The organism is Pontibacterium granulatum, assembly GCF_029961155.1.
GTDB lineage: Bacteria > Pseudomonadota > Gammaproteobacteria > Pseudomonadales > Balneatricaceae > Pontibacterium > Pontibacterium granulatum.
Window position 1 is genome coordinate 57672 of the sequence record NZ_JASBRH010000005.1, and the last position, 115343, is coordinate 173014.

A 115343-nucleotide genomic window follows, 5' to 3' on the forward strand; every position below is an offset into this window, starting at 1 on the left:
TAGGTCGCTGCCAATAAAAATAACATTAAGGAACTCCTATTATGGCTCGTATGACTCCTAGTGAAGCGATGGTAGAAACCCTCGTTGCGAACGGTGTTACCGATTGTTTCGGTATCATGGGTTCTGCATTTATGGATGCGATGGATATCTTCACCCCAGCGGGTATTCGTCTGATCCCTGTAGTGCATGAGCAGGGCGCTGGCCACATGGCTGACGGTTATGCGCGTGTTTCCGGTCGTCACGGTGTATGTATCGCACAGAACGGCCCAGGTATCACCAACTTCGTAACTGCAATTGCTGCAGCTTACTGGGCTCACTCCCCAGTAGTATGTATCACGCCTGAAACCGGTACTAACTCCCAGGGTCTGGGTGGTTTCCAGGAAGCTCAGCAGCTGCCGTTCTTCGAAACCATCACTAAGTACCAGGTGTCTGTTGTAAACAACACCCGTATGGCTGAACTGACTGCTCGCTGCTTTGACCGCGCGATGTTGGAAAACGGCCCAACTCAGCTGAACATCCCACGTGACCTGTTCTACGGCGACATCGATTGTGAAATCCCAGCGCCGATCCGCATCGAACGTTCTGCGGGTGGTGAGCAGGCGCTGGCTGAAGCTGCAGAGCTGCTGGCTAACGCTGAATTCCCAGTAATGATCTCCGGTGGCGGTGTTGTTCTGGGTGACGCTTACGAAGAAGCGATCGCTATCTCCGATCAGCTGGGCATGCCAGTTGTAAACTCTTACCTGCACAACGACTCCTTCCCCGCATCTCACCCAATGTGGTGTGGTCCTCTGGGTTACCAGGGTTCCAAAGCAGGTATGAAACTGATCCAGCGCGCTGACGTTGTACTGGCTCTGGGTACCCGTCTGGGACCTTTCGGTACTCTGCCTCAGCACGGTATCGACTACTGGCCGAAAGACGCGAAAATCATCCAGGTTGACTGCGATCCTAAGATGCTGGGTCTGGTTAAGAAAGTTGACGTAGGTATCTGCGGTGACGCAAAAGCAGCAGCTAAAGCACTGATGCGTCTGCTGGCTGAGAAATCACCTAAGTGTCTGGAAAACCGCGATCAGCGTGCAGAAGAGATCGCTGCTGAAAAAGCTGCTTGGGAAGCTGAGCTGGACGAGTGGATCCACGAGAAAGACGATTACTCTCGCGAGATGATCGAAGAGCAGGCTGCTGAAGAAGGCAACTACCTGCACCCACGTCAAGTTCTGCGTGAGCTGGAAAAAGCGATGCCTGCAGACGTAATGGTGTCCACCGATATCGGTAACATCAACTCTGTATCCAACAGCTACCTGCGTTTCGAACGTCCACGTTCTTTCTTCGCAGCGATGTCCTTCGGTAACTGTGGTTACGCACTGCCAACTATGATCGGTGCAAAAGTGGCTGCTCCAGATCGCCCTGGTATCTCTTACGCGGGTGACGGCGCATGGGGCATGTCCATGATGGAAATCATGACCTGTGTACGTGAAGACATCCCTGTAACTTCTATCGTATTCCACAACCGTCAGTGGGGTGCTGAGAAGAAGAACCAGGTTGATTTCTACAACCGTCGTTTCGTAGCAGGCGAGCTGGAAAACCCAAGCTTCGCAGACATCGCACGCTCCATGGGCGCTGAAGGTGTAACTGTAGACAAACTGGAAGACGTAGGTCCTGCACTTCAGGAAGCTATCCGTAAGCAGATGGAAGAGCGTAAGACTACTGTTATCGAGATCATGTGTACTCGTGAGCTGGGCGATCCGTTCCGCCGCGACGCACTGTCCAAGCCAGTACGTCACCTGGAAAAATACAAAGACTACGTATAAGCCCTCGCTTTTATAGTCTGATCAAACCGGAGGCCATACGGCCTCCGGTTCTTCACCTAACGAAAGCAACAAATATGCGGACCTTCTGGTTAAACCGCTCACTGTGCTTGTGTTCAGTGTTACACGCCCGTTCTCTGCATACGGACGGTGAGTGGTTTAACCAGAGGCTCCTCTCAATCTACAGCAAGGAGTATTCGGATGAAGGCCCTCAATAACATTTTTAAACGTGCTGGTGACGACCCGCGTCATGTCGTTCTGGCTGAGGGTGAAGATCCTCGAATTATCGAAGCAGCAGCCACTGCAACTCAGCGCGGCATAGCTCGTATTACTCTACTGGGCAATGCCGCGGCTATCGCAGCTAAAGCAGCAGAGCAGGGCGTATCACTGGATGGGGTGACGATTACCGATCCGGCCGATTCTGCCGAGATTGAGCGATACGCGGCGGAACTGCACCGTCTACGTGAAGCCAAGGGCATGACCCTGGGTAAAGCGGTTGAGCTGATGCGCGACCCACTGCACTACGCTCAGATGATGGTGCACCTGGATGATGCTGACGGTTCGGTGTGTGGTGCGGTATACACCACCGGCGATACTGTGCGTGCGGCGATCCAGATCATCGGCATGGGCGAAAACAGCTCGATGGTTTCCAGCTTCTTCCTCATGATGCTGTGTGAGCCGTTCCATGAGCTGAAAGGCGGTGTGATCTTCTCCGACTGCGGCCTGGTGATCGATCCGGATTCCAAGCAGCTGGCGCAGATAGCGATGTCCGCGTCCAACAGCGCCCGAGCCCTGCTGAACGAAGAACCCAAAGTGGCGATGCTGTCCTTCTCAACCAGTGGCAGTGCCAAGCACGCGGCGGTTGATAAGGTTGTTGAAGCCACCGCGCTCGTAAAAGAGCAGATGCCAGATTTGGCGATCGACGGCGACGTGCAGCTGGATGCTGCCATTGTGGCAGAGATCGCTGAACGCAAAGTGGCGTCGTCCCAAACTCATGGCCGAGCTAACGTACTGATTTTCCCGAACCTTGAGGCGGGTAACATCGGTTACAAGCTGGCCGAACGAATTGGTAAAGCAGATGCAATTGGTCCGATTCTGCAGGGTTTGAAAAAACCGGCGAACGACCTGTCCCGAGGTTGCTCTGCGAACGATGTGGTAAACGTCATCGCCATTACCGTGGTACAGGCGCAAACCGCAGAAGGCTAGGGAACCTGCGAACAAGCCCGATACGCCTCTGGCATTCAGAGCGATTCGAGATCAAGGCAGCGGTTACAGCCATGCTGGTTGCACGGCGAAAATCGCTAACACAGAGATCGGATTGCTCTGAATGCCCCAAAAGGGCGGTCGCTAAAACAGCTTTCTGCTTTGTCAGTCAGCTTGGAAAGGACCAGTCATTCCACTGCACTGCCTTTCGCGCATAAAGCTGTTTTATCGGCCGCAGAGAAAGTATCGGACTTATTCGAAGGTTCCTATAAACAGACCTTCAGTTTATTTGTACTAGTGATTTCGTCTCGACGATTCAATCCGTTCCTTTAACCCTGCGTTAACTCTATTCGGCATGAAGCTGAATTTACCGCTCCTCCTCCCCGGAGGAGCGGGCTTTTCCCCCAGTTTTTGCCTACATTGCCCGAAAAACGGGCCTTTGCGAGCAATATTCCAAAATATTGAACTATGCTAGTGATAATGTGTTCTGGAGCTATAGCGCAAGGAGCCGCCGTTTGTGGTCGATAGGCATGAGCAGATAGCGTTCCAGACGGTCAGTACAGGTCGAAGTGATAGCGCATCACTTTGAAAGGATTGGCTATCTTGTCTGACATGATTGCAGGTATCTCGAGTCCTCCCCTTCGGCCTTGAATCATCTTGGATTCTGACTGGAAAGCCATGACTGCATAAATCTTTAACTTCTATAAGTGGAAGGGTTTACGTATGGCTAAGTTTCACCGATCTCTGCTGAGTACTGCTGTAATCATGGCAACTGTAACGGCTGCACCTGTGGTGCTGGCTGCGAGTGAGCCTGAGCTGACACTCAGTACCCGTACTTTCTATTTCAATCGTGACTTTCATGAGGGGCCTGAAGACCGCGTGGCGGCGGCCCAGGCGTTTAGAGCGGATTACCTGTCACCAACGTTTGGCGAACGTTTCCAGTTTGGTCTGACTGCGCTGGCAAATATTAAATTGGACGGCCGGAATAACGACGCTGCAGCCGACGTTAATAGGGCAAACAGTGACGGGGAAACAGAACACTCTGCGAAAATCGGCCAGGTGTTTTTCGATGCAGGAATCACCACAGGAACAAAAGTACGCATCGGGCGGGTGTTTATGAACTTGCCGCTACTAAATAATCCAGATATTCGCTCCACACCTGGTTCTCATCAGGTGGTGATGTTAGATGGTAAATGGGAAAACAGCAGGTTCTACGCGGTCTATAACGATGAGGCAGTAACGCGTTCTGATATTTCTTTTGAAGAGTACACGTCTAATGGGGAAGACTATGAAGTTTTGGTAGCCGGGGGGGCCTACAAGTTTGAAAACGGACTCGGCGTACATGCGTCGTACGGATATGCCGATGACTACCAACGCCAGATCTATCTTAATACTAATTACACGTTTGACCTGGGTGATGCCCGTAGTTTGCTGATCGATTTCTATCACTACGATGGCGAGGCTGAAGGTAATTTGTATCCAGACCCGGACTACAACTCTACTATGACTAATCTGGCCGCGCGCTATACGTTCGGAAATGTAAAGTTGTTGCTCTCCTATCAGACGATCGGTGGGGATGATGCTTATGACTTTGCTTGGGGCGGGAGTGATCAGACACTGCATCAGACATGGCAGTCTATTCAGTTCAACGATTTTAACAGAGACGATGAGGATTCCTGGCAAATACGTGCGGACTACAGTTTCGAGGGCGTGCCGGGTTTGAGTGGATGGATCCGACATGCAGAAGGCACATACGACGAGGGAGTTGCTGAAGTGGATGAAGCAGAGAGCAACCTGGACCTAAGTTATACCATTCAGACGGGTAAGTTACGTGAAATGACTTTCCGATTGCGTTATGCGCATATCGAAGCTGATGCATATAGCGATATCGATGAAGTCCGGTTCATGATGAACTACACCTTCTAAGCCCAATTTCCTTCCTTACAAAAAACGCGCTCGCGACGGGGCGCGTTTTCATTTGCTTTTTTGAGCTGAAAATCTTTCTTTGTGTTTTGATCATGGTGGTAACTGTTTCGAACCGGAAAACTGGTCCCAAAGTAGAATGCTGGCTCTAAAATCCAAAAAGTACTGGCTCTAATCGAATTTATGTAACGGGTCTTTAATGGAGCAAGACCAATAACAATAAATTTGTGGAGTACAAGATGGCATTACAGCGTTATGGATTTATCGTAAAAAGCGCCGATCTGGAGATGTTCAAACACCACGCCCGTTTGCAGAGTGACAACTTTGACATGTCTGTTGCAGGTGTCTCTGATGTGTCCCAGGCATGCCTCGTCGCGCAGGAGATGATCACCAAAGGCGTTCAGTTGATCGAAATGTGTGGTGGCTTTAGCGGCGAAGATGCGCAAGCTGTACGTGATGCGATCAACGATCACATTCCAGTGGGTTACGTTCAGTACACAGATGAAGAACGTGACCGCCTGAAACGCGAACTGAGCTAACAGGTCGCGACCATGAGAATCATCATTGCTGATTCATCTCCACTCTACGCACAGGGTGTAAAGCTCGCTCTGGATAGCGAAGGCATTACCGCAAATACCCTGATGGTTGATAGCTACCCGGCGTTAGAACAGGCGCTGGAGCGGATTCACGGCAAAGTCATGATTGTTGTTGATTCCCGATTGAACGGATTGAGCGAGCTGGAAGATCTGGCTGGGCTCAAGCTGGTACGGGAAGCAAACATCTTGATGATGACCGATTCAACCGATGTGGCGTTGATGCGCCGTGCACGGATGACAGGCATTGACGGTGTGGTAGCAAAGACCGCTCCTTTAAGTGAATTGGGTGAGGCACTGCGTGAAGTTTTGGCAGGCGGTACCTGGCGCTTCAACGAGCGCGTATCTCTCGACCAGTGGGGGGCACAGAAAACCCGCTTGGGTTATGCGTTGTGCCGCCTCTCCAACCAGGAGAACAAAGTGCTCAACCTGGTGAAATGTGGGCTGCGCAATAAACAGATCGCCGACCGCATGTCCCTCACCGAACACACGGTCAAAACCCACATGTCCAGTATCCTGCGTAAGCTGGAGATGGAGAACCGCACCCAATTGGTCGTTGCTCTGCAGCAGATTTGATAAGGACGGTGTGTTTTGCGCGCCGTTCCATAGACCCAAATCGGAGGTCATTATGTCAACTGTATTCAAAGTATTTGATGTAGAACCCCAAAGTAACCTGGATTACGCCCGTTCGTGCGCGACCGTACTGAAAACCATTGCTGACCGTAATCCCCGCGTCCAGTGCATCACCAACACCGTCGCAATGGACTTCACGTCTGACGTGTTGCTGGCGGTGGGCGCGCGTCCGTCACTGACGATGGGTGCCGAAGAGATTCGCGAGTTCGTTGCCAGCTCCGATGCGCTGAGCATCAACATAGGCACGTTGGATGCGGTGCGTAAGGCGGCTATTACACCGGCCATCGAAACCGCTAACGATTACCAGCGTCCTTGGGTGTTGGATCCGGTATCGGCGCACGCATCAGAACAGCGTTGTTCCTATGCGCGTGAACTGCTGGAGCTTAAGCCGACGGTAATTCGTGGCAACAGTGCGGAGATTAAAGCCCTGGTTGGCAGTGATTCGCCCGATGCCGCCTGGATGCTGGCGCAGCAAACCGGTGCGGTGGTTGCCCAGACAGGGGAGGCGGATTTGATCACCAACGGCCACCGTGCACTGATGATTGCCAATGGTCACGAGATGCAGACGCGCGTATCCGCGATGGGTTGCGCTGCAACAGCATTTGTTGCGACCTTCCTGGCGGTAAACCGCCGCCCGTTTGATGCAACCGTACAGGCATTACTTGCGCTGTCCGTCGCTGCCGAAATTGCAGCCAGCCAGTCTCGCGGTCCGGGCAGTTTGCACATGCACATCCTCGATACCTTGTACTCGCTTGACCAATTAACGTTGGAGCAACGGGCACATCTGCTGATGTGCGAAGAGGTTGCGGCCTGAATCCATCAGGAGAGTGAATTATAGTGTTCGCCTGCGAATATTAAGAACCCAGCCAATAGGCTGGGTTTTCGTACCTGTATGATTTGATGGTAGTTGTACGTTTTAACTATGAATTTTTTTGTACGCCTGATAATCATAGTCCCGATAACATGAGTTTATTTCATGGTCTGAGTGTTGTGGATTCAGTGCACAACTTCCGCGTTTAATGTTGGCTAGGTTGGTGTATTACCCAGAAATTTAGAGTTTTCCTGGAAGAACATTAACCCCTTTTCATAAATAAACTTGACTATGCAGGGTGGGCTCTATATTATGGCACACAAGCTTGATGCTTTGTTTGTTATTTATGCTCTTCATTTCGACGTCTTTTCTTAATTCCTCGTCCTGTTTTCGTAAGTAAAATCTAAAACTGTCCTGCGCTTATCTGCCTGTAAATCGGGCGGCTCATCTATTTCCGAAAATGGGAAAATATATTATGTCTAATTCTACTACCGGCACCGTAAAATGGTTTAATGACGATAAAGGCTTTGGCTTTATCGAGCAACAATCCGGTCCTGATGTTTTTGCTCACTTCTCTGCAATTGCAAGTGAAGGCTTTAGAAGCCTGCAAGAAGGGCAGCGTGTCGAGTTTACAATCACACAGGGGCAAAAAGGTCCTCAGGCAGAAAATATTCGTCCGTTGTAAAGCGGATGTGGATCTAATTCGCCTGCGATCCATTAGAGCATGACACTCGTTATGCTCTTTTTATTAAATAGCCTTTCCTCGTTTTATTTGATCTTTAGTTCCAGTGTAAAAATCTTCAAGTCATCGGTCTCTTTGCCTTGATTATTACCCTTTCAAGTATTTACATCGGCACGAATTAGACCAAGGAGAAAAAATATCCCAAAAAAATGGAGCTTACAAATATGTTAAAACATCTAAATGAACGCGTCTGCGTGTCTCAATATGCCGGAAAGAATCAAGCCTTGTGGGCATGTTATGAGCCTTTAAATTCATCAATATATTCGAAGCGGCAGGTCTGGAAACGCCTAACTGGCCTTTTATCTACTTCGGAAATGCAGCGTTATCTTGAGAAAAACTATCACTCCTCCGAGGTGTCAGATGGTTTTACATCTATTTCCGCCTGATCTATTCAATAAACTTGCTTTTTAAAAAAGTGAATTTAGGTAAGATCTTTACCTTATTTTCTGGAAAGTATCGTGACCACGGATTTCATGGGCAGGTAAACACCTGCAGTTCGTTAAACTGGTGCTGAATCTCCTGTATTAGCATCTGGATCTCCGGCAAGCGTGCTCTTGCGCGTTCTATATCGCCGGTTTCGCACTGTGTCCGTATCTCATTGGCTAGGCTGTATAGCTTTTTCTGGTCGCCATCAATCTTTGCCAATGCTTCCAATGTAATGAGGTTATCTTTACGGCAGCGCTTACTCCACGCGGAGAAATGCGAGTGCTGTTGCTCAATTACGGGCCATTCTGCATCCTCGGATGGCGCTGAAAGCAGTGCTTTTTCAAATTTCGCCCCCCAGTGATTGAGTGAGAGCCGGAACAGCTCGATCATGGTTTCACGTTGATTTAGGGTACGTTCGTGAAACGCGGCCCATTCCGGGTAGGGCTTAAAATGGGCTTTCCATTGAGGAAAATCGCTGGCAGGCATTGGCGGGGCGATTGCGTCCCCCTGCGCGTTATCGCAGCCCATTAGCAGTAACATTTGGCCCTCCCACACTGACTCGACCCCTTCGGCGACCACGTTTCTGTCAAATGCTTCTGCGAGTCGGATAACCCCGTCAACGATACGAAAATCGTCAGGACTGGACATGAGGTGGATTACGAAACTGCAGTCGATTTTAACGTTGTCTGCATTTAGGTTGCGTAGGTGCGCAAGTGATGAGAACCCGGTGCCAAAATCATCTAAAGCGAAGCTGACACCCAGGTTGGACCGACATTGTTCAATGATGTTGTTGATCGCTTCAAGGTTTCCGAAATCTGTGCTCTCGAGTATCTCAAGTTGGACGTAGCGGGTATCAAGGTGCGGGTAACGATTTATGCGTTTAGCCAGCTCCTCCTCAAAATCGGGTGAGAGCAGGTGAAACGCGGATACATTGATACCGACGTCAACCTTAATGCCAGCGCGATGCCATGCATCCAGTTGTTTTAGTGCCTGTTCGATTACCCAATGGCCAATATCGATCTCTACGCTGGTGCCTGCGATCACGGGAAGGAAGTGGAAGGGGAGTAACAGGCCTTTTTCTGGATGATTCCAGCGAATCAGTGCCTCAAGCCCCCACACCTCGCCGGTGCTCATATTAATTTTAGGTTGGTAGTAAAGCTCGAATTGTTTCTTACGCAGCGCGATCTCAATATGCCGTCGCTGGTTATGGGTTTCTATCAGGTACTGATCATCGTTTTGATTGAACAGGTCGAAACTGTTCTTACCCCCCAGTTTTACGCGATACATGGCCTGATCTGCGTGGCGCAGTAACGTATCGATGTCGACCTGATCATCCGGGTACATGGTGATCCCGCTTGATGCGGTGACAGTCAGCTCGTGCCCTTCGATATGGAACGGTTCGCAGATCTTCCGATGGATACGGGATAGAACATCGCGGCACTCATCTATGGAGTGAATATCACCTATCAGAATTGCAAACTCGTCACCACCTAACCTCGATGCGGTGTCTTCGTCACGGATGCAATGGAGAATCCGTTCCGAGACCTGGATAAGCATTTGGTCACCGACGCTGTGGCCGTAGCGGTCGTTTATCTGCTTAAAGTTGTCCAGGTCGAGGAAGCAGATTGCCAGTAGTGTCCCAGTACGATTGCACCGCGCGGTTGCCTGATGGAAGCGGTCGGTAAGCAATACACGGTTGGGCAGTTGGGTCAGGACATCGTGGTACGCCATGGTTTCCAATGCTTGCTGTTGGTGCTTTAACTGGGTGATATCTGAAAAGATGCCGACGTAATGGGTGGTTTCGCCCGCGGGGGTACGGATACTTGAAATGTTCAGTTGGGCGATATACGGCTCGCCGTCTTTTTTGCGGTTCCATATCTCGCCGCGCCAGGAACCATGGTCTTTCAGGTTTCTGAGCAGCTCCCTGTAGAAGTGGGTGTCGTGCTTATCGGACTTCAGGATGCTGGGGTTTTGACCAAGCGCTTCCTGCCTGGTAAATCCGGTAATGTCGCTGAATTTAGGATTTATATCGACGATTCGCGCTTCCTGATCGGTAACCATGATGCCTTCGTCGGCTTTCTCAAACACACGGGAGAGCAATCGAAGACGATCATCCGTTTCGGTTTTCTCCATCGCCAACATCACAAGCCGAGCAGCAAAGTTGATCACCTCCAGATCCTGCTTGGTGGGAGCTGTGGGCCGTGTATGGTAGATGGCGAAGGTGCCCAACACATCGCCGTGTCGATCAATGATCGGTTCCGACCAACAGGCTTGCAGATCGGCTTTTTTTGCCAGCTCAATATAGGGCTCCCAATTGGGGTGGGAGCTGATGTTTTCTACGATCACGCGTTTCTTGAGAAACGCAGCGCTACCGCAGGTCCCCACGCCGTTACCAATTTCCAGCCCTTCAACGGCGTCGTTAAAAAAGTCCGGTAGGCTAGGGGCTGCGCCGAGATGCAGGCGTTTGCGTTGTTCGTCGAGTAAGAGGATGCTGCACAGGGCACCCCGACTGGTTTTTTCGATCATCTGGATAATCGAGTTGAATATTTCGGCAAGTGGTTCGTTGTTTACCAGCTGTTCCAATACACTGATACGAGCCAGATCGAGGATCTCGGTGTGCTTGCGACGGGATATATCGGTAATGACACCTATCACGTGTTTGTGGCTGTCCTCCATATCGACGACCTCGGCAACGGCGTGAAGCCAGAGCCAATATCCACTGTGTGTTCTGCGCCTGAATTCCATCTCGGTGGTATTCCCCGTTTCGGCGCACTCATTCAGCATCTTGAGCAGCTGCTCTATGTCGTCTGGATGAACCTCCTTTTGCAGCGTTGATAGGTTGGGGCTGAAATCATTGGGGGCATAATCCAGTATGATGGGATACTCATCGCCGACCCAAATCTCACCAGATTCTATATCCATCTCAAACCAACTTTGGCGTGCTGTCCGCAGTGCCAGTTCAGTGTGCCGCAGGGTACGCTGAATCGTTTGTGTGCGTTCCTCCACTGCCTTCTGGAGGCTGTCCTTATCTTGGCGTAGACGACGTATGAGTAAAAACGTCGTTATGACTAACAGGCAAAACGATATTGCTGCAATGGCGTCAAAAATCAGCCAATACCCGGTGCGCCAGTTTCCGATCAGTTCAACATCGGGCAGCCAGTTACTCTTGGATTCTGAAAAAGTATCGTCTGGAGCGTCTTGGCCAGGGATCTGTGCCACCTGTGCTGTTGCTGTCGTTGGTTCCAGGGGCGTTGTGGACGTAGTGATGAAATGATGCGGGGGTTGTGCGCTATCCGCATCCGCAAGCGTGGTATATGACAACAGAAGAATCACTGTAATCAGTAATATGTAACGATTGTTCCTGGCGAAGAACTTCATTAACTCGGTGTTCCGAACCTAACAGGTGATGAACATCCTGTGTGGGGAGTCCTGATGCACAGATCCATTGCTGGACGGACTAGAGGCGAAAGGTACTAGCAACGCTTAAAAAAACTATAATCGAAAATTCGACGGTGGGGCGGTATTTATGTCTAATTTCACTATCCAGGCGGGTAATAACGAACACTGATGCATGGTTTTCACTGGTCTGTTAGTGCATTGTCGCAGATAATGCGGCTTTGTAATTTGGCACACCGATTAGCCTGCCGTCGAACGGACATTCGCACCATGACTATTGAAAGCGCAATCTCATTCTTCATCGCTATCTTGATTTTCGGCGTTACGCCTGGTCCGGGTGTATTCGCAATTCTGGCACGTGCATTGATGAATGGTGCGAATAGCTGCGTGTTGCTGGCGTTGGGTATGACCGTCAGCGATATCCTGTACCTGATTGCGGCTTGCATCGGGTTGGCTGCGATCGCGACCCACTGGTCCGAGCTGTTTACGGTGATTCGTATTGTTGGCGCGGCGTATCTGTTGTACCTGGGATATAAAATGTGGACGGCGCCGGTTTCCATTGAGCAGGGTGACAGCCGTTTGACTCGATCCGGCATGGCCGCGAGCTTTGTACAGGGCTTCCTGATTTCGGCGTCCAACCCAAAAGTAATTTTGTTCTATATCGCATTCCTGCCAACCTTCATGGACCTGACGGTGCTGAGCAGTACCGACATCGTGTTGGCTTCCGGACTGACGCTGGTGGGCTTGATGATTGGTTTAATGGCGATTGCTGTGTTTGCCTCCAAGGCACGTGGCTGGTTCCGATCTGAACGTGCGATGAAGCGCCTGAACCGCAGCGCGGGTTCGATTATGGCAAGTGCGGGTGCTTATCTGGCGCTGCGTAACTGATACCTTCCACGGGATAGTTAGTCCTGTACCTAATCCTTTTACGAACGGCGGCGAATCATTTAGATCTCGCCGTTGTTTTCTTTGGCCTCTCCAAAGAGCACTGGTATACGCGAGTTTGGTAACGCGTAACCGGACTAAATGTGCACAAACCTTCAGTGGTTTCGTATCTGGGATCTATGCCACCGAGACAGCACGTAGCGCTTTTTGAATCCCTTGGAATCGATTTAGAAAAGTAAGCCGAGAGTGGTTATTTTCTGTATGAGCGTAATACTTTGATATGTGTTGTAAAAAAGCTTGTGCGGACAGCGATTTGGGTATAAAAGTTAACGATCAAATCCTCATCCGTTGGGGTGCTCAAACCGTCAGTTCTTGATGTGCCAAGCATCGTCCCCAACCTATTTGGACTGGCGTACTTCTTTCTTTCCTTTGTAACGCGTACTACGCGGGCTGTTTGCTGCCTGATCGATAAGGTTGGGCTGAGGTTCCAGTGCAGTGATCGAACAACTTCTTGAAATCGGCCCCTTTGCGTGGCCGTCAATCGGTGCCGCTTTGTTCTGTGGCGGTGTAATTGGCTTGGAGCGCCAGTTGCGTGGTAAGCCTGTGGGCATTCGAACGGCTTCAATGATTACACTGGGCACGTATATGTTTTTGGCCACATCGTTTTTGCTCGCAAGCAACCAAATGGACCCGTCTCGCGTGGTGGGACAAGTGATTACGGGGATCGGATTTCTTGGTGCTGGAGTGATGCTGGCAAGGGATGGGGCGGTTGTCGGAGTTACATCGGCGGCAACCATCTGGGTGCTGGCTGCGTTGGGTGTGATGGTTGCCTCCGGTCACCTGATGGTGGCCATCAAACTGTCTTTACTTGTGGTGTTGCTGTTGTGGGGCGTGGACTTCTTGGAACGTCATGTAACGAGCTTAGGGCGTGGTGTACATGCCCATGTTAAAAAGAAGATTAACCTCAGTAATGGGGTGGGATGAAACTATGTCTGCATTAGCCCATAAACAATTTATGACCGGTGATGTCGGCGATGATACGCTTTTTGCCAAAATCGCCGCTGATATCCGTGAGACAGGGTACAGTATTAATCCCTGTGCTTTGCCTCCCCATCTGGTTCATTCCCTAAGTAGTCATTTAGCGGTGATGGATGAGGAGAAGTTTAATGCTGCTGGTATAGGGCGCGACAACGAACACATGAATAACAGCTTTGTGCGACGTGACAGTATCTGTTGGATAAATGGAGATGTATCTGCCGGTCGTGAATGGCTTGATTGGACCGGGCGGCTGAAAACCTACATTAACCGCAAGCTTATCCTGGGGTTGTTCTCCTTCGAAAGTCACTTCGCACATTATTCGCCGGGCGCATTTTATAAACGTCACGTTGATGCGTTTCGTGGCGAGGCGAATAGAGTACTGACGATGGTGGTGTACCTAAACCGCGACTGGACGGAAGACGATGGCGGAGAGTTAGTTCTGTACACGAGTGATACGGATCAGGACGGAATAAAAGTAACACCTGCGATGGGAACAGTGGTTGTTTTCCTCAGCGAAGAGTTTCCGCATGAGGTGTTGCCTTCCTATCGGGATCGTTTTTCGATTGCCGGCTGGTACCGTGTGAACACGTCAACGACGGATAGGGTTGATCCTCCTCGTTAAGCTGCTGCAGTTATTTACTAAGCCAGGTTTGCGACGTTAAATCTAATAGGCTCGTCCTAATACTGACTATTCAAAACGAATTTGGCTTATTCTTGATCCAATCTTTTTGCGAACAGCGGCGAATCTTTGTGATCTCGTCGCTTTCTATACCTAAAGATTCCAGAAAATCCTGATGTGCCTCTGGCTGGCTGCGCTCGAACTCTACGTGCCACTGCTGCATCTCTACTTCACTCATGCCGGTAGCGGCGAGTATCGACACCCATTTGGCTTTATCCATCGTACGACTATGGCGCAGTAGGGATTGCTTGCCCAGTAGCTGTACTACCTTTTGCTGTTGCTGGCGTAGCAGGCTGATCTGACTGTTTAGATTTGACAGATGTTGTTCCAGTAGTTCGGTGGGAGCCGTGCTCTGTTCATCAATTAATGCCGCGATCTCTTCCAAGGGCAAGCCCGCTTCTTTGTACAGGGAGATCTGTTGCATGCGCTGAAGATCCTTGTCGGTGTACATCCGATAATTGGCGTTGCTGCGTGCTGATGGCTTCAACAAACCGATATCGTCGTAGTAGATCAGAGTGCTGCGCGACAGGCCGAAGCGTTTCATCAATTGACCGATGGTGTGCATGAGTAGGCAAGGCTCCAAACGTTTTTGCAATTGTAGGGTAGCCTTCAGGCTACCGGCAGGCTAAAGCCTGCCCTACAGAATACGTAACGAATCTTTTATAAATCATAACGGCAAAAGATCAGGCGCCACAGAACGAGTTTTGGCCTCGTCTGTTTTCAAAAGCCCCTCACTGTAATGCCGGTGGATCAGGGCTAGTGCGTTATCCACGATATCCGTATTCTGCTCCAGAAACTGATCAAAGCGAGAGGCTTGGGTATTCGCCTGACGAAGCGCAATCAACCGCACAAAAGCCTCGGTCAGAGTGTAGTGAAACTTATCATCTGCACCGAGACTGTCAGCATAACGCTGAATACCGTCACAGGTCTTGCGGATTGCTTCAGGTAACGGATTCTGAGTGGCATAGAGCCAGCCCAGACGGATGTGGCCCAGATGATCAAAGTGCGTTGGATCGAGGGTGCATGCTTCAAACTGGCTGAGAAAGTTTTGGTCGTTGAGTGTAAAAACGTTCGTCATTGGAACCTCAGGCGGCGCCTATTGCAGTGATATCCGCCACCTTAAGGTTTAAGGCTGTAGTAAGGTCAACGCCTTAGCCAACAATTTTTTCTTGAAGCTCGGTCAGGGTGCTGACAATTGCCGTCGGTTCGATGCCCCAGGGATCGAAGATTGCTTCTGGAGAGCGCTGTACCCACGCGGCGCGCATACCGGCAGAGATAGAGCCAATTACGTCAAACGGGTTACTGGAGATCAGCCAGGCTTCGTTGGCCTTTGCTTCGGATTCGCGCAGGAAGTGGGCGTATGTGCCCGGATTTGGTTTAAAGCTCTTAATGTCGTCTACGCTCACCACGCCCTCAAAGAAATGGCTAATTCCTGCCGAATCGAGCAGTGTTTCAACCGCATCGCGGCTGCCGTTGGAAAACGCAAACATACGGCACCCTGCGTTTTTGAGCGCTGTGAGTCCATTTTCAACATCGCCAAAGGCCGGCAGGGTGCGGTAGACGGCCAGCAGGGCATTCTTCTGTGTATCGTTTAGCTTGGTTTTGCAAAAGCTGTCGGTGTAGTTCAGGGCGTCGCGGGTTACCACAGCAAACGTGGTGTAGTTCTGCATCAAGCCGCGGCGGAAAGAGTATTCCAGCTGTTTGTCACGCCAGGTTTGAGAGAAAGTCGTTGCCTGATCGGCATCGCCCAGCATCTCTGTAAGTTTGCCTATAACGCCGTGGGTATCAATCAGTGTGCCGTAAACATCAAAAGCCAGCGTGGGGGTCATCTGTTACTCCTCCAGGTCCGCCTGTCATCAAAGAAATTGAATTAACGCTACTTGAAATAATGGTGTGAATACAGGGTTGAGCACGCATTCGCGCCGAAAGTAGAGTCCGAGGTGGGAAATCAGTCGAGGGCTTCAATGGAGTCGCGGGGGGCTTCCTGACGGCAGCTGAGGGAATAATCTCGCACCACTTCAGCGACACGGATGCGGTAGTTTTTAAACAGCTCCAGTTTACCCTGTTGCTGTGCACTGCGGTGTTCGTAGAGATTGCGCCATGCGGTGATCGCATCTTCATCACGCCAGAAGGAGAGGCTGAGAATTTTTCCTTCCTCATTCAGACTCTGAAAGCGCTCGATAGAGATAAAGCCATCGCGGCCCTCAAGAAATGTACGAAGGTTTGCGGCGATCTCCATATATTCCTCTTTTCCCTCTGCAGTTGGGTACACTTCAAAGATCACTGCAAACATAACGTCTCCTAAATTTCCAAGAATCAAATTCAAACAAACTAGAAGAAACTATAGTCCAGAATCGGTGGTGTGAATAATGAATCATTGAGAACAGAATGTTCTCTGGTAGGTATATGAATTAAAAGCCCGAAAAAGGAGACAGCGCTATCTGGTTTTCCAAACAAGGCTGCCCCCTTTGGGAACAAGGATTGAAACGGCGTGTTATTTGTTAAGCACGTTGTTTAGCGCTGATTCCAGTTGAGCGACAGTGCCTTCAACGTCTGCCAGCTTGTCCAGACCGAACAGGCCGAGGCGGAATGTTCGGAAACCTTCAGGTTCGTCACATTGCAGTGGTACACCGGCCGCAATCTGCAGACCTTCAGCCGCAAATTTCTTACCATTCTGGATCTCCGTATCACCGGTGTAGCTCACCACTACGCCTGGTGCCTGGAAACCTTCTGCGGCAACACTCTTGATGCCTTTTTCAGCCAGCAGGGCGCGTACACGATCACCGAGTTCCTGCTGCGCATCGCGTATGTTGTCGAAGCCAACCGCTTCGGTCTCTTTCATAACGTCACGGAAGCGGGTCAGTGAGTCGGTGGGCATTGTCGCGTGGTAGGCGTGTGCGCCGGATTCGTAAGTCTCCATGATCTGCAGCCACTTTTTCAGGTCGCAGGCGAAGCTGGAGCTGGTGGTGTCGTCGATCATCTGACGTACGGTCTCGTTCATCATCACCAGACCACAGCAGGGAGAACCGCTCCAGCCTTTCTGTGGTGCACTGATCAGGACATCTACGCCGCAGGCTTCCATGTCTACCCAGATGGTACCGGATGCGATGCAATCCAAAACAAAAATACCACCGACTTCGTGAACCGCGTCGGCAACCGCGCGAATGTAATCATCCGGCAGGATCATGCCGGATGCGGTTTCTACGTGCGGTGCAAATACCATGTCCGGCCGCGCAGCTTTTATCGCCGATACCACTTCTTCAACAGGTGCTGGCGCAAAAGGGGCGGTGGCATCGTCGGAGGTCTGGCGTGCTTTCAGCACGATCTCTTCGGACGGAATACGGCCCATCTCGAAGATTTGGCTCCAGCGGAAGCTGAACCATCCGTTACGGATCACCATGCACTTGCGGTTGGTCGCAAACTGGCGTGCGACCGCTTCCATGGCAAAGGTACCGCTACCCGGCACAACAGCAACGGAACGTGCGTTGTAAACCTGTTTCAGGGTCGCGGAGATGTCATTCATCACCCCCTGAAAGGATTTGGACATGTGGTTAAGGGAGCGGTCGGTGTAAACCACGGAATATTCGAGTAAACCCTCAGGGTCCACATGCGGCAGTAAACCTGGCATGGGTAGTCCTCCGAAATATTATTTTTGTTTTACGGCGTGATGCGATGTGCAGTCGCTCAGCAGCCGTTTAGCAAATGCTGAATAAAGCATCGACGCAGCCACCAATCGCTCGCGCGAAGGATGTGATTGATGGCTTCGGCTTCGCGTTGAGTGCCATATTCAGCCTTGGGTGGGGCGGTGTGAATACGTGGCAGCAAACGGGTTAGCTGCGTACGGCATACAGCGTGGTATTCGCCATAGCCGGTCAGGTCAGGACGATCGTGTGTGTCTGCAGCAGCACTGCAGAGCGCGTCGTTCATCGGGAATATTGGCAGTTGCGGACAGAGGTAGAAGAGTAACCAGCTGGCAGCTTCTTCCTGGTAACCCGATCCAAATACCGTGCCCGCGCAACGATCGACGAGTGTCACGGCGAGGCGATGACGCTCGTCGTGGGACATATGCTCAAATTCGTCCCAAATCGGTTGCAGTTCGGTACGTACAAACGCATCCAGGTCAGAAGCCATACGTGTGCGATCAACGCCAGTGGTGGGCAGATCGGCCGCCTGCCAGAGGATATTGATGTAGGTTTTGTCGACCAGCGTGCGGCCCGCGTTCAGCCAGTCAAATCGCGATGCGTGTTCCAGACTGCCATACATGATCGTAAGCAGGCCGTTTTGACTGCTGCGAGCGTCATGACCGCTGCCGACCAGGGTGCTTGGTGTGGTCCAGAAAGTGGCGTCGGTGCAGTAGGTTTCAATCTCGATTCGGGTGTTCATTGTGCCTTTACCTTCAGCAATAAAGTCTGCTTTTACGGATTAGAACACTATAGGAATGCTCTCCTTTAGCTCAAAGCACCAATGCCTTGGGGAGAGTAGGGCCAGAATGTATAGACACATCGTATAAGAATTAACCAGGCATCTACTCATATATACGTTATTTATTAGTCACTTAGGCTTTATATGTCTATAGGTTATAAATAATGATTTTTTTATTCGTTTACAGTCCTTAAAGAATAACTATACTGGCTCCAATAGAAACTAATAACTGGCCCCATTCGAACCGATAAAGGTTCGACACTGGCCCCAACCTTCAAGTGAGGCGGATTATGTTGGCACAAGCTGCGGTTCAACCATCGGTAACTGTTCGTTCCCCTGCACAGGCTGTTAAGGCGTGCGCACCAGTGAAGCAGGCTAAACCGATGATGCGCGAAGTTGCCAAGGCTCCTGTTAAGGAAGAGCAGCCTCGCTACGATTTCGTTGGTATCGCTGGCTAAGCGATACGCGATCAGCGGTTTGAAGTTCCCCTTTAACCGCTGAACTTTGCAATAAAAAAGCCCCGGTTCTGAAGAAACGGGGCTTTTTTGTGTGCGTTAGAACAAGAGATTACTCGTCCTCTTTCTCCGGCAGCGGCACGATCAACACGGGGATGCGAGAACGGTTCAGGACGTTCTTCGCAACACTGCCCAGGAAGGTGTGCATGATGCCTTTCTCGTGAGTACCCATCACGATCATATCCGCGCCAATGTCTTTGGAGTAGTTGATGATCGTTTCTGCAGGGTAGGCTTCAACAATTTTAATCGACTTGATCTGCTCACGTACGGCCGCGTCATCTTTGTGAATTTCACTCCAGAAGCGTTCCTGGCGTTGTTTCATCTTGTCTTCAGCGTGATGAACTCGCTCTTTCAGAATGTCGTGACGGCTCTTGGAATCCATCACATAGGTCTGGAAGGTGATCTTTGCATCGGTAGAGAGTTTCTCAACAACGTGCAGGATGTGGATCTCAGCACCGGTCTTCTTGGCCAGGTAGGTAGCCTGTTCAAACGCCGCAGTGGAGCCTTTGGACAGATCTGTGCTGTAAAGGATTTTGCGCATTTCAGGTAGCATAATCGTAGTTCCCGTTACAAAAGCTTAAGCAGCCGACCCGGATGGGTCGGCTGAACCGGATCAGGCTGGCTAGTAGCCAAGAAGCCTAGGCAGGAAGAGCGCGATCTCCGGGATGAACGCGATGATAAACACGGCCACAGTCGACATAGCGGCAAATGGCAGGGCTTTAACAGTAACTTCTTCCAATGATATGTTCGAAATACCGGAGGCTACGAACAGGTTCTCGCCCAGTGGTGGGGTAGAGAAGCCGATGGACAAGCTACATACCATCACGATACCAAAGTGGATCGGATCGATACCCAGGTTATAGGTAACCGGCAGCAGTACCGGGGTCAGGATCATGATTGCCGCCAGTGTCTCCATAAACATGCCTACGAACAGCAGGAAGGCGATAATCAGGAACCAGATCATGTACAGGTTGTCGGTCAGGCTCAGCATGGACTCGGCAACGATAGCCGGGATCTGATTCTCTACCAGCAGACGACCAAATACGGTAGCGGTGAAGAGGATCAGCAGTACACGACCAGATAACCAGGTGGTGGTTTCCAGCGAGCGGAACAGATCTTTCCAGGTCAGTTCTTTATGGATGAAAGTACCAACAAACAGGGTGTAGAAGATCGCAACGATCGCGGATTCGGTTGGTGTAAAGAAGCCGGAGTAGATACCACCCAGGATTACCAGAGGCGCCATGATGGACCAGAAACCGGTCTTAAACGCGTCCATGATGTTTGCGAAATCCCAGCCACCTTCGGTGCCCTTGTAGCCCAGGCGTTTACAGCGAATGTAGTTGAGCAACAACAGGGCGCAAGAGATAACGACGCCCGGCAGGAAGCCTGCAACGAACAGCTTGGTGATCGATACACTCTGGAATTCACCGTGCGCAGCGATCGCTTCTGGTGGCACGGTCAGACCGATTGCAGAGATACCGAAGATTACCATCGGGATAGAGGGTGGAATTACGATACCCAGGCCACCGGAAGAGGCTGTTACAGCAGAGGCGTAACCTTTGTCGTAACCACGGTTAACCATCGCCGGGATCATCAGCATACCTACCGCTGCAGTGGTTGCAGGGCCGGAACCGGAGATTGCACCGAAGAACATACATGCCAGTACGGCTGCTGCGGAGATGCCACCGGTTACCGGACCGGCAAAACTCTCAGCGAGGTGTACCAGGCGTTTCGATATACCCGCCGCTTCCATCAAGGCACCGGCCAGGATGAAGGAGGGTAGCGCCATCAGTGGGAACGAGCCCACAGAGGTAAATGCAATTTGTACGAACTTAATTGGGTTCTGATCGAGATACAGAAACGATGACAGTGCCGCCACACCGAGTGCAACCGTCACCGGGGCGCCCATCACCAGTAGGACCAAAAAGGACCCAAACAATATCATTACTATGGAAGATTCAGCCATGTCCTGCTCCGATTATGCGGCTTTGTTATTGTTGTTTTCGTCGATATCGTGTTCGAAGATCTCATCAAGTTCCTGAGAGTCCGGGTCACGGATATCAATGCCTTTAACCAGCTTGTAGTAGTTCACCTGAATGATGCGCAGTGTCATCAGTGCGAAAGCGATTGGCAGAATCATGTAGATGTACTTCATCGGTACACCCAGAGTCTGAGACTTCCAGAACAGGTTCATACGGTTAAAGACGAAATCGTATGCCAGGTAGACGAAGTAACAGTTGAAGCCGATCCAGATCAGATCGGAAATTACTTCCAGAATTGGTGGCATCCAGGATGGCATCATTTTGTACTGGAAGGTAACGCGGTTATGGGCTGCGAGCTTGGCGGCGTAGCTGGCGCCAAAGAACACAAACCATACAAACATATATACAGAAAGCTCTTCACTCCAGGAGAAGGAGTAGCCGAACAGCTGGCGTGACACAATCTGTGCGAACAGCAGTGTCACAAACATGGCCAGCAATGTACGACAGATGTAGCTTTCAATATTATCAAGGAATTTAAAGATCTTACTGCCCATGTTGAGGCCTCCGGTAAAGGCCCACACAAGACGCTATGTGTGGGCCAGATAGATGAAATATCAGTACAGGGATTATTAATCCTTAGATTTCATCACGACCCAGAGCGCGCAGCAGGTCATTCACCTTGCCTTTGCCACCTACAGACTCGTAGAACTTAGGCCATACTGACTCCTGAGCTCGTTTAGCCCACTCAGCTTCGTCCTGCAGCGCATCGATCTGCATACCGTATTTGCTCACCAGTTCTTTCTTGATTGTCGCTTCTTTTTCCTGCAGCCACTGGTAGCTGTGCTCAGTCGCCTCTTTACCCGCTGCCAGGATAGCTTTCTGTGTTGCTTCGTTCTGGTCCTGGAACAGGGATTCGGAGATGATCAGCGGTTCCAGCAGGAACAGGTAGTGCAGGTCGGTGATGTACTTCTGTACTTCACCGAACTTCATCGCATAAATGGTGATGTACGGAGTGTCCTGGCCGTCAACTACGCCCTGCTGCAGAGCGGTGAAGGTTTCGGACCAAGCCATCGGTGTTGGGTTATTGCCCCAGGACTTGTAGGTGTCGATCATGATCTCGTTCTTAGGAACACGTACCACGACACCGTCCAGATCCGCCAGTTTCTGGATTGGCTTCTTGGAGTTACTCAGAACACGGAAACCGGAGTAGGTCCAGCCGACGATACGTACGCCGGAGTCGCGGATAGTATTCTTAACCAGCTCTTCGCCAAAGTCGCTGTTTACAGTCTGTTTAGCCTGTTCCAGATTTTCGAAGATGTATGGCAGAGAGAGGATGCCCAGAGAAGGGGAGAAAGGAGCGAGGTTGTTACTTGCCAGAATAGAAAAGTCCAGAGTGCCTAGAGCGGCGTCGTTAACGGTGTCCTGCTCGGAACCCAACTGACCGTTCAGGAACAGTTTAGCGGAGTGTTTGCCGTCGGTTTTCTTTTCAAGCAGCTCAATGAACTTAAGGCCTAGCTGTTCCTGTGCACTACCGCCGCCGTCACCTACGGCGATATTCCAGTTTGCTGCCATTGCACTTGCAGAGAAGAGAAGGCCAGCGGTCAGGGAAAGTACTTTTGCCATGTTATTCTTATGTTTCATAAGTAACTCCTGAATGTTTTGATCCACCCATCCGGCGACGGGTGGGAGAGTCATGGTGGCCAGGTGATGCTGGCCAATCCGTGAACGGTGAAACGCAGTGTCTCTGTGTTAGCAGGCGGTCGAATCAGGTGTCCCGGATTATCATCACTCCCTGGAATCTGTTGATTGGGCTCTACTGGATTTGCGTTACCAGCAGGTTTCAGAATCTCAGCGTGATAATGTTATACATAGTCAACCTATGAGATTTTCTTGTTTAGGACCAGCTATCGCAGCCCGGTGGAGCCAGCTCGAAAGCCAGTATTTATGCGGCCTACAACGGAATGGCAATGTATTCAATATAGCTGAAATTGGGCCAGGGCGTGTGGGGCCTGAATTATCTGTTTGTGTATAAAATCTCCCGGAAATCAAAGGCTGGCGGTGGTTGTAAGTCTTGTGCTTGCAAATCTGGTCGCATACCCTGATATGAAACACCTTGTTAAGTTAAATAGATGAAAGTTGTAGATAATAACAATAAAATATATGAAAAAATAACATCAATATTCACCCTTGTATTGATGGGTGGTAGAAAATAAACGAGTTCTGAAGGTGTGCCTGTGGGGCCAGGTAGCACGCCTGACAAATGACACGTTGTATAGCGGGTACCGTATGAGTGAAACAGAGAAAGGAACAGCAGAATCCGAAAACTTGCGTATCGGACGCCAGATTCGCGATCTGCGTAAGGCTAAGAAAATTACCCTGACCACAATGGCAGAGAAGATAGACCGCTCAGTGGGATACGTCAGTCAGGTAGAGCGGGGCGTGTCCGCGCTCCCAATCCCCGTCCTGCAAAAAATCTGTGAGGTATTAGGCGTACAGATAAGTTGGTTCTTCCACGCTGACAGTGAAGCACCGATGGACGAACTGAACTATATCGTCCGCAAAGGTGCCCGCCGTAGCCTCAACTTCTCTGGTACCGGGATACGCGAAGAACTTCTGTCGCCGCGTTTAAGTGATCAGATACAGATGATCCTGACAACGTTCGCGCCACAAGCGGGCAGTACAGAGTCGCGTGAACGAAAAGGCGAAGAAGCGGGTTTTGTTCAATCTGGCATGTTAGAGCTGGGGGTGGGCGATAAGCGCTTCTTGCTTCAGGCCGGTGATAGCTTTTCCCTGACCGGTGATGAGCCGCATTGGGTTCGCAATCCATCTGATGACCAGGAATGTGTCGTGGTTTGGACAATCGTGGGCGGTGGCTATTGATTGCCTTTACGTAACAGTGTCTTCATTCAAAAAAGGGCGACAGTTTTAAGTCGCCTTTTTTGTATCTGGTTGTTATACCGTTATCTTGCTTGCTATTCCCATAACCCATATTTACCTCAGAGGAATCGCGTTAAACAGGGCGGGGAGTAATCACTTGGTACCTTTATAGCGTGTAGCACTTTACCTTGTGCATTGCGTTTCTGATGCGGGGCGTTATTGCGTGTTCTTTTGCATTGCGTTTTTTCATGATGCCTTCCCGCTTATTGTTGAATAACACTTAAGAATAACTGTTTAAGTTATTGATACATATGGAAATGATGTTTTATGGAAGGGCTGTCCATAATGAATATATGAGAAAATATAACATTAAGGTGAAAAAAAGAATTGTAAATTTCATCGCTCTTCACTATCTTTGCCTCCATCAAGACCGGCAACAAACCGGTATAAAAATAAAAAATGACAGGCTGTCGGGTGAAACAATAACCCGCAGTGTGAGGAGTAAGTGATGTACGATCCGTTGATCTCAGCCCATCCAGGTGGCTTGAGTTACCCTGATTCCTACTGGGTAGATACGGCTGGTGAAGCACCGGCCGATGATGGTCCGGTACAGGCAGATATTGATGTCGATGTGGCAGTCATTGGTGGCGGTTATACCGGCCTTTCAGCTGCCTACTACCTGGCAAGCGAACACAACATCGATACGGTTGTGCTGGAAGCAAACGGCACTGGCTGGGGTTGCAGTGGCCGTAACGGTGGTTTCGCTCTGAAAGCGGGTGGTCGTCTTTCCTACCAGAAGATGATCAAGCGCTATGGTGAAACCATGGCACGCCGTATGTTTGACGAGATCTTCGAGGGCCTGGACCGTGTTCGTGGCCTGATTAAAGATGAACAGATCGATTGCGACCAGCAGCCCGACGGTCACCTTTGGGTGGCGCATCGTCCGCGTATGATGAAAGCGATCCACTCTGAAGCGCGCTTCCTAAAAGACTTCTTCGATTACGACGTAGATATCCTGAGCCGCGAAGAGTTGGAGAAAGATCATTTTACCAGTGATGAAGCCTATGGCGCCATGCGTTTCCGTGACGGTTTCGGTGTACACCCCTTGAAACTGGCGTACGGATATCACCGTCTAGCCCGTGCGGCTGGCTCGCGTGTACACACCAATAGTCCGGTGATTGAATGGCGCCGTGAGGGTAAGCGTCACCTGTTGGTAACGCCGGGTGGTGTGGTGCGTGCCAATAAGGTGATCTGCGCCACGAACGGTTACACCTCACAGCAGCTTCATTCCAAGCTAAAAAACCGCAGTTTCCCGGTGCTCTCCAATGTTGTGGTTACCCGTCCGCTGACAGATACCGAACTGTCGGCAACCAACTTCGTCAGCAGTGATGTCATCACCGATACCCGCACACTGCGTTTCTACTACCGTAAGCTGCCTGACAACCGCATCCTGATCGGTGGTCGCAGCGCGATCACCGGCGCTGATGCCAGCAACCCAAAACACAACGATAACCTGATAAATGCATTGAAAACCAAGTTCGGTGCACTGGGTGATCTTACCTACGACTATCAGTGGGGTGGTTGGGTTTGCGTAACTTTTGACGACGTACCGCATATCCACGAAGCCGAGCAGGACTCCGTGTTCTATGCCATCGGTTACGGTGGCAGCGGTGTGACCTTCTCCGTACAGGCCGGTATGCGTCTGGCGGAAAAAGTGGCAGGCAAAACGCAAGACCACGATCTGCCGGTGCTTCGGACCGCCGCGCCTAAATTCCCCTTTGCGCCGTTCCGTCGAGTTGGTCAACGTGCGCTTTACCACTACTACTTCGCCCGAGACGAAAAAGCTTAAGGAGATCCAATATGAACCCAAGTTACATCGATCAGGTTGTTAGCTTTGATGAAGCCCCAAAACCACTGGGGCCCTTTGTAACACCACCTGACCGTCTGCTGAAAGGTGATCCATCCCAGGCAATCGTGAACTACGTTGAGGAACTGGACGGTAAATTTATCGCAGGCCTGTGGGAGAGCGAGCCGGGTAAATGGAAGGCTGTACCGGGCCGCCGTGAGTTCTGCTACATCATCTCTGGTGACGTGATTATCAGCGATGTGAAGGGCGGTCAGAAGCGCTATAAGGCGGGTGACTCCTTTATGTTGCCGTATGGTTTTGATGGTTACTGGGAGGTTTTGGAGACCTGTCAGAAGTACTACGTGATTCTGCAGGACTGATCCCCAATCACAGTCCCTTGGCAGGGTGTAACCCCGGGTTGTCATGCTCGGCTCGGGGTTTTTCTTTCACGCGGATGGCGTGTGTATACTCGATGCAGTTGGGTCAGGGATGATCCGTTTTTTTATTTGATGTCCTGGCTAAAGGTATTTGGTCTTTTTTTCTTATCAGTGCCTGCGTCTCCCACCTGTCAGCCTGCAGTCTTGATTATCTTTTATCCTCTCCATGGCGGAGTTTGCGTATGGCAGCGCTCACGCTGCCGGCAGGCTAAAGCCTACCCTACGGCGAATCTACCTACACCCAGGATATCGGGTAGTCTTTTAGCTCCCCTTATCAATGCCGCGCAGCTTGCTCAGCAGCGCATGGTTTTAAGAATTTCCTATCCTCGTGCGTGGCGCCTAATGTAGGGCAGCGTTCACGCTGCCGGTAGGCTAAAGCCAAGCCTACGGCGAATCTACCTACACCCAGGATGTCGGGTAGTCTCCAAATTCCCTTATCAGTGCGGTGTAGTTCGCTCTGCGGCGCATGGTTTTAAGAGTTTCCTATCCTCTCTGCACGTCGAGATTACTGTAGGGCAGCGTTCACGCTTCCGGTAGCCTGAAGGCTACCCTACGGCGAATCTACCTACACCCAGGATGTCGGGTAGTCTTCAAATTCCCTTATCAGTGCGGTGTAGTTCGCTCTGCAGCACTCAGTTTTGTGATTTTTCTATCCTCTCTGCACGTCGAGATTACTGTAGGGCTGCGTTCACGCTGCCGGTAGGCTAAAGCCTACCCTCCGGCGAATCTATCTACACCCAGGATATCGGGTCGTCTTTAAATTCCCCTTATCGGTGCGGCGTAGTTCGCTCTGCAGCACTCAGTTTTGTGATTTTTCTATCCTCTCTGCACGTCGAGATTACTGTAGGGCTGCGTTCACGCTGCCGGTAGCCTATTTGTAAGACCGGGGTCTGGTTACGTTACTCTACATTTCAGCTCCCTGTAGCAGCCCGCTCTGAGGGCGATATTGCTTCGAGGTTCGAAAATGTAGCGGTCGGCAGCCTAAAGGGCATAAAAGTCCGTTTCTACAAATGCGTCGTAGCCCTCACCGAGTATGATGCAACAGCCAACAATAGAGACGCCTGATTTGCTAGGTGTTGCCTATGGCTCAAGCCAACCCACCTATACCTTTCTCGGAACGGAGGACGTGCACAAAAAAGCCCGGCATGTACCGGGCAAATTGAGCCTCTTGGGGAGGGGATCAAACTTCACCGAGAGTTCGTCAACACTCGATCACATTAACCGCGAGGCCCCCGCGGGATGTCTCCTTATATTTATCCGACATATCGTGCCCGGTATCACGCATGGTGGTGATCGCCTTATCCAGGGACACAAAGTGTGTTCCGTCACCGCGGATCGCCATGGTCGCCGCGTTGATCGCTTTCATTGCGGCCATTGCGTTACGCTCGATGCACGGCACCTGTACCAATCCACCGATTGGGTCGCAGGTCAGCCCGAGGTTGTGCTCGATTCCGATCTCGGCTGCGTTCTCCACCTGGGCCGGTGTGCCACCGGTGGCTTCCGCAAGACCGGCAGCAGCCATCGCGCAGGCTGATCCGACTTCACCCTGGCAACCGATCTCCGCACCAGAGATAGATGCGTTGAGTTTGCACAGAATGCCGATAGCCGTAGCGGCCAACAGGAACTTGATGATGCCTTCCTCATCCGTGTTCGGGCAGAAGTTGTCGTAGTAGTGCAGGACCGCCGGGATGATGCCCGCCGCACCGTTGGTTGGTGCAGTAACCATACGGCCGCCTGCGGCGTTCTCCTCACTAACAGCCAGCGCGTACAAGTTGACCCAATCCATCGCGCCCAGTGATGGGGTGATCATATCCATGCGGGTGCGTTGTCTCAGGTCCTTATGCAGAATAGGCGCACGACGTTTTACCTTTAGGCCACCCGGTAGGATGCCTTCTTTGGTAAAACCGTTCTGTACGCACTCCTTCATTACCTGCCATAGATGTAGGATGCCTTCGCGTACTTCTTCTTCCGAGCGCCACGCCTTTTCGTTCTCCATCATCAATTCGCTGATGGAGAGATCATTGGCCCCGCACATCTCCAGCAGCTCTTCACCGCTACGAAATGGATAGGGCAGTTCGGTTTTGTCTTCGGTGATGCGGTCACTGCCTGCAGCGTCTTCGTCCACCACAAAACCACCACCTACGGAGTAGTACACGCGATGGGAGAGACAGTTACCGTCGGCGTCCCACGCGGTAAAACTCATGCCGTTCGGGTGGTACGGCAGGCTTTCTTTGCGGTGGAACACCAGATCACGGTTGGCCTGGAAATAAACATCGTGATTGCCCATTAAGCGGATACGCTGGGTGCGTGTAACTTCCTCTACCCGTGTATCCACGATATCGGGATTGATCAATTCAGGGGCGTGACCTTCAAGCCCCATGATAAAGGCAGAGCCGGTACCGTGGCCTTTACCGGTGGCACCTAACGAGCCAAACAGTTGTGACTCGACCCGAGCGATGTTCGAAATCAGGCGGGATTCCTGCAAACATTCGACGAACAATAATGCGGCCTTCATGGGGCCCACAGTATGAGAGCTGGAGGGGCCAATGCCGACCTTCAGCAGATCAAATAGACTGATAGCCATCGTTACATTACCTAAGGAACCTGCTTACAAGTCCGAAACGCCTCTGGCATTCAGAGAAAGTCTCGGACTTATTCGCGGGTTCCCTAATATTGCATCCACGAGCGCACGTCGCACCCGTGTTGCGGGATGAGTTTACGAGTGTCTGTTTCCGGGTGCCCGTCGGAAACAGACCCGTGAGGCGGATCGCTTAACGGTAAACCGGGAAGTCAGCGCACAGGGCGGTAACTTGCTGCTTAACGTTTTCAATCACATCCGGGTTGTCCATGTCGTCAAGGATGTCGCAGATCCAGTGGGTGAGCTGGCGACACTGTTCGATCTTGAAGCCTCGGCTGGTTACAGCGGGGGAGCCGATACGCAGGCCACTGGTCACAAACGGAGAGTTCGGATCGTTTGGCACCGAGTTTTTGTTGACCGTGATGTTGGCACGGCCCAGTGCCGCATCCGCATCTTTACCGGTGATGCCTTGCTTAATCAGGCTCAGCAGGAACAGGTGGTCGTCGGTGCCGCCAGATACCACTTCGTAGCCGCGCTCGATAAACACCTCAGCCATGGTGCGGGCGTTTACCAATACCTGCTTCTGGTACTCGGTGAACGCTGGTTCTAATGCTTCTTTAAACGCGACCGCTTTAGCCGCAATTACGTGCATCAAAGGGCCGCCCTGACCACCCGGGAATACCGCTGAGTTCAGCTTCTTCTCGATCTCAGAATTGGCCTTGGCCATGATCAGGCCGCCACGTGGCCCACGCAGGGTTTTGTGGGTAGTGGTGGTTACCACATCGGCAATTGGGACCGGAGACGGGTACAGGCCCGCTGCAACCAGACCGGCGATGTGCGCCATATCCACGAACAGGTACGCACCCACTGCGTCGGCGATATCACGGAAACGCTGCCAGTCGACGATTCGGGAATAGGCGGAGAAACCCGCTACGATCATCTTCGGTTTATGTTCCTGTGCCAGACGTTGCACTTCGTCGTAGTCGATCTCACCGGTTGCATCGTTCAGGCCGTACTGAACCGCGTTGTAGATTTTACCGGAGAAGCTCACTTTGGATCCGTGGGTCAGGTGGCCACCGTGGGCCAGGCTCATACCTAGTACCGTATCGCCCGGTTCGCACAGTGCCATGTATACGGCCGCGTTTGCCTGTGAACCGGAGTGGGGCTGAACGTTGCAGTAATCCGCACCGAACAGTTCAGCTGCACGGTCGATTGCCAGCTGCTCGACAGTATCCACGTGTTCACAGCCACCGTAGTAACGTTTGGCCGGATAGCCTTCAGCGTACTTGTTGGTCAGTACAGAGCCCTGCGCCTTCATCACGCGCGGGCTGGTGTAGTTTTCAGACGCGATCAGTTCGATATGCTCTTCCTGACGCGTACTTTCCAGCTGCATCGCTTCCCAGAGGGCGTCGTCGTAACCCTGGATATCATCATTCTTGTTAAACATCGGACTCTCCTTTAATCAGTTACACGCGTGAATCGGTTGGCTTTCGGATTCGATCAGTTCCTGGAAGGCATCAACGCCGGCCTGAGAAACCATTTCGTCCTGGTCCGGTGTTCCGGAGCTGCAGCCGATGCCCCCCACAATTTGTTCGTTTGCGAACAGGGGCAGACCACCGGCAACGATAGAGAAGCGTCCCTGGTTGCTGGTGTTGATACCGAATGCCGGTTTCCCCGGTGTGCTGATCTCGCCATAGGCGCGGGTGGACTTGCGTGCGGCAGATGCGGTAAAGGATTTTCCGATGCTGATATCGATGCTGGTGATACGTGCGTTGTCCATGCGTTGGAACATCAACAAATTACCGCTGTCGTCGGTAATGGCGATATCCATATCCACATCAATCTCCTCAGCCTTGGCAACACAAGCCTGCATGATCACTTTGGCATCGTCGAGTGTAAGTTTTGGTGCCATTTTCATTGTTTTTCACCATTTATTTTTATTTGAAAACGCGAACCTGGCATGTACGCGACCATCCCGCAGTACGCGCCGGGTAAACATGACGTAGCGGAACGAGCTTAAAGAATGCGATCCAGAGTCTGGGTAAAGGTGTTCACGGCGGTATCGACGTCGTATAGCTTGTCGAGACCAAACAATCCGATACGGAAGGTTTTGAAGTCGGCTGGTTCATCACACTGAAGTGGAACACCCGCCGCAATCTGCATGCCTTGTGCAGCAAATTTCTGACCGTTATGAATGGAAGAATCCTGGGTGTAGCTCACCACAACGCCGGGTGCTTCAAAGCCTGGTGCCGCCACACTCTGAATGCCGCGTTCGGCCAGTGCCGCGCGTACTTTCTGCCCCAGTTCGCTCTGCGCGGCTTTCAGTTTGTCGAAACCATACTCTTCCGTTTCACGCATCACATCGGCGAAACGGGCGAGAGAATCGGTTGGCATGGTGGCGTGGTAAGCGTGCGCGCCTTTTTCGTAGGTTTCCATGATCTGCAGCCACTTTTTAAGGTCGCAGGCAAAGCTGCTGCTTTCGGTGGATTCGATCGCTTCTCGCGCTTCCATGTTCATCATCACCAGCGCGCAACATGGGGAACCGCTCCAGCCTTTTTGGGGGGCGCTGATCAGTACATCGACGCCGCAGGCTTCCATGTTGACCCACATTGCACCGGAGGCGATGCAATCCAAAACAAACAGACCGCCCACCGTGTGCACGGCATCGGCAACGGCACTAATGTAATCATTGGGCAGGATCATGCCGGAGGACGTTTCCACATGAGGGGCGAATACAACCTGAGGCTTTTCACGCAGGATAGTGGCAACCACTTCATCGATGGCTGCCGGGGCAAATGCAGCAGTGCTTTGGTCAGAAATCTGGCGCGCTTTCATTACGGTGCACTCAGAAGGGATAGAACCCATCTCGAGAATCTGCGTCCAGCGGAAGCTGAACCAGCCGTTGCGAATAACCAGACACTTCTTGTTCGTAGCGAACTGACGTGCAACTGCTTCCATACCGAAGGTACCGCTGCCTGGAACGACAACCGCCGAATGCGCGTTGTAAACGCTTTTCAGTGTGCGGGAGATGTCGTTCATCACAGACTGGAAGGCCTGGGACATATGGTTGAGGGAGCGGTCTGTGTACACCACTGAGTATTCGAGCAAACCGGACGGATCAACGCTTGTGTTGAGGATGTTCATTTTTGTTCACCATGAAAATAAATAATATATTTTCATTTATCCTGCACCAATAAATATTTCATGGCAATAGCTTTTGTCTGATTTTTGATCATTTATTTTAAGTGTAAAATATGTTGTAAAAACAATGGTATAGATATTTTTATGGTGCATTCATTATCTCTGCTTATGCGTGAGATCGATATAGTGATTGATTTAGCTAGAAGGAAATAAAATTTCAAATAGTGCGCTTTAAAATGAAAATTGACTTTGTGGTTTCATGTAACTATAAAATGGCTAATTTGATCGATATTGCTGGGCGAGCCGCGAGCAACAGATCCATATATGAATAATCAAAATAAGAGGTGAGGATTATGGAACGTGAAGCGATGGAGTTTGATGTCGTCATTGTAGGGGCTGGGCCATCGGGTCTGGCAACCGCATGTCGACTGATGCAAAAAGCTCAGGAGGCTGAGCAGGAGCTGGCCGTATGCGTTGTAGAGAAAGGCTCTGAAGTAGGCGCGCATATATTGTCAGGTGCCGTCGTAGAGCCGCTTGCATTGGATGAGCTGTTCCCTGATTGGAAGGAACGCGGTGCACCTCTTAATACAGCCGTGACCGAAGACCAGATCTTCCTGCTGAAAGATGAAGAGAAGGCGCAGAAATTGCCAAACGGTCTTGTGCCTAAAACCATGCATAACCACGGTAACTATATCGCGAGTGTAGGTAATCTATGCCGCTGGTTGGCGGAGCAGGCGGAAGCGTTGGGCGTTGAAGTTTTCCCTGGCTTTACCGCGTCTGAAGTACTGTATAACGACGACGGCAGCGTACGCGGAGTTGCGACCGGTGATATGGGTATAGGTATGGATGGTGCGCCGAAAGACAGCTACATGCCGGGTATGGAGCTGCTGGCGAAATATACCGTCTTCTCCGAAGGCTGTCGTGGTCATCTGGGTAAGCAGCTGAACACCCAATTTGATCTCAGTTCGGAAGCGGATGCACAGCACTATGGCTTGGGTATCAAAGAGTTATGGGATATTGATCCAGCATTACATCAACCTGGATTGGTGCTTCATGGTACCGGTTGGCCGCTCAGCGGCAACACCAGTGGCGGCTTCTTCCTGTATCACACCGACAACAATCAGGTGGTTGTTGGCCTGATCGTCGACCTGAACTATGACAACCCATACGTCAGTCCATTTGATGAGTTCCAGCGTATGAAACACCACCCCGTGCTGCGCCAGTACCTGGAAGGCGGCAATCGTGTTTCTTATGGCGCACGTGCCATCACCAAGGGTGGTTTGAATGCATTGCCGAAGATGACTTTCCCGGGTGGTCTGCTGGTGGGCTGTGATGCAGGTACGCTCAACTTCTCCAAGATCAAAGGCACACACACGGCGATGAAGTCCGGCATGCTGGCCGCAGAAAGCATCTTTGATGCATTGAGCGCGGGTTGTGAGGGCGGTAAAGAGCTGGTGGATTATACCGATCGCTTCAAGGAATCCTGGTTGTACGATGAGCTGTACCGCAGCCGTAACTTTGGTCCGGCACTGCATAAGTTTGGTTCAATCGGTGGCGGTGCGTTTAATTTTGTCGATCAGAACCTGTTCGGTGGCAAACTGCCGATTACACTGCACGATAACCATGAAGACTTTGCGCAGCTGAAACCCGCTGATCAGTTTACACCAATTGATTACGGCAAGCCGGACGGCAAGATCAGCTTTGATAAGCTGTCCTCGGTGTTTCTATCAAACACCAACCATGAAGAAGATCAGCCGTGCCATCTGCAGCTTGCTGATGCGAATCTGCCGCTGTCCAAAAACCTGCCGTTATATGCCGAGCCTGCGCAGCGTTTCTGCCCGGCAGGCGTCTATGAGGTGGTAGAGGATGAGGGCGGCTCTCGCTTCCAGATCAACGCGCAGAACTGCCTGCACTGCAAAACCTGCGATATCAAAGACCCATCCCAGAACATCACGTGGGTAACGCCTGAAGGGGCGGGCGGGCCTAACTATCCGAATATGTAAGAATGTCGGTCAGGTTGGGTCACATACCTTGTGGCCCAACCAAATTCCCCTTCACATGTACCGGTCTAATTAACGAGTATTGCGTTATCCGCCGGACCTATCTTTTCCTGACAAGCCCCAGGCTATGCCACCTGCCAGTATCAGTATGATACCGCCCCAGGTCCAATCCATGCCTGCACCCAGCAGGCCTGCAAGCTCCAGGCACATACCGATAACCATAAGAACAATGCTGAACGCAACCATGTTACCTCCTGCTTATGTTTGGGAACCACGTGGGGGAAAATGACGACTGGATGTAGTGCTCTCAAGCACAGTCCCACTGGCTCCAAGTGTGGATACTGCATAAGACTTAGTTACTGAGATTGTGTTCATAGAAGAATGGGAAACTAATAGGCAGCTTGGCCATGCAGTCTCCTGTTAAAGCATGAACAGACCGTTTTATCCGGGATTTCCAGGTTATCGTTATTGGGTCGATAGTAGCTGCGTTGAATTGCGCCGCTGGTTTGATGCTGTTTCCGCTGTAATTGGGGGGGGGGTGAACGCTATGGCGGTGCAGCTTGAACGCATGTCGGGGGCTGAGATCGGAGGCATAAAAAAGCCCGACACGAGGTCGGGCAAAGGTAACGTGGAGTTACTTATGACAGAACATTAGGCATCCGATTTGAGCAGATCACCCTTCGGATCGTAGACACAGCCTTTGGTCGCTTTCGCCGGGTAGTGGTTACCCAGGATCTTAACCGTTAGCTCTGCGTCTATTGCGTCAACGTTGATGTATGCGAGCGCCAGGCTCTTCTGCACGCGATGGCCGTAACCACCGGAGCTGCACTGGCCCACAACCTTACCGTCCAGATAGACCGGTTCCATGCCAACAGACGCGTCCACGTCGGTGGAGTCGATCTCAAGCAACACAAGCTTGGTGCTGACACCTTGCTCCTTCTGCAGCGCCAGTGCCGCGCGGCCTTCGAATTCACCTTTGTCCAGTTTTACGAACCAGCCCAGATTCGCTTCCAGCGCGGTGTATTCGGTGATCAGGTCGTGGCCCCACATTGGATACCCTTTCTCAAGACGCATGGAGTCCATCGCGCGCAGGCCGAAGTCGGAGATGTTGTACTCTTTACCGGCGTCCATCAGTGCGTCGTAGATCGCCAGCTGATGCTCGATCGGGTGGTGCAGCTCCCAGCCCAGTTCACCTACGAAGTTCATACGCAGGGCACGCACCGGTGCGCCAGCCACAGTGATCTCCTGGCCGGTGAACCAAGGGAATGCGTCGTTGCTCAGGTCCGCATCGGTGATCTTGGACAGTACTTTACGTGCATCCGGGCCTGCCAGTACCAACGTGCCGTAGTCACGGGTGATGTTGGTCAGCTGTACACTGTTGTCGGATGGCAGGCGTTGTACCAGCCAGTCTTCGATCAGCTGCTCGCCTACTGCTGGCGCCATCATGTAGTAGTTGCCATTTTGCAGTCGGGTGATGGAAAATTCCCAGGCTACGCCGCCTTCATTGGTGAGTGGATGGGCAAGGGCGGTGGCGCCTATCTCAACCGGAATACAATTAGGGGAGATCGATTCCAGCCATGCGTGGGCACCTTCACCGGAAATCTCAAACTTGGTGAACGGCGACAGATCCAGTACGCCAACGTGCTTCTGTACATTGAGACACTCTGCCGCAACCGGCTCAAACCAGTTACCGCGGCGGAAACTGTGTTGTTCAACCGGTTCCATGCCTTCTGGGGCAAACCAGCTTGCACGCTCCCAACCGTAGTAAGCACCGAATACGGCGTTCTTCTGACGCTGGCGTTCGTAGATCGGTGCCTGTTTGATACCACGCTTTGCTGGACGCATCGCGTATTCGTTCGGGAAGCCCAACTGGTACTCGTTAGCGTAAACTTCGGTGGCTTTTTCTACGCAGAAGCTGTTGTCAGAGTAGTCGTCACCGAAGCGGCGAGGATCAAGCTCCCAAATATCCAGTTCCGGGTGACCGTTCACGATCCACTGGGACATGAAGTGACCTGCGCCACCGCCTTGTACGATACCGAAGTTAAAACCGGTACAGACGAAGTAGTTCTTGAAGCCGTGAACCGGGCCAATCAATGGGTGGCCGTCCGGGGTGTAGGTGATTGGACCGTTAACAACGGTCTTGATGCCCGCTTTGGTGATCAGCTCGACCTGCTCCATCGCGGTACACATAATGTCTTCGATACGGTCCAGGTCCGGTTGCAGCAGCTCCTGACCGAATGCCGCCGGTACGCCGTCTACCGCCCAAGGGATACCGCCTTTTTCGTACGGTCCCAGGATGAAACCTTTACCTTCCTGACGCAGGTAGTAGGACACATCCGGATCACGCAGCATCGGCAGCATCTTGTCGCGCTCTTCCAGTTCCGGGATGTTGTCGGTAACAATGAACTGGTGCTCCATCGATGCCATTGGCAGTTTATGGCCAACCATCGCCGCCACTTCGTTGGCGCGGAAACCGGCGGCGTTGACGATAATGCCTGCGTCGATCACACCTTTTTCAGTCGTCACCAGCCAACGACCGTTTTCCTGCTGCTCAATAGCAGTTACCGGGTTGCTGCGCACGATAGTCGCACCGCCTGCGCGGGCACCTGCAGCCATGGCGTTGGTCACACTGGTTGGATCGATGTGGCCGTCGGCCGGATCCCACATGCCACCCAGCAGACCGGTCGTATCCAGATACGGGTAAAGTTCTTTCAGACGCTCAACGGAAACCATCTCCAGGTTCAGGCCTGCCAGGTCGGACATCGCGACAACACGCTCGAACTCATCCATGCGATCTTGGGTGTGGGCCAGACGCACTGCACCGGTCGGGTGGTGGTCAACTGGCTGACCGGTTTCTTCCTGCAGGCGCCCATACAGCGCGATACTGTGCTGCTGCATCTTCATTACGTTGTAGCTGTTACTGAAGTGCGGCAGGTTGCCCGCTGCGTGCCAGGTAGAACCGGAGGTCAGCTCAATCTTCTCGGTGAGCATTACGTCGCTCCAGCCGAGTTTAGTCAGGTGGTAGAGCGTACTCACACCTGCAATGCCGCCGCCAATGATTAATACGTCAGTTTTATTTTTCATTTATGTATTCCCATCGTTCAGCCAAAGGTCGAGTGAACCCAGTCGTTCACTTGTAAGGACTTGGTTATCGATGTTATGAATGTATTCGACCATCGACAAACGATATATTTATTGCTTTCAGATAAGGTGAGCTAATGAAAGAAATGCTGACCAACAACATACAGCTAAACTGGTTGCGTACCTTTGAGGCGGCCGGTCGACGTCTGAGTTTTACGTTATCAGCGCAAGAGCTGAACATGAGCCAATCGGCTGTAAGCCAGCAAATACAGCTGCTTGAGCACCATTTGAACCAGAAGCTGTTTGTGCGCGCGAACCGTACTATTCAGCTAACGGATGCGGGGCGTTCCTTCCTGCCTTTGGTGCAGGACAGTATGCGTCAGCTGAACATTGGTGCCGCGCAGATCTTTACGCCGCTGAACCAGGCGGTGGTGGAAATTAATGTGAATACAGCCTTTGGTGTGCTTTGGCTTGCACCGCGGATGCAGCGTTTTAACACCATCTATCCGCAGATCACCATTCGCCAGTTGGGAACAAACTGGGCGACGGATTTTGATATCTCCACCGCTGAGTTAGAGATTCGCTACGGTGCAGGTAATTGGCCGGGGTTTGTTGCGCATCCACTCGTCAAACCAAAACTGAGGCCTTATTGCTCCGTGGCCAATGCTAAACGGGTTAGGCAACCGGCGGATCTCGAAAGCATGGTGTTGCTGGATGTGATTGGTACACCGCAGGGATGGAATGCCTGGATGGAGAAGATGGGACTGGCGGCCCCGGATGAACAGTCGCATCAATACATGGACAGCCACGCCACTGCGGTATCGATGGCTGCAAACGGCTTTGGGGTATGTCTAATGTATGACGAACTGATGGGGGAGGGCGTTTTAGCCAAGCAGCTGGTGGCCCCGTTTGTCGATACCATCGACACCGAAGGTAACTATTATTTGTGTTACCAGAACGATAAAGAACTGTCAGATGCCTCACGCATCTTTAAAGACTGGATATTGGGAAGTGGCGCACACAGCGAGTTGCGCTAAGCAAGGAACGGGTAGATAACGATGAAGCGGCATATACCATCACTGCATGCACTACGAGCGTTTGAAGCTACCGCACGATTGCTGAGTTTTCAGCAGGCTGCAAAAGAGCTGAATGTGACCCATTCCGCCGTTAGCCACCAGATCAAAAACCTGGAAGAGGATCTCGGCCAGCCACTGTTTGAGCGCTTGGGACGTACCATTGCGCTAACCGAAGTGGGGGCGGCGTATGTGGTTGAAATTCGTGAAGCGCTCAATATGATCGAAAGCAGCACCTACCGCATCTTTGGTGATCCGGATAAAGGTGACCTGTCGATTCAGGTGTATATGGGGATCGCATCCCGGTGGTTGGTACAGCGTCTGGGGGATTTCCGCGACCAGTATCCCGATATCAATATTGCCTTGTACAGTTCGTACTTCGACTGGGAATTTGAGCCGAACGCGGCGGATATTGGCATTATCTACAGCGAAACCACCACGCCGGGATTGATGTACCAGCCGCTGTTTAAAGGGATGTTGATACCGGTGTGCAGCCCGGATCTGATCGCCGATAATCCAAACCTGACGGTGATGGAACTGCTGGAGAAACCGTTCCTGCGCATCAAAGAATCACCCAATAACTTGCCCGAGTGGCTTAAACCTTTGGGTATCGATGAGAGCCACATTAACGTCGTGAGCGAACGGGACAACCACCAGTTGGCGCTAGAGGCGGCTATCGCCGGCCATGGCGTAGCGATTGTGCAGTCATTCTTCGCCAGTGGCGATATCGCGGGCAACAGGTTGGTGGTGCCGGTGGATATGAAAGTGCCGGAGATTGGAGCCTGGTACCTTGTACGCCCGTCACGGACGCTGTCGGACATGAAGGTGAATTACTTCTCCAACTGGCTTTACCGGCAGATCATGGCGGATAAGACGCTGTTGCGCGCGGGATAGGGCGTTTCAGATATCAGCTTGCAATCTTCTCCAGGCGCGCCTTGACGGTGTCCATCACTTCGTTGGGTGGAATCACTCCTTTCTTACTGACCACACAACCCTTGGACGTACCCGCCGCGACGGTGCGTCCATCCACCAAAAAGGTGTGAGTCATGTGGAAGAACTTCTCGTCCCAATCGATTATCTCCATCTTTACCTCATAACGCTGAAATAAACCCAGTGGCTTTTTATAAGTCATGGTGTGTTCAGAGATCACGGGCATCCAACCTTTCTTCATCATCGTTTTCGCCAGGCCGGTGCGGATAAACATATCGACGCGTGAAAGGTCGCAGATCGTCAGGTAACGCCCGTTGTTCATATGGCGGTTGATATCCAGATCGTTAGGTAGCACGCGCATAGAGAGGCAGTTACTTGGATATTCGATGGAGAGTCTTGGTTTAAAAACCGATGCAATAAGCAGGTAGAGCATGCGGAAGATGAGGTTCATGAGATGGCCTGGATAATACGATCTGTGTTCTACCATCGTACGTTTAAGGCCGGGGAAGATCAGTGGCGGGAATCGTCAGATTGGGTGGTAGATTTCGCCAGGCGGTTATTATGTGTAGGTTGGGTCGAGCGAAGCGACACCCAACATTTGCCGAAATCAATATGATGTGTGTTGGGTATCGCCTATGGCTCGACACAACCTACGGGATGGAGGGTAGCCTTTAGGCTACCGGCAGCCTGATCACCAAAGATGACGCAAAGGCTGCCCTACAAAGTGATTGGAAGGTGTAGAGCGGGAAGAAACTAAAACAGGCTCCCACGCAGAGCGCGGGAACCCGGTGGGAGCATTCAAGCAGGCATTACGCCTTACCTTTCCACGGAATCAGCTTCGCTTCCAATTTACGCATCAGGATATCGATCGCGTAACCAATCAGGCCGACGATAATGACCCCAAGCACCACGATATCCGTCGCGAGGAACTTACTTGCCGCCATGATCATAAATCCGACGCCGGACTCTGCCGCAACCAGTTCGGCCGCAACCACGGTGCCCCAGCAGATCCCCATCGCAACACGCATGCCGGTAAAGATCTCCGGCAGGGAGTTCGGCAGGATTACATAGTACAGGATCTGTTTTCGGGTTGCGCCCAGCGAGTATGCCGCGTGGATCTTTGACAGTTTCACGCTGCCTACACCCGCGCGTGCCGCAATTACCATGATCCAGAGTGCAGCAAAGAACAGCAGCAGGATCTTGGAGCGTTCACCGATGCCGGACCAGATGATGACCAGTGGGATAAACGCCAGTGGTGGAATAGGGCGGAAGAATTCGACGATCGGGTCGAACCAACCACGCATCAGCTGAGACAGCCCCATCGCAAATCCCAGCGGAATGCCGATCAGGCAGCCCAGTGCAAAGCCCACCAGGATTCGGTAGAGGCTTGCCCAGATGTGCTCCCACAGAGAGAAATTACGGTAACCCTCCTGGGAGATGTAGGTGAACTGCTCCCATACGGCGGACGGTGCCGGCCAGAAAATTGGGTTCACCAGTTCCAGGGCGCTCCCCATATACCAGGCAACGGACAGTACAAATACGGAGAGGATACTCCACATACGGCCATCGGCCACGGCGCTGGTATCGCCAAAAGTCACGGTTTTACGCTTGGTTAAACCGTCGGTGCCGAAACCGGCTTTCATCTTTAACGTTTGAAGAAAAGTCATTGCTTAACCTCCTGTGCCGGTTGCTGCCAATCCCATAATCTCTTCCTCCATCTCCCAGATCATCGACAGAATCTCTTCTCGGGTTTTGATGAAGTCGGGCGAGGCTTTAATCTCACGCGGATTTTGGGTCAGGCCTGCATCTGCAAAAGGCAGGGAATATTGTTTCTTGATTCGACCAGGACGTGGGGCCATCACAAACAGCTTCTCACCCAGGAAGAGTGCTTCCTCCACACTGTGGGTGATCAGGATGATGGTCTTACCGGTCTCCTTCCAAAGCTTCAGCACCAGGCTCTGCATCTTTTCACGGGTCAGCGCATCCAGTGCCCCCAGAGGCTCATCCATCAGGATAACGTCCGGGTCGTTTGCAAGGCAGCGAGCGAGGGCAACGCGTTGTTGCATACCGCCTGACAGCTCATAAATTGGTTTGTCGCCGAAATCCTGCAAACCTACAGTTTCAAGCAGGTGGTTAACGGTGGCATCTATCTCCGCTTTCGGCGTGCCTTTCATCTGTGGACCGAAGGCGATGTTCTCCGCCACGGTCATCCACTCAAACAGAGCGCCTTGCTGGAAAACCATGCCGCGATCGGAACCCGGGCCATGTAACTCGGTAGAAGCCAGCGAAACCGTACCTTTGGTCGGTGCCAGGAAGCCCGCAATAATATTAAGCAACGTACTCTTACCGCAGCCGGAAGGGCCGAGGATCGATAACAGTTCGCCCTGCTTTAGAGAGAAGGACACATCGTGCAGTGCGTGCACCTGTTCACCAGTTGGTGTTTCGAACACCATGGATACGTCATTCACGACAAGATCTGACATAGCTAAATCCTTAAACCAGAAGATTTGGATAATGTTGGGCCGCACGTGTGCAGCGATTGGCCCAACAGGTTAGGTTGACTGCGTGTTACTTCACTTTCTGGTAGAAGCTGCTGTCGATGCTTGCGCTGTAATCAGGCAAAGCTTTTGGAATCTGCTTGTGCAGTACGAAGAAGTCTGCGACCTCCTTGGTGTACTGCTGTACGGTACCGCCCATCCATTCGCTGGATACCTGCTCATCTTTCAGAGGGAAGTCGAACAGGGCCAGTACCTGGTTGGACGCTTCCAGGCTCAGACCGGCTGCTTTTGCGATAACCGGCTCGTACTTGGAAGGATTCTGCAGGAAGGTGCGGTTGGAATCGTTGGTGACTTTCAGGAATTTGGTTACCAGTTCCGGGTGCTTCTTCGCGAACTTGTTATTTACTGAGATCACATCGAATACACGGATACCGATCTTTTCCTGTTCGCGCGCGGTCATCAATACATCGCCGTACTCTTTCATACGACGCAATGCACCACCCCATCCGCAGGCCATGGCAACATCACCACGGGCAATAGCGGCGGCACTATCAGCCGGTGCCATATCCAGCAGATGAACGTTTTCACTGTTGACATTCAGGTGGCTCATGACCTTCAGCATCTTGTAGTGCGCTACGGTGCCGAACGGTACAGCGACTTTCTTGCCTTCAAGCTCTTTCGCGTTAGCTTTGGAGATGCCCGATGCTTTGCTCACAACACAGTTGTCGTTTTCGGCGTAGGACACTGCAATGCCTACCATGGTGATAGGGAGGCCTTGTGACACGGCCACGGTAAACGGTACCAGACCCTGGGAGTACGCCATGTCTACGTCACCGGATGCCATTGCTGCAGACATCGCGGTGCCGGAATCAAACGCACGCCATTCCATGTTGACGCCCAGTTCTTTGTCGTAGGTCTTTTCGACCTGTGCGATCTGGTTCGCGGTTGGCCATTCCAGGAAGTAGCCTACGGTTACCGTATCAGGGTTGTCTGCGGCCATCGCCGCAGAGGCGGCAACGGTGGCTGACGTTAAAACAGCGGCTTTGAACATGTTTGTAACGGTCACTTTCATACTTACCTCTTCATCGCAGGTGCGAATTCTTATTGTTAGATAGCTCAGTCCGTTTTGACGAACTGTGGAGAGAGTTACTGCGTGCCCTGTTTTCGATACTGCAGAGGAAAGTGGAAGGGGACAATTGAGTATTTCTTCCCAGATGTTAGTTTTTCTAACAAGTTAGTTTTTTTGCCGACAGGGTCGAGAATGGGTGAGTTACCGATAGCTGCTTTCCGAAGTTGGCTCAGCCCCGCGTAAACCCATGGCTTGAAGCGAGGCTTTGCATCGGTCGCGATTTGTACCCGTCTACTGAAAGCGTATGCCTTTCACCTACCAATCAATCGATCATCCAAAATTTATTGAAATAATTCATTGACAACCTGCTTAGATAAATTTAATCATTTGTATGAAAATTACGTGAATAATTTCACGATCAATGAAATCGTAATCCAAAAATCACGAGGTAGTGATGAAAGTACTGGTTGCCATAAAGCGGGTTGTTGATGCCAACGTCAAAGTCCGTGTGAAAGCCGACAATTCGGCTGTTGAGCTGGCGAATATCAAAATGGCCATCAACCCGTTTTGTGAAATCGCTATTGAAGAAGCTATCCGTCTGAAGGAGAAAGGGCACGCAAGTGAAGTACTGGTTGTCAGCATCGGTCCAGACACCTGTCAGGAGCAGCTGCGTACTGCACTGGCGCTGGGTGCCGATCGTGCGCTGCAGATTAAAGCTGAAGACTCCCCTGAGCCTCTGGCGATCGCAAAACTGCTGAAAGCGGTTGTTGATCAGGAACAGCCTGGCCTGGTGATTTTGGGTAAACAGTCCATTGATGGTGACAACAACCAAACCGGTCAGATGCTGGCTGCGTTGGCGAACATGCCACAGGGTACATTCGCGTCCGACGTAGAGATCGAAGGTGATTCCCTGCAGGTAACACGTGAAATCGACGGCGGTCTGCAGAAAGTAAGTCTGAAGATGCCAGCGGTTGTAACCACCGACCTGCGTCTGAACGAGCCGCGTTACGCGTCTCTGCCAAACATCATGAAAGCCAAGCGCAAGCCACTGGAAACTCAAACCCCTGAAGATCTGGGTATCGACATCAGCCCACGTCAGACCGTCCTGGAAGTGACCCCACCGCCAGAGCGTGCAGCAGGTGTGAAAGTCGGCTCCGTAAGTGAGCTGGTGGAAAAACTGAAAAACGAAGCGGGGGTACTGTAATGGGTAACGCGATTCTGGTTGTTGCAGAACACGATAACAGCCAACTGAAAGGTGCAACGCTGAATACACTTCAGGCTGCCGTTGAATTGAAAGCGCAGGGTGCTGGCGCAATCGAGCTGCTGATTGCAGGTCAGGGCAGCAACGCTGTTGTAGAGCAGGCGGCCGCACTGCCGGACGTTGACCGTGTACTGGTTGCAGATGCTGGCAACCTGGCACATCAGCTGCCGGAAGAGGTGTCTAGCGTTGTAGTAAACCTGCTGGAAGGCGGTGACTACGGTTACCTGCTGGCGCCTGCGACGACTAACGGCAAAAACCTGGCTCCGCGTGTTGCAGCACTGATGGACGTCGCTCAGGTATCTGACATCACTGAAGTGGTTTCTGCAGATACCTTTATCCGTCCTATCTATGCAGGTAACGCACTGGCGAAAGTACAGAGCCATGACGCCCTGAAAGTTGTCACCGTACGCACTACCGCGTTTGCTGCGGTGGCAGAAACCGGTGGTGCAGTAGAAGCAACCAGCGTGGATGCTCCGGCTGCACTGGGTGTATCCAGCTTCGTGGGTGAAGAGCTGAGCGTATCCGAACGTCCAGAGCTCACCTCCGCGCGCATCATTATCTCCGGCGGTCGTGGTATGCAGAGCGGCGACAACTTCCCATTGCTGGAAGCGGTTGCAGACAAGATCGGTGCTGCGGTGGGTGCATCCCGTGCGGCGGTGGACTCCGGTTTCGTGTCCAACGACATGCAGGTGGGTCAGACCGGCAAGATCGTAGCGCCCGACCTGTACATCGCCGTCGGTATCTCCGGTGCGATCCAGCACCTGGCCGGTATGAAAGATTCCAAAGTAATCGTTGCCATTAACAACGATGAAGAAGCGCCAATCTTCAACGTGGCGGACTTTGGTCTGGTGGCCGACCTCTTTGAAGCGCTGCCAGAGCTGGAAAAAGAGCTGGGCTAATAACTTGGGTTAATACCCTCGAAAGACCCGTTGCCACCTGATGGAGATCCCGTCAGGTGGCGGTAATAAAAATAATTCGCAGATTAAGACATAGGTCGCCACATTGAGCGACAGGTCTGAAGGATAAATATCATGAGTCGCAATTATCGATTGATCCTGGATTGCCCCGATCAGGTGGGCATTGTCACCCGTGCCGGAGAAGTGATCACCCGTAATGGGGGCTGGATCTCTGAAGCCGCGCACCACTCCGACGAAGACAGCAGCTGGTTCTTCTCCCGTTTCGAGATACAGGGTGACTCTTTGCCATGCGGCATTGACGAACTGCGTCGTCAATTTGAAGAACTGAAAGATGAACTCCAGCTCAATCTGCGACTGATCGATACGGCAGAGAAAAAGCGTGTAGTGATCATGGCGAGTAAAGGCAGCCACTGTCTGTCTGACCTGCTGGATCGTTGGAAGAGCGGTGACCTGGACTGTGATATCCCATGTGTAATCTCTAACCACGAAGACATGCGTGGTCTGGTGGAGTGGTACGGTATTCCTTACCACCACGTGGCGATCGATAAAGATGACAAAGCACCGGGCTTTGCCCAGGTTGAAGCACTGGTCGAAGAGTACAAAGCTGACTGTGTCGTGCTGGCGCGCTACATGCAGATTCTGCCTCAGGCCCTGTGCGAAAAACTACGTCATAAAGTGATCAACATCCACCACAGCTTCCTGCCGTCGTTCATCGGTGCGAAGCCTTACCACCAGGCATCCCGCCGCGGTGTGAAACTGATCGGTGCGACCTGTCACTACGTGACCGAGCAGCTCGATGAAGGCCCAATCATCGATCAGGACGTGGTACGCGTCAGCCACAGCGACAAAGTAGAAGACCTCGTCCGCCTGGGTAAAGACGTAGAGAAGACCGTACTGGCCCGTGGCCTGCGTGCGCATCTTGAAGATCGCGTACTGGTACACGGCAATAAGACCGTCGTCTTCAACTAATAAAAACGATTTGGCAGCTGGCTCCCATGCTCTGCGTGGGAGCCAAGAGTTTCCTTCCACTTCGACAGTGGAACGAAACGCCAACACTATGACAGAAACAATAAGCAATCGTCCGGAGTCAGGGCCCCGGAAATGCGGAGAATAATAATGACGAAGCAAATACCAACATCTGCACAGGTAGTGATCGTAGGCGGTGGTGTAATCGGCTGTAGTGTCGCTTACCACCTGACCAAACTGGGTTTCACCGACGTGGTGCTGCTGGAGCGTCGTACGCTGACGTGTGGTACCACCTGGCACGCTGCGGGTCTGGTCCCAACCCTGCGTGCAACCTACAACATGTCCATGCTGGCCAACTACAGTGCCAGCCTGTACGAGCAGTTGGAAGCAGAGACAGGGCAGGCAACAGGTTTTGTCCGCAACGGTTCCCTGACTATCGCCACTAACAAAGAGCGTCTGGCTGAGATCAAGCGCGGTGCCTCCATGGCAAAAGTGGCGGGCTTCCCATGTGACGTGATCAGCCCGGAACAGGCCAAAGAGATGTGGCCGCTGCTGAATGTAGATGACGTGATCGGTGCGATCCACCTGCCGATGGACGGTATGGCGAGTCCTGTAGATGTGACTCAGGCCCTGGCAAAAGGCGCGCGCATGGGCGGTGCTAAGATTATCGAGAACTGCAAAGTTCTGGATATGAAGATCCGCGACGGTAAAGCGGCCGGTGTGATCACCGAGCACGGCGATATCGACGCTGAATACGTGGTGAACTGTGCCGGTATGTGGGCACGTGAGTTCGGTAAGAAAGCGGGCGTAAACGTACCACTGCATGCAGCAGAGCACTTCTACGTAGTAACCGAAAACATGCCGGATCTGAAGCACGGTCTGCCGACGCTGCGTGATATGGATGGTTACTGCTACTACAAAGAAGATGCGGGCAAGCTGCTGGTGGGCATGTTCGAGCCGGATGCGAAGCCGTGGGGTATGAACGGTATCCCGGAAGACTTCCACTTCGACGAGCTGCCGGAAGACTTTGATCACCTGGAGCCGTATCTGGAAGCTGCAATGCACCGTATTCCAAAGCTGATGGAAACTGGCCTGCAGGTATTCTTCAACGGCCCTGAATCCTTTACCCCAGACGACCGTTACCACCTGGGTGAAGCGCCGGAACTGCGCAACTACTTCGTTGCTGCAGGCTTTAACTCTGTAGGTATCCAGTCTGCGGGCGGTGCCGGTAAGATGCTGGCGGAGTGGATTCACAAAGGCCATGCGCCACGTGATCTGTGGGATGTAGATATCCGTCGTAACCGTCCATTCCAGGGCACTCAGGCGTATCTGCAGGAACGTACCACCGAAACACTGGGTCTGCTGTACGAAACACACTACCCATTCAAGCAGTTCAAAACCTCCCGTGGTGTGCGCCGCTCTGTCTTGCACGAGCAGCTGAAAGCGCAGGGTGCGGTATTTGGTACTGAGAGTGGTTGGGAACGTGCAAACTGGTTTGCCAACGAAGGCCAGGCGCCGGAGTACGAATACTCCTTCGGTCGCCAGAACTGGTTCGACAACAACAAAGCAGAGCACGAAGCGGTACGTAACGATGTTGGCGTGATGGATCAGAGCTCTTTCTGTAAGTATCAGGTGGAAGGCCCGGATGCGGAGAAGTTCCTGAACCGCATCTGCTCCAACAACGTGGCGGTGCCGGTTGGCAAGATGGTCTACACCCAGTGGCTGAACGAACGTGGTGGTATCGAAGCCGATGTGACCGTCACCCGTCTGGCAGAAGACCGTTACATGGTGGTATCCGGTGTGGCGTGCCAGACCCGCGATCTGGACTGGCTGAACCGTCACAAAGAAGGTTACATGGTGGTGATCACCGACGTTACCTCCGCGTACGCAGTCGTAACTGTAATGGGTCCACGTGCCCGTGACACCCTGAGCAAGCTGACTCAGGCGGATATGTCACACGAGGCATTCCCATTTGCGACATCCCGTGAGATCGATATGCACTACGCAATTGTGCGTGCATCCCGTATCACCTACGTAGGTGAGTTGGGCTGGGAGCTGTATATCCCAACCGAGTACGCGCCAAGCGTATACGAAGCGATCTGTGCAGCGGGTGAAGAGTTTGGTATCAAGCCGTACGGCTACCACACCATGAACTCCCTGCGTATGGAGAAGTGCTACCGTCACTGGGGCCACGATATCACCGACGAAGACACAGTACTGGAAGCGGGTCTGGGCTTTGCATCCGACTTCGAGAAAGAGGGTGGTTTCATCGGTAAAGAAGCGCTGCTGGAACAGAAGGCTAAAGGCCCGTTGACCAAACGTTTTGTTGCATTCGTGTTCGAAAACCCAGAGCCACTCTGTTACCACGAGGAGCCGATCTACGCAGATGGCAAGATCGTGGGCCGCACCACCGCCGGTATGTTCGGTCACACCGTTGGTGCCACTGTCGCAATGGGGTATGTGGAGAATCCGGATGGTGTGGTAAAAGAGTGGCTTGAAAATGCCCACTTCGAGATCGAGGTCGAATGTGAGCGCTACACGGTGAAACCGTCCCTGCGTTCTATCTACGACCCGGCCATGGAGAAAATTAAGTGCTGATTTGCTTAACAGCAAAAGATTAGCGCACTTTTTAGAAGCACTGTGTGGCCTGGTTACCAAGGTTCTGTGTCTGGTTGGTTGCCGCGGAATGTTGGAGGTGCCCTGTATAATCAGGGCGCACAGTTGCTTCGCCCTAAATACAGCTACATGGGCGTTTCAGAAGCCCAATGACGGTGTTGAATCCGTTCTGTACATGCTCACCTACTACAGTAGGCTGCGCTTCTCGAACGAATTCGCCTTGTCCTTGAACCTCTGAACTCGCCATGGAGCTGCATTGCAAAAGCTGGAAACTATACAATCGCCATGAGAACAGGTAGTTTTCACGGCGTTATTCTTGAACGTTAAATTGATTACATGAGGTTTGATCGATGACCGCCCTGATTTTGGATGGTAAAGCACTGGCGAAAAGCCGCGAAGAGCAACTGCGTAACTCCGTAGAACAGCTGATCGCTGGCGGTGGTAAGAAGCCGACGCTGGCAACCATTCTCGTAGGGGATGATCCAGCGTCGGCAACCTACGTTCAGATGAAAATCAACGCGTGTAAGCGCGTGGGAATGGGGTCCATCGCAATCGAGTTGGGTTCCAACACCACAACCGAGCAGCTGCTGGCGGAGATCAACCGGCTGAACAACAACGAATCCGTAAACGGTATCCTGCTGCAGCACCCAGTACCGGAGCAGATCGATGAGCGTGCGTGCTTCGATGCGATCGCTATCGAAAAAGACGTAGACGGTGTAACCACCCAGGGCTTCGGCCGTATGGCGATGGGTGAGCCGGCATTTGGTTCTGCAACACCGGCTGGCATCATGACCATGCTGAAGCACTACGATATCCAGCTGGAAGGTAAACACGCTGTTGTCGTGGGTCGCAGCCCAATCCTGGGTAAACCGATGGCTGCTATGCTGCTGAACGCTAATGCGACTGTAACCATCTGCCACTCCCGCACTGCAGATCTGGCAGATCAGGTTGCGCGTGCCGATATTGTTATCGGTGCAGTAGGCCGTCCAGAGCTGATCAAAGCAGAATGGATTAAGGATGGTGCGGTTGTCGTCGATGCGGGGTACCACCCAGGCGGTATCGGTGATATCGAAAAAGAAGGTCTGGAAGAACGCGTTGCTGCACTGACTCCGGTTCCGGGTGGAGTAGGTCCAATGACCATCAACGCACTGATCAGCCAGACGCTTGAGTCTGCACAGCTCAGCGTTAAAGTAGCATCTGAATAACGATTGCCGTTAAGACAGTCTTTATTGAAACGCCCGGTTTATCCGGGCTTTTTTGTGCGCTTTGCTCACCGCAGTCCTGTTAGCAGGGGGCTTATCATGCGCGTTGGGGGCTGGTTAGGGTTTGAGCGTGTCGCCACCGGAGTGGACTGCTACAACGTGATCACGTGGTCCTGTATTGAGAATGTATTTCGCTGGTGCACTGAATATCCCAGTTTGTTTGTTCAGAAATTCAAACGTGTCCCTCCTATAGGTGAAACATCATTTCGTAGGAGGTAAGACCAATGACTGCATCAAAAAACAACTCATCAGATTGGCGACAAGCGCTGTTGGGCCAGATACGTTCAATCTGCAGTGAGCAGACTCAAAGGGAGATGGACGGTACCTATGGCTATGACTACAAAGCCAGTATTTCCGCCATTAGCCACTTTGAAATTATTGCGAAGGGCATCAACGCGAAAAGTGCAGCGGATTACATGGAACAGCTGCGTATCAAGATTCAGTATGCGCAAGCCAACTGCATAAATCCGGGCGAATACAGCGGTGGCAAAGCAACGTACGGCACCCTCTTGTCGAATATGCAGTATTGGTATGACAATCATTACTGCAACTAACCGGTTATTAAGTCAGATAGGCGTATTAAGGACAGACTGAACGTATCTACGTGACACCAGTAAGGTAGAGGTTTTAGAACGTGATACGCCTATCATTGATACCCCTATGGATGAATCGCACCAAACTGATTTAAAAGGTCATCTCAGCGATTTTTCCGCGTGTGTAAAAGGGACAGGTGAAATATTTTGGAAAGAGCGTCTGCCGAACTGTGGCAGTCAACGCAATCAGTATCACCACATTGAATGGAAACCGTTTTGAACACAGCATACTCAATTATTCCATTTGTTCCTGATCAAGCTGCACAGGTGACCGCTTTCTGGCGGGAATCGTTTAACGCAGTGATCGGAATTGAGCCGGTTCATTCCTTTGAATCTCAGGCCTACTTTCTCACCGAAATTCTGCCGCAGCGCTATTCGCTGTTTGTAGCGGTCGATCATGCAATCGGTAAACCGATCGCCTTTATTGCATTCAGTGAAAGCGACATCAGCCAGCTTTACGTTGATATTCGCTTTCAGGGAAAAGGACTCGGGAGTGCGCTACTGAATTTGGCGATCGAGCAGGCATCGGGATCGTTAAAACTGAGGACGTTCGAGATCAACGAGAGCGCGAGACGTTTCTATGAGAAGCGCGGCTTTGTCGCAATCGGTGGAGATAGCGATAACGAAGAGGGATTACCGGATATTCTGTATGAGTGGACAAGGGCTTAATTTAAGTAATTAAGCCCTGGCTCGTAGCTGCTCACTCCGAGAGTGGCATGTAGACCTGTTGAGTCATTCTGGGAGTAGGCAGATCAGTCTTGGCGGTCACTCTTCTTTTTCCAGATCACTCGCGCGATCCTTGCGACGCTCCAGCCAGTGAACGGTATGGTGACAATGCGGGCAGCGATCATGTTTTACCGCTTCAATCTCTCTGCGCAGATTCTGCACATCGAGATCTAGCGCCTGTTCCTGTTTGCGCGACAGATTGGTATGCATAATGTGTGCAGCTTCTTCAGCAGTGATACCCAGTGACTCCCGCATCTTATTCAGCGCCTTGTGCTCGTAATCATCAACATAGCCATCCTGCAGCACCTGATCGACCATTTTTTCATAAGCCCGGCGGCGCTGACTCAGTGCTTCGTTAAACCCGGACGCGAGAATACCTGCCGGGAGTGCCACGATACCCAGACTCATAATGCTGATAACGGCTGCGAGCATTTTGCCGAAGATTGTGACCGGTATCACATCACCGTAGCCCACGGTGGTCATGGTCACAATCGCCCACCACATCGCTGCTGGAATACTGCTAAATGCTTCAGGCTGGGCGTCGTGCTCAGCGAAGTAGGTGAGACTTGCAGCGACAATGATCAGCATAAACAGGACAAAGAGTGCGGCCGCGATAGGTTTGGATTCACGATGCAGCACCTGTAGCAGCAACGACATCGAAGAGGAATAGCGGGTGAGCTTAAATACACGCAGCAAACGGAGCACACGCATAAAGCGAAGATCGATGGTGAAGAACATGCTCAGATAGAATGGCAGGATGACGACCAGGTCGATCAATGCCATCGGGGTGAGCATATAGCGTACCCGGGCCATAAACGGTGAATGCTTATTGGATGGATCGCTTTCGATGGAACTCCATACACGGGCCAGATACTCGATCGTAAAAATAACCACCGAAAACGTTTCGAAGGTTTTGAAATACGCACGGTCTGTCGCACTGAGTGAAGGAAGCGTTTCCAGGATCACGGACAGCACGTTGAGGGAGATCAGTACGACCAGAAAGATGTCTATGATTCGGCTGAGCCGGTCCTGCTTCTTGCCGATATCGAGAATTTCATAGGTGCGCTTGCGAATACTGATCATGCTGTCGACGCCTGGTGCAGATGGTTTTGTTAAATATATCGATATAGCGTCGCGTATATAAGGACGCGAATCAACGATGTTGGTCTGAGTGGGTGAATAAAGTGCGAGATAAAGATTAACCCAAGTAGCAGCGGCCTCTGACCGCGACGTTTACGCACGAGAAAGTTGCCGCGTTTCAAACCAGTTAGACCGATCTTATCGCGGTCGGAGGCCGCCGCTACAGAAAGGCTGGTACTACAACGCAAACCCGCCCATGGGCTCCTGCTCCAGCAGTTCCCGGATCTTAAGCAGTCCTTTTTTCAACACGTCCCGGTTCGTAGGTGAACTCACGGACAAGCGAATCGCTGGTGGAACAGCACCGCCCGGCGGCACAAACAGTTCGGCGGACTTGAGGCTGATCCCTTCCTTGGATGCTGAAGCGACAAATTCACCCAAACGCAGATGGTCGGGAAGGGTGAGCCACACATGGAAACAGGTTTCCGATACGCGTAGATCATAGTCGCCCAGTATATCCTGGGTGATAGCGAGTCTTTCCTTCATCTCGCTGCGGATTTGCAATAATACACGATCAGCATCACCGGCCTGGATAAGTTCGGTCGTGATGCCGGTTAGCAGTGGGCTTGTCATCCAGCTATGGTTTTGCAGCGTGTTGGCCATTTGTGAGTAAAGACGTTTAGGAACATGGATGTAACCCACACGAAGACCCGGTGCCAGGCACTTTGAAAAAGCCCCAATGTGAATGACCTGTTCCGGATCCAGATTGACCAAAGGTTCGGGGCGGGTCGCGGGCAAGAGTCCGTTTACTTCGTCTTCGATCAGGTAAAGGTTATGTTTGCGACACACGTCTAGTATGGCCTGGCGACGTTCCAGGCTCATTGTGCCCGTGGTTGGGTTCTGGAGTGTCGGCATGCTGTAGATAAGGCGTGGTTGATACATTTTACACGCAGTATCCAGTGCCTCGGGAATGATCCCTTCTTCATCCATTTCGACAGGTTTCAGGGTGATCTGATGCTGTCGCGCCAGACTGATTAAACCTGGATAGGTGTACTTCTCAACGAGCAACGTATCCCCGCCACGACAGAATGCATTGAGTGCCATCTGCGTGGCGTGTTGCGCGCCGGAGCTGAACAGCAGCCGGTCAGCTTCCACATTTACACCTTGTGACGTTAGCCAATCCGCTACGACCTGTCGGTGTTGCATGATGCCTTCAGGCAGTTGATAGAGCATCAGTTGGTTGAGCTTGGCGGGATTGGCGGTGAGTCTTTGCATCGCTCGGCTTAGCATATCGGCACGGTCGAGCAGGGGAGGCACGTTGTAACCGAAATGGCACTCAAGCTTTTCCGGATCGGGGGTATCGAAGGTCCAGTGTTGTTCATTCTGAGAACAGACGTAGGTTCCCGCACCCACACGGGCTTCAACCAGTCCGCGCCTTTCGGCTTCCGCGTAAGCACGTGTGATGGTTCCAACGGTCACTCCCAGTTGATCTGCGAGCGCACGGTGTGTCGGCAGACGTGTGTTGGCACTGAGCGTACCGTTCTCGATCAGTGTGCCCAATTGGTCCGCGATCTGCTTATAACGCGGACCGGCACCGTCTGAAAGTGCAATATCAAGCATTGTCATGGTGACAATAAAACCTTTGTCTTCACAAATGTTGTCTGTTAGCTTTGATTGTACCCCATAAATATACAATCAATCGCATAATTGAAGCCTATATCAATAATTGTATCGATACAATTGGTTTGTTCGATACCTGAATAGGTTTTGTATATGCACTTGCAAACAGGAGCAAGAAAAGTGGATATACAGCTGATGTTGTCTGTTGCGATGTTCGCAACGGTCACTTCCGGTACCCCAGGGCCTAATAACGTAATGTTGACGGCTTCCGGTGCCAACTTCGGTTACTGGCGCACGTTACCGCATATGTTCGGTATTGTGCTGGGTATCTTGGCGATGAACATTCTGGTCGCCGCTGGACTGGGTGTCATTTTCGAGCAGTATCCGATGATTCAGCAGGCCCTGAAAATTGCGGCCAGTACCTATCTAGTGTACTTGGCTTGGAAAATTGCTACCGCCAAGTCTTCCAAAATTGACGGTGAGCGTGACGCACAGCCAATGAGCATTATGGGCGGTGCGCTGTTTCAGTTTATGAATCCAAAGGCGTGGATGATGGTTATTACCGCGATTGGTTCATTTACGTTAGCCGGCGATAGTTATTGGACCTCTGTGCTTTGGATCGCAGTGATCTTTATGCTGATGGGATTTCCGTGCATTTCGCTTTGGGCCGCATTTGGCACGGTCGTGGGGCGTTTTCTTTCCTCACCTGCAGCGTGGCGTTGGTTTAATTTGGTGATGGGTTTGCTCACCGCGGGTTGCCTGATATTTATATGGCAGTAAATAAACAGCCCGACCGGTCACCGGGTCGGGCTGTTTTTGAGTTGATTGAACTGAGGGATTAATTACATCCGCCCGGACCAGGATCAGGCAGTATCGGCAAAACAACCGCATCCATGGCATGAATGACACCGTTGTCCGCTTCAACGTTCAGCGCACCCGGAATGAGGTTGGAGGTACGTCCCAGATTATCAGTCAGGACCGCAGCGTCCTGGAGCAGGAAACCGCCGGACAGCATGCGAATACGATCTGAATCCAGCACATCCGCAGCATATCGGCGACCCGGCGCCACATGGTAAAGCAGAACGGCATTCACAACTGCCGGATCAAGATCAGCCAGGCTGCAATAACCCAGCGCCAATACAGTATCTGCGAGATCATCAAATGCATCGTCGGTCGGAGCAAAGACGGTGTACTGTCCCTTACCATCCAGTGCAGCAAGAATATCTGCGCGGCCGGCTACGTCTTCTGTGAGCAGTGCAATCAAAGTATCAAAACTGCCAGTGAAAGGGGCTGACGCATTGACCTCCAACGCTACGTCAACAAGGCTATTTATATCTTTAGGGCCCATATGGTCATCGGCGGATACTGTTAGAGGCAGTGATAAAGCGGCGGTGGCAGCAAGTGCGCATAGTGTTTTTTTCACGGTGTTACTCCCATATTGAGCGAATATCTTTCGCCTAGCAGGGTTTGTTTATTAATCCTTTTCCGAATATTCCTGAGAGTCACTGATATCTACGTGAGTAAAAAATGATCAGATCAGGCGGTAAGCAAAAACATTGAAAAAACTTATCCGTTGCATGGAGGAGGACGAAGGAAGGTAGATTGCGCGGGGAGTGCTAAAGCTGCGGTCCTTAACGATCGGGCCAGCAGCTTAAATAGTCACGTTAGATGGCTGAGTTGGATTTTAAGATTCCCTCCGCTTGCTGGACGATTGCAATACGTTCTTCCTCAGGTTTATTTAGCCAATGGGTAACCTGCATAGCCAGTCGTGGGTGCTCAGCGAGCCAGGTTTGGTTGCGTTGCACAAACGACCAATACAACGTAGTAAACGGGCAGGCATGATCACCATGACTGCGTTTGGGATTGTAGGGACAGTGATCACAGTAGTTCGACATCTTCTGGATATAGTTTCCGCTGGCGATATAGGGTTTGGAGCCCACCACGCCACCATCGGCAAACTGGCTCATGCCCAATGTATTCGGCACCTCAACCCAGGCGATCGCATCGGCGTACATAGCGAGGTACCAGTTATGAACTGCGCCCGGTTTTACGCCGTAGAGTAGGGCAAACAGTCCGGTCACCATCAGGCGCTGAATATGGTGCCCGTAGCCGAGGTTGAGTACTTGCTCGATTGATTGGCGCATGCAAGTCATCTGAGTATCTCCATCCCAGTAAAAGGACGGCAGTGGACGATCAGCCTGCAGCGCATTAAATGACATCCAGTCTTTTCGGTAGTGCCAATACAAACCACGGACATACTCGCGCCAGCCGAGTACCTGTCGTATAAATCCTTCCACCGCATTGAGTGGCGCGCCATGGCTACGATAAGCATCTTCCGCATGCTCGATCACTTCGGCAGGGCTCAATAGTTTAAGATTGAGGCTGGACGAGATCATCGAATGGTAAAGGGTAGGTTGGTCTGTCCACATCGCATCCTGGTAATCGCCGAACAGGGTTAGGCGTTCGTTGATAAAGTGTTCCAACACCTCCAGTGCCTGATCTCTTGTTACGGGCCAGTTAAACCGCTCAATCGAACCGGGTAAGTGGGGCAACAACGTCTCAACATCTTCAATAACCTGTTGTGTCGTCGTATCGGGAGTAAAGGTCGGAACTGTCGGTAGGTCTACCGGACCGGTTTTTGGAAACGCTTTGCGGTTGTGCTTATCGTAGTTCCAAGCTCCACCTTCGGGTTTTCCGTGTTCGTCTATCAGGATGTTGCGGGTCTTGCGCAAATGACGGTACCAGTACTCCATACGCGGTTGTTTGTAATTGGATAACCACTCGCCGAATTCGCCGGGTTCGGCGATAAAGTGATCATCGGCAATCCATTCAACAGGTAAATGGATACGTTCACAAAACGCGTTGATCTCACACAAAACCCGATAGTCGCCGGGAATCACGCACTTGAGCTGTTGTGGCTGTACTTCCCTGAGCACGGCTTCCAGTGCCTCGGAAAAACTTTTGAGTTTTAGTGTGAGGGGGAGGTAGATGAGATCGTATTCCTGCGACCAAATATCCCAAGCGAAATGGCGCATCGCAGACAGAAACAGTACCGTGCGCTGTTTGGACGAAAGCTGTTCGGTCGATTCGGCGGTAACCTCGGCCATGCAAATGCAATCATTTTCTGCATCGATGCCCTGCAAGATCAAGCTATCCATGTTGAGCTGATCGCCCAAAATTAGAACAAGTGATCTGATCTCCCTCATAGCGCGCTCCCCATTATTTTTTTTGGTATGTCGCAAATGTCGTATAAGCAGTATATGTCCAAAAAATGATCAATGTCTAGAAACAATGATTAATCTTTGGTTATACGGACATCTGGAAAAATCGATCTGTCAGATCGTGTTCAGGACGAAGGAAAAACCGGCTGACCAGGTTAGAGGGGGAACGTTGCATCGCAGTTGATGAAGTCACAGAGATTGATCGTCTTAGCAATAAGCCTAATTTCGGTAAGGAATGGTTGCACTATCATGGTGCGTGGCTACTTTTAAATTAACAAGGAAGTATCGATCAACGACAGGTTGGAGGTTGTGCATGTTACGTGCATTAAAAATTCGCCAAAAGCTTCTGCTCGCGCTCCTCTTGATGGGGATTGCTCCGTCGATTGTAGTGATATGGATCAGCACCGTTGAGACAGCACGTACGTTGGAACAGCAGGGCTATGAACGCCTGACGGGTGTTCGGGAAGCCAAAAAGAATCTTTTAAACGATTATTTCACCCGGCGATTTGCTGATCTGGAAATACTCGCTGCCACTGTGGTTCATCTACAGGAACACGCAAATGGTGGCCCGGCGGTCAGTGAAGAAGCCCATCGCTTCTATACAAATTTCAAACAAATTGAGCAGTACTACGACCTGTTCCTTATCGGCGCTGATGGTGAGGTTTTTTATACGGTAGAACGCGAACCCGACTATCAGACCAGTCTTAAAACCGGGCCCTATTCGGACTCCAACCTTGCCGACCTTTACCGCAAAGTGCTGGCATCAAAGCGTGCGGAAATTGTCGACTTCAAGCGCTATGCGCCTTCAGACAATGCACCTGCGGCATTCATTGGAAAACCTGTGCTGAACGCATCCGGTAACGTTGATATGGTCATTGCGCTTCAGCTATCCATTGATCACCTGAACAGGGCGATGACCGATCGAGATGGATTGGGCGAAACGGGTGAAACCTACTTGGTGGGGCCGGATAAGCTAATGCGCTCAGATTCGTACCTTGATCCGGTCAAACATACCGTCCTGGCATCGTTTGAACAGCCCGCGGATGGCAGCGTTAATACTGAAGCCAGTAACGCGGCCTTGGGAGGCGAAACCGACACGCGCATCGTTATCGATTACAACGGCAATCCTGTGTTGTCGTCTTTTACACCGCTAAAGATAAAAGACATTACCTGGGCGTTGATTGCAGAAATTGATGAGGAGGAAGCGCTGGCGCCGGTTACTGCGATGCAAACATATTGGGTGATGGTAACCGCCGGTGCGTTGCTACTGACCGTGTTGGTGGCTTTTTTACTTTCCCGCTCGTTGCTGCGGCCGATTCAGGAGATGAGTGAGCTGATTGATGAGCTTGCAGACGGTCGTGGCGATCTGTCCAAAAAGTTGGTCGTACGCAGCAACGACGAGATTGCGGATCTGGAGCGTCGCTTCAACAAGTTGCTCGATAAGATCCATTCCATCGTCAGAAATATTTCGAATTCCTCACGTGTGGTTGGTGATGCAACCACATCGATGTCTGTAAACGCGGAAAAAACCAGGACCGGCGTTAACCGACACCATGAGGACGCCAGGGCCGTAAATCGATCACTAGAAGAGTTATCAGAATCGGTACAGTCAATCGCGACCAGCACATCTGAGGCGCGTGATGCATCTAACGACGCCTACCGTGAAATAAACGAGGGTATGTTGGTTACCGAGAAGACAGTACAGGTCATTGAGAAACTCTCCACTGAAGTTACTGAAGCGACAGTGGTCATTGAACGTCTGAACGAGCAGAGCGATGCAATCAGCAACGTGCTTGAAGTGATCCATGCAATCGCGGAGCAAACAAACCTCCTGGCGTTGAATGCGGCAATTGAGGCTGCCCGTGCCGGTGATGCTGGTCGAGGCTTCTCGGTCGTTGCTGATGAAGTACGCAATCTGGCAGTGCGAACGCAAAGTTCAACGCAGCAGATTCATGACATTATTGAAGAGCTACAGAATCAGGCACGCCATTCCGTAAGGGTAATGAATACCAGCAAAACGACGGCCGATCAGGGCGTATCGCAGGTGAAGCAAACCGGAGAGTATTTCCAGCGGATTACCGATGCCATTACCGTCCTTGCGGATATGAATAACCATATCGCGCAGGCATCCGAACAGCAGGCATCATCTGCAGAGGGCATTTATCAGCGGATTGCAGATATGGATCAGATCGCGGATGAAGCAGAAACAGGGACGGAGGAAGTCCATCGAGTGAGTGACAAGCTTGCCGAGTTGAGTAAGGAGCTGGAGGGGCTGGTCCGTCAGTTCAAAGCTGAAACGTAAAGATAACGTTGAACGGTGATGAAGCGTCCAAGCCTTAAGGGTTGGACGCTTTTTTGGATGATTAGCTGTCGACTACCTCCACGATAATCTCCCCGATCAACGCACAATCCTCTTCCGTAAAGGTGAGAGGGATACGCATATCCAGCAAGGTAGACAGAACCTTTTCGGTCTTCGGCAACTGTGGCATCTCTTCGATATAGCGCCAGCTGTCGTAGCGACTGGTGTAGTCGCGGGGCACATCGTCGCCAAACCACTTCAGTATCACACCACGTTCACCACATCGTTTTAGCACGTCCTGAATCTGCTCAGCACTAAAATTCGGTAGTGAGAACTGGATCGAGCTGGCGACAAACCCTTCCTTTTCCGGACGCGCTGGGATGCGGATTTTGTCGCTGCTGTTAAATGCTGCTTCCAGAATACGGTAGCGTGCGTTCCAGCGTTCGCATTGGGTATCCAGATCCGCCAACTGAGGTCGCAGGATCGCTGCACGCAGGTTGTCCATCCGGCCGCTGTAGTTCGGCGTTTCGTAACGGATCTGCTCGAACGCCTCCGTGGGCGGTGCCGCGAAGTGGCGCTCGAACAGCATGTAGGAGCCCGAATGCATGATCGCCCGTGCCATCACGTTCGGGTGACGTGTTGTGAGGAAACCACCTTCACCGGAGTTGATGTGCTTATACGTCTGCATACTGAAGCAGGCGACATCACCGAACGTACCGCTTTTCCTGCCGTTCCAGGTTGCGCCCATGGTGTGGGCGCAGTCTTCGATCAGAAACAGACCATAGCGTTCGCAGATCGCCATGATGCGATCCATATCCGCCAGATGACCACGCATATGGGATAGCATGAAATACTTGGCGCCGCTCTCGGCTGCTTTGCGTTCCAAATCGTCCAGATCGATGCAGTAGTCCTCCGCCACATCGACCAATACAGGCACCGCTCCGCTGTTATGGATCGCACCGGGTACCGGGGCCAGGGTGAAAGCGTTGCACAGCACTTTGTCGCCAGCTTTCACACCCGCCGCACGCATGGCGATATGCAACGCGTAACCCCCGGAGGAGCAGGCGAGGACGTAAGGAACGCCCTGGTACTCAGCAAACTCCAGCTCCAGCAGGTCGGTTTCGCTCTTTTCGTCGGGCAGGGTGTTGTAGCGGTGAAGACGCCCGCTGCGCATGACCTCAACCGCCGCTTCAATACCGGCTTCAGGGATCGATTCCTGCTGGGTAAATGACTTGGTGAACTGTTTCATCGTCTGCCGTCCTCAGTCGTAACGCTTCTGATCGTATACGTGGAAATCCCATTCCTGATCCGGGAAGTACTTACGCAGGCGCCAATCACAGGCACGGGCGTGGCCTTCCATCCCCTCTGCGCGGGAGATACGGGAGCCGGCAGCGCTGAACTGCAGGTTCGCTTCTTTGCTGATCGCTTGGTAGGTCAGGATCTTGAGAAACTTGTGTACGTTCAAACCACCGCTGTAACGGGCTACGCGTTTGGTCGGCAGGATGTGGTTAGTACCGGAGCACTTGTCGCCGTGGGTGACGGTTGCGCCTTCACCCAGGAACAGCGAGCCGTAGTTCTTCAGGTTGTCGCGCCACCAGTCCAGATCTTCAGTAATCACCTGCAGGTGCTCGGAGGCATATTCGTCGCTGACCTTTACGCACTCTTCGCGGCTGTCGCACAGGATGATCTCGCCGTGGTTGTCCCAGGCAGACTGAACCACTTCCTGGTTCGGCATATCCGCAGCGACCTTCGGCATCAGTTCAGCCACCGTCTCGCCAATGCGGCGGCTGGTGGTAAACAGCCATACCGGGGAGTCGTATCCGTGTTCGGCCTGCGAAACCAGATCGACGGCGATGGTCATCGGATCTGCGCTGTCATCGGCGATGATGGCGGACTCGGTTGGGCCTGCAAATACGTCGATACCCACTTCACCGAACAGCAGGCGTTTGGCTTCAGCTACATAACCGTTACCCGGACCGACCAGAATATCCGCAGCCACACCGGTAAACAGACCTTTCGCCATGGTGGCTACTGCATGTACGCCGCCCATCTCCAGAATGATGTCGGCACCGGCCAGATCCATCGCATATACAATGGCAGGGTGGATGCTGCCATCCTTCGGAGGCGAGCAGGCGATGATGGTCTCAACACCCGCCACTTTGGCTGTCGCGATGCTCATCAGCGCTGACGCCGCATGGGAATAACGGCCACCCGGTACATAACAACCGGCGCAGTTTACCGGAATGACCTTCTGGCCCAGTTTCACACCCGGTGCGGATTCGATCTCGAATTCGGTCAGGCTGGCGCGTTGTGCTTCAGCAAAGGTTTTCACCTGCTGGTAAGCAAACTGAATGTCCTGCTTTACCTGTTCAGGCACCTGAGCGATCAGTTCGGCACGTTTCGCGTCTGAGAGAATAAAGTCTCCCTGCCAGTTATCGAACTGCGCCGCGTATTCACAGACGGCACCTTCGCCGTCCTGTTCAATACGAGCCAGCATCTGTTTTACGGTTTGCTGGATGCGCTCATCTGATTCTGCGACCGGAGCGGTGGATTTTTTCAGGTATTCCATCGATACATCCTTTGGTTTTTATTCTTTAGGCATAAGAACGTTTTGAATTCTGGTACTTTGGTGGAAGCCGGACTTATCGCTGCATCCACGTGATGGTTCCATACTAGAAGCAGGGTGCTGAAACAGGCCAATGCCGTTTTTAGCGTGACCGGTTACTTTTTGGCATGGGTGCAGGTAAGCGCCCAGCCGCTGCAGCATGAACGGGTGAACGAATGGAACTGAAGTGGTTAAAAGACTATATCGCGCTGGTGGATCATGGCAGCTTTTCAAAGGCCGCCGAAGCGCGCTTTGTGACGCAACCGGCGTTCAGCCGCCGTATCCGTTCACTGGAAAACTGGTTGGGCGTGAGTCTGGTTGATCGTGACAAATACCCAACTACGCTAACACCCGCCGGTGAAGCTTTTGCCGAACATGCCCGTCAGTTAATCAGCCAGACATACGCGGTGCGCAACCAGATGCGCGACATCGCTGCCGCCCGCGAGCAGTTGGTCATCGTTGCCCAGCATGCATTGGCCGTATCCTTCTTCCCGCCTTGGATGAAAACCCTGGAAGCCCTCACCAACGGTGCTTTGGTGAAGGTAGAGTCCGGCAACCTGCACGATAACGTGGAAGCGTTTCTGTCCGGCAACGGAGACTTCCTGCTCTGCTACGCTTCGGAAGATATCTTCAGCCAGTTGCAGCGCGACGATGTCGAGAGCATGCAGGTGGGTGTCGATGAACTGGTGCCTGTATCGGCGGTCGATACCGATGGCGAACCCGTCCATGCGGCAACAGAGGGCGGCGTGCTGAAGCTGCTTGGCCATCCAGGGGAGTCGTACTTTGGCCGCCTTCTGGCGCGGGAGTGTTTACCCCATCTACCGGCTGACCTGAGCGTACACCTGGCGTGTGAAAACGCGCTGTCTGAGGCGCTGAAATCGCTGGTGCTGAGCGGTTACGGTATGGCCTGGTTGCCCAAAAGCCTGATCACTAAGGAGCTGGAACATGGCGAGTTGGTGCGACTGGTACCGCCACTCAAAAGCCTGGACCTCAGTATCCGTCTCTATCGCCTGAAAAAGCCCGCCTGTGACGCGGCTGATCAGTTCTGGAACTACCTGCAGGAACTGTACAACGGCGGTGAGTAAACCGTCGTCATGCCGAAAAGTAACCGCTTCGAAGCAAAACAGCATTGGAGAGTGGTCACAGTGCGTGAATATACTCATCTCATCACCGCCCCGAAGCAAGCAGACCACAGCGCTTCATAAGGGCCACAGAACAGAGTGCGGCCTAAGTACGCACGAATGCTGAGACCAAGAGTATGCAAAAGAATCTGGAAATTCTGAACAAAGCCGTCAACGAATGGATGCCGGAAGGGCGTCCGGTTGTACAGGCACCGCCTGCCGCTGAACTGGAAGCCAAGCTCAACCTGAGTCTGGGCGAAGAGGGCGCAGATTGGGATGTTCTGGAAGACGCCGTGCGTGCCTATCTGCACTACAACCCGGATGTGTCGCAGGCGGAGTTCTACAAGCTGCTCTATTCCGGCCGCAACAAATATGCGCTGTTGGGGGACTGGATCACCAGCCTGAGTAACGCGACGATGCACACCTATCAGGTCGGCCCCGTGGCCACGCTGATGGAGATGGAGCTGATCCGCCAGTGGAACAAACTGGTGGGCTTCGATCAGGGCAACGGCGAAGGTGAGGGGGTGATGGTCGCAGGTGGCAGCCAGGCCAACCTGATCGGTATGATGCTGGCCCGTCACCACGCCTGCCCGGATTACAAAACCAAAGGCCCGCAGGGCAAAACACTGGTGGCATACGTATCCGATCAGGCACATTACTCCGGCCAAAAAGCCGCCAACGTGCTGGGCATCGGCACCGATAACCTGATTGCCGTCGCGACCGACGACGCCGGGCGTATGCGACCTGATGCACTGGCCGATGAAATCGAAAAGAGCATTGCCAAAGGCCATACGCCGTTCTTCATCGGTTTGACCGCAGGCACCACCGTTACAGGTGCCTATGACCCGGTTAAGGCGTGCAGTGAGATCGCCAAAGCCCATGATATTTGGCTGCATATCGATGGTGCATGGGGGGGACCGATCCTGTTCTCTGACAAGCACCGCTCGTTGTTAGCCGATAGCCATCTGGCGGACTCGTTTGCCTGGGATGCCCACAAGCTGATGAACGTACCGATCACCGCAGCGGTGATTTTGGTGAAACATCAGGGCGCTCTGAAAGCTTGCTGCTCCGGCGGCGGTGGTGATTACCTGTTCCATGCCGACGAGAATGCCGATTACAATCTGGGGGAACGCTCCATCCAGTGCGGCCGACGCGCCGATGCACTGAAGGTATGGCTGAGCTGGAAGGCGATCGGTAACAACGGCTTTGCAGAAAAGATCGATTTCCTTCAGGGCATGAAAACCGAGTGTGTATCTCAGATCGAGCGCTGTGACTCACTGCAGATGCTGGCCGATGCCCGCTACCTCAACGTACTGTTCCGTTACAAGCCGGAGCACATGGATGACGAACAGGAATTGCGCAAACTGAACATCGAGATCTGCAAAACGATGATGCGTTCCGGCGGTCCCTACGTCGATTACGCCCAGTACAAAGGCCGTACCGGAATTCGCCTGATTCTGGCGAATACCGAGGTCACACAGGAACATCTGCAACGTCTGCTGGATAAGGTCCAACGCATAGGGCAGGAGTTATCTGCTTAACCAAACGATAGACTGAGAAACAAAAGACCCGCCACTGAGTGCGGGTCTTTTGTTTGGTGTTAGTCATCTGATCGCTAAAGCGTCGGTTGCTTGGAACGTTAGTGATTCCAGCGATCCACCGCTAGTCGTACGTTTCAGAGCGGCAGTAACCTCCTAGACTGCACTGCTACGGGTTTACTTAAGTGTCTTTGAGCGGTCCAAGCACTTCAAAGCGGATGGGGCAGCAGTTATCTGCTTAACCTCAAAAACGACTAGATTTAAAAAGTGGAGGCCGGCATACCAGCATCGCTTATACAAAGAATCAGGCATTATTGCTTATAGCGATCGTGGTTGAATACCATGTCCCCACCGGGTGCCGCTTGGTGGCAGGCAATACAGCCTTTTTGCTTACCTTTGGCTACGCGGCCAGCCAGTTTCATTCCTGCTGGATTGGTATCGAGACTACCGTCGGCTTTGTATTTCACCCAAAACCAATTCTGATTATCCGGATCATAACCGCTTTCACGCTTGTACATCACTGTTACTGCTTTGAGATATTTATCCGGATTATTGGCAACGCTTTGTTTGCTGACGCCTTCGCCACCAAAGTTACGTTTAACGATCAACACACCGTTATGGCTGCCCATCTGCAGTGTGGTATCGAGCGTATCGAGGATCGCCCCATGGGGCGGTTGGCCGGTATAGGGTGTGCCGGTGATGGCGCCTTTGCCAACCAGCCCTGCGGCTGCCATCGCACTCCAGAGGTCTGCGGCATAGTCAGTGCTGGATGGGCCGCCAAAAGGCATATCATCCTTAGGTTCCTGATACACCATTGTGTCGCAGCCGGCAATCAACAGGCAGATGATACCCGCTGTACCCAGGCGGGTTAGTGGTTTGGTCATGATAATCTCTCCTGCTTATATCCATCTCTATTCACGTTTCGTGCATCCGATGTGGTCACGAATTACGTCGTTGCGTATTGCAGGCCTTCCCAACTGTGTTACTGCAGACTGTAAAGTCAGGAAGGCATTAACCATTCTTTACGTTTAGTTATTGGTGAATCATAGTACAGCGATGTAAATGAGGTCGGTTTCGGGTTGCTGGCTATCAGTATGGAGGAGGTGTATGAAGAGATTCAGTCTAAGGACGTTATATTTACTTGCAGTCTTGTGCGTTCCAGCCCAGGCCGATGGACCTCCTATGGGTACTGAAGCCGATGTGAAATATGCAGCTCTTCTGTGGCAACATCTTGAGGCGGAAGAGCTGGTTGGAAACAATGCTCGCCCCCTGGAGCCTTTTTTCGGCGGCGCCCGACCTCACGGGATGATTCTGGAAATTGTTGCACAAGACCTCAGTGTTGAACAGCATACTGGGTTCCTGGTGCTAAAACGAAACTACTCCGGTGAAGGGGTATCTGTAGAGGAGGTAGCGCGGGACCGAGTACGCTTTCTTAACTCAATTACGGTGATGTACCGCCGAGAGAAAGGGTACGATCCGGATAATCAGGACTGGTTTTGGGTAAAGTATCAGCCGGACGGATCCTTGTTTCGCAATCCTAAGAATACTGAGATGGCCGGTCGTATAATGAAAGGCCCCAGTTGGGAGCAATCCGGAGGTTGTATATACTGCCACGCATCCGCAGGAGGTGGTGACTATGTATTCTATCCTGAGATACATGTGCCGGGGTATTCGCCCGTGCAATAGTTTCAGGAACCGTAGAGTCCCTGGCGTTGAGGCTGTCGGATAAGTCTTGCAGCCCTTGGTACATGGGATCACTTGTCGCTAAAATCATTTAAACGAACTTTACTGCTGATGGTGCAAGGGATGGCGCGCTACAAACACTACGATTACAACCAGACCACAATGATACCGCTGCGTTTTGCGGATCAGATCCAGACTGACACCTTCGAATATATCCTCAATCATGTGGTCGATAATGACCTCGATATGCGTCTGTTGGTGATTTTGGTGAAGCATCAAGGCGCTCTGAAAGCCTGCAGCTCCGGCGGTGGCGGTGACTACCTGTTTAATGCCGACGAGAATGCCAATTACAACCTGGGTTAGCGCTCAATCCAGTGCGGTCGTCGCTCCGATGCACTGAAGGTATGGCTGAGCTGGTTAACTACGGCGTTAGCAGGCCGAGTTACGCACGATTAGTAGACACCTTCTATAAGTCAGGTGGACTTACCCCTATGTTCCGTGGGCAGTTTAAGTTTACAACACGCCGCCCGGTGGCACTCACCAGGTAAACAACAAGGCTTGAATGTTACGGCAATGACATTAAGGTTTGGAAAGTATGCGCAGGGTGATACGACAGGAGGATAGGGATGTTGAAGCTCAACCAAGTAGCGCTCACAGTCAGCCGCATTCAGTCGCTCACTGAGCGTAAAGAGGGGCTTTGGTATTTCGAACACCATCAGATTCCGGACTTCGAGTCGATTTTTGAAGCCTGTGAGCTGTATCAGGCGGCGGTAGACAGCGGGCGTGAGGTAGAAACAGGTTGTAAAGAGATAATTGAAGCCGCTCTGGAACGGGTGCTAGCTTATCACTGTCCGCTTACGGCGGAAGAGTGGCGTGAGCTTGACTATGACGACCGTGAAAGTGTCAATTTTATTGCCGAACTCACAGGGGCGGTGGAGTGGTTGCTAAAGCCCTGTTTTGCAGATCATTGCTATCACCGGGTATTCGATATCGTTCGGCGTGATCACATATCGGAGGAGGTGCGAGTTTATGCCTTGACGCGTCTCACCGATATCGGCCTCTCAGCGAAGGGGCAGGTGGCGGACCAGAGCTATCAGTTGCTTAAAGATGCTGCCTATGGCCGGATTTTCAACGGCCATCGTTGTGAAATCGTCACAGCTTTCTTGTCATCTTATGCAGATGAGCCAGAGTTGATCGGGCTGTTGGAACAGTTGCTGGTTCAGGAAGCAGAAGCGCCGTACTGGCTGGCCCGCCTGATTAGCGAAAAGTTGGCACAGCGCACTGATGTACAGACTTTTTTGCTTACTAAACTTCATGCGGCTGCCGATGAGCGATGGTTAGAGTTTTTCGCCACAGCGCTGGATGCGCAGTGGGAGGATGGGACAGCACTGAAGGGTATTGCGCAAAGTTATCTGATCAGTCATCACGATCCTAGTGTACGTTGTCGTGGTTTAAGCCTGATGTTGAGGTATGAGGCGTCTGAGGTTGTAGAACCGCAGATGTTGCAAGCCCTAAAGGATTCCGATGATTGGGTGCGACGTTTTGTGCTCGAAAATCTACACCGCCTGGAGCTATCACTCGATCGGCATTTGCAGCTGCTGCAACAGGTTGTTGATACTGACGAGGATATATTCGTACAGGACGAGGCATTACAGGTATTGAAAGCGAACTGGGGGGAGCGAAGTGATTGGCATTTCTGGCTGCGGCGTTGTGCAGAGTCCAATCAACACAATGTCACCCGGCTCGAAGCTCTGGAAATGGTACTCGAAACCCAACCTAACAGTGCCCATCAGTTCGTCTGGCTAAAATCCTGTTACGGCAAAGAGGAATGCCGCATAGTCAGGGAGCGGTTAGTTGAGTTAGTTGGCAAGTACCATCGGGAACAGCCAGAGCTGATTCCCTGGCTTGAGCATGTGGCGCGTTCCGATCCGGAGCATGAAGTACGCTATGCCGCCGAGAGCCTTATCTATTGGTATTCTCGGGAATAACGTCGTATGTCCCGCTACGTGCCATCCTAGGCAACTAAGCCTCGCGGGACAGTGAACGCGAAAGCAGACAATTTAACGAGTTATTCCAGTTGCCATTCTGGCGGGGATTGAAACGTCTGGTTTTGCCTGCCGCAACTTAATACCAGCGTTGTGGCAAACGTCAGCCTTAACTTTAAGCTGTGGGCGTCTGATCTACTGATCCTTCTGCGTATCTTCGTTTTGAGATGCGCGAAAGAAATGGATCAGCTCTCAGAACGCCCTTTGTAAGTACGTGTGCCTTACGCTTTCTTCACAAATGCTGCGGTGACCATCATGTCGCCGACGCCATCGACCTTGCAGTCCAGCTCGTGGTCTTTTTTGTCAAACATACGTTTGATGACCGCTTTAGTGCCTACCTTCAGTACCAGCGAACTGCCTTTTACTTTGAGGTCTTTTGCCATGGTAATCTTGTCGCCTTCCTGCAGGAGGGTGCCGTTGGCATCTTTGATCTTCAGGTTATCTTCATCGGAATCAGCATCTGCCGGGTTCCACTCATGTGAGCATTCCGGGCAGATCAGCATTTCCTGATCCTGATAGACGTATTCAGAATTACATTTTGGACATGGAGGAAGGGACATACAGTATTGCCTTATTAAATGAGTTTGGTATGCATGTTAGTGGGACAACTTTGTCCTGGCGGCTATTTTAACAAAATGAGCTGTATTGTGGGGCTGCGTTTGAAACTAAACTTACTCAGCCTCTTTGCTGATAATCACATCCTCGCCGGTTTGTACGCGGATCGCTTCGTGCCTGGCTTCCTCCGCCTGTTCTTCATGCAGGCTGGCACTGGCGCCAACCCAGACATCCATTAATTTGGCGGCGACAAGATCGCCACTCACATTAATGGCGGTGCGGCTCATATCAAGGATACGGTCCACACCCATTATTAGTGCAATGCCGGCAACAGGAATACCTACGGTCCCCAGGACCATAGACAGAATAACGATACCAACGCCTGGCGTGGCCGGTGCACCAATCGATGCCCCCACGGCCGTCAATACGATGATCGCTAATCCACCAGCACCGATATCCACGCCAAAGATCTGTGCCAGGAAGATGGCGGCAACCCCTTGATAAAGCGCTGTGCCGTTCATGTTGATTGTTGCCCCAAGCGGGATCACAAACTGTGAAACCGATGGACGGACTCCGAGTTTTTCCTCGGCGGTCTTGATGGAGAGCGGCATTACTGCAGCTGAACTGGATGTAGAGAAAGCCAGTAGCAGTACATCCTTAACTGAGCGTATAAACGCGAATGGGCGCAATCCGGCGACCAGAAATATGATAATCAGGTAGAGCAGGAAGAGCAGAAACAACCCCAGCAGTACGGTACCCACATAAATGGCCATGCCCAGCAGGGCATCGAGACCCAGCTTAGCGGTGAGTTGGGCCAGCAGGCCAAATACCGCGACCGGTGCTAACAGCATGGCCCAGCGCACGACGGTCATACACACCTCCTGCAGAGAGCCGAGCAGCTCTAGAAGGGGTTTTGACTGAGCTGGCGCCATCATCACCAGGGCGATACCGACTACCATGGCGAAAATCACAACCTGAAGCATATTGCTTTCGACCATGGAGTTAAGGGGGTTAGCGGGCAACAGAGTAATGATTTGCTGAGGCAACTGGTTGATGTCCAGGCCCTGGCCCGTTGTCTGTTCGACCACAACCGGCACGCCGCCGAGGCTGCTTTGCAGTGTACGGCTATCTACAAAGGCGCCGGGTTCGATAAGGGCCGCTACAGCCATGCCGATGATGATTGCGACCGCGGTGGTTGCGATAAAAAAGAGTACCACTCGCAGCCCCATTTTCTTGAGTTGCTCAAGATCCTCGGTGGCTGCCAGTCCCCGGATAATGGAGGCGAACACCAGCGGAATTACAATCATCTGGATTAGGGCAAGAAACAGTTTTCCCGGAAAGGCCAGCCAGTTGCCCAGGGTATCGGCTGTTGCGACCTCCACCCAGCCAACGCCTGGTCCCAGCGAAATGCCGGTGACAATGCCCAGTAGCATGCCGACGAGCACCTGTAGCCAGAGCCGTCCCCTTACAAGAGATTGAAGATAGTCGGTCAGATATTTAAGTGAGCGTGGATACAGGGTATTGATGGCGGTGCTTGGTGCGCTTTTATCGTTCATTGTTCTCGCACGACCTGTGATCACAAGTTACATAACTCAAATATAGTGCAAAGCTCTACAGGATCTCCGGCGGGAGGCTAGGCTTTGGCATGCAGCGATCCGTCGGGTGACGGGGCACAAGTGCCGTTTAAGCCCGTGCAACCAGGGCTAACGACCAACATTGATAGCGATGGATCATCGAAAAGGGGGAGGGTGGTGCAACCGTTCGGTTAGCACCACGGTAGGCTTGCTTAAATCTCTTTGTGTGGTCCAAACACTTCGAAATGGATACGTTCGACAGGAACGTTCCAACCCTTGAGCGTTTCGCTGACCATACTCATGTAACCCAGTGGGCCACAGAAGTAGAAGTGTGCGTCTGGCAGATCGATCTGATCGCGGATCAGGTTCAGATCGGTCGGGCCTGAATAGTCATAACCTGTGCATTGTTCCGTTGGCGCATCGTAGAACAACGTTTGGGACAGGTTGTCGTGTTTCTCTGCCAGATGATGCACGTGATCGGCAAAGCCGTGCACCTGGCTGTTGATAGCACTGTGTACGTAGTGAATCTGACGGGTGCTGCGCTTACCGATCAGGGTGTTCAGCATACTGAGCATCGGTGTTTGACCCACGCCACCGCTGATGAGGACAACCGGTGATTCAACGCGTTGATCCAGGTAGAAGTCGCCGCTTGGTGGGCTTAGTTCAACAACGTCACCCACGTTAACATTGTTGTGCAGGTAGTGAGATATCAGACCCTGCGTATCACCGCTGCCTTCACGTTTAACAGAGATACGGTAGGTTTGACCGTTAGGCGCGTCAGAGAGGCTGTACTGACGAATGCAACGATTCGCAGAAGACTCTGGTTGCAGGTAGATACCGATATACTGCCCAGGTTGGAAATCAGGCACCGGTTGGCCGTCTACCGGTTCCATCACAAACGATGTGATCAGTTCGCTTTCTTTGGTTTTCTCGGCGATGTGGAACTCACGTGTACCGCGCCAGCCGCCGTTGGCGGTTTCACTTTCCCGGTAGATGCCTTCTTCCACTTCGATAAAGATGTTCGCCAGTACGCCATAGGCTTCTGTCCAGGCTTCCACGATTTCATCGGTTGCTGCATCCCCTAACACGTGAGCAACCGCTTCCAGCAGGTGTTTGCCTACAATCGGGTAGTGTTCCGGCAGGATGTTGAAGCTGGCATGTTTGTGAGCAATGCGTTGTACCGCAGCGCTAAGGGCACCCAGATCATCAATGTGGGCCGCATAGCCGTAAACCGCCGCAGCCAGTGCATGTTGCTGACGGCCGGTTTTCTGGTTGGTTGCGTTAAAGATATCCAGAAGTTCAGGGTTCTGGCTGAACATCTGCTGGTAGAAGTGTTGGGTAATCGCTTCACCGTGCTCCGCCAGTACAGGGGCGGTGGATTTCACAATCTGAATCGTCTTTTCGCTCAGGATCATATCGAGATGGCTTCCTTAAATGTGTAAACTATATGCATCTTCTAAAGGTGCGGATTATATACATGTAATTAGGTGTGTCCAATCCAATTTTTTGAAACGGGCGGCATGCGCAAAGTTGATGACGTTCATGGGCAAAACCATATTTATAAAAGGGATATCCGCCGCGGGTAGTACAGTAAAGAAAGCATCGAGTTACCGCGCCGTTACCTACGAACGTAAACCGCAGGCGTTTTTGGAATTGCACATCTCGGAGGAGGTATTTGATATGGAATGCACGAGATCTCGAAAGGTAATCTCATAAGCTGGTCGAGCAGAAAAACTTAAAAGACGAGGTAGGGATAAGGTGGAAACGGAGTACTAGGGAAGCTGTTGGTGCGGAGACGTTCGGTGCTGTGTGACGGGCTTTAGTTACAAGGCCGCCATTGTCGTTGCAGTATGTGCCACAAGTTTCATGGCGCGGCATTTGACGAACGGTGGGAGGCGTATGCACGGTTCACCTACCCGGTCTCAGAGGTGGTTTACCTCCGATTCAGGGAGCAGGCTATAGTATCGAGCCTAAAGAAATACAGCGTATACGCGATATCAGAAATAGGGCGTTGAACCAGGAAGGGGGCGGTATGTGCAGATCACACTTCATCACATTGTTTCTTGCGGCAGCTGTGCTGTCGGGATGCAGCTCAGTATCTTATAAACCCGCACCGCGCCCTGTGGTTACAAATCCGGCCATGGCGCATGTATCCGGATCACAGGATGTGACAGACCGTATGTACCAGCAATACCAACAATGGAAAGGTACAAAGTACGCGCTGGGTGGTTTGAGCAAAAAAGGGATCGATTGCTCGGGGTTTGTGTATGTAACCTACCGCGAAAAACTGGGTGTCCGTTTGCCGCGAACCACTGATCACCAATCACGCATAGGACAGGCGATCGACCGTCGAGACCTGGTCTCAGGTGATCTGGTGTTCTTTAAAACCGGCTTCAAAGTTCGCCACGTGGGCATCTATGTCGGAGAAGGCAAGTTCCTGCATGCTTCCACATCGAAAGGCGTCACCATTTCCCGTTTAGATAATGCTTACTGGCAGGACAAGTATTGGCATTCGAGACGGGTTACGTTCTGAACCTGTGTCAGGTAGGGCTGCGGAGCCCTCACTTTAGAGGCCACTTTGCCGCCCGTTGTCATATTTTGCCGTGCATTCAATATCGGAATTTCATTTTCATTGATGACCTGACGCATAACCGATTGTTATCGGGATGAAGCGTGGTTGACATACTGCGTCACTGATCTAGGATATCGCACTGGATTTTAGCGCCTGAGGTATTTTTCGTACCTACGGTGTTGAAGTAGCTTTAGTCGGCATTGGATGCCAGACAAGGAATAGACATGGTTAAGAACATTCTCATCGCATGCAGTTGCGTAGGCCTTCTGTCGGGCTGTTATAACGTCAACACTTCGCAAACCCCAACTCCCACCGCCTATCCGAGCTCAGAACAGAAAAAAATGCAGGCTGCACATCACTGGGATGTGCTGGCTGAGTATGAAGCGAAACTGATAACCGAATCGCTCAAAATGCATAACCTACCGGTGTATTTTGAAACCACCGACACACATGCGCCGTTTTATAACAGCTATAAAAACTTGCTAACGAGCCAGTTAGTTCAACATGGAGCCGAAGTACGCACCGTAGCTCATGGTGCCGGACGGGTTACCTTTACCGTTGATGTAATCGAGCACAAAGATCGTGATAGCCGTCGCAGTCCGCCAGGCTCCTGGACGCTGTTGGCGGGTGGCATTGTGGTAGCCGCGCATGCGGTTGATCATTGGAGTACTCCGGCGAAACTGCTGATTCCAGCAGCTGTAGCTGCAGACCTATACAGCGGGAACTGGATTGAGGATACGGAGTTTGAAGTGGTGATTACCACGCAGGTACAGAAAGGCGTCCAGCTTGTTCACTCATCCTCAAATATCTACTACATCAACGGCGGCGATGCTGATCACTACAGTGTGCCGGAAAAGAAAACCCGCAAAGTGCTTTTGACTGATCAAGGATAGATTACGTGAACAAGATTGTAGTTGGAGCGGTACTGACTACCGCATTAGTCTTGTCGGGCTGTGCTTCTGACAAGTCCAGATCACCCTACGCGGATAAACGGGTGGACGTGGTGTCTGAGCTTGAAGCTGCCCGTAAACCTCTGTTCGATAAACTCGTTGATCCTTTGGATCAGGCGCAGCCGATCATTTCGGCAAGTTTCGCCAATATTGATGATCTGACGTCCTCGTCTACGTTCGGCAGGATGGTGTCTGAGGTGATTTCTGCGGGACTTACCGATAGGGGATATCAGGTGATCGAAGTGAAAATGCGTGACAGCCTCTTCATTAAACAGGGGGCGGGCGAGTTCATGTTGTCACGAAAGATCAGGAATCTGTCTAATGAGTATGATGCACAAGCTGTGTTGTTGGGTACCTATGCGATTGGTGGTACTAATCTTTACGTAAATGCACGTTTGGTGCGTACGACAGATAACATCATTCTCGGATCGCATGACTTTGTTTTGCCATTAAATAAGGACCTTAAACACTTATTGGGTGTCAATTCGAGACGTTAAACCAAAAAGGACCAGGGACGGTCCTTAACAGTCTTGCTGCCAGGAGGTTACGCTGATGAACGAACACGAAAAGATCAACTATGTTGAGTTTCCGTCCAAAGATTTGGATGTAACCAAGCGCTTTTTTCAGGACGTGTTTGGATGGACGTTCGTTGATTATGGGCCTGAGTATACGGCGATAGCCGATGCAGGTCTGGACGGTGGTTTTTTTAAGTCTGATCAGGTGGTGTCAACGGCCAATGGCAGTGTTTTGGTGGTGATCTACAGCAAAGACCTGGAATACACACAGTCTAAAATTACTGCCGCCGGAGGCTCCATCGTGAAGGAAATCTTTTCGTTTCCCGGCGGACGGCGTTTTCACTTCGCTGATCCAAACGGAAACGAATACGCTGTCTGGTCTGATTTAGGCTGAATACTGAAGTAGTGGGCGCGACACAAGGATATGAAGTATGTCTAAGGTTGTCCTGGAAGGGCACATACTAGTACCGGATGCGGATCTTGCTACAGTAACAGACGCATTGGAAACGCATATCCTGCTTACCCAACAGGAAAAGGGGTGTTTGGTCTTTCATGTCACCCAAAACGCGCAGAATCCCAACCGTTTTGAGGTGTATGAAGAGTTTGTCAACCGTGAGTCGTTTGAGCGCCATCAGCAGCGGGTACGTCATTCAGCATGGGGGACGGTCTCGATAAATGTAGAGCGGCACTACCAAGTCACCGAAGTTGAGTCAGGAGCGTAGTAACATTAAGCCAGCTGGCCAGTCGTTTCTGAATGATTAGAACGGCGTGTGTCGGCATAGGGCCTCTGCACGCCTCCACGACTTGACCTATCTACGCTATCTCTTCGCCCATCCATTCTTTTGCCGCGCTCAATAACAGATCATACAACGCCATCGTTGCAGGGCCGATCCGTTGTTCTTTAGTGCGCTTACTGGGTTGAGTATCTGGCAGCTGAAGCGAATAGCTAAGGCAAGCTAGATGGTAGGAAAGTAAGGTAAGGGACGAACGCTAAAAAGGAAGGTGCAATCAAACCTCAATTGCACCTTTCAGGAGAGCTTACGTATTGGCGGTAACGGGAAGTGGTCGTCGTTTCATCCAGGCGGCAATCAGCGCCACGACAATGACCGAGAAAATAAACCGTCCGAACAGTACTCCGCTGATGTCCGCGCCCAGCGCCATCACCAGCAGGGTGTCTTCAATCAGACTGTGGCACAGGCTCATAAAGCAGAGCGATAACACGATGTCTTTATGGGCGACGTGTCCGGCCTGAGCTTCTTTGATGATCAGCGCACCGCCGTAGGTCAGACCCAGCAGCGTACCGAACATGGTCAGTGTGGTGGCACGACCTTCGATACCCATGATGCGCAGGACAGGTGTGATCATCTTGGATAGCAGAGTGTTGATCTTAAGGAGATCGAACAGCTTCAGTACCATCAGCAGCGCAAAGATAATCACAAACACCCAAAACAGCGACTGAATGTTGCTCCAGGTCCAGTCACCCCAGGATGCTTTGCTGGTGTCTTCCATTTTCGGGAGCCAAGCCAGTTCCAGAGGTTGTTGTAGCCAGTTACCTGCTTTGTAGATTGCGTTAAGCAACGCGCCGTAGGCCAATGCTCCAAAGAAACGCAGTGCCGACGTGCCCCAGAAGCTGGCACCGGCTTTCTGGGCGATACGCTGTTCTACAGGCAGGGCGTGGGCGATCAGCACCATTGACCATAGAATGGTTGCGTCGGCTACGGTCAGTTGCAGGTCCGGCATCAGGCCGATGAACACCGCTGCGCCACCGTAGATATTAACCAGCAGGGCGCTTACCCAGATCAGCCCGGCTTCTTCCGGGAGGCCTACAATGTACATCAGCGGGCTGAGCCACTGGGCAAGGCTTTCAACCAGCCCCAGATCCTGTGCGATTTTCACCGCGATCATTACCGGGACCATCACTTTCAATAATGACCAAAATAGGTCGAACGAGTCCTTTACGACCGACCTGGCGCTTTCGATAAGCAACGACATAAAGATCTATTCCTAAGTACTTGAGCTCTATGCATATATGCTATCGAAAATGGCCTCGAATGTGTGGTCAAAAATTTTGCCGAACTGGTTTATTATTGCATTGAAGCCTGGTTAAAGGAGTAAAGATTGCAATGGATGACATCGATCGTCGAATTCTCGAAATATTGCAGCAGGATGCGTCACTTTCCAACGTGGAGCTTGCCAATAAGTTGAACCTATCGCCATCGAGCTGTTTACGTCGCGTGCAGAAGCTCAAGGCCGATGGTGTGATTATGCAGACGGTTGCCCTGGTTGATCCGGACAAGCTGGATCGGTCACTGTGCGGCATTGTCGAGGTGAGTCTGGAACGTCACGGTACCGAGGCACGCTTGGAGTTTATTGAGAAGATCCAGCAAGAGGGAGCAATCACCCAAGCGTACTCGGTGACAGGTGAGGCGGATGTAATTCTGGTGATGCACCTGAAAGATATGAAGGAGTACGCGGCGCTGTGTGACCGGATGCTGAACTACGATCCAAACGTAGTGAAGTTTCGCACCTTTTTCGCGATGGAGCAGTACAAACAAACCACCGCAATTCCAACCCACACCAACTCCGCTGAAGTGTCCTGATCAGCGTGCGGCCATTGCCTGAACCTCTTTGGGTGGCGCACCGAAGAATCGCTTAAACTCGCGGCTGAACTGGGAAGGGCTGTTGTATCCCACCTGGTACGATGCTTCCGTTGCCTGGCTGCCGCTCAGTAGCATGGAATGTGCCCGGTGTAGACGCAGGCTTTTCACAAACTGCATCGGTGACATCGATGTCACCTGCTTAAAGTGATCATGCAGCGTAGAACTGCTCATACCTGCAAATCGCGCGATGGTGTCCACATCTAACGGCTGGTGGAAGTTCTCTTCGATGTAGTGCACAACCGGCGCAATGCGGTTGGCACCAGCATGGTTAGAAACACAGTTGCGCAGCATGTCGCCGTGAGGGCCTTTGAGTACCTCGTAGAAAATCTCACGCCGAATGGTGGGTGCCAATACCTTTTGATCCATCTCATTATCAAGACAGTTCAGCAACCGTTGGAAACTACTATGTAGCGGATCGGTAATCGCGGTGGAGAGGATGATCTCATCTGCTTCCTGCAGGGGCGCTGAATTCTGCTGTTCCATATCGATCAGTAGCTGGCTGACCAGATAGCTGTCTATATCCAGGCTCAGCCCAAGATAGGGTTTGCCATCCTCAACATTAATCACCTCAGCTTCCACTGGCATGGTTACGGAGTTGATCAGGTAGTTGTCCGGGTCATAGCTGCGTTCTGCATTACCGAAGTAGATTCGTTTACCGCCCTGGGCGATCAGGCAGATCGCAGGCTGATAGATAACCGGATTACGTGGACAGGGATTGGAGGCTCGGTACAGCCTCAGCCCCGGGATTGCTGTTTCAGTAATGCCGTCCACGGGAGCGAACTGTGCGATGGTACACGCAATTTCTGAGTTGAATACCACTTAGTAACTCCGGTTATTGAATCATTTCGCAAGAGAATTATGGCACTGGACTTACGTATTCCTCCACTCTGAAAACGCTGTTTCGGAGTTTTGTGCAAGTAGTTCGGAGGATCTCGATACCGTCTGAAAGGCATTGGAGACCATATTAAATAAACAACATCTCTCTACAGCCATCTCGACCGAAAATAAGAGGATTCAGTCATGTCCGTCACACTTAACGTGAATGGTGTTAACCATACCGTGGACGCCGATCCCGATACGCCTTTGCTTTGGGCGATCCGGAATCATATCGAATTGACCGGTACCAAATTTGGATGTGGCATGGCCCTTTGCGGTGCCTGTACGGTGCACCTGGACGGCCAGCCCGTGCGCTCCTGTTCTACGCCCATCTCTTTAGCGGTGGGCAAACAGGTCACCACTATTGAAGGTGTTCAGTCTAAGGCTGCAAAAGCGGTACAGGATGCCTGGACCGAACTGCAGGTGCCTCAGTGTGGGTACTGCCAGTCTGGTCAGATCATGTCCGCTGCAGCGCTGCTCGAATCTAACCCAAATCCAACCGATGACGAAATCGATGCAGCGATGCAGGGCAATGTATGTCGCTGTGCCACCTATGTACGTATCCGTAGCGCCATCAAAACTGCAGCTAAAGAACTGGGGTAAGTGTGATGTTTAACCGAATGAAGAAAGAGCAGAACTCAATGCCAACCAGTCGCCGTGGTTTCCTCAAGCTGGTTGCAGGCTCCAGTGCCGGATTGGTGCTGGCAATGAATCTGCCCGGCGCCAATGCATCTGAGGAAAAAGCGCCTGTTTCGGTCAGTGATGATGGCAAATTCCAGCCCAACGCGTTTGTGAAGATTGGTGCCGACAACAAGGTGTATGTGGCCATCAAACACCTGGAGATGGGGCAAGGGACCTACACCGGACTTGCGACTCTGGTTGCCGAAGAGTTGGATGCCAGTTGGGATCAGGTGATTTCAGAGGGCGCACCAACCGATACCGCCAAGTACAAAAACCTGTTGTGGGGTGCAATGGGCACCGGTGGTAGCTCGGCGATCGCAAATTCCTTCGAGCAGATGCGCATGGCCGGTGCTACCGCCCGCGCCATGTTGGTCAACGCCGCCGCCGAGCAGTGGAAAGTGCCGGTTGACCAGATCACCGTGTCTGAAGGTGTGGTTAGCCATACGGGCTCTAACCGTAGCGCTACATTCGGAGAATTAGCAGAAGCCGCCGCTCAGCAGCCTGTACCTGCCTATGAAAATCTGACGGTGAAGAAACCCGCAGACTTTAAGCTGATCGGCCGAAAGGTGTCCCGCAAAGATCTGGGTAAAACCGACGGCACCGCAATCTTTACCCAGGATATCAAGCTGGATGGAATGCTGACTGCGATGGTCGCCCATCCACCGCGCTTTGGCGCGAAACTGAAAGCCTTTGACGCCTCTCAGACGAAACAGGTTAAAGGCGTCGTTGATGTAATTGGTATTCCGTCTGGCGTTGCCGTACTGGCTAACGACTACTGGAGCGCAAAGAAAGGCCGCGATCGGCTGAAGATCGAGTGGGACGAATCCCAGGCGATGAACAAAAGCTCTGCTGAACTGATGGCTGAATATAAAGCCCTGGCGAAAACGCCGGGTGCTGTAGCGCGTAATGACGGGGATACCGACAGCGCGCTGGCGAATGCCGCAACCGTGATCGAAGCCGACTTTGAATTCCCCTATCTGGCCCATGCCACCATGGAACCGATGAACTGCGTAGCACAGGTGCGCGAAGACGGATGCGAGATCTGGAATGGTGAGCAGCTCAACACCGGTGACCAGGCGGTGGTTGCACAGATGTTGGGGTTCAAACCGAAGCAGGTGACGATCAACATGCTGTTTGCGGGCGGTAGTTTCGGCCGTCGCGCAAATCCGCATTCTGACTATGTGGTGGAAACGGTCAATATTGCCAAGGCCAAGCCGGGTGTGCCGGTGAAACTGGTCTGGAGCCGTGAAGATGACACCCAGGCGGGTTACTTCCGGCCGATGTACTACCACACCATCCGTGGTGGCCTGGACGCCAACGGCAACCTGATTGGCTGGGAGCAGCGTATCGTGGGTCAGTCAATCCTGACAGGTACCGCGTTTGAAGCGTTTCTGGTGAAAGACGGCATCGATGCAACGTCTGTCGAGGGGGCTTCAACGCTGCCATACGCGATTCCGAACTTGAAAGTGGATCTGCATACCGTATCGGTGCCGGTACCGGTGCAGTGGTGGCGCTCGGTTGGTCATACCCACACGGCGTTCTCTACCGAAGTGTTTATCGATCGAGTGGCAAAAGCGACCGGAAAAGACGCCGTTGAGATGCGCTTGGAGCTGCTAAAAGGGCATCCGCGTCATCAGGGCGTGTTGAAGCTCGCGGCTGAAAAAGCGGGATGGGGGCGTACACTGCCGGAAGGTCGTGCGTTGGGTGTTGCGGTTCACGAGTCGTTTAACAGCTATGTTGCACAGGTGGCAGAGGTGTCGCTAACACGGGCAGGGGGCTTTAAGGTCGAAAAAGTCTGGTGTGCTGTGGATTGTGGATTCGCTGTAAATCCAGATGTGATTAAAGCACAGATGGAAGGTGGTATCGGGTATGGCCTGTCACCTGTATTGATGAGTGAAATCACTATCGATAACGGTGCTGTGCAGCAGTCCAATTTCCATGACTACCAGGTTCTGCGTATTAACGAGATGCCGGATGTTGAAGTGCATATCGTACCGTCAGCTGAAGCGCCTACCGGTGTAGGCGAGCCGGGTACGCCACCGATTGCGCCGGCAGTTGCAAATGCACTTTATGCGCTCACAGGTCAGGAGTTCAACAAACTTCCGCTGAAACTCGTTTAACACGCTTAACCCATTGTTCAACGATCTGCACTGGTTTGGGTGCCAATCGTTGACGGGAGACCAGAAGATGGCAAATCAACTCTCAAACCTACTGGCCGAGTGGTATCCCAACCGGGATAACTGTGACTGGGTGCTGGGCACCGTCTACAAAACTGAAGGCCCGTGCTACCGCAAAGCCGGCGCGATGATGTTGTTTAACAGCGTTGGCCAGCAATTGGGCATGCTGAGCGGAGGTTGTCTGGAATCGGATATACAGCGGCATGCACGTAAAGTGATGCAAACCGGAACGCCTGTGACGCTCTGCTACGACGGCAGCGACGAAGATGACCTGTCGTTTCAGTTGGGCATCGGCTGCGGCGGTACCGTCTATATCATGCTGATCCCCGTGCATACAGATAACGGATACCAGCAGTTGGAATTGTTGCGTGAAGCGTTAATCAGGCGTGAACCCGGGCAGTATCTTCAGCCGATACCAATTAATCCTTGCAGTCATTCTGCGCAGTTTGTTGCTGGAACCGCATCCGGTCATCAGCAAGCCCAGGCATGGATAGAACAGAAGAAGGGAGTTGATTATCTGATCACTCCCGTATCGCCCGAACCGCATATGCTGGTGGTGGGTGGTGGTATCGATGCACGGCCGGTTGTAGCCATGGCGAAACAACTCGGCTGGCAGGTGTCTGTCTGGGATCCACGGCCGGCGAACGCACGCAAAGAGTTTTTTATGGATGCGGATCTACTGTTGCGCAATCCGGCGAATACCTTGCCGGAATTTGTGAGGCAGCAGCGGGTGGATGCAGCGGTGATTATGTCCCATAGCATTGCTCTAGATGCTGCCGCGCTTGAGCAACTTAACACGGTGTCGCTGAAGTTCATGGCGTTATTAGGGCCGGTACACCGTAAACAGCAGGTGATGGAGCGGGCCGGGATAGCCGAGTCTGATCTTCGACAACCTTTGTCAGGTCCTGCTGGCTTGGATATCGGGGGTGAACTGCCGGAAAGTATCGCGCTGTCTATTCTGTCGGAATGTCATTCGGTACTTCATAAAACCCAGGTCATTCCCGCGTCTGGGGTCATTAGACGAGAACTTGCTGCGTGAGTATCTCAAAGCTCGGTGTACTGATCATGGCCGCTGGCGAGAGCAAGCGTTTTTGTGGCTGCAAACAACTGGCTGATCTGCATGGCAAACCGCTGATCCAGAACGCATTGGACGAATCTGAGCAGCTGAATGCTGCGAAACGCATTGTGGTGACCGGACGTTGGCATCATGCTTTGGATTGTGCCAAGCAAGAGGGGGCGATTCCCGAATGTGATCTGGTCTTTAACCCAGAGTGGAATCGAGGTCTAGGTAACTCAATCAGCTTTGGTGTGGCACAGTTGGCGGATCAATGCGACGGGATCCTCATTTTGCTCGCGGATCAGGTCGAGATAGACGCTTCCGGGCTGCAAGCTTTGATCGACAGCTTAGGCAATCACCAGATCGCCTGCGCAAAATACAACGGCACGCGTGGTGTTCCGGCACTGTTTCGCAAAGCGTTGTTTCCTGAATTGTTAGGCCTGACAGGTGAGAAAGGAGCAAAGCCATTGCTGTCAAATGAGCGGTTAGATGTGGTCGAACTGGAGATGCCATCAGCGGCCATCGATATCGATACCCGTGACCAGTTAACAGCACTCAATGAGAAAAGGGCCTCATCTTCCTTAGTGCGGCCCTGACGCTGTTTACGTTATCTGTCGCTAACCCAATTCATCGACCATCACAGCATTGGAGTAGATCAACGCGTCATCTGACTTTCGGTGACCTTTGAGGAAAAAGTGGCCACGTTTGTCATGCTTTTTCACAAACACATGAAACTGTGCGTCAGCCAGCTCGCCACACTCATCCGGTGTTTTAAGCTCGAGTGTGGACATACTCACGGAGATGTCGGCTTGTGTTTCGTCACTGGCGGCCAAACGCTCTTCGAGAGATTCCATCTGCAAGCGGTAGTCCTCACCACCCCTGAAGCTGATTAATCCCATTGGCATTGATTTCTCAGCACCAGGAGGTTTGCACCAGGATTCGATCGTAAACGTGTTCATGGTTACCTCTCCCGTTAAAAGGATCTTACATAACCAAGGGTAGCACTCAGGTTTGGGAGTTGCCTGAAACTTAACCAGGTGTGGCTTCACTGCAACTCTAGGCTGTCAGCATTAAGCTAATTCCAATCAATACGAGTAATAGAAACGCGATTCTACGCATCGTGTTATCGCTGACCGGCGGTGGCCAGCGTCGACCGGCAATCGTGGCGAAAGATACTGCAGGTACACAAAACAAGCCGATCCAAAGCATCTCTAGTGTGAGTTCACCCTGAATGCCGAGCACAATCAAACGTCCGATATTCATCATCAGGAAGATCGCCAACAAGGAGAGACGGATGTTTTCTAAGGTAAACGGCTGACGGTAGTACTGATAGACCAGAGGTGGCCCCGCAATACTGAAAAGACCGCCCAATACACCCGCTGTTGCGCCAGCGACGCTGAACGAGAGGTTCCCGCTACGCGCTTTAAGTGGCTCCGGTTTTAGCATGATGAACACGCCACCCATGAAGATGGCCCCACCCAGAATACCTTGCAGAATACGTGCAAAGTCGCGACTCAAATACGTCAAAAGAAATACGCCCAAAATCAGTGTGGGCACAAGGCCAATCAATGCGTAGGTCAGTGCAGGGCGGTCAATCACGTCGATTTTGCCTTTTAAGGCGATAGAGCCGTTCGCAAGCATCATCAGACTAATGATGACTGAAGCAAAGGTAATCGATGTGAGGTCAAATTGGGCAACAAACCCCAGAACGATCATGCCCATACCAAAGCCGGTAACCGTTTGCGTATAGCTCCCGAGGATCATAACCAGGATAAAAAAGATGATCTGTTCGATCGTCATCTGATGGTCCTCTAGTAGTGGTTACTGATGGTTTATGGTTATCGTGATGCTATCGGGGTCAGATGCCGTAGCTTAGATCCAGTTAAGCTTAGTGATTGGCACCTGAGTAAAAAAGAGAGGTCCCCCCTTGGTTTTTATGAAATTGGTCTATTATGTATTTCACCTGTTTAAGCGAGCGAAATCCTGTCCAAAAGTCTAGTTCAGGGCCAATTTAGGAATTTTTCCTATACAAAGTTTGCTTATAAGTGGCTACTTTTTATAACAGGGAATGGATAGGTAAAATCCCTTAATGGGACCAACGGATGTGACTTTTACCGATGTTGCTGCCTTCAAGCTTTAACGAAAAACCTAAAGGCAGAGTAATTAGAATGGGCTTGCTCCACAGCGGAGTGGCTTTTGGAAAGTAAAGGTTTGCTGAAGCGATGTTGTAGCGGCAGAACATTACTGCAACGTAGTGAGGTCGCGCGTGAGGCCAGAACGCGCGAAGGGGAGTATAAAGATGCATACCGGCACGGTTAAGTGGTTCAACAATGCCAAAGGATTTGGATTTATCGTTTCGCCTGAATATAACGAAGATCTGTTTGCACACTATTCGAAGATTGTGGCAGACGGGTACAAGAGCTTGAAGGCAGGGCAGACCGTTCAATTCGAAACATCCGCAGGTCCTAAGGGAACGCACGCAATTAACATTCAAACGGTAGATTGACGCCATTGTTGCTCGGCCCTGTTCGCCGGCCATATCGATTAGTCAGAAGCAAAAAAGCCACCCGTTGGGTGGCTTTTTTATGCATGAGTGACGAGATCACTCCATTTCGTTGATCTGGCGGCGAATCTCTTCGATCTTCTGGTTCATCACCTTTTCCATGTGCGCCAGATCAGACAGGAACTTCTCTTTTGGATCAACCGGATCAACTTCTTTACGGCTTGCATCCAGATTCTTCAGTTCTTCCAGAGCTGCGAGCAGCTGAGGGCTGATTTTGTCCATCTTCTCAAATGCTTTTGAGTTCTGGGCTTCCAGAGGGATACCGCGACGGCCACGTACAAATGAGAATTTTTTGCTGCGTGAAAGCAGAGAGCCTTTTGGGCGCTTGTAATAGATCTTCAGTACATCGGTGTCGCCCTGGTGGCGTACGGTGTACTTTTCGATGCTCTCAACAGATTTGACGCCCATTTTTTCCAGGGTCGGGTATTCGGACATGTTTGCGTATTCTCAGTAATGAGCACTCCATCTCAGGAGCGCCGGGCTCAAAAAATAGGTTTTGCTGGCTCCTCCTGACCTCACATAAAACCGGGTTACCCCTGAAGTATAGAAGAAGCGCGTTCTGTATCGCTGTGATTGCGACGATCAATCGGTGCCTAGGAACCGGATGAGCGGTTCAGTAGCGCCTGATTATTATTGTTTGAGCTGAGACAGAAGACCTGTTTCAGGGATGGGCAGGGCCCTGATTGCGACTTACTAAAAGAAACCCACCTGGGACGGAAGTGATGCTTGGTAAGCAGCTTTCGGCGGCAATACTAGGGGTATACCTTGGGACCAGAAAGGACCAAACAATGATATTTGATGGTGCCAGTTTAGGTGTTTGATATTAAAGGAAATAATATCATCGTTGGTGCCAAATCGAGGCGTTTTAAGCGGTTCTTTTGGTCCAGATTGATAGAGTTAAAATGCCGGCCTGTAGCGCTAAACATAATGCTTCAGGTCGGCGAATAGGTTAACTGTCTGAAGTAAGTGCATTAACGGCTGAAGGACGTGCTCGCATACGCAACAAGTAGTCCATTAGCACTGAGTTGTTTGGCATCAGACTGGTCGCATTCGGAGTACCTGACAGGTAGTCGAGCATCGGGGTGAGGATCGCATCTGCATATGTGTATTCACTACCGCATATAAAATCATTATCGCCCAATTGTTTCTCTACGATGCTAAGCATTCTGGCAACCTCTGGTTCCGCTTCGGTCACCTTATCCAAGCGTACCTGGCCTTCAGGGCCTTTGGGGAAAGCGAACTCCAACAGGTATTGGCGTACGATCGCCTTATCAACATAAATCGACAGAGCTGCGGCCCATTCATCTACCTCGGCACGCTGGTAAATATCGGTCGGTTGCAGCGCTGGGCCGTCGAATGTGGCATCCAGATAACGGCAGATCGTTGCAGTCTCAAATACAGATCGTTCGCCATGAATTAGGGCCGGAATCTTACCGAAAGGGTGGTACTGCAGGTGTGTTTCGTCATTCAGGCTGAGCGGTTGCCCGTCAATTTCGAACTTGGTTTCATAACTGATGCCTTTCTCTTCGCAACAGAGCATCACTGAACGAACAAAACTGCTGAATGTGGGGCCGAGTATATGAACTTTCGCAGACATGATTACAGATCCTTTTCTGTAGTGGGTTACCTATCATGCTAGCCAGTACCACAATATGTTAAAGAACATATTGTAGGGTTCGGGTAAGATCGAACTATTCGGTATTGATTGAGAGATGTTCCCATGCCTTGGAGTCCTGAACAGAAAAAGCATACCCGCGAACGTATACTTGCCAGTGCGGCGAAGCTGTTTACTCAACAGGGTTTTGATCATGTAGGTATCAACGAGGTTATGGCTGATGCGGGGCTGACCCGTGGGGCATTCTATGCGCATTTCTCGTCCAAGGCTGAACTCTATGCCGAATCCATTACGACTGCAGCCCGCCTTGCGCACAGCGAAGCACTCGCACAAATGGATGAACGTTTTGATATTGAAAAGGTCGTTCGAGGGTATCTGGGCGAGGCCCACCGGTGCGGTGAGATAATCAACTGTCCGCTGGCCTTGCTGATCACTGACATTGGTCAGCGGGATGTGGAGGTGCGTGATACCTATACACAGGTATTTAAGGGGGTTGTAGGACTGATTGAAGACAGCGCCGCTCTTGGAACAGACCAGGGTGATGCTTTACGTAAAGCGGTACTGATGATAGGGGGTATGGCGATCTCCAGAGCGATCAGCGATGAAGAACTCGCTACACAGCTGCTGGAAGCGTGCAGGGAGGGCGTTTTACCTGACTCTGTTTAGAGTGAAAGTAACCACCCTACGCTGATGCAGCCGGGTGGTTCATGGGGGAATTAACGCCGACGGGCCAACAGCTTCAGGATCTCTTTAAAAACGCTGTTTTCCAGCGTTTCAGGCAGATCCAAAGCGAGGTTATGGCGGTAGTACGGGCTGAGGTCGAGGCCAAAGCCAAGCGCGTATAGCTCAATATCACCGCGTGCTTCCAGCATCGATGCAACCTGCTTCAGGTGGTTATCGAGATAGTCCTGTTCGTTGGCCTGGTTGGTAGCCGTTTCCATCGGGCAACCATCAGATAATACAATCAGAATGCGTCGTTCCTCAGGTCTGCCTACCATGCGGTCCGCAGCCCAAAGCAGTGCTTCACCGTCGATACCTTCCTTGAAAATATCGGGCTTCAACATGGCGCTGATATTCTTGCGAGCATGACGCATAGGCGTATCGGCATCCTTGTAAACGATGTGTTCAAGGGATGTCAGACGACCAGGGTTAGGCTTGCGTCCTTCGCCAATCCAGCGTTTAAACAGTTTGCCGCCTTGCCAATAACGGGTGGTGAATCCGAGGATCTCTGTGCTGGCACCGGCTTTCTCCAGGGCACGACACATAATCTCGATCAGTGTTGCCACCTGACCGATATGCTCCTTCATCGAGCCGGAGTTATCCATCAGGAAGGTGACCATGCAGTTGTTGTGCGGTTGGTAACGCTCCTTGCGGAACAGCTGACGGAAATCAGGCGAGGTGACCAGCTTGTTCAGACGGCGCGCGTCGAGATAGCCTTCTTCCTCGCCGAAGTTCCAGCCGTCCAGTTCCGGCGCCGAAAGAATCATGGCGAGGTCTCGAGCGAGGCGGGGCACGTTTACTCCCTGACCCCGGATCAGTTCATCCAGCTGAACACGCAGTTTCTTGCGCAGGAACTCAGGTACCAGTTTCTCAGCTTCGATTACACGGTCATTTTCCGTGGAATAGATCTGATAGCTTTCCAGTGCATCAAGGAGATCGCGGTAACGATCGCGGTGGCTTTGCGTCGCCTGACCCGGCATTTCACCGTTCTGGTCGCTGTCCGGATAGAGGATCAGACCGAAGTTACGCACCGCTTCATCGGCTTTAGATTCGCTGCCGTCAACGTCATCTGCATCGTCTAGTTGGGTGACCAGCTCGTCGATCACCTGGATCAACTCATGGGCACTTTCGCCAAACTTAACCTGGTCATGAACGTTACGTTTCATGCCGACCAACGCACCACCGATGTGCGGTGCCAGCATCATGCGATGAGGCTCTATCAGACCCTCCGTCGCTTCGTTTACCGGCTGTCCGGACAGGCGAGACCACACTACTTGGGCAACGGTATATACCAGCAGGCCAACGTGGTTTTCGGTCATATTGGATGCACAGAACTCTGCACACCAGGCTTTGTAGCGATAATCCAGGTTCTTCTTTGCGCCCGGGTATTTGTCTTCAACCAGGGTCTCAACGCGCAGTTGCTCCAGCAACTCGAACAGAAGCTGACCGACGGCGGATTCAGGCATCATCTGTTGATGAAGATCCCGGTCGCTGTGTTGCAGGCGCAGGGCGATACCATCGGCAGCACCGCGGAAAGAGGTGAAGTCGTCTTTCGCCAGGTCGGGTTTCAGGTGTGGTGCACGGATACCGGACGGGCGACCGTTGATCTCTGGGCGACGGCCGCGATACGCAAATTGACGCTCGCCGGAGAGGGCACGAATAGACGCGCCGCACAGCTCCTCTACCTGCTGCTGTAAGCGTTCCTGCCGAGGGTTGTTGTTATTGGCCATCTGCCATTACTCCAGCTGCCTGATGGGCCCAGGATTCGCTGAGCTCTTCATCAAAACAACGCTGGAAGAACTCCGCGATCATTGGACGCTCCACTTCATCACACTTGTTGAGGAAGGAGAGGCGGAAGGCGATCGCAGGATCACGGAAGATCTCAATGTTTTCCGCCCAGGAGATCACAGTACGTGGAGACATGAGGGTAGAGATATCACCGGCAGCGAAGCTGTTGCGGGTCATATCTGCGACGGCAATCATGGAGCGAACCAGTTCGCTGCCGGACGCGTTATTCAGGCTCGGCACCCGTGCCTGGACGATCTTCACTTCGTCATCGGTCGGCAGGTAGTTCAGGGTGGTCACGATGTTCCAGCGGTCCATCTGCGCCTGGTTCACCATCTGCGTGCCGTGGTACAGGCCGGTGCTGTTACCCAGGCCGATGGTATTGGAGGTGGCAAACAGGCGGAAGTGGGCGTGAGGGTGGATCACTTCGTTCTGGTCGAGCAACGTGAACTTGCCGTCACGCTCTAGAATACGCTGGATCACAAACATCACATCCGGACGGCCCGCATCGAACTCATCGAAGATAAGCGCGGTAGGACGACGCAGCGCCCAAGGTACAATACCTTCCTGAAACTCGGTGACCTGTTTGCCGTCACGCAGAACGATGGTGTCTTTACCGACCAGATCAAGACGGCTGATGTGGCCGTCCAGGTTGATACGCACACACGGCCAGTTCAAGCGTGCCGCGACCTGTTCGATGTGGGTAGACTTACCGGTACCATGCAGACCTTGTACCATTACACGGCGATCGCGGCAGAAGCCGGCTAAGATCGCCAGAGTTACTTCAGGATTAAACTGATAGGCCGAATCGATCTCTGGTACGTGGTCGTCGCGTTGGCTGAACGCGGGTACTTTGAGATCGGTATCAATACCAAACACGTCGCGCACGGAGATCATGATATCCGGCTGGTCTACCTTAATATCGGACATAGAGCTGTAATCCTGTTAAATCTTATTGTTGTTTTCAGTGTATGGGATGGCCAATCGATGCAACTGAGCCAGTTTCGCGCTTTCGTTATGGCCAGATGTTGTCGTTATGATTGCATGTAGCAGCGGGCTTCGACCGCGACAATTCTGAGAGGCATAAACAGTCGCCCTCGGAGCGGGCTGCTACAACGTATTCACACAATTACAGGTTCTTCAGAATCAGACTGATACCGATCAGAATCAGCAGGAAAAACGCAAACCGTCGCATATTGTTGTTGCTGAGCGGAGGCGGGTATTTCTTCCCAATCCAGGTAAAGATCGTCACCATCGGGATACACAGCACAGAGAAGATTCCCATCTCGATTGTCAGTCCACCCTGTGCGCCCACCATACCGGTGCGCATCACGGCGCAGAGCAGGAAGATTGTGACCAGACAGAGGCGAATGGTCTTCAGCTCGAATGGTTGGCGGTAGAACAGATACACCAGCGGGGGGCCAGCCATGCTAAATAGACCGGCCATCACGCCCGCAGCACCTCCTGACGCACCGAAGGTGATCGGTGAGGAGGGGTGCGCTAGCGGATCGGGCTTGAGCATGATCATCAGACCCGCACCGATAATGGATCCCCCCAGAAGGAGCTGCAGCACATGATTGAATTCGGTGCTCATATAATCTAGCAGCAATAGACCTAACAGAATCGCTGGAAACATGCCCGCGCAGGTGAACATCACGCGTTTTATGTCTAATGCGTCAACGTTTCCCTTTACCGCAACCAGACCATTCACGAAGGTTACCGCGCTGATTACAACCGATGTGAAGGCAATCGGAACCAGGTCGAATGTCGTTACGGTCCCCATAACGATCATACCCAACGCAAATCCGGTAACGGTTTGAACGTAGGTGGCGAACGCAATAATTGCGATAAAGGGGATGAGAGTCTGGATTTCCATCGTGGAGGTAGCCTTCTATACAAACATTGCCCTTGGGAAGGAGACGCCCTCGGGGAATGCAATATAGAAGGTTCCATGACTGGGATCGCGGTCCAGATTAGACCTTAGAGTGGGGCCAGATATAAGGATCTGGCCCCAGAGAGAGGTTATTGGCTACTGCATTCCTTGAAGATACGGCTTTGGCAGCTTTGGCAGCGCTCTGCATCCAGGCGCTGATAGATAAACTTGATTGCATCTCCTTTGGATTGGAAAAACGCATCCGTACCGATAGCCTCAAGGTATTCTTCCCGGTGAAGGTAGTTATCAACTTGTGACTTAAGGTTGCTGAGGTATAGGCGCCCGCCGGAGTCCGCACGACGTTCGGTTTCGTGCTTCAGCATCTCTGCACCTGCAATATCGATGTGGTTCATGCCGTTGCCGATGATCAACACATTAGGTGCGTTGATGCGTTCCAGATAATCCTTAACGTAATTGACGGCACCGAAAAACAGAGATCCTTCGATGCGAATAATCTTAAGCTGCGGGCAACCGGAGTATGGGGTCTCTCGCGCTGCTGGGAGTTCGTCAAAAAACGGCTTGCCATCTTTGAGCGTAGGGAAAAGCTCCACGATGCGAGGCTGAGAGGTGCGCTTCAGGTAGAACACCAGCGAGAGAATCACGCCGATATAAATCGCAAACTCCAGTGCCATCACCAGTGTTGCGCTAAAGGTAACGAACAGTACGGCGAATTCAGATCGACCAGCACGGAAAATGCTGTGGATGTGGTGCATGTCGATAAGGTTGTAGGCAACGATGAGCAACAGGCCCGCCATGCTTGGAATTGGGATGTACGCTGTCAGCTCAGAAAAAACCAACACGATCACGGCTAATGAGATTGCTGCGATAACGCCGGCGAGTGGGGTTTTTGCACCTGAGGTGTAGTTCACTCCCGTGCGGGTAAATGAGCCTGACGATGCGTATGCTGAAAACATAGAGCCGATGATGTTGGACAGTGCCTGACCGTAAAATTCCTGGTTGCCGTCGATGGTCTGGCGCGAGCGTGTCGCGACCGAGCGTGCAATCGATACTGCTTCAACCAATCCCAACAAACCGATGGCCATTGCCCCCGGAGCGAGGTCAGAAAACAGATCGGGTGTAATGCCGGGAAGATTAAACGAAGGCATGGATGACGGAATCTGGCCTACCAGTCGGATGCCTTTCTCATCGGCATCTAGCCACCAAACGTATGCGCTGCCCGCAACCATGGCGATCAGCATATTCGGCCAGCGGGGCAGAAATGTCTTGAAAACTATACACACAGCAACCGTCAGTACGGCCACGGATACCGCGTAGAAGTTGGTATCGTGGGCGGCTGCGAAAACACCTTGCCAGGTTGAGATAAACGACCCAGAACTCTCAATTGAAATACCCAGAATGTTCTTAACCTGGCTGGATGCGATCACAATGGCTGCGCCTGAAGTGAATCCCACGACCACTGAATGGGAGACAAAGTTAACCAGAGTGCCAAATCGGAACAGAGCAAGTAACAGCTGGAAAAGACCGGCCATCAAAGTAAGCGTTAGCGCCAGGCTGATGTATTCATCAGAGCCCACTTCGGCAAGCGGGCTTACGGTTGTCAGCACAACGATGGACAGCGCTGCAGTTGGTCCGGAAATAAGGTGCCATGATGAGCCAAACAGGGCGGCGACGATGGCCGGTATGATTGCGGCGTATAGCCCGTATTCAGGCGGCAGGCCCGCTATCAACGCGTATGCAACACCTTGAGGCAGCACGATGACGGCATTGGTTAAACCCGCAAAAAAATCATCTCGTGCTTTGTTGAGCGTGAGGGTCCTCATCCAGATCAGAAAAGGAAACAGACGTGTAAGGCCTGACTGTTTGCTTGCCGAGGAACTGCTCATAGATCGATCCCTTAATTGCCTAAAAATGTTGTTTAAAGCAACTTAGCGCCAGTGGTTTGGCGTGCCTAGGACCAGATATCTATGAAATTTAAGACCACCGTGCGTTTCCTATCAGGTGCGTAAGGATGACAATAGGGCTGATGAACGTTGTGTTTACTCCATCAATAACGTTGGAATTTTTTGTATTGAGAGGTACTTCCACGTTAAGAGGGTGTTGTAAAACGGAATGAACGCAGCTGAGACAAGGCAAAAAGCTGCGACAACGTACACGGCAACGTATTTTAGGACTGTTTGTAGGGCAGCGTTCACGCTGCCGGCAGTCTGAAGGACTGCCCTACAATATGTAGGTGTAAATGAGCATTTTGAGGAGATTTTAAACGCCGTATCAGCAAGCGCAGTCGTTTTACAACACCCTCTTAAGCGTGCCGGAACTTATGACGGATTTCGCAACAGATACGGTAATGTAGGCACACTAATCGCTCAGGTGGTCCGGCGTCAGAAAATCCAGCGCGGTACTGATAATGCGTTCCTTGCTGGGTAGGGTTGCGGTGGCCGCGCGACCAAGAGCGATAAAACTGTCTTCCGCACAAATCCGTTTCATGGGAGGAGGATTGTCTAACTCCTCGTGGATCAGCGTTACCAGTTGTTCGCTCAGGGATCCGGTGCGACGGCACTCATCAACAATCAACAAACGGTCGCAACCACGAACGGCAGTGATGATCTCCGTCTCGTTTAATGGAGCGAGCCAGCGCAGGTCTATCACACGCAGACTGATACCGTGTACCTGTTCCAATATTTGGGCTGCCTGACGGCTCAGATAGTAACCGTTGCCGTAACTGAGAATTGCCAGTTCGGTGCCGTCTCCATGGTGCCCCAGTCGTCCTAGGGGGATAGGGCTGCTGTTTTCAATAGGCTGGTATTTGAACGTCCAAAGCCCGTCATTAGGTTCATGCAGGTCGCGGGTCATGTAAAGCGCGATCGGTTCTATAAACACCACCACGCGCTGTTCTTCGTGGGCCAGGCGTACGCACTCCCTTAACATCTCTACAGCATCCTGCCCGTTACTTGGGCAGGCAACGATCACGCCTGGAATATCACGGAATACATTCAGGCTGTTGTCGTTGTGGAAGTGACCGCCAAAGCCTTTCTGGTATCCGAGCCCCGCAATGCGGATAACCATTGGATTGGTGAACTGGCCGTTTGAGAAAAAGCTGAGCGTGGCAGCTTCGCCACGGATCTGGTCCTCTGCGTTATGGACGTATGCCAGGAACTGAATTTCAGGGATTGGCAAGAAACCGTTGTGGGCGCTGCCTATAGCAAGTCCCAGGATGCTTTGCTCATCCAGCAGGGTATTGATCACACGGTGGTTACCGAATTTCTTGGAGAGTTGGCCGGTAACGTTGTATACCCCGCCTTTAGGGCCAATATCCTCGCCCATCATGATGATCTCAGGGTACCGCGCCATCAGGTCGGTCAGGGCCCAGTTGATCAAACGGGCCATGTGTTGAGGTTCGTGAATGCTTTTCTGTTCGTGTTCGAATAAAGGGTGAGATTGTTGCGCAGTACGCGGGACTGATGTTGAGCGGGATCGGCGCGGTGGTATCAAAGAGCGCATCACTTCTTCGACAGACCCCAGTTTCGGTTGTTGGATTGCCCGCTCGGCGGTTTCTGCGACCTCTGCAGCGGCTGCCTGATACAAGCTGACGATCTGCACCGGTGACAGTACAGCGTTATCAATTAGCAGACGTGCTGAATACAGCAATGGGTCCTGCGCTTCCGTTGCTTCGATCTGCTCCTGGCTGCGGTAAGCGATCTCCGCATCGGAACCGGCATGTCCAAGTAGACGAATACAGCGCACATGAAGGAACACGGGCTGATGGTGGCAGCGCGCAAGGCGCTCAGCTTCGCAGGCGGCTTGGTAGGTGTCGAGCAAATTGAGACCATTACACTGGAGGTAGTGGAGGCCGGGCTTATTGCGAAAAGTGGTTTCAATCCAGTCGCTGGGCGTGGGCGTGGATATACCGATACCGTTGTCTTCGCAGATAAACACCAGCGGTAACGGCACTTTGTGAAAGGCGGCCCAGCAAGCTGCGTTGAATGCGCCTTGGGCCGTGCTGTGATTTGCGGACGCATCACCGAAGGAGCAAATAACCACGCTGTCGTAGGGCAGTGTAGATGCCAGATCCAGCCGTTTCGCCAGTGGAATGCTGTAGGCAGTGCCCAGGGCCTTGGGCAGGTGTGAAGCGACAGTGCTCGTTTGAGGCGGCACATACAGCGATTTACTGCCCAGTACCTTATGTCGTCCGCCGGAGATGGGATCTTCGCTGGATGTGGTGAATGAGAGCAGCATATCCCAGACGGGGTCTTGCCCGCGGGTTTGTCGCGCGCGTTGGATCAGGAACGCTGCGTCGCGATAGTGTAGGAACGCCATATCATCCTGACGAAATGCCGCAGCGATAGCAGCGTTGCCTTCGTGGCCAGCACTACCGATCGTGTAAAACGATTCGCCACGCGCCTGCAGCTTACGTGAACAAAGATCCAGGTGACGGCTTAACAGCTGGCTTTCGAACAACTGAACCAACGCGTCTTGGTCAAGGCCTGACGGGTTCAGGTCTTGGCGGCTGGTGAGCACAGGCAGATCGCCTTTGAGCACCCGTTTAACAAAGTTCTGATCGATTACCTCGGCTCGATTTTGCATCCTATGGCCTCCATTCAGGTCCTCTTATTAGAAGAAGGATTGGATATCGGTCTGCGCCCGACCCAGAATCAGGGCGTGTATATCGTGGGTGCCCTCATAGGTATTTACAGCCTCAAGATTCATCATGTGACGGACGACGTGGAATTCATCGGCGATACCGTTACCACCGTGCATATCGCGGGCCGCACGGGCGATATCGAGTGCCTTGCCACAGTTGTTGCGCTTTAGAAGGGAGATCAGTTCGGGGGCGCACCGGTTCTGATCCATTAATCGACCTGCCTGCAGGCAGCCTTGAAGCCCAAGGCTGATTTCGGTCTGCATATCGGCCAGTTTTTTCTGAATCAGCTGATTGGCCGCGAGTGGGCGGCCAAACTGTTTGCGGTCAAGACAGTATTGGCGCGCGGCATGCCAGCAAAACTCGGCGGCTCCTAATGCCCCCCAACTGATGCCAAAGCGTGCTTTATTCAGGCAGCCGAACGGGCCTTTCAATCCGCTGGCATTGGGCAGCAGGCTCGCTTCCGGCACGATCACCTCGTCCATGACGATCTCGCCGGTCACGGATGCGCGTAGACTGAATTTCCCTTCTATCTTGGGCGTGGAGAGTCCAGGCATATCCCGTTCGAGGATAAAGCCTCGAACCTCGCCGTCTAGCTTAGCCCAGACGACCAAAATATCGGCCAGTGGACTGTTGGTGATCCACATCTTATTTCCGCTCAGGCGGTAGCCGTTGCTGGTTGGTTCAGCGTGACTGCGCATGCCACCGGGGTCAGAACCGGCATCCGGTTCGGTCAATCCAAAGCAGCCGATCCATTCACCAGACGCGAGTTTAGGGAGATATTTCTTGCGCTGGGCTTCGCTGCCGTAGGTATAGATGGGATACATCACCAATGAGGATTGAACGCTCATGGCCGAGCGGTAGCTGCTGTCGACGCGCTCCACTTCTCGCGCGATCAGCCCATAGGAAACGTAATTAGTGCCTGCGCAACCATAACGCTCGGGAAGGGTAGCGCCCAGGAGTCCGAGTGCGCCCAGTTCCTCCATAATCGCTCGGTCGAACGTTTCATTGCGGTTCGCTTCCAGGATTCGGGGCATCAGTTTTTCCTGGCAGTATTCGCGGGTACTATCACGGATAATCCGCTCCTCTTCGGTGAGTTGCCCGTTGAGGTCAAACGGATCACTCCAGTTGAAGGCTGCTTTGCTCATGGTCGGCTCCGTTTAAATCTCCGTTCCTATGAGTATGGATGAGGATTTGCCGAACGGGGCTATTAAGCACGTATGCCTATGATCCAGTACGTGTTGGGTGCGTACCGGTAGTAAATATGACCGAAAAGAAATTTTTCAGAATTTTCAGACTGGTTTCAGTTAGGTGGCTTAGGTTTTTAATAGAAGGACCACAAAAAGCACAAACACGTGCGGTGGAACAGGGCCTGGAAGAGGTAATTGTCATGAATACTCAAGTGAAGCTACAACGTATCGAGCAGGAAAACATTGAGTTTGCCGGCACTGCAGGCGTGAGTGAGGGCAATTCTCATATGGGCTTCGTACCGGCGTTTATGGATAAAATAACGGGCGATATTGTGTTGTGTCGCTTTAAAAACGGTATGTTGGCGCCGTTTCATACCCTCGAAAATCTACCTGAACGTTGGATCGTTGCGCGAGACCTGTCCGGTCATGTAACCGAAATACGCAGCTCTGTCATTTCCGGCTTCGTGCGTCTGGGCCAGTTCTTTACCCGTGAAGAGGCTGCTGCGTTCGTTCGAATCTGATTCCTGCATTGTCCCTCGCATCGTAAAAGCGTCGACCTGAATAAATTTCCTGCCTATTGGTCGTAGATCCGCTTTATAAGTAAAAACCATGACTTAGACTTAAGGAACTTGCAACTGAGTTCGAAACTTTCTCTGCGGTTGATAAAGCAGCAGGCTGTTTTAGCAATCGCCCTCCGGGGCTTTAAGTGGTATGTCACACGGGCAATCCGATCTCTGTGTTAGCGATTTTCGCCGTGCAACCAGCATGCCTGTAATCGCTGTCTTGATCTTGAATCGCCCTTAAAGCGAGAGTTGGTGTCGAACTCAATTGAAGGTTCCGTGGTAGAGTTATCTACCACGGGTTTTGTTGTGTCTAAAAAAACAAAGGGCGAAAGGGATGCTGGAAAAGCGCGAGTTTTATATTAATGGTCAGTGGGTAGCGCCTGCACAGCCAAAAGATTTGGAAGTAATCGATCCGTCCACTGAGGAGCCTTGCGCGGTTATCTCTCTGGGTTCAGACGCGGATACCAACGCAGCGGTTGCCGCAGCCAAGGATGCTTTTGAGAGCTGGAGTCAGACCAGCAAAGAGGAACGCTACGCGCTGCTCGAAAAGCTGTACGCCAACTACAAAGCCCGTAGCACCGAAATGGCGGAAGCGATCTCTATGGAGATGGGCGCACCAATGGCGCTGGCGAAAACTGCACAGTGGGGCGCAGGTGCGGGTCACATCAAAAACCTGATGCGTGCGCTGAAAGAGTTTGAGTTTGAACGTCCACTGGGTGACCACGCGCCGGGCAACCAGATTATTTATGAGCCGGTGGGCGTCTGTGCTCTGATCACGCCATGGAACTGGCCAATGAACCAGGTTGCATTGAAGGTTATTGCCGCACTGGCCGCCGGCTGCACTATGGTGCTGAAGCCGTCTGAAATCTCTCCGCTGTCTTCCATGCTGTTTGCCGAGATGATCGACGACGCGGGCTTCCCGGCGGGCGTATTCAACCTGGTGAACGGTGATGGTAAGGGCGTAGGTTCCCAGCTGTCCGGCCATCCGGATATCGACATGATCTCTTTTACCGGTTCGACCCGTGCCGGCGTGGCAATCTCGAAGAATGCCGCAGACACCGTGAAACGCGTGAGTCTGGAACTGGGCGGTAAGGGCGCCAATATCGTGTTTGCGGATGCAGACGAGAAAGCCGTTGTGCGTGGTGTACGTCACTGCTTTAACAACACGGGGCAATCCTGCAATGCGCCGACACGTATGTTGGTAGAGCGTTCTATCTACGATCAGGCGGTGGCGACTGCTAAAGAGGTGGCGGAGAAGACCAGTGTGGACATCGCATCACTGGAAGGGCGTCATATCGGTCCTGTCGTATCTGAACTGCAGTACAACAAGATTCAGGATCTGATCGCCAAAGGGATCGAAGAAGGTGCTGAGCTGGTGGCCGGTGGTTTGGGTAAACCGGAAGGTTTGGACAAAGGTTACTTCGTACGCCCAACCGTGTTCGCTGGTGTGAACAATGAGATGACCATCGCCCGCGAAGAGATCTTTGGTCCGGTGCTGTCCATGATCCCGTTTGATAGTGAAGAGGAGGCGGTGCAGATCGCCAACGATACCCTCTACGGCCTGACCAACTACATCCAGACTCAGGATGGCGAAAAGGCCAATCGTATCTCCCGTAAACTCCGTTCCGGCATGGTGCAGATCAACGGTGAAATGCTTGGCGCAGGTGCTCCATTTGGGGGGTACAAACAATCCGGTAACGGCCGCGAAGGTGGTGTTTGGGGATTGGAGGAGTTTCTTGAAGTGAAAGTTGTAACTGGTTGGTCTTAAAGGATTAATTGATTATAGAGGGCGCTCTTTATGGGCGCCTTTTTTGTGTTTTCAGAAAATTGAATCGTACATCTGTAGGGCAGCCTTCAGGCTGCCGGTAGCCTGAAGGCGACCCTACATTAACGCCTCATTCTAAGGTCTTTCCTTAGTTATAGATCCAATCCAAATCCGCCGCTTAGGCCAATTCCTTATTGGTACCAGCCGTTCTGGCGCTGGCCCCATAGGCCGCTTCTCTCTGGTCGTTGTTTGGAACCAGTGCCCCCCATAGGATGAATACCAGAGCCAAAAATTCGCAAAGCCGTCTCAGCGGTTTCGGATACACCGAGTGTCCTCGCGGTACTAAGTAACTGCGTTGGTGATACGGCATCAACGCAACGGTGGATAATAAATATGACAAGCCAAGCCAATGTAATCCCGGTTCAATCTGGTCTTCCTGAGTTTGAAGATCGCGCGAACCAAGAGACCAAATATACGACCTGTTATATGTGCGCCTGTCGCTGTGGCATCAAAGTCACAGTGGAGGACAACAAGGTTCGTTTCATCCAGGGCAACCCAAACCATCCAATTAACAAGGGTGTACTCTGCGCCAAGGGTAACTCCGGCATCATGAAGCAGTACTCGCCAGCGAAGCTGAGCAAGCCACTGCTGCGTAAACCGGGTACCGAACGTGGTGCAGGTGAATTTGAAGAGATCTCCTGGGATCAGGCGCTGGATATGCTGGAGAAGCGTCTGCGTCACATCCGTGCAACCGATCCGAAAAAACTGGCGTACTTCACTGGTCGTGACCAGATGCAGGCACTGACCGGTATGTGGGCGAGCCAGTTCGGTACCATCAACTGGGCTGCACACGGTGGTTTCTGTTCTGTAAACATGGCGGCCGGTGGTCTGTACACCATGGGTCACGCGTTCTGGGAGTTCGGTGATCCGGACTGGGACAACACTAAGTACTTCATGATGTGGGGTGTGGCGGAAGACCACAGCTCCAACCCGATCAAACTGGGCCTGAAGAAGCTGAAAGAGCGTGGCGCCAAGTTTGTCGCGGTTAACCCGGTGCGTACCGGTTACCAGGCGATTGCAGACGAATGGGTCGCGATCCGTCCGGGCACCGATGCGGTGTTGGCACTGTCGATGGTGCACGTGCTGCTGAAAAACCAACTGGTGGATGAAGAGTTCCTGATCCGTTACACCAACTCTCCGCAGCTGGTTGTAAATACTCCGGGACAGAAGGGCGATGGCCTGTTCTACCGCGGTGAAAGCGGTGAGCCTCAGGTTTGGGATCTGGTGAAAGAGCAGTTTGTGGACGCGAACCTGCCGGACATCAACCCTGCGCTGTTTGGCGAGTTCACCATGCCAGACGGCACGCCTGTGCGTACTGCCATGAACATCATGCTCGAGAAATACCTCGACGATGAGTACGCACCGGAGAACGCTGCGAAAGAGTGTGGCGTTAAAGCAGAAGATATCGAGCGTATGGCGCTGGAAATGGCGCACGTTGCGTTCAAAGAGTCCATCACCATCGATGTAGAGTGGACTGACTGGGCCGGTCGTAAGCAGGACAAGTTCATCGGTCGTCCGGTATCCATGCACGCGATGCGTGGCATCTCCGCACACTCTAACGGTTTCCAGACCTGCCGTGCTATCCACCTGCTGCAGGTGCTGCTGGGTACTATCGACTGCCCAGGGGGCCACCTAGCGAAGCCGCCGTTCCCAAAACACGTTCCACCGGGTATTAAACCTGCCAAAGATATGGCGCCGAACACGCCACTGAAATCACCACCACTGGGCTTCCCAACCTGCCCGGAAGATCTGGTGATCAACGAAGACGGCAGCCCGAAACGTATCGATAAAGCGTACAGCTGGGACGCACCGATCTCCTGTCACGGTCTGATGCACATGGTGATCAGCAACGCGGTGAAAGGCGATCCGTACGAGATCGACACGCTGATGCTGTTCATGGCGAACATGGCATGGAACTCCTCCATGAACACCGCACAGACCATCGATATGCTGTGCGAGAAGAAGGACGACGGCGAGTACAAGATCCCGTTCATCGTATGCTCCGATGCGTTCAACTCCGAGATGGTGGCGTTTTCTGATCTGGTTCTGCCAGACACCACGTACCTGGAACGTTACGACACCATCTCCATGCTGGACCGCCCGATCTCCGAGCCGCACGCAGCGTGTGACTCCGTGCGTATCCCAGTGATCCAGCCAGACCGCGACGTGATGAGCTGGCAGGAAGTGATGGTAGAGATGGCCGGTCGTCTGGGCTTCCCGGCATTCTCCACACCTGAAGGTGAGCGTAAGTACGAAGGCTATAAAGACTTCATCGTTAACTTCGAGAAAGAACCGGGCATCGGCTTCCTGGCGGGTTACCGCGGTAAGGATGGCGACAAGTCCCTGCGCGGTGAGCCAAACCCACGTCAGTGGGAAGCCTACGCGGAGAACGAAGGTTTCTTCGAGATGCACCTGGACCTAAACCAGCGTTACATGCGTCACGCGAACCTGGATTACCTGACACTGGCGAAAGAAGCGGCTTGGGTGGGTTCTACCAATCAGATCGTGATTGAGTTGTATTCCGAAAAGCTGCAGACATTCCGTCTGGCGGGGCAGGGGCTGTACGACGGTCCAATGCCAACCGAAGAGCACCACAAAGAGCGTCTGGTGAAATACTTCGATCCGCTGCCGTTCTACTACATGCCACTGGAAGAACAGCGCATCGATCGCGACGAGTACCCGTTCCACGCGGTAAACCAGCGTCCGATGTTCATGTACCACAGCTGGGATAGCCAGAACGCGTGGCTGCGTCAGATCATGTCCCAGAACTACCTGTTCATGAACCGCGTAGCTGGCGAGAAGATGGGTATCGAAGATCTGTCCTGGGTGTGGGTGGAATCCCACAACGGTAAGATCCGCGTTCAGGTAAAACTGATGGAAGGTACCAACGAGCAGACCGTTTGGACCTGGAATGCTATAGCGAAACGCGGCGGCGCATGGGGGCTGTCTGACGACGCCAACGAAGCGACCGACGGCTTCCTGATGAACCACCTGATCTCCGAACTGTTGCCTCAGAAGGGCGACAAAGTGGACCGTGTTACCAACTCCGACCCTGTGACCGGACAGGCTGCATGGTACGACCTGCGTGTGAAGATCACACCAGCCGCACCGGGCGAAACCGGTGCATGGCCAACATTCAGCGCGCTGAAACCGCAGCCGAATGCGAAGCCGTCCCCGGATATGTTGAGCTACACGTCTCACGAAAACGTCAACCTGAAGCGCCCGATGTCAGACATCCTGACTCGTGGCGAGAAGTAACAGCAGACGGAGAAGAAAAACATGAAATTAGGTCTGGTTGTTGATCTCGACACCTGCGTAGGCTGCCACGGCTGCGCAACAGCATGTAAGCAGTGGAATACCTCTGGCACCATCGGGCCGCTGTCGGATGAAAATCCGTACGGTAAAGACCCGAACGGCGCTTGGTTGAACCGTATCCGTACCTACGAGGTAGATGATCACCCGAACTCTAAGACGGTGAACATGCCGATGTCCTGCATGCACTGCGACAACGCAGCGTGTGTGACCGTATGCCCGACTGGCGCATCTTACAAGCGTGAAGAAGACGGCATCGTACTGGTCGATCAGGATAAGTGCATGGGCTGCAACCTGTGTTCCTGGGCTTGCCCATACGGCGCACGCGAGCTGGATCCACATCAGGGCACCATGAAGAAATGTACCCTGTGTGTTGACCGTATCTACGATGAGCGTCTGCCGGAAGATGAGCGCAAACCAGCGTGTGTTATGACCTGTCCGACCAAGTCCCGTGTATTCGGTGACTTCGACGATCCAGACTCTGAAGTAAGCAAGCTGGTACGTGATCGTGCCGGTAAGCAGCTGATGCCAGAGCTGGGTTACGAGCCGGTAAACACCTATCTGCCACCACGTAACAAGCCTGTGGTTGAGACTTACGAGCCGAAGTCCATCAAGGCAACGGTGAAGGGCTGGGTAAATAAGGTCATCGCCCGATGATTCGCTATCTACGATAGATATTCGAAAACAACAACAAAAGTTTTGCCGGTTTTAGTAGCACCGGCATGCCGGACCGCCTCCACCGGTCCGGCAACCTTATTACGGAGACGTTACTATGCATCCGGCTTTTTCAGTACTTGTATTTACTGTGATGTCAGGGGCGGGTTACGGCCTGATCACCCTGATGATTCTGGGTCACTTGCTGGGCGTGCCTCAGCTGCAGGATAGCAACGTATTGCTGTCTGGCGGTATCCTGGGCTTTGTCCTGATCAGCGGCGGTCTGCTGTCCTCCACCCTGCACTTGGCAAACCCTAAAAACGCATGGCGTTCTTTCAGCCGTTTCAAAACCTCATGGCTGTCCCGCGAAGCGGTCTTTGCTGTGCTGTTCTACCCATTCGTGCTGGCGTACCTGGCAAACGTATGGTTCAACGGCGCTGAAGTGAACGGTGCAGCTGTGGTTGCGGGTTACGGCGCTGCAGCGCTGGCAATGGTTACGCTGTTCTGCACCAGTATGATCTATGCGAGCCTGAAAACTATCCGTCAGTGGAACACTTCGTTGACGCCGGTTAACTACATCGCGTTGGGCCTGATGTCCGGCTCTTTGCTGCTGGCAGCGGTTCAGGCAACGGTAGCGGGCGATCTGTCCTCTGTACTGCACAACCTGGCGATCGGTCTGGTGATTCTGGGCGCAGCAGTAAAACTGATTTATCTGTTCTGGATCGGTAAACCTGCGGGCAGCACCATTAACACCGCAACGGGTTTCACCCAGGCAAGTGTTCGTCTGTTGGACCAAGGCCACACCGCTAACGGCTTTCTGAACAATGAATTTGGTTACACCGTTGAAGCAAACCGTCTGATGCGCCTGCGTGTGCTGATGGTTGGCATCGCATTTGTGCTTCCTTTCCTGCTGTTGTTGACCAGCAGCGCCGGACTGCTGGCACTGGCGGCGATTCTGACTATTATTGGTCTTCTGGTTGAACGTTGGTTGTTCTTCGCTGAAGCACGTCATGTGGTACGACTGTTCCACGGCGATCAGCGTGTCTAAGAGGAGTCTGAAAACTACTGCGCTTGATTATGCTGCGTTAGAGGTTGGTTCAAAATGCTCATTTACTATCGTAATACCCAATTGGGCACGATGACTGCGCTTTTTCACCAACCTCCGCCTTGCCTAATCTTCGCTCGCGACGTTTTCACCTCTCCTCTTAACATTTCATAAGAGCGCCGGCTTGGGTAAACACCTGACCCGGCGCTTTTCTGGTATTTGGCCTGCGCGAACAATCGGTTTCGCAGCAGAGTAGGAAGGAGCTTTATCTTGAACTTTGAAACACGTAATCCTGCTACCGGTGAACTGATTGAACAGTTCGACTTTCTGACCGACGATCAGCTAGAGCAACGTCTTGAGTCTGCCTCTCAGGCTGCTGAAGCGTGGGGCTGCACCTCCTTTGCCGAGCGATCCCAACTGCTGCGCGCGCTGGGCAATCTGGTAACCGAACGCCGTCAGGAACTGGCGGAAGTTATCTCCCTGGAGATGGGTAAACTCCTGCCCGAAGCACTGGGTGAAGTTGATAAATGTGCACTGGCCTGTGGTTTCTATGCGGACAACGCTGAAGGTATGCTGCAGGACGACATGATCGAAACCCCTGCACGCCGTAGCCTGGTAACCTACGAGCCACTGGGCATGGTTTTTGCCATCATGCCGTGGAACTTCCCGTTGTGGCAGGTATTCCGTTGCATGGTGCCAGCACTGATGGCGGGCAACGGTATCATCCTGAAACACGCGCCAAACGTACCGCGTTGTGCCAAGGCTGTTGAAACCCTGATGCGCGATGCGGGTGCGCCAGAAGGTCTAATGACCGAAGTAACTATCTCCGTTGATCAGGCAGCCCGAGTGATTGCTGACCACCGTGTAAACGGTGTTGCCTTCACCGGTAGCGAAGGTGCAGGGCGTAAGATCGCGGCACTGGCTGGCCAGAACCTGAAGAAAGCCGTTCTGGAACTGGGTGGTTCCGATCCGCTGATCGTATTGGATGACGCTGATCTGGACGCAGCGATGGATGTGGCAATGCGTGCACGTTTCAGCAACGCAGGTCAGATCTGTATCGCCTCCAAGCGTTTCCTAGTCGTACCAAGCCGCATTGGCGAATTCACCGAGATGTTGCTTGAGCGCACCAAGGCGCTGAAAACCGGTAACCCACTGGATGCAACCACAACGCTTGCGCCTATGGCGCGCGGTGATCTGCGCGATCAGGTACATGCACAGGTACAGCAATCCATCTCTGAAGGTGCGCGTGCACTGACCGGTTGCGAAGTGGTAGAAGGCGAAGGTTATTTCTATGCTCCGTCTGTGCTGGACAACGTAAAGCTGGGCATGACCGCATTCAACGAAGAGATCTTCGGCCCGGTTGCCGCCATCGTTGCGGTACGTGACGAAGCCGATGCGATTGCTCAGGCCAACGCGACCCGCTTCGGTCTGGGTGCAAGCGTGTGGACTCAGGATCTGGAGAAAGGCGAAGCCTTCCTGCGTCAGTTGGATGTCGGTGCAGGTTTCGTGAACGCACAGGTGGCCAGTGATATCCGTATGCCGTTTGGCGGCACCAAAGCATCCGGACTCGGTCGTGAATTGGGCGTAAACGGTATTCGCGAGTTCTGTAACAGCAAGTCTGTCTGGATCGCATAAGAGATAGAAGTCATGACTAGCGCGTACAAAAATAACAATGACACGCTAATGACCTGGGATATCTTCCAACATCAGGAGCAGCGCATGATGCGCTCGCATACAGGTCATGATGAACGTACGGATGATTACAGAACGCAAGGGCTGGCCCAAGTGCAATCCCAAGTGCAGTCCGCTACTCATCCGAGCGCCAATAGCTGATTCCTGACTTTGGGAATAGAAAAGGCCACCTGAATGAGGTGGCCTTTTTGTATTCGAGGCAGTCGTGTAGGTTAGTCATCGCAAAGCGATGCCTAACATGTTGGCCACCGCTTCGCGGTGGCCAACCTACAATTCAGTTGGCGATTTGACCTCGTTCCTGTTCTGTACGCTGTCACTATTAATACCCAGATTACAGCCCTTTCATTGCAGCGATGCCAGATAGACAGCCACAATAATTAAAGTCCCGCCCATCAAACGATTGAAAATGACCAGATTACGATCATTTGTAAGTAGATAGCTAATTCGGGAGCCCAATACCGCCCAGCTGCTTACTGATGCATAACAGATCACGAAGTAAAGGATCGAGAACACCATCAGGGCTTCATAGGACGCGGACAGATTAAACGCGGACACGCCTGCCAGGCACGCGATCCAGGCCTTCGGGTTAAGCAGCTGCAATGCAGCACCTTGGAGAAAGGTGGGGCGATTTTGTCGTTTAATCTCAACGCTGCCATCCGAGGTTGCGATCTTGTAGCCCATGTAGCAGATAAAGCCAGAACCGATATAACCCAGCACAGCCATGAGTTCGGTGTTTTCAGCCGCAACCTGTCCTACTCCCAGTCCAATAAAAAGCAAAAGGACAGAAAATCCGACGGTGGCGCCCGCAACAAACGGCATCGCACTGCGCACACCGTGATTGAGGCCCGTGGAGAGGGTGATCAGATTCACCGGCCCAGGTGAGATCGACATGGAAAGGGAAAACAAACACATCGCTAAAATTACGGACATCTCTTAACCTCCTTGAAGAATGTGCCCAGTCTATTACGATGGTGAGTGTTTAATTAGATAGGCTAATTGGATTTCATTGTTCGAACGGGTGATTCAATGATCGATGATCTCAAAGCAATCGCAATTTTCGCTGAGATGGCAAAACAGGGCTCATTCCGTGGTGCCGCTAAAACATTGGGATTGTCGCCATCAGTGGTAAGTTACCATGTTGGGCAGCTGGAGCAACGGGTCGGTACCGCGTTGATCTATCGTTCGACACGCAAGCTGTCGCTGACCCATGAAGGCCAGGTGCTGTATGAACATGCAAAGGCGATGATCGATGCCGCAGAGGCAGGCCTCAGTGAAATTGCGGGTGAGAAGGCAGAGCCACAAGGTAAGCTGACAGTCACGCTACCATCGCTGGTCGCGCGCGGACCGCTAAACTTACGCATCGCACAGTTCTGTAAACGCTATCCGGGCATTACGCTGAACCTGATCTACACCGATACGCGACAGGATCTGATCGCTAACGGGATCGATCTGGCGGTCCGTGCGGGCAACATGCCGGACAGCAGTCTCAAATCACGGCGTATCGGAGAGATCGAGCGTAAGCTGGTGTGCTCTGCGGAGTATTTTAACGCTCAGGCAACACCTCACACGCCGAAAGATTTGGAAGCTTGGGATTGGATTCGTCTGTCTATGCTGTCGCCTAGCCGCGTGCTGATTGGTCCCAAGGGGCAGCGTGTAGCGGTCGAGTTTGAAAGCCGGGTGTTTGTGGATTCGGTAGAGGCGTCAACCCAGTTTGCGATTCTGGGTATTGGGTTGGCCACTCCGCCGGCTTTCCTGGTTGAAGAGGCGTTACGTACCGGAATCCTGGTTGATCCGCTACCCGAGTGGCAGGTAGAACCGATTCCGATCTACGCTGTATGGCCTCAGAATGCGTCGATGAACAATAATCTTAAGCTGCTTTTAGCGGATCTAATGGATAACAAGTATGACCAGGGATTTAAGAATCTGCTTCATAGGTGATTCGTTCGTGAACGGAACCGGCGATGAAACCAAGCTTGGCTGGACCGGCCGTGTGTGTGCCGCGTTGGAAGCCCGTGATCCGGATTTGGAAATTACGTTTTATAATCTGGGTATTCGACGTGATACGAGCAAAGACATCCGCCGCCGCTTTGATCAGGAGCTATCGGTACGCTTGCAGGGTGATTTCGATACACTGGTGGTCTTTTCGTTTGGCGTTAACGACACAACAATGGAAAACGGTGTTTTGCGCGTCGAATCCGCGCGAAGTATCGAAAATGCACGGGCGCTGTTGATTGAGGCGGCGGAACAGCATTCGGTGTTGATGGTAGGACCACCACCCATTGCTGATGATGGCCAAAACAAGCGCGTACATAAGTTGGATGCCGAGCTCGCGCAGTTGTGCTCAGAGATCAGCGTACCTTATCTGTCTGTGTTTGATGGATTAGTCTGCAATCCTGTATGGCGTGACGAGGTGGCATCTAACGACGGAGCCCATCCGCATTCGGCAGGTTATAGCTTACTGTCAAAGCGTGTTCTCTCATGGAATGTATGGGAAGCGTTCATTGCCTAACCGGTGATGTACCCGCAATTACCTTTCAGGTTGTTCCAGACACTTCAGATACTGCCCCGGCGTCAGTCCAACAACCTGCTTAAACTCGCGATTGAAATGAGCCTGATCGAAGTAGCCTGCATTTAGCGCAGCCTCGGTTAACGATAGGGTGCCCGATGCATCGCGCAGCGTGGATCGCGCATGATTGACGCGCAACAACCGGCTGTAATGCTTCGGGCTGATTCCGACCCATTGCTTGAACAAGCGCTCGAGCTGACGCTGGCTCAGGTTGATCTGTTCCGAGAGGGAGGTGATTGGCTGCAGGGTTTGATTATCCAGCCAATCAAGTGCCTTGTGTAGTTCTGAACTTACGCCAACCGATCTCTCCAGTAGGTGCATTAGCCAGCTGTCTAGCTGAGTGACTCGCGCAGCGGTTGAAGCGTTTGACGCCAGCGTGTCATAGATTTGGTTTAATTCAAGACGTTGCTGAACGCGGTCGGTTGGTTCAATCGGTGCAATAAACTCGTTTAACGGTTCCTGAAAAAACGGATACGCCATACCCGGGTGAAAACGGATGCCGACAGCGTCGATCTGATCGCCAAGCTGCAAAGGGAGCGAGGTTGTATTCGGGCCACTGATCAGACAGCCCTGGCTGATCGCGCTGTCACCCATGACCAGTCTGGAATTGAAACTGAAGGTAATGCCACAACCGGTATCGCAAGGCAGATATTCGGTTCTCAGCGTCGCGTTTTCAGGCGCAGAGATAAACCAGTAGTTCTTGATGTAGGGGCGTAAGGGAGCCGCGGGGTTATACAGCCGCAAATTTAGGTGAGAAAAGCCTGTAAGCGTGTTTTCCATCGTAGCGATACGCCCAACGTGTGTTCGAAAAGTCTAGCACCGTCCGTGGCGAAGACTTATCACCTCTTTTAGAACGCTATGTTGCCAGCTTCGTAATTACCCGCTTCGGTACCAAAGCTGCGGGCGATACGGTTCCATGCGTTGATCGTGGTAATGGCGAGTGTGAGATCAACCAGTGCAGATTCACTGAAGTACTCCCGTGTTTCACCATACAGCACATCATCGATCTCGTTTCCGGCAATCAATGTATTGGCTTCTGCCCAGGCAAGGGCTGCTCGTTCTTTGGGTGTGTAGTAATTGGTTTCACGCCAGGCATTAAGGCCGTACAGGCGCTGCTCTGTTTCACCCGCAGCGCGGGCTTCTTTGGTGTGCATATCGATACAGAAAGCACAGCCATTGATCTGGGAGACACGCAGTTTAACCAGCTCCAGCAGTGATCGCTCAAAACTGCCGCGTTCGCGATAGCAACGGGCGATATAGTGCTCCAGGTTGTACATCGCTTCCATCGCCTCGGGTGCGTATTTGATGTAATTGATTCGTTCAGACATAAGGCTCTCTCCGTTAGGGTTATGTATAAACAACCTTAAAGAGAGAGCCTTAGACGGTATTGTAAATTTTCGACATCAGCTGGTTTGGCTATCAATGCACGTGCATTTTCAACTCCACCGGAAGTGAGCGGGAGATCATCTCGTATACCGGTGAGAAGCTGATGCATTCACGAAGAGCCTGTTCCGAACCGTTGGATGCCACAGTCATATTGACTCGAATGGTGCTGTAACCTTTGCGTACGTCATCGCTTAGGCCCAGGAATCCCTGCAGATCCAGGTCGCCTTCCAGTGAAGTCGCAACGGATTCGATCTCTATGCCGCGTGCTGCTGCGTGGTACACCATGCTGGTCGTCATGCAGCTCACCAGGGCATGCAGTACATATTCTACCGGGTTTGCACCTTTATCTGTGCCCAGCAACACAGCGGGCTCGTCCGCTTCCAGCGTAAATGGCACCGCACGGGTGGTATCCATCGCGCCGCAACCGTAGAATGCTTTGATCGCACTGCGGTTATGTCCGCAGTCGATCCACTGGTTCTGAGCGCTAAAACGGAATTTCGCGAGGCTTGGATCCTGCTTTACTGCGGAAATGGTCGCCATCAGGTCATCAATATTTACACCGTTACGCATGGTTGGTTTTTTTACTTGTTCTAACATGGTTCTACCCTCTGAATTGTTGGTACGTCCGGGTGCTCTTGGACGGTAAATTCATTGTCCTGCGTGGGCTAAGCTGTTGTAAGAAGCATTCCTGCCACTAACAGGCCATTTGTGCCAATGGAGGAGGATGTATGACGCAATCCACGATACGGGTTCTGTTTTTGGCGGTGCCCGAAACTGCCGGATCGTCCCTGTATGGGATGTTGGATGTGTTGTCCGCGGCGGGGAATGTCTGGCAAACGCTGGTCCGCAGTGAGCCGCTTCCTGCACTGTTTACGAATCGGATCGCCTCGATTGATAAAGCACCGTTTACCTGCGGCCATAATATTCCAGTGATTCCCGATACCTCTATAGAGGACGACCCCGAGTGTGACATCTTGATCATTCCGGAGCTGTGGTTAGGGCCCGATGAAGACCTGCACGGGCGCTACCCGGAAATGATGGCGTTTATCCGGCGCAAGCATGGGCAGGGCGCCTATGTATATTCTGCGTGCTCCGGTTCTCTGGTGTTGGCGGAAAGTGGTCTGCTAAAGGGACGTAGAGCCACATCCCATTGGGGGTATGAACATCTGTTCCGCACGCACTATCCCGACATCAACTTTCAGCCTGAACCGATTCTCTGTTTTGCCGATGAAACCGGTCATGTGGTGACTGCAGGCGGGACCAGTTCCTGGCATGATTTGGTGATCCACATTATCTCCCGTCATGGCAGTCCGGCCGAAGCGATGCGGATCAGCAAGGTGTACCTGCTTAAGTGGCATGATGAGGGGCAGTTACCTTATAAGCCGCTGGTAAACAAGGTGATGCATCGTGATTCTTTGGTGATTGAAGCGGAACAGTGGTTGGATGAACACTACCTGCGTCCTGATGCGATTGACGGATTGCTGAAACACCTAGGCATGGCTGAACGTACCGTTAAGCGCCGTTTCAAAACGGCGACCGGTGAGTCGATGATCGAACGTATTCAAAACCTGCGTATCGAGAATGCCAAGAGACGGTTGGAGAGTACTTCAAACGCGATCGATGATATCTGTGCAGATGTTGGTTATGAAGACGCCGGTTTCTTCCGGCGTCTATTTAAGCGCTTGACCGGCATATCCCCAAGCCAGTACCGCAAGATGTTTGGTCAGAAGCATTTCCAAGCAGACCTCTAAGAACGAATCAGTCCAACTATGAATGTTGCCCCTGTTTCGATGCAGAACAACCGCCTGAATTCTGGCGAATGCTTTCCTTTTCCCGCAACGCCTGTGTTGTGATCTGCCATGCGGAGGAGAGGAATAAGCCTGCCATAACGCCCGCCACAATCAGATCCGGCCATGCGCTGCTGGTGGCCCAAACACCGGACGCGGCGATCAAGACAATCAGGTTGCCGATTGCATCGTTACGGCTACAGAGCCATACGGAACGCACGTTGGCATCACCATCTTTATACTTCACCAACAACAAAACGCTGGTTAGGTTGGCCAAAAACGCTGCAATCGCAATCGCTCCCATGGTGAAGGCTTCCGGATTGCTCATCACAAACACACGATAACCGGTGCTGCCAAACACCCAGACCGACATCAGCAGCAAACTGGTCCCTTTAAAGATCGCTGCATTGCTTCGAATGGATGCGGCTTTGCCAATCGCCCATAAGCTGATGCCGTAACTCAGTGTATCGCCGATAAAGTCCAACGCATCGGCCTGAAGTGCCTGGGATTGGGCAATCCAGCCCGCCACCATCTCTACGCCAAACATGGCGCCGTTGATGACGATAATGAGCCAGAGTATACGTTTGTAAGCCGGATCAAGACCGGTGAACTCGGTTTTACCGCAGCAGTGCTGTGCCATCTGAAAGCTCCTTTCTTTATTTCCTTATCGATAAAGAAAGCTTAAAGTCTCTAGTGACTAGAGGTTCAAGTGCTGGAGGGTAAAATGTCAGAGTTTTATTCAATCGGTCAATTATCAAAGCTGGCTGAATGCAAAGTGCCAACGATTCGTTGGTATGAAGACAAGGGGCTTTTGCCTGCACCTACACGTACCGAAGGCAACCAGCGACGTTATACCAAGCGCCATCTGACCACGTTACGTTTTATCCGTCATGCCCGTGCCTTGGGATTTGATCTGCCTGCGATCGAAAAACTTCAACAACTGAACGGGTGCTGCTACGGCGATCATATCGAAGCGGATCGCATTGCGCAGGAGCACCTGGATGACGTTCGTAACAAGATCGCTAAGTTAAAGGCGATGGAGGCCGAACTCGTTGCGATGATAGAGGGCTGTGATTATGAACACAGCCATAAATGCCGGATTCTGGATGTGTTGGCCGACCACGGCTTGTGTGGAAGTGATCACCAGTAGTTTGACGGGTTTGTCGTTCTGACTCATCGTCCTTTCGCCGAAGTAGTGCAGATAACCGTGTTGACCCGGACAAGAGACGTAGCTTTAGCCCACGTCGCTCTAACGCGTTGTTTTCTAAGCCTACTGCCTGAAACGTACACCCCGCCAAGTTTCTTCAGATTTAGCGGTCATAATGAGTGCTGGGTAGGTATATTAGATGTTTCTGTTTGATTTGTTGTTCCTAAAACCTTTAAAAAACAAAGCTTGAGGTGTTTTTTTGTAATTGATTTGTGTTTGAATTTTCGCGCAAATACGACTATAAACAGGTAAGGCAATAACGTCTTTTAGTGGAGCTGATGAAGTGATTTACCTCCGTGCAGTTTTTAGACCGTTTCTTTTTACACTGCTGGCATTCGTTGTAGCAGCAACGACTCAGGCGGGCGAGAAGGTCATTCTTTCGGTAATCGATGAGGGTGGCACAAAAGCGTACAGCCTGAAGGAACTGGATGGCTTTAAACAACATGTCATTGAAACGTCCACTCCCTGGACTGAACGTCATGCATTCAGTGGCCCGCTTCTGAAAGACGTGCTGCTCAAGTCTGGTCCATATAAGGGACATACCGTAAAAGCATATGCACTTAACGATTATGTCGTGGAAATCAATCAGGACTTGCTGGACAATTATCCGATCATTCTTGCAACGCGCAAAGACGGCAACGCAATGCGCATTCGAGACAAAGGGCCAATCTGGCTCATGTTGCCCCTGGACCAATATCCGGAGCTGGACACGCGCAGGATGCACGGCCAAATGATATGGCAGCTCAACAAGCTAGAGAGCCGATAATTGAGACGATTTGAAGTTCGCAAAGACTATATTCTTGTTTCCGTGACGGTCTTGGTCTTTGCGATAAGCTCCGCATTCAGCCTGTATCAAGTCAACCGTGCATCGGTAACGTTAGCGCACGAATATCCCCTTGCCATCTGGACGATCGAACAATTTCAAAATGAACACAAGTCATTGTTACACGCCCTGGAATTGCATACCGCAGGCGTAGAGAACCGTGATGAGGTGCTTCAGGCATTCGAGATTCTTTGGAACAGGGCGACGGTTGTACTCGACGGTTACGAGGCATCATTCGCACGAGAGTCGTTAGGTGCTCAAGAACTAGCAACGGGCGTTTTGAATGTTCTGAAACGTTACGATGCAAAGGTGCAGGCGATTCCCGATAGTGGTGCCCCTGCTGTTTCTAGTGACGTCTTTGTGGCACTGAGTAAGTTTAAAGACCCCATTCACGAACTGAACATTCGTAACTTCCATGATCGTGATGCGGTATATGGTTTGAGTGGTTTCTCCGAACATCTCAGGGCTGCGGGTATCGCGTTTTTTGGATTGGTGGTGAGCGGTCTGGTGTTGGTGGTGATGCTGATCCGTCAATTCAGGGCCAGCCATCAATTGGCGCTTCACGATTCACTAACCGGGCTGGCCAACCGTCGTTATTTTATGGATCACCTTGAGCAGATCATTCTGCGAGCGGAGCGCTACGATGAAAGCTTCGCGGTATATCTGATCGACTTGAATGAGTTTAAGCCGATCAATGACAAGTACGGCCATTTATTTGGTGATCATGTTTTGCGGGTGTTTGCACAGCGTTTATCCAATTGTGTCCGCCGCGTTGATATCGCTTCACGACTCGGTGGTGATGAATTCGCAGTCATCCAATATCCGGTTAAAGAAGCGCGGGAGGTCCCCGCTATGTCCGATCGATTGCATGATGGCTTGGCGGGTCCAGTATCAAGCAAAAGTCTGTCAACTGACGTGACTCACAGTATGGGTGTAGCGCTCTATCCGCTTGATGGACGTACCGCAGAAGAGCTGCTCTATGCTGCAGATATGAAGATGTATGGAGCCAAAAAAGTGCACAAGCGGCGCTTAAAGAGTATCTGTTCGTCGCTACAGGTAGGCAACTGAACAATACAAATAGAAGAGGGGCATGAAAGCCCCTTTTCTGTTTTGGCACGGCAAGATCTTACTTACTCAATGGGTAGATGCCCGGTCTTTACCCATATCACCGTTTCTTCCTCTACATAGGGAAAATGAGCGCTCATATGCGGACTGCGCAGCCACGTCCCGGCAGGGTATCGACCGTGTTCATCGATAAAGGTACCGGACAAAACCAGTATCTCTTCTCCACCTGCATGGCGGTGGGGTACAAAACGCTCCCCGGCGGGCCACTTCACCAGTGCTACATGCTCTGTACCGTAACTATGAAGCGGCATTACCTGCAAATTCCCCTGGCCAGGTAGCCATTCAGCATTGTTGGTATCGATACGTACTGTAGTCTGATCTTCAACGTCAAACTGATAGAGCTTTACCAGAATGGTGCAGCCCTGTTCGCTGAACGGGGCGTGTTTGCTGTTGTGGGGGTTACGAATATAGGTGCCGGCCGGATAGTCGCCATGCTCGTCAGAAAATACGCCATCCAGAACCAGGATCTCTTCACCGTAGGGATGCAGGTGGCTGGCGAACTTCGCCCCGGGGGCATAACGCACGATGCTTGTAGCATGGCCGGTTTCCGCTTCTGCACGCGCAAGCGGTTTACGTTCTACGCCCGCAGCAGGGCTGGCAACCCAGTCCAATTCGTTTGTATCGATGACCACCCGTTGTGAGAAGTCCATATTCAGCATTTTTGAGTTGCTCCCATCTACAAGCCACCATTTACAATCCTGCATCGTTAATTAGCCGGAAGCCGGTGACGCACGCCACAGCACCTGAACTGCTAATCCAGCTAATAGGGCGGAACTTATTAAACGTAGACAATACTTCATCGATATCATTCGGGTCGATAAATGTTTCGTAGAATGGTGCTTTAAACGCCTTGTGTTGAATACAACGCCACTGCTTTGGGTGAGATGCTAACTATCGCTTATGAGCGTGAGGACTTGCGGGTAGTGATCGGCGAGGAGCAGATGGTGTAACCGGGCGCCACTGCGGCAGGAAGGAGAGAAACAAAAATGGCCCAACGAGGGGCCATTTTATGGATGTTTTGCGAGTTAAAGATCAGACGATACGGTTCAGGTCTTCGCGCAGTTCCTGCAGTTTGGCTGCCATGATCTGTTCAAGACGATCCAGCTCGTTCACCAACTGCAAACGACGGTCGTGGTTGCTGATGCTTTTGTTCAGGGCGTTCAGTTCGTTGACCGCCGCGATCAATACTGGGTCACTGCCACCATTGT

The 115343-nt window shown here is 52.1% G+C and carries 106 protein-coding genes (1 of these 106 only partly in view); 56 read left to right on the forward strand and 50 right to left on the reverse strand.

What is annotated here, in order from left to right:
- The first annotated feature begins 41 nt into the window (after window positions 1-41).
- The 7 genes from xsc (at window position 42) to QKW35_RS06400 (ending at window position 7650) form a co-directional block, all read left to right on the forward strand.
- The gene (gene xsc / locus QKW35_RS06370; RefSeq protein WP_282351580.1) at window positions 42-1805 is read left to right on the forward strand and encodes a sulfoacetaldehyde acetyltransferase; all 1764 of its coding nucleotides are present in this window, start codon (window positions 42-44) and stop codon (window positions 1803-1805) included.
- 198 nt (window positions 1806-2003) lie between these two features.
- The gene (pta, locus tag QKW35_RS06375; RefSeq protein ID WP_282351582.1) at window positions 2004-3008 is read left to right on the forward strand and encodes a phosphate acetyltransferase; all 1005 of its coding nucleotides are present in this window, start codon (window positions 2004-2006) and stop codon (window positions 3006-3008) included.
- Between the two features lie 720 nt (window positions 3009-3728).
- Complete coding sequence (locus tag QKW35_RS06380) at window positions 3729-4931, forward strand: OprD family outer membrane porin (protein ID WP_282351584.1); 1203 nt, start codon at window positions 3729-3731, stop codon at window positions 4929-4931.
- A 236-nt stretch (window positions 4932-5167) separates the two neighbouring features.
- On the forward strand, window positions 5168-5467 hold the full coding sequence (locus tag QKW35_RS06385) for a DUF6506 family protein (RefSeq protein WP_282351586.1): 300 nt from the start codon (window positions 5168-5170) through the stop codon (window positions 5465-5467).
- A gap of 12 nt (window positions 5468-5479) precedes the next feature.
- Entirely contained in the window at window positions 5480-6097 is a 618-nt protein-coding gene (locus tag QKW35_RS06390; protein WP_282351588.1) for a helix-turn-helix transcriptional regulator, read from the forward strand.
- Between the two features lie 52 nt (window positions 6098-6149).
- Entirely contained in the window at window positions 6150-6968 is an 819-nt protein-coding gene (gene thiM / locus QKW35_RS06395) for a hydroxyethylthiazole kinase (protein ID WP_282351589.1), read from the forward strand.
- A gap of 472 nt (window positions 6969-7440) precedes the next feature.
- Window positions 7441-7650: a cold-shock protein gene (locus tag QKW35_RS06400; protein ID WP_282351590.1), complete on the forward strand. Its 210-nt coding sequence runs from the start codon at window positions 7441-7443 to the stop codon at window positions 7648-7650.
- Window positions 7651-8178: 528 nt separating this feature from the next.
- On the opposite strand, the gene QKW35_RS06405 is transcribed toward QKW35_RS06400, so the two are convergent.
- Window positions 8179-11055, reverse strand: coding sequence for a bifunctional diguanylate cyclase/phosphodiesterase (locus tag QKW35_RS06405; RefSeq protein ID WP_282351591.1), 2877 nt, complete (start codon window positions 11053-11055; stop codon window positions 8179-8181).
- Between the two features lie 124 nt (window positions 11056-11179).
- Here QKW35_RS06405 and QKW35_RS06410 point away from each other — a divergent pair, with 124 nt between their 5' ends.
- From QKW35_RS06410 to QKW35_RS06425, 4 genes are all read left to right on the forward strand, one after another.
- Window positions 11180-11407: a hypothetical protein gene (locus tag QKW35_RS06410; RefSeq protein ID WP_282351592.1), complete on the forward strand. Its 228-nt coding sequence runs from the start codon at window positions 11180-11182 to the stop codon at window positions 11405-11407.
- 392 nt (window positions 11408-11799) lie between these two features.
- Entirely contained in the window at window positions 11800-12417 is a 618-nt protein-coding gene (locus tag QKW35_RS06415) for a LysE family translocator (protein WP_282351595.1), read from the forward strand.
- Between the two features lie 492 nt (window positions 12418-12909).
- Window positions 12910-13398: an MgtC/SapB family protein gene (locus QKW35_RS06420; protein WP_282351597.1), complete on the forward strand. Its 489-nt coding sequence runs from the start codon at window positions 12910-12912 to the stop codon at window positions 13396-13398.
- 4 nt (window positions 13399-13402) lie between these two features.
- On the forward strand, window positions 13403-14074 hold the full coding sequence (locus QKW35_RS06425; protein WP_282351598.1) for a 2OG-Fe(II) oxygenase: 672 nt from the start codon (window positions 13403-13405) through the stop codon (window positions 14072-14074).
- 70 nt (window positions 14075-14144) lie between these two features.
- On the opposite strand, the gene QKW35_RS06430 is transcribed toward QKW35_RS06425, so the two are convergent.
- The 6 genes from QKW35_RS06430 to QKW35_RS06455 form a co-directional block, all read right to left on the reverse strand.
- On the reverse strand, window positions 14145-14696 hold the full coding sequence (locus QKW35_RS06430; protein ID WP_282351599.1) for a MerR family transcriptional regulator: 552 nt from the start codon (window positions 14694-14696) through the stop codon (window positions 14145-14147).
- 102 nt (window positions 14697-14798) lie between these two features.
- Window positions 14799-15209 carry a hypothetical protein gene (locus tag QKW35_RS06435; RefSeq protein ID WP_282351600.1) on the reverse strand — a complete coding sequence of 137 codons (411 nt, stop codon included), beginning with the start codon at window positions 15207-15209 and terminating at the stop codon, window positions 14799-14801.
- Between the two features lie 73 nt (window positions 15210-15282).
- Window positions 15283-15960 (reverse strand): haloacid dehalogenase type II, encoded by a 678-nt coding sequence (locus tag QKW35_RS06440; RefSeq protein WP_282351602.1) that lies wholly within the window; start codon window positions 15958-15960, stop codon window positions 15283-15285.
- Window positions 15961-16079: 119 nt separating this feature from the next.
- Window positions 16080-16424, reverse strand: a complete 345-nt coding sequence (locus QKW35_RS06445) for an antibiotic biosynthesis monooxygenase family protein (RefSeq protein ID WP_282351604.1) — start codon at window positions 16422-16424, stop codon at window positions 16080-16082.
- A 201-nt stretch (window positions 16425-16625) separates the two neighbouring features.
- A complete protein-coding gene (locus QKW35_RS06450) occupies window positions 16626-17759 on the reverse strand; it encodes an aminotransferase class V-fold PLP-dependent enzyme (RefSeq protein ID WP_282351605.1) in 1134 nt (377 codons plus the stop codon).
- A 56-nt stretch (window positions 17760-17815) separates the two neighbouring features.
- Window positions 17816-18514, reverse strand: coding sequence for a hypothetical protein (locus QKW35_RS06455; protein ID WP_282351607.1), 699 nt, complete (start codon window positions 18512-18514; stop codon window positions 17816-17818).
- Between the two features lie 329 nt (window positions 18515-18843).
- Here QKW35_RS06455 and QKW35_RS06460 point away from each other — a divergent pair, with 329 nt between their 5' ends.
- Complete coding sequence (locus tag QKW35_RS06460) at window positions 18844-19011, forward strand: hypothetical protein (RefSeq protein WP_282351608.1); 168 nt, start codon at window positions 18844-18846, stop codon at window positions 19009-19011.
- 109 nt (window positions 19012-19120) lie between these two features.
- Here the strand turns inward: QKW35_RS06460 and QKW35_RS06465 are convergent, their stop codons facing one another.
- From QKW35_RS06465 to QKW35_RS06480, 4 genes are all read right to left on the reverse strand, one after another.
- Window positions 19121-19621 (reverse strand): universal stress protein, encoded by a 501-nt coding sequence (locus tag QKW35_RS06465; protein ID WP_282351610.1) that lies wholly within the window; start codon window positions 19619-19621, stop codon window positions 19121-19123.
- Window positions 19622-19690: 69 nt separating this feature from the next.
- Window positions 19691-21034, reverse strand: coding sequence for a TRAP transporter large permease (locus QKW35_RS06470; protein WP_282351612.1), 1344 nt, complete (start codon window positions 21032-21034; stop codon window positions 19691-19693).
- 12 nt (window positions 21035-21046) lie between these two features.
- A complete protein-coding gene (locus QKW35_RS06475) occupies window positions 21047-21604 on the reverse strand; it encodes a TRAP transporter small permease (protein ID WP_282351614.1) in 558 nt (185 codons plus the stop codon).
- Window positions 21605-21686: 82 nt separating this feature from the next.
- The gene (locus QKW35_RS06480) at window positions 21687-22691 is read right to left on the reverse strand and encodes a TRAP transporter substrate-binding protein (RefSeq protein WP_282351616.1); all 1005 of its coding nucleotides are present in this window, start codon (window positions 22689-22691) and stop codon (window positions 21687-21689) included.
- A gap of 645 nt (window positions 22692-23336) precedes the next feature.
- On the opposite strand from QKW35_RS06480, the gene QKW35_RS06485 reads away from it, so the two are divergent.
- The 3 genes from QKW35_RS06485 (at window position 23337) to QKW35_RS06495 (ending at window position 26153) form a co-directional block, all read left to right on the forward strand.
- Window positions 23337-23930, forward strand: coding sequence for a helix-turn-helix domain-containing protein (locus tag QKW35_RS06485; RefSeq protein WP_282351618.1), 594 nt, complete (start codon window positions 23337-23339; stop codon window positions 23928-23930).
- Between the two features lie 505 nt (window positions 23931-24435).
- Window positions 24436-25776, forward strand: a complete 1341-nt coding sequence (locus QKW35_RS06490) for an NAD(P)/FAD-dependent oxidoreductase (protein WP_282351620.1) — start codon at window positions 24436-24438, stop codon at window positions 25774-25776.
- Window positions 25777-25787: 11 nt separating this feature from the next.
- Complete coding sequence (locus QKW35_RS06495; RefSeq protein ID WP_282351621.1) at window positions 25788-26153, forward strand: cupin domain-containing protein; 366 nt, start codon at window positions 25788-25790, stop codon at window positions 26151-26153.
- Window positions 26154-27411: 1258 nt separating this feature from the next.
- Here the strand turns inward: QKW35_RS06495 and QKW35_RS06500 are convergent.
- The 4 genes from QKW35_RS06500 to QKW35_RS06515 all read right to left on the reverse strand — a co-directional run bounded on the left by QKW35_RS06500 (window position 27412) and on the right by QKW35_RS06515 (window position 31932).
- Window positions 27412-28794, reverse strand: a complete 1383-nt coding sequence (locus tag QKW35_RS06500; RefSeq protein ID WP_282351622.1) for an L-serine ammonia-lyase — start codon at window positions 28792-28794, stop codon at window positions 27412-27414.
- Window positions 28795-28981: 187 nt separating this feature from the next.
- Window positions 28982-30235 (reverse strand): serine hydroxymethyltransferase, encoded by a 1254-nt coding sequence (glyA, locus tag QKW35_RS06505; RefSeq protein ID WP_282351623.1) that lies wholly within the window; start codon window positions 30233-30235, stop codon window positions 28982-28984.
- 15 nt (window positions 30236-30250) lie between these two features.
- The gene (locus QKW35_RS06510) at window positions 30251-30706 is read right to left on the reverse strand and encodes a GlcG/HbpS family heme-binding protein (RefSeq protein WP_282351624.1); all 456 of its coding nucleotides are present in this window, start codon (window positions 30704-30706) and stop codon (window positions 30251-30253) included.
- A gap of 98 nt (window positions 30707-30804) precedes the next feature.
- On the reverse strand, window positions 30805-31932 hold the full coding sequence (locus QKW35_RS06515; RefSeq protein WP_282351625.1) for an aminotransferase class V-fold PLP-dependent enzyme: 1128 nt from the start codon (window positions 31930-31932) through the stop codon (window positions 30805-30807).
- 350 nt (window positions 31933-32282) lie between these two features.
- Between QKW35_RS06515 and QKW35_RS06520 the strand changes: the two genes are divergently transcribed.
- A complete protein-coding gene (locus tag QKW35_RS06520) occupies window positions 32283-33932 on the forward strand; it encodes an electron transfer flavoprotein-ubiquinone oxidoreductase (RefSeq protein ID WP_282351626.1) in 1650 nt (549 codons plus the stop codon).
- Between the two features lie 84 nt (window positions 33933-34016).
- On the opposite strand, the gene QKW35_RS06525 is transcribed toward QKW35_RS06520, so the two are convergent.
- Complete coding sequence (locus tag QKW35_RS06525) at window positions 34017-34175, reverse strand: hypothetical protein (RefSeq protein WP_282351627.1); 159 nt, start codon at window positions 34173-34175, stop codon at window positions 34017-34019.
- Window positions 34176-34580: 405 nt separating this feature from the next.
- Window positions 34581-37013: a GcvT family protein gene (locus QKW35_RS06530; RefSeq protein WP_282351629.1), complete on the reverse strand. Its 2433-nt coding sequence runs from the start codon at window positions 37011-37013 to the stop codon at window positions 34581-34583.
- Window positions 37014-37147: 134 nt separating this feature from the next.
- On the opposite strand from QKW35_RS06530, the gene QKW35_RS06535 reads away from it, so the two are divergent.
- Complete coding sequence (locus tag QKW35_RS06535) at window positions 37148-38047, forward strand: LysR family transcriptional regulator (protein ID WP_282351630.1); 900 nt, start codon at window positions 37148-37150, stop codon at window positions 38045-38047.
- A 21-nt stretch (window positions 38048-38068) separates the two neighbouring features.
- Entirely contained in the window at window positions 38069-38977 is a 909-nt protein-coding gene (locus tag QKW35_RS06540) for a LysR substrate-binding domain-containing protein (RefSeq protein ID WP_282351632.1), read from the forward strand.
- A 13-nt stretch (window positions 38978-38990) separates the two neighbouring features.
- Here the strand turns inward: QKW35_RS06540 and QKW35_RS06545 are convergent, their stop codons facing one another.
- The 4 genes from QKW35_RS06545 to QKW35_RS06560 all read right to left on the reverse strand — a co-directional run bounded on the left by QKW35_RS06545 (window position 38991) and on the right by QKW35_RS06560 (window position 42583).
- The gene (locus QKW35_RS06545) at window positions 38991-39464 is read right to left on the reverse strand and encodes an acyl-CoA thioesterase (protein WP_282351633.1); all 474 of its coding nucleotides are present in this window, start codon (window positions 39462-39464) and stop codon (window positions 38991-38993) included.
- A 358-nt stretch (window positions 39465-39822) separates the two neighbouring features.
- Window positions 39823-40680 (reverse strand): ABC transporter permease subunit, encoded by an 858-nt coding sequence (locus tag QKW35_RS06550; RefSeq protein WP_282351634.1) that lies wholly within the window; start codon window positions 40678-40680, stop codon window positions 39823-39825.
- Between the two features lie 3 nt (window positions 40681-40683).
- Window positions 40684-41496 (reverse strand): taurine ABC transporter ATP-binding protein, encoded by an 813-nt coding sequence (locus tag QKW35_RS06555; protein WP_282351635.1) that lies wholly within the window; start codon window positions 41494-41496, stop codon window positions 40684-40686.
- A gap of 85 nt (window positions 41497-41581) precedes the next feature.
- The gene (locus QKW35_RS06560; RefSeq protein WP_282351636.1) at window positions 41582-42583 is read right to left on the reverse strand and encodes a taurine ABC transporter substrate-binding protein; all 1002 of its coding nucleotides are present in this window, start codon (window positions 42581-42583) and stop codon (window positions 41582-41584) included.
- Window positions 42584-43034: 451 nt separating this feature from the next.
- Here QKW35_RS06560 and QKW35_RS06565 point away from each other — a divergent pair, with 451 nt between their 5' ends.
- From QKW35_RS06565 to QKW35_RS06595, 7 genes are all read left to right on the forward strand, one after another.
- Window positions 43035-43784, forward strand: coding sequence for an electron transfer flavoprotein subunit beta/FixA family protein (locus QKW35_RS06565; protein ID WP_282351638.1), 750 nt, complete (start codon window positions 43035-43037; stop codon window positions 43782-43784).
- On the forward strand, window positions 43784-44740 hold the full coding sequence (locus QKW35_RS06570) for an electron transfer flavoprotein subunit alpha/FixB family protein (protein ID WP_282351640.1): 957 nt from the start codon (window positions 43784-43786) through the stop codon (window positions 44738-44740). The genes QKW35_RS06565 and QKW35_RS06570 overlap by 1 nt, the downstream gene beginning before the upstream one ends.
- Window positions 44741-44872: 132 nt before the next feature.
- Window positions 44873-45727, forward strand: a complete 855-nt coding sequence (gene purU / locus QKW35_RS06575; RefSeq protein ID WP_282351641.1) for a formyltetrahydrofolate deformylase — start codon at window positions 44873-44875, stop codon at window positions 45725-45727.
- A gap of 147 nt (window positions 45728-45874) precedes the next feature.
- Window positions 45875-48322, forward strand: coding sequence for a GcvT family protein (locus tag QKW35_RS06580; RefSeq protein ID WP_282351644.1), 2448 nt, complete (start codon window positions 45875-45877; stop codon window positions 48320-48322).
- A 368-nt stretch (window positions 48323-48690) separates the two neighbouring features.
- A complete protein-coding gene (gene folD / locus QKW35_RS06585) occupies window positions 48691-49545 on the forward strand; it encodes a bifunctional methylenetetrahydrofolate dehydrogenase/methenyltetrahydrofolate cyclohydrolase FolD (RefSeq protein ID WP_282351645.1) in 855 nt (284 codons plus the stop codon).
- A 281-nt stretch (window positions 49546-49826) separates the two neighbouring features.
- Window positions 49827-50156 (forward strand): hypothetical protein, encoded by a 330-nt coding sequence (locus tag QKW35_RS06590; RefSeq protein WP_282351646.1) that lies wholly within the window; start codon window positions 49827-49829, stop codon window positions 50154-50156.
- A gap of 255 nt (window positions 50157-50411) precedes the next feature.
- Entirely contained in the window at window positions 50412-50864 is a 453-nt protein-coding gene (locus QKW35_RS06595) for a GNAT family N-acetyltransferase (RefSeq protein WP_282351648.1), read from the forward strand.
- Window positions 50865-50960: 96 nt separating this feature from the next.
- On the opposite strand, the gene QKW35_RS06600 is transcribed toward QKW35_RS06595, so the two are convergent.
- Both QKW35_RS06600 and QKW35_RS06605 read right to left on the reverse strand, forming a co-directional pair.
- Window positions 50961-52004 (reverse strand): ion transporter, encoded by a 1044-nt coding sequence (locus QKW35_RS06600; protein WP_282351650.1) that lies wholly within the window; start codon window positions 52002-52004, stop codon window positions 50961-50963.
- Window positions 52005-52238: 234 nt separating this feature from the next.
- Entirely contained in the window at window positions 52239-53624 is a 1386-nt protein-coding gene (locus tag QKW35_RS06605) for an aminotransferase-like domain-containing protein (protein WP_282351651.1), read from the reverse strand.
- Between the two features lie 174 nt (window positions 53625-53798).
- Between QKW35_RS06605 and QKW35_RS06610 the strand changes: the two genes are divergently transcribed.
- On the forward strand, window positions 53799-54398 hold the full coding sequence (locus tag QKW35_RS06610) for a LysE family translocator (protein WP_282351652.1): 600 nt from the start codon (window positions 53799-53801) through the stop codon (window positions 54396-54398).
- A 58-nt stretch (window positions 54399-54456) separates the two neighbouring features.
- Here the strand turns inward: QKW35_RS06610 and QKW35_RS06615 are convergent, their stop codons facing one another.
- Window positions 54457-55041, reverse strand: coding sequence for a fasciclin domain-containing protein (locus tag QKW35_RS06615; RefSeq protein WP_282351653.1), 585 nt, complete (start codon window positions 55039-55041; stop codon window positions 54457-54459).
- A 241-nt stretch (window positions 55042-55282) separates the two neighbouring features.
- Window positions 55283-56824 (reverse strand): cryptochrome/photolyase family protein, encoded by a 1542-nt coding sequence (locus QKW35_RS06620; protein ID WP_282351654.1) that lies wholly within the window; start codon window positions 56822-56824, stop codon window positions 55283-55285.
- A 328-nt stretch (window positions 56825-57152) separates the two neighbouring features.
- Between QKW35_RS06620 and QKW35_RS06625 the strand changes: the two genes are divergently transcribed.
- A complete protein-coding gene (locus QKW35_RS06625) occupies window positions 57153-59141 on the forward strand; it encodes a methyl-accepting chemotaxis protein (RefSeq protein WP_282351655.1) in 1989 nt (662 codons plus the stop codon).
- Window positions 59142-59202: 61 nt separating this feature from the next.
- On the opposite strand, the gene QKW35_RS06630 is transcribed toward QKW35_RS06625, so the two are convergent.
- A complete protein-coding gene (locus tag QKW35_RS06630; RefSeq protein ID WP_282351656.1) occupies window positions 59203-60387 on the reverse strand; it encodes a DegT/DnrJ/EryC1/StrS family aminotransferase in 1185 nt (394 codons plus the stop codon).
- Between the two features lie 12 nt (window positions 60388-60399).
- Window positions 60400-61707, reverse strand: a complete 1308-nt coding sequence (hisD, locus tag QKW35_RS06635; RefSeq protein WP_282351658.1) for a histidinol dehydrogenase — start codon at window positions 61705-61707, stop codon at window positions 60400-60402.
- Between the two features lie 212 nt (window positions 61708-61919).
- Here hisD and QKW35_RS06640 point away from each other — a divergent pair, with 212 nt between their 5' ends.
- Both QKW35_RS06640 and QKW35_RS06645 read left to right on the forward strand, forming a co-directional pair.
- The gene (locus QKW35_RS06640) at window positions 61920-62828 is read left to right on the forward strand and encodes a LysR family transcriptional regulator (protein WP_282351661.1); all 909 of its coding nucleotides are present in this window, start codon (window positions 61920-61922) and stop codon (window positions 62826-62828) included.
- A gap of 173 nt (window positions 62829-63001) precedes the next feature.
- The gene (locus QKW35_RS06645) at window positions 63002-64405 is read left to right on the forward strand and encodes a pyridoxal phosphate-dependent decarboxylase family protein (protein ID WP_282351663.1); all 1404 of its coding nucleotides are present in this window, start codon (window positions 63002-63004) and stop codon (window positions 64403-64405) included.
- 308 nt (window positions 64406-64713) lie between these two features.
- Here QKW35_RS06645 and QKW35_RS06650 read toward each other — a convergent pair whose 3' ends face one another.
- Window positions 64714-65286, reverse strand: coding sequence for a cytochrome P460 family protein (locus QKW35_RS06650; protein ID WP_282351667.1), 573 nt, complete (start codon window positions 65284-65286; stop codon window positions 64714-64716).
- Between the two features lie 298 nt (window positions 65287-65584).
- On the opposite strand from QKW35_RS06650, the gene QKW35_RS06655 reads away from it, so the two are divergent.
- From QKW35_RS06655 to QKW35_RS06665, 3 genes are all read left to right on the forward strand, one after another.
- Entirely contained in the window at window positions 65585-66088 is a 504-nt protein-coding gene (locus QKW35_RS06655) for a hypothetical protein (protein WP_282351669.1), read from the forward strand.
- 120 nt (window positions 66089-66208) lie between these two features.
- Window positions 66209-66448 (forward strand): hypothetical protein, encoded by a 240-nt coding sequence (locus tag QKW35_RS06660; protein WP_282351671.1) that lies wholly within the window; start codon window positions 66209-66211, stop codon window positions 66446-66448.
- 263 nt (window positions 66449-66711) lie between these two features.
- Entirely contained in the window at window positions 66712-68073 is a 1362-nt protein-coding gene (locus QKW35_RS06665; protein ID WP_282351673.1) for a HEAT repeat domain-containing protein, read from the forward strand.
- Window positions 68074-68351: 278 nt separating this feature from the next.
- Here the strand turns inward: QKW35_RS06665 and QKW35_RS06670 are convergent, their stop codons facing one another.
- From QKW35_RS06670 to hmpA, 3 genes are all read right to left on the reverse strand, one after another.
- Window positions 68352-68690 carry a zinc ribbon domain-containing protein YjdM gene (locus QKW35_RS06670; protein WP_282351674.1) on the reverse strand — a complete coding sequence of 113 codons (339 nt, stop codon included), beginning with the start codon at window positions 68688-68690 and terminating at the stop codon, window positions 68352-68354.
- Between the two features lie 111 nt (window positions 68691-68801).
- Window positions 68802-70241 (reverse strand): dicarboxylate/amino acid:cation symporter, encoded by a 1440-nt coding sequence (locus QKW35_RS06675; RefSeq protein WP_282351675.1) that lies wholly within the window; start codon window positions 70239-70241, stop codon window positions 68802-68804.
- A 230-nt stretch (window positions 70242-70471) separates the two neighbouring features.
- Window positions 70472-71674, reverse strand: coding sequence for an NO-inducible flavohemoprotein (gene hmpA, locus QKW35_RS06680; protein WP_282351676.1), 1203 nt, complete (start codon window positions 71672-71674; stop codon window positions 70472-70474).
- A gap of 752 nt (window positions 71675-72426) precedes the next feature.
- Between hmpA and QKW35_RS06685 the strand changes: the two genes are divergently transcribed.
- The 5 genes from QKW35_RS06685 to QKW35_RS06705 all read left to right on the forward strand — a co-directional run bounded on the left by QKW35_RS06685 (window position 72427) and on the right by QKW35_RS06705 (window position 75018).
- Window positions 72427-72792 (forward strand): NlpC/P60 family protein, encoded by a 366-nt coding sequence (locus tag QKW35_RS06685; protein ID WP_282351677.1) that lies wholly within the window; start codon window positions 72427-72429, stop codon window positions 72790-72792.
- A gap of 380 nt (window positions 72793-73172) precedes the next feature.
- Window positions 73173-73724: a hypothetical protein gene (locus QKW35_RS06690; protein ID WP_282351678.1), complete on the forward strand. Its 552-nt coding sequence runs from the start codon at window positions 73173-73175 to the stop codon at window positions 73722-73724.
- 5 nt (window positions 73725-73729) lie between these two features.
- Entirely contained in the window at window positions 73730-74278 is a 549-nt protein-coding gene (locus QKW35_RS06695) for a FlgO family outer membrane protein (protein WP_282351680.1), read from the forward strand.
- A 55-nt stretch (window positions 74279-74333) separates the two neighbouring features.
- Window positions 74334-74690: a VOC family protein gene (locus QKW35_RS06700; RefSeq protein WP_282351681.1), complete on the forward strand. Its 357-nt coding sequence runs from the start codon at window positions 74334-74336 to the stop codon at window positions 74688-74690.
- A gap of 37 nt (window positions 74691-74727) precedes the next feature.
- The gene (locus tag QKW35_RS06705) at window positions 74728-75018 is read left to right on the forward strand and encodes a putative quinol monooxygenase (protein WP_282351682.1); all 291 of its coding nucleotides are present in this window, start codon (window positions 74728-74730) and stop codon (window positions 75016-75018) included.
- Window positions 75019-75334: 316 nt separating this feature from the next.
- On the opposite strand, the gene QKW35_RS06710 is transcribed toward QKW35_RS06705, so the two are convergent.
- Window positions 75335-76288: a hypothetical protein gene (locus tag QKW35_RS06710; protein ID WP_282351684.1), complete on the reverse strand. Its 954-nt coding sequence runs from the start codon at window positions 76286-76288 to the stop codon at window positions 75335-75337.
- A gap of 131 nt (window positions 76289-76419) precedes the next feature.
- Here QKW35_RS06710 and QKW35_RS06715 point away from each other — a divergent pair, with 131 nt between their 5' ends.
- A complete protein-coding gene (locus tag QKW35_RS06715; RefSeq protein ID WP_282351686.1) occupies window positions 76420-76896 on the forward strand; it encodes an Lrp/AsnC family transcriptional regulator in 477 nt (158 codons plus the stop codon).
- On the opposite strand, the gene QKW35_RS06720 is transcribed toward QKW35_RS06715, so the two are convergent.
- Window positions 76897-77775: an AraC family transcriptional regulator gene (locus QKW35_RS06720; protein WP_282351688.1), complete on the reverse strand. Its 879-nt coding sequence runs from the start codon at window positions 77773-77775 to the stop codon at window positions 76897-76899.
- A 201-nt stretch (window positions 77776-77976) separates the two neighbouring features.
- On the opposite strand from QKW35_RS06720, the gene QKW35_RS06725 reads away from it, so the two are divergent.
- The 4 genes from QKW35_RS06725 (at window position 77977) to QKW35_RS06740 (ending at window position 82343) form a co-directional block, all read left to right on the forward strand.
- The gene (locus tag QKW35_RS06725; RefSeq protein ID WP_282351689.1) at window positions 77977-78435 is read left to right on the forward strand and encodes a (2Fe-2S)-binding protein; all 459 of its coding nucleotides are present in this window, start codon (window positions 77977-77979) and stop codon (window positions 78433-78435) included.
- Window positions 78436-78440: 5 nt separating this feature from the next.
- Window positions 78441-80633 carry a xanthine dehydrogenase family protein molybdopterin-binding subunit gene (locus tag QKW35_RS06730; RefSeq protein WP_282351691.1) on the forward strand — a complete coding sequence of 731 codons (2193 nt, stop codon included), beginning with the start codon at window positions 78441-78443 and terminating at the stop codon, window positions 80631-80633.
- 67 nt (window positions 80634-80700) lie between these two features.
- Window positions 80701-81729 carry an XdhC family protein gene (locus QKW35_RS06735; protein ID WP_282351693.1) on the forward strand — a complete coding sequence of 343 codons (1029 nt, stop codon included), beginning with the start codon at window positions 80701-80703 and terminating at the stop codon, window positions 81727-81729.
- Between the two features lie 26 nt (window positions 81730-81755).
- Window positions 81756-82343, forward strand: coding sequence for a nucleotidyltransferase family protein (locus QKW35_RS06740; protein ID WP_282351695.1), 588 nt, complete (start codon window positions 81756-81758; stop codon window positions 82341-82343).
- Window positions 82344-82364: 21 nt separating this feature from the next.
- Here QKW35_RS06740 and QKW35_RS06745 read toward each other — a convergent pair whose 3' ends face one another.
- Window positions 82365-82706, reverse strand: coding sequence for a hypothetical protein (locus QKW35_RS06745; protein ID WP_282351697.1), 342 nt, complete (start codon window positions 82704-82706; stop codon window positions 82365-82367).
- Between the two features lie 97 nt (window positions 82707-82803).
- Window positions 82804-83547, reverse strand: coding sequence for a sulfite exporter TauE/SafE family protein (locus tag QKW35_RS06750; RefSeq protein ID WP_282351699.1), 744 nt, complete (start codon window positions 83545-83547; stop codon window positions 82804-82806).
- 499 nt (window positions 83548-84046) lie between these two features.
- Between QKW35_RS06750 and QKW35_RS06755 the strand changes: the two genes are divergently transcribed.
- Window positions 84047-84253 (forward strand): cold shock domain-containing protein, encoded by a 207-nt coding sequence (locus QKW35_RS06755; protein WP_282351701.1) that lies wholly within the window; start codon window positions 84047-84049, stop codon window positions 84251-84253.
- Window positions 84254-84349: 96 nt separating this feature from the next.
- Here the strand turns inward: QKW35_RS06755 and QKW35_RS06760 are convergent, their stop codons facing one another.
- The gene (locus QKW35_RS06760; protein WP_282351704.1) at window positions 84350-84745 is read right to left on the reverse strand and encodes a DUF3461 family protein; all 396 of its coding nucleotides are present in this window, start codon (window positions 84743-84745) and stop codon (window positions 84350-84352) included.
- A 514-nt stretch (window positions 84746-85259) separates the two neighbouring features.
- Window positions 85260-85907 (reverse strand): glutathione S-transferase family protein, encoded by a 648-nt coding sequence (locus QKW35_RS06765; protein WP_282351707.1) that lies wholly within the window; start codon window positions 85905-85907, stop codon window positions 85260-85262.
- A gap of 123 nt (window positions 85908-86030) precedes the next feature.
- Here QKW35_RS06765 and QKW35_RS06770 point away from each other — a divergent pair, with 123 nt between their 5' ends.
- Window positions 86031-86591 carry a TetR/AcrR family transcriptional regulator gene (locus QKW35_RS06770; protein ID WP_282351710.1) on the forward strand — a complete coding sequence of 187 codons (561 nt, stop codon included), beginning with the start codon at window positions 86031-86033 and terminating at the stop codon, window positions 86589-86591.
- A 50-nt stretch (window positions 86592-86641) separates the two neighbouring features.
- Here the strand turns inward: QKW35_RS06770 and QKW35_RS06775 are convergent, their stop codons facing one another.
- The 6 genes from QKW35_RS06775 to QKW35_RS06800 form a co-directional block, all read right to left on the reverse strand.
- Complete coding sequence (locus QKW35_RS06775) at window positions 86642-88375, reverse strand: cobaltochelatase CobT-related protein (RefSeq protein WP_282351712.1); 1734 nt, start codon at window positions 88373-88375, stop codon at window positions 86642-86644.
- Window positions 88365-89360 carry an AAA family ATPase gene (locus tag QKW35_RS06780; protein WP_282351714.1) on the reverse strand — a complete coding sequence of 332 codons (996 nt, stop codon included), beginning with the start codon at window positions 89358-89360 and terminating at the stop codon, window positions 88365-88367. The genes QKW35_RS06775 and QKW35_RS06780 overlap by 11 nt, the downstream gene beginning before the upstream one ends.
- Before the next feature lie 199 nt (window positions 89361-89559).
- A complete protein-coding gene (locus QKW35_RS06785; RefSeq protein WP_282351716.1) occupies window positions 89560-90306 on the reverse strand; it encodes a sulfite exporter TauE/SafE family protein in 747 nt (248 codons plus the stop codon).
- A 146-nt stretch (window positions 90307-90452) separates the two neighbouring features.
- Window positions 90453-92207, reverse strand: coding sequence for a SulP family inorganic anion transporter (locus tag QKW35_RS06790; protein WP_282351719.1), 1755 nt, complete (start codon window positions 92205-92207; stop codon window positions 90453-90455).
- A 472-nt stretch (window positions 92208-92679) separates the two neighbouring features.
- On the reverse strand, window positions 92680-94905 hold the full coding sequence (locus QKW35_RS06795) for a dehydrogenase E1 component subunit alpha/beta (protein WP_282351721.1): 2226 nt from the start codon (window positions 94903-94905) through the stop codon (window positions 92680-92682).
- Between the two features lie 27 nt (window positions 94906-94932).
- Window positions 94933-96108, reverse strand: a complete 1176-nt coding sequence (locus tag QKW35_RS06800) for an acyl-CoA dehydrogenase (RefSeq protein ID WP_282351723.1) — start codon at window positions 96106-96108, stop codon at window positions 94933-94935.
- Window positions 96109-96350: 242 nt separating this feature from the next.
- On the opposite strand from QKW35_RS06800, the gene QKW35_RS06805 reads away from it, so the two are divergent.
- From QKW35_RS06805 to QKW35_RS06830, 6 genes are all read left to right on the forward strand, one after another.
- Window positions 96351-96671, forward strand: a complete 321-nt coding sequence (locus QKW35_RS06805; RefSeq protein WP_282351725.1) for a hypothetical protein — start codon at window positions 96351-96353, stop codon at window positions 96669-96671.
- Between the two features lie 376 nt (window positions 96672-97047).
- Entirely contained in the window at window positions 97048-98481 is a 1434-nt protein-coding gene (locus tag QKW35_RS06810) for an aldehyde dehydrogenase family protein (RefSeq protein ID WP_282351727.1), read from the forward strand.
- Window positions 98482-98871: 390 nt separating this feature from the next.
- Complete coding sequence (locus QKW35_RS06815) at window positions 98872-101796, forward strand: molybdopterin oxidoreductase family protein (RefSeq protein WP_282351728.1); 2925 nt, start codon at window positions 98872-98874, stop codon at window positions 101794-101796.
- 21 nt (window positions 101797-101817) lie between these two features.
- Window positions 101818-102507, forward strand: a complete 690-nt coding sequence (locus tag QKW35_RS06820; RefSeq protein ID WP_282351729.1) for a 4Fe-4S dicluster domain-containing protein — start codon at window positions 101818-101820, stop codon at window positions 102505-102507.
- A gap of 115 nt (window positions 102508-102622) precedes the next feature.
- The gene (locus QKW35_RS06825; RefSeq protein ID WP_282351730.1) at window positions 102623-103552 is read left to right on the forward strand and encodes a dimethyl sulfoxide reductase anchor subunit family protein; all 930 of its coding nucleotides are present in this window, start codon (window positions 102623-102625) and stop codon (window positions 103550-103552) included.
- Between the two features lie 267 nt (window positions 103553-103819).
- The gene (locus QKW35_RS06830) at window positions 103820-105184 is read left to right on the forward strand and encodes an NAD-dependent succinate-semialdehyde dehydrogenase (protein ID WP_282351732.1); all 1365 of its coding nucleotides are present in this window, start codon (window positions 103820-103822) and stop codon (window positions 105182-105184) included.
- Window positions 105185-105583: 399 nt separating this feature from the next.
- Here the strand turns inward: QKW35_RS06830 and QKW35_RS06835 are convergent, their stop codons facing one another.
- Complete coding sequence (locus QKW35_RS06835) at window positions 105584-106171, reverse strand: LysE family translocator (protein ID WP_282351733.1); 588 nt, start codon at window positions 106169-106171, stop codon at window positions 105584-105586.
- A 96-nt stretch (window positions 106172-106267) separates the two neighbouring features.
- Here QKW35_RS06835 and QKW35_RS06840 point away from each other — a divergent pair, with 96 nt between their 5' ends.
- Both QKW35_RS06840 and QKW35_RS06845 read left to right on the forward strand, forming a co-directional pair.
- Entirely contained in the window at window positions 106268-107179 is a 912-nt protein-coding gene (locus QKW35_RS06840) for a LysR family transcriptional regulator (protein WP_282351737.1), read from the forward strand.
- A gap of 7 nt (window positions 107180-107186) precedes the next feature.
- Window positions 107187-107750 (forward strand): GDSL-type esterase/lipase family protein, encoded by a 564-nt coding sequence (locus QKW35_RS06845; protein WP_282351739.1) that lies wholly within the window; start codon window positions 107187-107189, stop codon window positions 107748-107750.
- A gap of 18 nt (window positions 107751-107768) precedes the next feature.
- On the opposite strand, the gene QKW35_RS06850 is transcribed toward QKW35_RS06845, so the two are convergent.
- The 3 genes from QKW35_RS06850 to QKW35_RS06860 form a co-directional block, all read right to left on the reverse strand.
- Window positions 107769-108587: a helix-turn-helix domain-containing protein gene (locus QKW35_RS06850; RefSeq protein WP_282351741.1), complete on the reverse strand. Its 819-nt coding sequence runs from the start codon at window positions 108585-108587 to the stop codon at window positions 107769-107771.
- A gap of 68 nt (window positions 108588-108655) precedes the next feature.
- Window positions 108656-109135 carry a carboxymuconolactone decarboxylase family protein gene (locus QKW35_RS06855; RefSeq protein ID WP_282351743.1) on the reverse strand — a complete coding sequence of 160 codons (480 nt, stop codon included), beginning with the start codon at window positions 109133-109135 and terminating at the stop codon, window positions 108656-108658.
- A 91-nt stretch (window positions 109136-109226) separates the two neighbouring features.
- Window positions 109227-109790: an OsmC family protein gene (locus tag QKW35_RS06860; RefSeq protein WP_282351746.1), complete on the reverse strand. Its 564-nt coding sequence runs from the start codon at window positions 109788-109790 to the stop codon at window positions 109227-109229.
- Between the two features lie 131 nt (window positions 109791-109921).
- Here QKW35_RS06860 and QKW35_RS06865 point away from each other — a divergent pair, with 131 nt between their 5' ends.
- Window positions 109922-110944: a GlxA family transcriptional regulator gene (locus tag QKW35_RS06865; protein ID WP_282351748.1), complete on the forward strand. Its 1023-nt coding sequence runs from the start codon at window positions 109922-109924 to the stop codon at window positions 110942-110944.
- Between the two features lie 16 nt (window positions 110945-110960).
- Here the strand turns inward: QKW35_RS06865 and QKW35_RS06870 are convergent, their stop codons facing one another.
- Window positions 110961-111620 carry a cation efflux transmembrane domain-containing protein gene (locus tag QKW35_RS06870; RefSeq protein ID WP_282351750.1) on the reverse strand — a complete coding sequence of 220 codons (660 nt, stop codon included), beginning with the start codon at window positions 111618-111620 and terminating at the stop codon, window positions 110961-110963.
- Window positions 111621-111704: 84 nt separating this feature from the next.
- On the opposite strand from QKW35_RS06870, the gene QKW35_RS06875 reads away from it, so the two are divergent.
- The 3 genes from QKW35_RS06875 (at window position 111705) to QKW35_RS06885 (ending at window position 114078) form a co-directional block, all read left to right on the forward strand.
- The gene (locus QKW35_RS06875) at window positions 111705-112130 is read left to right on the forward strand and encodes a MerR family transcriptional regulator (RefSeq protein ID WP_282351752.1); all 426 of its coding nucleotides are present in this window, start codon (window positions 111705-111707) and stop codon (window positions 112128-112130) included.
- Between the two features lie 340 nt (window positions 112131-112470).
- Window positions 112471-112953, forward strand: a complete 483-nt coding sequence (locus QKW35_RS06880) for a putative pterin-binding protein (RefSeq protein WP_282351754.1) — start codon at window positions 112471-112473, stop codon at window positions 112951-112953.
- Window positions 112954-114078 carry a diguanylate cyclase gene (locus QKW35_RS06885; protein WP_282351757.1) on the forward strand — a complete coding sequence of 375 codons (1125 nt, stop codon included), beginning with the start codon at window positions 112954-112956 and terminating at the stop codon, window positions 114076-114078. It abuts the gene before it with no gap.
- Between the two features lie 62 nt (window positions 114079-114140).
- Here the strand turns inward: QKW35_RS06885 and QKW35_RS06890 are convergent, their stop codons facing one another.
- Both QKW35_RS06890 and QKW35_RS06895 read right to left on the reverse strand, forming a co-directional pair.
- Window positions 114141-114794 (reverse strand): cupin domain-containing protein, encoded by a 654-nt coding sequence (locus QKW35_RS06890; protein WP_282351759.1) that lies wholly within the window; start codon window positions 114792-114794, stop codon window positions 114141-114143.
- Between the two features lie 373 nt (window positions 114795-115167).
- Window positions 115168-115343, reverse strand: the end of a protein-coding gene (locus QKW35_RS06895; RefSeq protein ID WP_282351760.1) for a DUF3461 family protein. 208 nt of this gene lie beyond the right edge of the window; 176 of the gene's 384 nt are visible here — the last part of the coding sequence; the start codon falls outside the window, past its right edge — the gene reads right to left on this strand; it ends in the stop codon at window positions 115168-115170.

Bases quoted from the DNA above. Each gene is read 5' to 3' on its own strand.
- QKW35_RS06495 (WP_282351621.1), top strand. From the start codon at position 25,788: ATGAACCCAAGTTACATCGATCAGGTTGTTAGCTTTGATGAAGCCCCA.
- QKW35_RS06750 (WP_282351699.1), bottom strand. From the start codon at position 83,547: ATGACGATCGAACAGATCATCTTTTTTATCCTGGTTATGATCCTCGGG.
- QKW35_RS06800 (WP_282351723.1), bottom strand. From the start codon at position 96,108: ATGAGCAAAGCAGCCTTCAACTGGAGTGATCCGTTTGACCTCAACGGG.
- QKW35_RS06775 (WP_282351712.1), bottom strand. From the start codon at position 88,375: ATGGCCAATAACAACAACCCTCGGCAGGAACGCTTACAGCAGCAGGTA.
- QKW35_RS06795 (WP_282351721.1), bottom strand. From the start codon at position 94,905: ATGCAAAATCGAGCCGAGGTAATCGATCAGAACTTTGTTAAACGGGTG.
- QKW35_RS06675 (WP_282351675.1), bottom strand. From the start codon at position 70,241: ATGAACGATAAAAGCGCACCAAGCACCGCCATCAATACCCTGTATCCA.
- QKW35_RS06870 (WP_282351750.1), bottom strand. From the start codon at position 111,620: ATGGCACAGCACTGCTGCGGTAAAACCGAGTTCACCGGTCTTGATCCG.
- QKW35_RS06535 (WP_282351630.1), top strand. From the start codon at position 37,148: ATGAAAGAAATGCTGACCAACAACATACAGCTAAACTGGTTGCGTACC.
- QKW35_RS06580 (WP_282351644.1), top strand. From the start codon at position 45,875: ATGACGAAGCAAATACCAACATCTGCACAGGTAGTGATCGTAGGCGGT.
- QKW35_RS06565 (WP_282351638.1), top strand. From the start codon at position 43,035: ATGAAAGTACTGGTTGCCATAAAGCGGGTTGTTGATGCCAACGTCAAA.
- QKW35_RS06570 (WP_282351640.1), top strand. From the start codon at position 43,784: ATGGGTAACGCGATTCTGGTTGTTGCAGAACACGATAACAGCCAACTG.
- QKW35_RS06735 (WP_282351693.1), top strand. From the start codon at position 80,701: ATGGCAAATCAACTCTCAAACCTACTGGCCGAGTGGTATCCCAACCGG.
- QKW35_RS06620 (WP_282351654.1), bottom strand. From the start codon at position 56,824: ATGAGGGAGATCAGATCACTTGTTCTAATTTTGGGCGATCAGCTCAAC.
- QKW35_RS06860 (WP_282351746.1), bottom strand. From the start codon at position 109,790: ATGTTAGAACAAGTAAAAAAACCAACCATGCGTAACGGTGTAAATATT.
- QKW35_RS06835 (WP_282351733.1), bottom strand. From the start codon at position 106,171: ATGTCCGTAATTTTAGCGATGTGTTTGTTTTCCCTTTCCATGTCGATC.
- QKW35_RS06525 (WP_282351627.1), bottom strand. From the start codon at position 34,175: ATGGTTGCGTTCAGCATTGTTCTTATGGTTATCGGTATGTGCCTGGAG.
- QKW35_RS06485 (WP_282351618.1), top strand. From the start codon at position 23,337: ATGAGTGAAACAGAGAAAGGAACAGCAGAATCCGAAAACTTGCGTATC.
- QKW35_RS06650 (WP_282351667.1), bottom strand. From the start codon at position 65,286: ATGACCAAACCACTAACCCGCCTGGGTACAGCGGGTATCATCTGCCTG.
- thiM (WP_282351589.1), top strand. From the start codon at position 6,150: ATGTCAACTGTATTCAAAGTATTTGATGTAGAACCCCAAAGTAACCTG.
- QKW35_RS06465 (WP_282351610.1), bottom strand. From the start codon at position 19,621: ATGCTACCTGAAATGCGCAAAATCCTTTACAGCACAGATCTGTCCAAA.
- QKW35_RS06630 (WP_282351656.1), bottom strand. From the start codon at position 60,387: ATGAAACAGTTCACCAAGTCATTTACCCAGCAGGAATCGATCCCTGAA.
- QKW35_RS06510 (WP_282351624.1), bottom strand. From the start codon at position 30,706: ATGAAAATGGCACCAAAACTTACACTCGACGATGCCAAAGTGATCATG.
- QKW35_RS06790 (WP_282351719.1), bottom strand. From the start codon at position 92,207: ATGAGCAGTTCCTCGGCAAGCAAACAGTCAGGCCTTACACGTCTGTTT.
- QKW35_RS06660 (WP_282351671.1), top strand. From the start codon at position 66,209: ATGGCGCGCTACAAACACTACGATTACAACCAGACCACAATGATACCG.
- QKW35_RS06490 (WP_282351620.1), top strand. From the start codon at position 24,436: ATGTACGATCCGTTGATCTCAGCCCATCCAGGTGGCTTGAGTTACCCT.
- QKW35_RS06700 (WP_282351681.1), top strand. From the start codon at position 74,334: ATGAACGAACACGAAAAGATCAACTATGTTGAGTTTCCGTCCAAAGAT.
- QKW35_RS06840 (WP_282351737.1), top strand. From the start codon at position 106,268: ATGATCGATGATCTCAAAGCAATCGCAATTTTCGCTGAGATGGCAAAA.
- QKW35_RS06440 (WP_282351602.1), bottom strand. From the start codon at position 15,960: ATGACCCCCACGCTGGCTTTTGATGTTTACGGCACACTGATTGATACC.
- QKW35_RS06380 (WP_282351584.1), top strand. From the start codon at position 3,729: ATGGCTAAGTTTCACCGATCTCTGCTGAGTACTGCTGTAATCATGGCA.
- QKW35_RS06645 (WP_282351663.1), top strand. From the start codon at position 63,002: ATGCAAAAGAATCTGGAAATTCTGAACAAAGCCGTCAACGAATGGATG.
- QKW35_RS06740 (WP_282351695.1), top strand. From the start codon at position 81,756: ATGGCCGCTGGCGAGAGCAAGCGTTTTTGTGGCTGCAAACAACTGGCT.
- QKW35_RS06540 (WP_282351632.1), top strand. From the start codon at position 38,069: ATGAAGCGGCATATACCATCACTGCATGCACTACGAGCGTTTGAAGCT.
- QKW35_RS06690 (WP_282351678.1), top strand. From the start codon at position 73,173: ATGCAGGCTGCACATCACTGGGATGTGCTGGCTGAGTATGAAGCGAAA.
- QKW35_RS06765 (WP_282351707.1), bottom strand. From the start codon at position 85,907: ATGTCTGCGAAAGTTCATATACTCGGCCCCACATTCAGCAGTTTTGTT.
- hisD (WP_282351658.1), bottom strand. From the start codon at position 61,707: ATGGAATACCTGAAAAAATCCACCGCTCCGGTCGCAGAATCAGATGAG.
- QKW35_RS06755 (WP_282351701.1), top strand. From the start codon at position 84,047: ATGCATACCGGCACGGTTAAGTGGTTCAACAATGCCAAAGGATTTGGA.
- QKW35_RS06815 (WP_282351728.1), top strand. From the start codon at position 98,872: ATGACAAGCCAAGCCAATGTAATCCCGGTTCAATCTGGTCTTCCTGAG.
- QKW35_RS06670 (WP_282351674.1), bottom strand. From the start codon at position 68,690: ATGTCCCTTCCTCCATGTCCAAAATGTAATTCTGAATACGTCTATCAG.
- QKW35_RS06730 (WP_282351691.1), top strand. From the start codon at position 78,441: ATGTTTAACCGAATGAAGAAAGAGCAGAACTCAATGCCAACCAGTCGC.
- QKW35_RS06435 (WP_282351600.1), bottom strand. From the start codon at position 15,209: ATGACGAACGTTTTTACACTCAACGACCAAAACTTTCTCAGCCAGTTT.
- QKW35_RS06445 (WP_282351604.1), bottom strand. From the start codon at position 16,424: ATGTTTGCAGTGATCTTTGAAGTGTACCCAACTGCAGAGGGAAAAGAG.
- pta (WP_282351582.1), top strand. From the start codon at position 2,004: ATGAAGGCCCTCAATAACATTTTTAAACGTGCTGGTGACGACCCGCGT.
- QKW35_RS06625 (WP_282351655.1), top strand. From the start codon at position 57,153: ATGTTACGTGCATTAAAAATTCGCCAAAAGCTTCTGCTCGCGCTCCTC.
- hmpA (WP_282351676.1), bottom strand. From the start codon at position 71,674: ATGATCCTGAGCGAAAAGACGATTCAGATTGTGAAATCCACCGCCCCT.
- QKW35_RS06705 (WP_282351682.1), top strand. From the start codon at position 74,728: ATGTCTAAGGTTGTCCTGGAAGGGCACATACTAGTACCGGATGCGGAT.
- QKW35_RS06855 (WP_282351743.1), bottom strand. From the start codon at position 109,135: ATGTCTGAACGAATCAATTACATCAAATACGCACCCGAGGCGATGGAA.
- QKW35_RS06515 (WP_282351625.1), bottom strand. From the start codon at position 31,932: ATGAACATCCTCAACACAAGCGTTGATCCGTCCGGTTTGCTCGAATAC.
- QKW35_RS06725 (WP_282351689.1), top strand. From the start codon at position 77,977: ATGTCCGTCACACTTAACGTGAATGGTGTTAACCATACCGTGGACGCC.
- QKW35_RS06400 (WP_282351590.1), top strand. From the start codon at position 7,441: ATGTCTAATTCTACTACCGGCACCGTAAAATGGTTTAATGACGATAAA.
- QKW35_RS06760 (WP_282351704.1), bottom strand. From the start codon at position 84,745: ATGTCCGAATACCCGACCCTGGAAAAAATGGGCGTCAAATCTGTTGAG.
- QKW35_RS06520 (WP_282351626.1), top strand. From the start codon at position 32,283: ATGGAACGTGAAGCGATGGAGTTTGATGTCGTCATTGTAGGGGCTGGG.
- QKW35_RS06710 (WP_282351684.1), bottom strand. From the start codon at position 76,288: ATGTCGTTGCTTATCGAAAGCGCCAGGTCGGTCGTAAAGGACTCGTTC.
- QKW35_RS06745 (WP_282351697.1), bottom strand. From the start codon at position 82,706: ATGAACACGTTTACGATCGAATCCTGGTGCAAACCTCCTGGTGCTGAG.
- QKW35_RS06655 (WP_282351669.1), top strand. From the start codon at position 65,585: ATGGGTACTGAAGCCGATGTGAAATATGCAGCTCTTCTGTGGCAACAT.
- QKW35_RS06460 (WP_282351608.1), top strand. From the start codon at position 18,844: ATGTTGGCACAAGCTGCGGTTCAACCATCGGTAACTGTTCGTTCCCCT.
- xsc (WP_282351580.1), top strand. From the start codon at position 42: ATGGCTCGTATGACTCCTAGTGAAGCGATGGTAGAAACCCTCGTTGCG.
- QKW35_RS06825 (WP_282351730.1), top strand. From the start codon at position 102,623: ATGCATCCGGCTTTTTCAGTACTTGTATTTACTGTGATGTCAGGGGCG.
- QKW35_RS06820 (WP_282351729.1), top strand. From the start codon at position 101,818: ATGAAATTAGGTCTGGTTGTTGATCTCGACACCTGCGTAGGCTGCCAC.
- QKW35_RS06480 (WP_282351616.1), bottom strand. From the start codon at position 22,691: ATGAAACATAAGAATAACATGGCAAAAGTACTTTCCCTGACCGCTGGC.
- QKW35_RS06550 (WP_282351634.1), bottom strand. From the start codon at position 40,680: ATGACTTTTCTTCAAACGTTAAAGATGAAAGCCGGTTTCGGCACCGAC.
- QKW35_RS06410 (WP_282351592.1), top strand. From the start codon at position 11,180: ATGAGTAAAAACGTCGTTATGACTAACAGGCAAAACGATATTGCTGCA.
- QKW35_RS06890 (WP_282351759.1), bottom strand. From the start codon at position 114,794: ATGCTGAATATGGACTTCTCACAACGGGTGGTCATCGATACAAACGAA.
- QKW35_RS06600 (WP_282351650.1), bottom strand. From the start codon at position 52,004: ATGATCAGTATTCGCAAGCGCACCTATGAAATTCTCGATATCGGCAAG.
- QKW35_RS06385 (WP_282351586.1), top strand. From the start codon at position 5,168: ATGGCATTACAGCGTTATGGATTTATCGTAAAAAGCGCCGATCTGGAG.
- QKW35_RS06770 (WP_282351710.1), top strand. From the start codon at position 86,031: ATGCCTTGGAGTCCTGAACAGAAAAAGCATACCCGCGAACGTATACTT.
- glyA (WP_282351623.1), bottom strand. From the start codon at position 30,235: ATGTTTAACAAGAATGATGATATCCAGGGTTACGACGACGCCCTCTGG.
- QKW35_RS06545 (WP_282351633.1), bottom strand. From the start codon at position 39,464: ATGAACCTCATCTTCCGCATGCTCTACCTGCTTATTGCATCGGTTTTT.
- QKW35_RS06780 (WP_282351714.1), bottom strand. From the start codon at position 89,360: ATGTCCGATATTAAGGTAGACCAGCCGGATATCATGATCTCCGTGCGC.
- QKW35_RS06665 (WP_282351673.1), top strand. From the start codon at position 66,712: ATGTTGAAGCTCAACCAAGTAGCGCTCACAGTCAGCCGCATTCAGTCG.
- QKW35_RS06865 (WP_282351748.1), top strand. From the start codon at position 109,922: ATGACGCAATCCACGATACGGGTTCTGTTTTTGGCGGTGCCCGAAACT.
- QKW35_RS06785 (WP_282351716.1), bottom strand. From the start codon at position 90,306: ATGGAAATCCAGACTCTCATCCCCTTTATCGCAATTATTGCGTTCGCC.
- QKW35_RS06805 (WP_282351725.1), top strand. From the start codon at position 96,351: ATGAATACTCAAGTGAAGCTACAACGTATCGAGCAGGAAAACATTGAG.
- QKW35_RS06475 (WP_282351614.1), bottom strand. From the start codon at position 21,604: ATGGGCAGTAAGATCTTTAAATTCCTTGATAATATTGAAAGCTACATC.
- QKW35_RS06810 (WP_282351727.1), top strand. From the start codon at position 97,048: ATGCTGGAAAAGCGCGAGTTTTATATTAATGGTCAGTGGGTAGCGCCT.
- QKW35_RS06605 (WP_282351651.1), bottom strand. From the start codon at position 53,624: ATGACAATGCTTGATATTGCACTTTCAGACGGTGCCGGTCCGCGTTAT.
- QKW35_RS06470 (WP_282351612.1), bottom strand. From the start codon at position 21,034: ATGGCTGAATCTTCCATAGTAATGATATTGTTTGGGTCCTTTTTGGTC.
- QKW35_RS06405 (WP_282351591.1), bottom strand. From the start codon at position 11,055: ATGGATATAGAATCTGGTGAGATTTGGGTCGGCGATGAGTATCCCATC.
- QKW35_RS06555 (WP_282351635.1), bottom strand. From the start codon at position 41,496: ATGTCAGATCTTGTCGTGAATGACGTATCCATGGTGTTCGAAACACCA.
- QKW35_RS06715 (WP_282351686.1), top strand. From the start codon at position 76,420: ATGGATGACATCGATCGTCGAATTCTCGAAATATTGCAGCAGGATGCG.
- QKW35_RS06415 (WP_282351595.1), top strand. From the start codon at position 11,800: ATGACTATTGAAAGCGCAATCTCATTCTTCATCGCTATCTTGATTTTC.
- QKW35_RS06430 (WP_282351599.1), bottom strand. From the start codon at position 14,696: ATGCACACCATCGGTCAATTGATGAAACGCTTCGGCCTGTCGCGCAGC.
- QKW35_RS06530 (WP_282351629.1), bottom strand. From the start codon at position 37,013: ATGAAAAATAAAACTGACGTATTAATCATTGGCGGCGGCATTGCAGGT.
- QKW35_RS06455 (WP_282351607.1), bottom strand. From the start codon at position 18,514: ATGAACACCCGAATCGAGATTGAAACCTACTGCACCGACGCCACTTTC.
- QKW35_RS06425 (WP_282351598.1), top strand. From the start codon at position 13,403: ATGTCTGCATTAGCCCATAAACAATTTATGACCGGTGATGTCGGCGAT.
- purU (WP_282351641.1), top strand. From the start codon at position 44,873: ATGAGTCGCAATTATCGATTGATCCTGGATTGCCCCGATCAGGTGGGC.
- QKW35_RS06390 (WP_282351588.1), top strand. From the start codon at position 5,480: ATGAGAATCATCATTGCTGATTCATCTCCACTCTACGCACAGGGTGTA.
- folD (WP_282351645.1), top strand. From the start codon at position 48,691: ATGACCGCCCTGATTTTGGATGGTAAAGCACTGGCGAAAAGCCGCGAA.
- QKW35_RS06875 (WP_282351752.1), top strand. From the start codon at position 111,705: ATGTCAGAGTTTTATTCAATCGGTCAATTATCAAAGCTGGCTGAATGC.
- QKW35_RS06450 (WP_282351605.1), bottom strand. From the start codon at position 17,759: ATGCCAGGTTTACTGCCGCATGTGGACCCTGAGGGTTTACTCGAATAT.
- QKW35_RS06850 (WP_282351741.1), bottom strand. From the start codon at position 108,587: ATGGAAAACACGCTTACAGGCTTTTCTCACCTAAATTTGCGGCTGTAT.
- QKW35_RS06500 (WP_282351622.1), bottom strand. From the start codon at position 28,794: ATGGCTATCAGTCTATTTGATCTGCTGAAGGTCGGCATTGGCCCCTCC.
- QKW35_RS06640 (WP_282351661.1), top strand. From the start codon at position 61,920: ATGGAACTGAAGTGGTTAAAAGACTATATCGCGCTGGTGGATCATGGC.
- QKW35_RS06560 (WP_282351636.1), bottom strand. From the start codon at position 42,583: ATGAAAGTGACCGTTACAAACATGTTCAAAGCCGCTGTTTTAACGTCA.
- QKW35_RS06590 (WP_282351646.1), top strand. From the start codon at position 49,827: ATGACTGCATCAAAAAACAACTCATCAGATTGGCGACAAGCGCTGTTG.